Origin of the sequence: Paenibacillus sp. UNC496MF, from assembly GCF_900113915.1 — a bacterium.
GTDB classification, from domain to species: Bacteria; Bacillota; Bacilli; order Paenibacillales; family Paenibacillaceae; genus Paenibacillus_Z; species Paenibacillus_Z artemisiicola.
Genome location: NZ_FORE01000010.1, coordinates 225,685 through 341,027, shown reverse-complemented (window position 1 = coordinate 341,027; position 115,343 = coordinate 225,685). Strand labels below are relative to the sequence as shown.

99 protein-coding genes and 1 riboswitch (2 of these 100 only partly in view) are annotated in these 115,343 nt (G+C 62.9%); of the genes, 9 read left to right on the top strand and 90 right to left on the bottom strand.

The window, feature by feature from the left end; translation table 11 throughout:
* The 13 genes from BMZ79_RS19380 to BMZ79_RS19320 form a co-directional block, all read right to left on the bottom strand.
* A protein-coding gene (locus BMZ79_RS19380) for an Ig-like domain-containing protein (RefSeq protein WP_256252843.1) crosses the window boundary here: on the bottom strand, positions 1 to 168 show its 5' end (the start). It extends 4,248 nt beyond the left edge of the window; the window shows 168 of its 4,416 coding nt (coding positions 1–168); the start codon lies at positions 166 to 168; its stop codon lies beyond the left edge, outside the window.
* Between the two features lie 238 nt (positions 169 to 406).
* A complete protein-coding gene (metK, locus tag BMZ79_RS19375; protein ID WP_090642595.1) occupies positions 407 to 1,615 on the bottom strand; it encodes a methionine adenosyltransferase in 1,209 nt (402 codons plus the stop codon).
* Positions 1,616 to 1,846: 231 nt separating this feature from the next.
* The gene (locus BMZ79_RS19370; RefSeq protein WP_090642593.1) at positions 1,847 to 2,113 is read right to left on the bottom strand and encodes an alpha/beta-type small acid-soluble spore protein; all 267 of its coding nucleotides are present in this window, start codon (positions 2,111 to 2,113) and stop codon (positions 1,847 to 1,849) included.
* 90 nt (positions 2,114 to 2,203) lie between these two features.
* Positions 2,204 to 2,734, bottom strand: coding sequence for a hypothetical protein (locus tag BMZ79_RS19365; RefSeq protein ID WP_090642744.1), 531 nt, complete (start codon positions 2,732 to 2,734; stop codon positions 2,204 to 2,206).
* Between the two features lie 146 nt (positions 2,735 to 2,880).
* The gene (locus BMZ79_RS19360) at positions 2,881 to 5,445 is read right to left on the bottom strand and encodes a DUF4352 domain-containing protein (protein ID WP_143088995.1); all 2,565 of its coding nucleotides are present in this window, start codon (positions 5,443 to 5,445) and stop codon (positions 2,881 to 2,883) included.
* Positions 5,446 to 5,636: 191 nt separating this feature from the next.
* Positions 5,637 to 8,288: an S-layer homology domain-containing protein gene (locus tag BMZ79_RS19355; RefSeq protein WP_090642590.1), complete on the bottom strand. Its 2,652-nt coding sequence runs from the start codon at positions 8,286 to 8,288 to the stop codon at positions 5,637 to 5,639.
* 506 nt (positions 8,289 to 8,794) lie between these two features.
* Positions 8,795 to 12,961 carry an S-layer homology domain-containing protein gene (locus tag BMZ79_RS19350; protein WP_143088994.1) on the bottom strand — a complete coding sequence of 1,389 codons (4,167 nt, stop codon included), beginning with the start codon at positions 12,959 to 12,961 and terminating at the stop codon, positions 8,795 to 8,797.
* Positions 12,962 to 13,136: 175 nt separating this feature from the next.
* A complete protein-coding gene (locus tag BMZ79_RS19345) occupies positions 13,137 to 14,276 on the bottom strand; it encodes a glycosyltransferase family 4 protein (RefSeq protein ID WP_371263748.1) in 1,140 nt (379 codons plus the stop codon).
* A gap of 224 nt (positions 14,277 to 14,500) precedes the next feature.
* Positions 14,501 to 15,649 carry a polysaccharide pyruvyl transferase CsaB gene (csaB, locus tag BMZ79_RS19340; RefSeq protein WP_090642586.1) on the bottom strand — a complete coding sequence of 383 codons (1,149 nt, stop codon included), beginning with the start codon at positions 15,647 to 15,649 and terminating at the stop codon, positions 14,501 to 14,503.
* Positions 15,598 to 17,709 carry a DUF5693 family protein gene (locus BMZ79_RS19335; protein WP_090642584.1) on the bottom strand — a complete coding sequence of 704 codons (2,112 nt, stop codon included), beginning with the start codon at positions 17,707 to 17,709 and terminating at the stop codon, positions 15,598 to 15,600. The genes csaB and BMZ79_RS19335 overlap by 52 nt, the downstream gene beginning before the upstream one ends.
* 58 nt (positions 17,710 to 17,767) lie before the next feature.
* The gene (locus tag BMZ79_RS19330) at positions 17,768 to 19,480 is read right to left on the bottom strand and encodes a phospho-sugar mutase (RefSeq protein WP_090642583.1); all 1,713 of its coding nucleotides are present in this window, start codon (positions 19,478 to 19,480) and stop codon (positions 17,768 to 17,770) included.
* A gap of 65 nt (positions 19,481 to 19,545) precedes the next feature.
* Entirely contained in the window at positions 19,546 to 19,977 is a 432-nt protein-coding gene (gene fabZ / locus BMZ79_RS19325) for a 3-hydroxyacyl-ACP dehydratase FabZ (RefSeq protein ID WP_090642581.1), read from the bottom strand.
* 152 nt (positions 19,978 to 20,129) lie between these two features.
* Entirely contained in the window at positions 20,130 to 20,711 is a 582-nt protein-coding gene (locus BMZ79_RS19320) for a CDP-alcohol phosphatidyltransferase family protein (protein WP_090642580.1), read from the bottom strand.
* A gap of 428 nt (positions 20,712 to 21,139) precedes the next feature.
* Here BMZ79_RS19320 and BMZ79_RS19315 point away from each other — a divergent pair, with 428 nt between their 5' ends.
* Positions 21,140 to 23,314, top strand: coding sequence for a hypothetical protein (locus BMZ79_RS19315; protein ID WP_090642578.1), 2,175 nt, complete (start codon positions 21,140 to 21,142; stop codon positions 23,312 to 23,314).
* Between the two features lie 241 nt (positions 23,315 to 23,555).
* Here the strand turns inward: BMZ79_RS19315 and BMZ79_RS19310 are convergent, their stop codons facing one another.
* The 54 genes from BMZ79_RS19310 to BMZ79_RS19045 form a co-directional block, all read right to left on the bottom strand.
* Complete coding sequence (locus BMZ79_RS19310) at positions 23,556 to 23,903, bottom strand: DNA-directed RNA polymerase subunit beta (protein WP_090642577.1); 348 nt, start codon at positions 23,901 to 23,903, stop codon at positions 23,556 to 23,558.
* Positions 23,904 to 23,920: 17 nt separating this feature from the next.
* Positions 23,921 to 24,742 carry a flagellar hook-basal body protein gene (locus BMZ79_RS19305; protein ID WP_090642575.1) on the bottom strand — a complete coding sequence of 274 codons (822 nt, stop codon included), beginning with the start codon at positions 24,740 to 24,742 and terminating at the stop codon, positions 23,921 to 23,923.
* Positions 24,743 to 24,781: 39 nt separating this feature from the next.
* Positions 24,782 to 25,648: a flagellar hook-basal body protein gene (locus tag BMZ79_RS19300; protein ID WP_090642574.1), complete on the bottom strand. Its 867-nt coding sequence runs from the start codon at positions 25,646 to 25,648 to the stop codon at positions 24,782 to 24,784.
* Positions 25,649 to 25,847: 199 nt separating this feature from the next.
* Positions 25,848 to 26,858: a rod shape-determining protein MreB gene (mreB, locus tag BMZ79_RS19295; protein ID WP_090642572.1), complete on the bottom strand. Its 1,011-nt coding sequence runs from the start codon at positions 26,856 to 26,858 to the stop codon at positions 25,848 to 25,850.
* Between the two features lie 104 nt (positions 26,859 to 26,962).
* Positions 26,963 to 27,250 carry a sporulation transcriptional regulator SpoIIID gene (spoIIID, locus tag BMZ79_RS19290; protein ID WP_090575384.1) on the bottom strand — a complete coding sequence of 96 codons (288 nt, stop codon included), beginning with the start codon at positions 27,248 to 27,250 and terminating at the stop codon, positions 26,963 to 26,965.
* 191 nt (positions 27,251 to 27,441) lie between these two features.
* On the bottom strand, positions 27,442 to 28,104 hold the full coding sequence (locus BMZ79_RS19285; RefSeq protein ID WP_371263746.1) for a peptidoglycan DD-metalloendopeptidase family protein: 663 nt from the start codon (positions 28,102 to 28,104) through the stop codon (positions 27,442 to 27,444).
* Positions 28,105 to 28,290: 186 nt separating this feature from the next.
* Positions 28,291 to 29,472, bottom strand: a complete 1,182-nt coding sequence (gene spoIID, locus BMZ79_RS19280) for a stage II sporulation protein D (RefSeq protein WP_090642569.1) — start codon at positions 29,470 to 29,472, stop codon at positions 28,291 to 28,293.
* 191 nt (positions 29,473 to 29,663) lie between these two features.
* On the bottom strand, positions 29,664 to 31,076 hold the full coding sequence (gene murA / locus BMZ79_RS19275; protein WP_090642568.1) for a UDP-N-acetylglucosamine 1-carboxyvinyltransferase: 1,413 nt from the start codon (positions 31,074 to 31,076) through the stop codon (positions 29,664 to 29,666).
* 232 nt (positions 31,077 to 31,308) lie between these two features.
* Positions 31,309 to 31,560: a DUF1146 family protein gene (locus BMZ79_RS19270; protein WP_090642566.1), complete on the bottom strand. Its 252-nt coding sequence runs from the start codon at positions 31,558 to 31,560 to the stop codon at positions 31,309 to 31,311.
* A gap of 11 nt (positions 31,561 to 31,571) precedes the next feature.
* The gene (locus tag BMZ79_RS19265) at positions 31,572 to 34,598 is read right to left on the bottom strand and encodes a S8 family serine peptidase (protein WP_256252839.1); all 3,027 of its coding nucleotides are present in this window, start codon (positions 34,596 to 34,598) and stop codon (positions 31,572 to 31,574) included.
* A gap of 301 nt (positions 34,599 to 34,899) precedes the next feature.
* A complete protein-coding gene (locus BMZ79_RS19260) occupies positions 34,900 to 36,435 on the bottom strand; it encodes an NADH-quinone oxidoreductase subunit N (RefSeq protein ID WP_090642565.1) in 1,536 nt (511 codons plus the stop codon).
* A gap of 4 nt (positions 36,436 to 36,439) precedes the next feature.
* Positions 36,440 to 38,071 carry a complex I subunit 4 family protein gene (locus BMZ79_RS19255; protein ID WP_090642563.1) on the bottom strand — a complete coding sequence of 544 codons (1,632 nt, stop codon included), beginning with the start codon at positions 38,069 to 38,071 and terminating at the stop codon, positions 36,440 to 36,442.
* Complete coding sequence (gene nuoL, locus BMZ79_RS19250; protein WP_090642562.1) at positions 38,071 to 39,942, bottom strand: NADH-quinone oxidoreductase subunit L; 1,872 nt, start codon at positions 39,940 to 39,942, stop codon at positions 38,071 to 38,073. Before nuoL ends, BMZ79_RS19255 begins: the two co-directional genes overlap by 1 nt.
* A gap of 4 nt (positions 39,943 to 39,946) precedes the next feature.
* Complete coding sequence (gene nuoK, locus BMZ79_RS19245) at positions 39,947 to 40,249, bottom strand: NADH-quinone oxidoreductase subunit NuoK (RefSeq protein ID WP_090642561.1); 303 nt, start codon at positions 40,247 to 40,249, stop codon at positions 39,947 to 39,949.
* A 1-nt stretch (position 40,250) separates the two neighbouring features.
* Complete coding sequence (locus BMZ79_RS19240) at positions 40,251 to 40,769, bottom strand: NADH-quinone oxidoreductase subunit J (RefSeq protein WP_090642559.1); 519 nt, start codon at positions 40,767 to 40,769, stop codon at positions 40,251 to 40,253.
* A 3-nt stretch (positions 40,770 to 40,772) separates the two neighbouring features.
* Positions 40,773 to 41,228, bottom strand: coding sequence for an NADH-quinone oxidoreductase subunit NuoI (gene nuoI / locus BMZ79_RS19235; RefSeq protein WP_090642558.1), 456 nt, complete (start codon positions 41,226 to 41,228; stop codon positions 40,773 to 40,775).
* 124 nt (positions 41,229 to 41,352) lie between these two features.
* Positions 41,353 to 42,363: an NADH-quinone oxidoreductase subunit NuoH gene (gene nuoH, locus BMZ79_RS19230; RefSeq protein WP_090642556.1), complete on the bottom strand. Its 1,011-nt coding sequence runs from the start codon at positions 42,361 to 42,363 to the stop codon at positions 41,353 to 41,355.
* A complete protein-coding gene (locus BMZ79_RS19225) occupies positions 42,363 to 43,463 on the bottom strand; it encodes an NADH-quinone oxidoreductase subunit D (protein ID WP_090642555.1) in 1,101 nt (366 codons plus the stop codon). The genes nuoH and BMZ79_RS19225 overlap by 1 nt, the downstream gene beginning before the upstream one ends.
* A gap of 6 nt (positions 43,464 to 43,469) precedes the next feature.
* Positions 43,470 to 44,555, bottom strand: a complete 1,086-nt coding sequence (locus tag BMZ79_RS19220; protein ID WP_090642554.1) for an NADH-quinone oxidoreductase subunit C — start codon at positions 44,553 to 44,555, stop codon at positions 43,470 to 43,472.
* Positions 44,552 to 45,070 carry a NuoB/complex I 20 kDa subunit family protein gene (locus BMZ79_RS19215; protein WP_090642552.1) on the bottom strand — a complete coding sequence of 173 codons (519 nt, stop codon included), beginning with the start codon at positions 45,068 to 45,070 and terminating at the stop codon, positions 44,552 to 44,554. The genes BMZ79_RS19220 and BMZ79_RS19215 overlap by 4 nt, the downstream gene beginning before the upstream one ends.
* Complete coding sequence (locus BMZ79_RS19210) at positions 45,055 to 45,441, bottom strand: NADH-quinone oxidoreductase subunit A (protein WP_090642739.1); 387 nt, start codon at positions 45,439 to 45,441, stop codon at positions 45,055 to 45,057. The genes BMZ79_RS19215 and BMZ79_RS19210 overlap by 16 nt, the downstream gene beginning before the upstream one ends.
* 342 nt (positions 45,442 to 45,783) lie before the next feature.
* A complete protein-coding gene (locus BMZ79_RS19205) occupies positions 45,784 to 46,821 on the bottom strand; it encodes an FTR1 family iron permease (RefSeq protein WP_090642551.1) in 1,038 nt (345 codons plus the stop codon).
* Positions 46,822 to 46,885: 64 nt separating this feature from the next.
* Positions 46,886 to 47,677, bottom strand: a complete 792-nt coding sequence (locus BMZ79_RS19200; RefSeq protein ID WP_090642549.1) for a hypothetical protein — start codon at positions 47,675 to 47,677, stop codon at positions 46,886 to 46,888.
* Between the two features lie 180 nt (positions 47,678 to 47,857).
* A complete protein-coding gene (locus tag BMZ79_RS19195) occupies positions 47,858 to 49,756 on the bottom strand; it encodes a glycosyltransferase family 39 protein (protein ID WP_090642547.1) in 1,899 nt (632 codons plus the stop codon).
* A gap of 121 nt (positions 49,757 to 49,877) precedes the next feature.
* Positions 49,878 to 50,684, bottom strand: a complete 807-nt coding sequence (locus BMZ79_RS19190) for a glycosyltransferase family 2 protein (protein WP_090642736.1) — start codon at positions 50,682 to 50,684, stop codon at positions 49,878 to 49,880.
* A gap of 29 nt (positions 50,685 to 50,713) precedes the next feature.
* Positions 50,714 to 52,204, bottom strand: a complete 1,491-nt coding sequence (locus tag BMZ79_RS19185) for an alkaline phosphatase family protein (protein ID WP_090642546.1) — start codon at positions 52,202 to 52,204, stop codon at positions 50,714 to 50,716.
* Positions 52,201 to 53,220: a lysylphosphatidylglycerol synthase transmembrane domain-containing protein gene (locus BMZ79_RS19180; RefSeq protein ID WP_177222214.1), complete on the bottom strand. Its 1,020-nt coding sequence runs from the start codon at positions 53,218 to 53,220 to the stop codon at positions 52,201 to 52,203. Before BMZ79_RS19180 ends, BMZ79_RS19185 begins: the two co-directional genes overlap by 4 nt.
* 169 nt (positions 53,221 to 53,389) lie before the next feature.
* Positions 53,390 to 53,788, bottom strand: a complete 399-nt coding sequence (locus BMZ79_RS19175) for a F0F1 ATP synthase subunit epsilon (RefSeq protein WP_090642543.1) — start codon at positions 53,786 to 53,788, stop codon at positions 53,390 to 53,392.
* A 58-nt stretch (positions 53,789 to 53,846) separates the two neighbouring features.
* Positions 53,847 to 55,265 (bottom strand): F0F1 ATP synthase subunit beta, encoded by a 1,419-nt coding sequence (gene atpD, locus BMZ79_RS19170; protein WP_090642541.1) that lies wholly within the window; start codon positions 55,263 to 55,265, stop codon positions 53,847 to 53,849.
* Positions 55,266 to 55,443: 178 nt separating this feature from the next.
* Positions 55,444 to 56,304, bottom strand: coding sequence for an ATP synthase F1 subunit gamma (gene atpG, locus BMZ79_RS19165; RefSeq protein WP_090642540.1), 861 nt, complete (start codon positions 56,302 to 56,304; stop codon positions 55,444 to 55,446).
* A 130-nt stretch (positions 56,305 to 56,434) separates the two neighbouring features.
* Entirely contained in the window at positions 56,435 to 57,949 is a 1,515-nt protein-coding gene (gene atpA / locus BMZ79_RS19160; protein ID WP_090642538.1) for a F0F1 ATP synthase subunit alpha, read from the bottom strand.
* 16 nt (positions 57,950 to 57,965) lie between these two features.
* Positions 57,966 to 58,514 (bottom strand): F0F1 ATP synthase subunit delta, encoded by a 549-nt coding sequence (locus tag BMZ79_RS19155; RefSeq protein ID WP_090642537.1) that lies wholly within the window; start codon positions 58,512 to 58,514, stop codon positions 57,966 to 57,968.
* Entirely contained in the window at positions 58,511 to 58,993 is a 483-nt protein-coding gene (atpF, locus tag BMZ79_RS19150) for a F0F1 ATP synthase subunit B (protein WP_090642535.1), read from the bottom strand. The genes BMZ79_RS19155 and atpF overlap by 4 nt, the downstream gene beginning before the upstream one ends.
* Positions 58,994 to 59,096: 103 nt before the next feature.
* The gene (gene atpE, locus BMZ79_RS19145; protein ID WP_090642534.1) at positions 59,097 to 59,321 is read right to left on the bottom strand and encodes a F0F1 ATP synthase subunit C; all 225 of its coding nucleotides are present in this window, start codon (positions 59,319 to 59,321) and stop codon (positions 59,097 to 59,099) included.
* 74 nt (positions 59,322 to 59,395) lie between these two features.
* Positions 59,396 to 60,151 (bottom strand): F0F1 ATP synthase subunit A, encoded by a 756-nt coding sequence (gene atpB, locus BMZ79_RS19140; protein WP_090642532.1) that lies wholly within the window; start codon positions 60,149 to 60,151, stop codon positions 59,396 to 59,398.
* Positions 60,151 to 60,561: an ATP synthase subunit I gene (locus tag BMZ79_RS19135; RefSeq protein ID WP_090642531.1), complete on the bottom strand. Its 411-nt coding sequence runs from the start codon at positions 60,559 to 60,561 to the stop codon at positions 60,151 to 60,153. The genes atpB and BMZ79_RS19135 overlap by 1 nt, the downstream gene beginning before the upstream one ends.
* Positions 60,561 to 60,815 carry a hypothetical protein gene (locus BMZ79_RS19130; protein ID WP_090642529.1) on the bottom strand — a complete coding sequence of 85 codons (255 nt, stop codon included), beginning with the start codon at positions 60,813 to 60,815 and terminating at the stop codon, positions 60,561 to 60,563. The genes BMZ79_RS19135 and BMZ79_RS19130 overlap by 1 nt, the downstream gene beginning before the upstream one ends.
* 186 nt (positions 60,816 to 61,001) lie before the next feature.
* Positions 61,002 to 62,150, bottom strand: a complete 1,149-nt coding sequence (wecB, locus tag BMZ79_RS19125) for a non-hydrolyzing UDP-N-acetylglucosamine 2-epimerase (protein ID WP_090642528.1) — start codon at positions 62,148 to 62,150, stop codon at positions 61,002 to 61,004.
* Positions 62,151 to 62,166: 16 nt separating this feature from the next.
* Positions 62,167 to 62,796 carry a uracil phosphoribosyltransferase gene (gene upp / locus BMZ79_RS19120; RefSeq protein ID WP_090642526.1) on the bottom strand — a complete coding sequence of 210 codons (630 nt, stop codon included), beginning with the start codon at positions 62,794 to 62,796 and terminating at the stop codon, positions 62,167 to 62,169.
* A gap of 184 nt (positions 62,797 to 62,980) precedes the next feature.
* On the bottom strand, positions 62,981 to 64,039 hold the full coding sequence (locus BMZ79_RS19115) for a glycine-rich domain-containing protein (protein WP_218154723.1): 1,059 nt from the start codon (positions 64,037 to 64,039) through the stop codon (positions 62,981 to 62,983).
* A gap of 249 nt (positions 64,040 to 64,288) precedes the next feature.
* Positions 64,289 to 65,080, bottom strand: coding sequence for a sugar phosphate isomerase/epimerase family protein (locus tag BMZ79_RS19110; protein WP_090642523.1), 792 nt, complete (start codon positions 65,078 to 65,080; stop codon positions 64,289 to 64,291).
* An 87-nt stretch (positions 65,081 to 65,167) separates the two neighbouring features.
* On the bottom strand, positions 65,168 to 67,522 hold the full coding sequence (locus BMZ79_RS19105; RefSeq protein ID WP_090642522.1) for an alpha-L-rhamnosidase-related protein: 2,355 nt from the start codon (positions 67,520 to 67,522) through the stop codon (positions 65,168 to 65,170).
* A gap of 12 nt (positions 67,523 to 67,534) precedes the next feature.
* The gene (locus tag BMZ79_RS19100) at positions 67,535 to 69,886 is read right to left on the bottom strand and encodes a spermidine synthase family protein (RefSeq protein WP_090642520.1); all 2,352 of its coding nucleotides are present in this window, start codon (positions 69,884 to 69,886) and stop codon (positions 67,535 to 67,537) included.
* A gap of 4 nt (positions 69,887 to 69,890) precedes the next feature.
* Entirely contained in the window at positions 69,891 to 70,721 is an 831-nt protein-coding gene (locus BMZ79_RS19095) for a carbohydrate ABC transporter permease (RefSeq protein ID WP_090642518.1), read from the bottom strand.
* A 4-nt stretch (positions 70,722 to 70,725) separates the two neighbouring features.
* Positions 70,726 to 71,679: a carbohydrate ABC transporter permease gene (locus BMZ79_RS19090; RefSeq protein WP_090642517.1), complete on the bottom strand. Its 954-nt coding sequence runs from the start codon at positions 71,677 to 71,679 to the stop codon at positions 70,726 to 70,728.
* A gap of 108 nt (positions 71,680 to 71,787) precedes the next feature.
* Positions 71,788 to 73,170: an ABC transporter substrate-binding protein gene (locus BMZ79_RS19085; protein ID WP_218154722.1), complete on the bottom strand. Its 1,383-nt coding sequence runs from the start codon at positions 73,168 to 73,170 to the stop codon at positions 71,788 to 71,790.
* A 247-nt stretch (positions 73,171 to 73,417) separates the two neighbouring features.
* Positions 73,418 to 74,443, bottom strand: coding sequence for a LacI family DNA-binding transcriptional regulator (locus tag BMZ79_RS19080; RefSeq protein ID WP_090642514.1), 1,026 nt, complete (start codon positions 74,441 to 74,443; stop codon positions 73,418 to 73,420).
* Positions 74,444 to 74,673: 230 nt separating this feature from the next.
* Positions 74,674 to 75,147: a winged helix-turn-helix transcriptional regulator gene (locus tag BMZ79_RS19075; RefSeq protein ID WP_090642512.1), complete on the bottom strand. Its 474-nt coding sequence runs from the start codon at positions 75,145 to 75,147 to the stop codon at positions 74,674 to 74,676.
* 145 nt (positions 75,148 to 75,292) lie between these two features.
* On the bottom strand, positions 75,293 to 76,540 hold the full coding sequence (glyA, locus tag BMZ79_RS19070) for a serine hydroxymethyltransferase (RefSeq protein WP_090642511.1): 1,248 nt from the start codon (positions 76,538 to 76,540) through the stop codon (positions 75,293 to 75,295).
* 189 nt (positions 76,541 to 76,729) lie between these two features.
* Positions 76,730 to 77,329: a TIGR01440 family protein gene (locus BMZ79_RS19065; RefSeq protein ID WP_177222213.1), complete on the bottom strand. Its 600-nt coding sequence runs from the start codon at positions 77,327 to 77,329 to the stop codon at positions 76,730 to 76,732.
* 14 nt (positions 77,330 to 77,343) lie between these two features.
* Entirely contained in the window at positions 77,344 to 77,814 is a 471-nt protein-coding gene (rpiB, locus tag BMZ79_RS19060) for a ribose 5-phosphate isomerase B (protein WP_090642509.1), read from the bottom strand.
* Positions 77,815 to 77,932: 118 nt separating this feature from the next.
* A riboswitch (ZMP/ZTP riboswitch) is annotated at positions 77,933 to 78,015 on the bottom strand.
* A gap of 81 nt (positions 78,016 to 78,096) precedes the next feature.
* Positions 78,097 to 78,681 (bottom strand): low molecular weight protein arginine phosphatase, encoded by a 585-nt coding sequence (locus BMZ79_RS19055; RefSeq protein WP_090642507.1) that lies wholly within the window; start codon positions 78,679 to 78,681, stop codon positions 78,097 to 78,099.
* A 39-nt stretch (positions 78,682 to 78,720) separates the two neighbouring features.
* Positions 78,721 to 79,281: a manganese efflux pump MntP gene (locus BMZ79_RS19050; protein WP_090642506.1), complete on the bottom strand. Its 561-nt coding sequence runs from the start codon at positions 79,279 to 79,281 to the stop codon at positions 78,721 to 78,723.
* Positions 79,282 to 79,624: 343 nt separating this feature from the next.
* Entirely contained in the window at positions 79,625 to 80,725 is a 1,101-nt protein-coding gene (locus BMZ79_RS19045; protein WP_256252837.1) for an L-threonylcarbamoyladenylate synthase, read from the bottom strand.
* A 319-nt stretch (positions 80,726 to 81,044) separates the two neighbouring features.
* Between BMZ79_RS19045 and BMZ79_RS19040 the strand changes: the two genes are divergently transcribed.
* Positions 81,045 to 82,505, top strand: a complete 1,461-nt coding sequence (locus BMZ79_RS19040) for an MDR family MFS transporter (protein WP_090642503.1) — start codon at positions 81,045 to 81,047, stop codon at positions 82,503 to 82,505.
* Between the two features lie 161 nt (positions 82,506 to 82,666).
* Here the strand turns inward: BMZ79_RS19040 and spoIIR are convergent, their stop codons facing one another.
* The 4 genes from spoIIR to ychF form a co-directional block, all read right to left on the bottom strand.
* A complete protein-coding gene (spoIIR, locus tag BMZ79_RS19035) occupies positions 82,667 to 83,434 on the bottom strand; it encodes a stage II sporulation protein R (protein ID WP_090642502.1) in 768 nt (255 codons plus the stop codon).
* A 326-nt stretch (positions 83,435 to 83,760) separates the two neighbouring features.
* The gene (gene prmC / locus BMZ79_RS19030; RefSeq protein ID WP_371263750.1) at positions 83,761 to 84,771 is read right to left on the bottom strand and encodes a peptide chain release factor N(5)-glutamine methyltransferase; all 1,011 of its coding nucleotides are present in this window, start codon (positions 84,769 to 84,771) and stop codon (positions 83,761 to 83,763) included.
* A 415-nt stretch (positions 84,772 to 85,186) separates the two neighbouring features.
* The gene (gene prfA / locus BMZ79_RS19025) at positions 85,187 to 86,260 is read right to left on the bottom strand and encodes a peptide chain release factor 1 (protein ID WP_090642498.1); all 1,074 of its coding nucleotides are present in this window, start codon (positions 86,258 to 86,260) and stop codon (positions 85,187 to 85,189) included.
* A 176-nt stretch (positions 86,261 to 86,436) separates the two neighbouring features.
* Positions 86,437 to 87,537 carry a redox-regulated ATPase YchF gene (gene ychF, locus BMZ79_RS19020; protein ID WP_090642497.1) on the bottom strand — a complete coding sequence of 367 codons (1,101 nt, stop codon included), beginning with the start codon at positions 87,535 to 87,537 and terminating at the stop codon, positions 86,437 to 86,439.
* 1,078 nt (positions 87,538 to 88,615) lie between these two features.
* Here ychF and BMZ79_RS34330 point away from each other — a divergent pair.
* Positions 88,616 to 88,762: a hypothetical protein gene (locus tag BMZ79_RS34330; protein ID WP_177222212.1), complete on the top strand. Its 147-nt coding sequence runs from the start codon at positions 88,616 to 88,618 to the stop codon at positions 88,760 to 88,762.
* 311 nt (positions 88,763 to 89,073) lie between these two features.
* On the opposite strand, the gene BMZ79_RS19005 is transcribed toward BMZ79_RS34330, so the two are convergent.
* From BMZ79_RS19005 to BMZ79_RS18970, 8 genes are all read right to left on the bottom strand, one after another.
* Positions 89,074 to 89,844: a MerR family transcriptional regulator gene (locus BMZ79_RS19005; protein WP_090642732.1), complete on the bottom strand. Its 771-nt coding sequence runs from the start codon at positions 89,842 to 89,844 to the stop codon at positions 89,074 to 89,076.
* 183 nt (positions 89,845 to 90,027) lie between these two features.
* On the bottom strand, positions 90,028 to 91,269 hold the full coding sequence (locus BMZ79_RS19000; protein WP_090642492.1) for a molybdopterin-dependent oxidoreductase: 1,242 nt from the start codon (positions 91,267 to 91,269) through the stop codon (positions 90,028 to 90,030).
* Between the two features lie 82 nt (positions 91,270 to 91,351).
* The gene (locus tag BMZ79_RS18995) at positions 91,352 to 92,479 is read right to left on the bottom strand and encodes a HAMP domain-containing sensor histidine kinase (RefSeq protein ID WP_090642491.1); all 1,128 of its coding nucleotides are present in this window, start codon (positions 92,477 to 92,479) and stop codon (positions 91,352 to 91,354) included.
* A complete protein-coding gene (locus tag BMZ79_RS18990) occupies positions 92,476 to 93,216 on the bottom strand; it encodes a response regulator transcription factor (protein ID WP_090642489.1) in 741 nt (246 codons plus the stop codon). Before BMZ79_RS18990 ends, BMZ79_RS18995 begins: the two co-directional genes overlap by 4 nt.
* An 813-nt stretch (positions 93,217 to 94,029) precedes the next feature.
* Complete coding sequence (gene trxA, locus BMZ79_RS18985) at positions 94,030 to 94,341, bottom strand: thioredoxin (protein ID WP_090642488.1); 312 nt, start codon at positions 94,339 to 94,341, stop codon at positions 94,030 to 94,032.
* A 64-nt stretch (positions 94,342 to 94,405) separates the two neighbouring features.
* Entirely contained in the window at positions 94,406 to 94,831 is a 426-nt protein-coding gene (locus BMZ79_RS18980) for an RrF2 family transcriptional regulator (RefSeq protein ID WP_090642487.1), read from the bottom strand.
* 97 nt (positions 94,832 to 94,928) lie between these two features.
* Positions 94,929 to 95,822 (bottom strand): DUF72 domain-containing protein, encoded by an 894-nt coding sequence (locus BMZ79_RS18975; RefSeq protein WP_090642485.1) that lies wholly within the window; start codon positions 95,820 to 95,822, stop codon positions 94,929 to 94,931.
* Between the two features lie 154 nt (positions 95,823 to 95,976).
* Positions 95,977 to 96,888 (bottom strand): LysR family transcriptional regulator, encoded by a 912-nt coding sequence (locus BMZ79_RS18970; protein ID WP_090642729.1) that lies wholly within the window; start codon positions 96,886 to 96,888, stop codon positions 95,977 to 95,979.
* 184 nt (positions 96,889 to 97,072) lie between these two features.
* Here BMZ79_RS18970 and BMZ79_RS18965 point away from each other — a divergent pair, with 184 nt between their 5' ends.
* The 5 genes from BMZ79_RS18965 to BMZ79_RS18945 all read left to right on the top strand — a co-directional run bounded on the left by BMZ79_RS18965 (position 97,073) and on the right by BMZ79_RS18945 (position 102,734).
* Positions 97,073 to 98,245 (top strand): ABC transporter substrate-binding protein, encoded by a 1,173-nt coding sequence (locus BMZ79_RS18965; protein WP_218154720.1) that lies wholly within the window; start codon positions 97,073 to 97,075, stop codon positions 98,243 to 98,245.
* Between the two features lie 62 nt (positions 98,246 to 98,307).
* Positions 98,308 to 99,930, top strand: a complete 1,623-nt coding sequence (locus BMZ79_RS18960) for an ABC transporter permease (RefSeq protein ID WP_371263745.1) — start codon at positions 98,308 to 98,310, stop codon at positions 99,928 to 99,930.
* Entirely contained in the window at positions 99,927 to 101,120 is a 1,194-nt protein-coding gene (locus BMZ79_RS18955; protein ID WP_090642482.1) for an ABC transporter ATP-binding protein, read from the top strand. The genes BMZ79_RS18960 and BMZ79_RS18955 overlap by 4 nt, the downstream gene beginning before the upstream one ends.
* A gap of 23 nt (positions 101,121 to 101,143) precedes the next feature.
* Positions 101,144 to 101,797, top strand: a complete 654-nt coding sequence (locus BMZ79_RS18950; protein WP_256252835.1) for a metallophosphoesterase — start codon at positions 101,144 to 101,146, stop codon at positions 101,795 to 101,797.
* Between the two features lie 307 nt (positions 101,798 to 102,104).
* Positions 102,105 to 102,734 carry a DsbA family oxidoreductase gene (locus BMZ79_RS18945; RefSeq protein WP_090642479.1) on the top strand — a complete coding sequence of 210 codons (630 nt, stop codon included), beginning with the start codon at positions 102,105 to 102,107 and terminating at the stop codon, positions 102,732 to 102,734.
* 104 nt (positions 102,735 to 102,838) lie between these two features.
* Here BMZ79_RS18945 and BMZ79_RS18940 read toward each other — a convergent pair whose 3' ends face one another.
* From BMZ79_RS18940 to BMZ79_RS18925, 4 genes are all read right to left on the bottom strand, one after another.
* On the bottom strand, positions 102,839 to 103,459 hold the full coding sequence (locus tag BMZ79_RS18940; protein WP_090642478.1) for a YjgB family protein: 621 nt from the start codon (positions 103,457 to 103,459) through the stop codon (positions 102,839 to 102,841).
* A gap of 193 nt (positions 103,460 to 103,652) precedes the next feature.
* Positions 103,653 to 103,976, bottom strand: coding sequence for a DMT family transporter (locus tag BMZ79_RS18935; RefSeq protein WP_090642476.1), 324 nt, complete (start codon positions 103,974 to 103,976; stop codon positions 103,653 to 103,655).
* A 35-nt stretch (positions 103,977 to 104,011) separates the two neighbouring features.
* Positions 104,012 to 104,395, bottom strand: a complete 384-nt coding sequence (locus BMZ79_RS18930; protein ID WP_090642475.1) for a DMT family transporter — start codon at positions 104,393 to 104,395, stop codon at positions 104,012 to 104,014.
* A gap of 6 nt (positions 104,396 to 104,401) precedes the next feature.
* Positions 104,402 to 104,998 (bottom strand): TetR/AcrR family transcriptional regulator, encoded by a 597-nt coding sequence (locus BMZ79_RS18925; protein WP_177222211.1) that lies wholly within the window; start codon positions 104,996 to 104,998, stop codon positions 104,402 to 104,404.
* 872 nt (positions 104,999 to 105,870) lie between these two features.
* Here BMZ79_RS18925 and BMZ79_RS18920 point away from each other — a divergent pair.
* A complete protein-coding gene (locus BMZ79_RS18920) occupies positions 105,871 to 106,200 on the top strand; it encodes a YnfA family protein (RefSeq protein WP_090642472.1) in 330 nt (109 codons plus the stop codon).
* Positions 106,201 to 106,322: 122 nt separating this feature from the next.
* Here the strand turns inward: BMZ79_RS18920 and BMZ79_RS18915 are convergent, their stop codons facing one another.
* The 7 genes from BMZ79_RS18915 to nagZ form a co-directional block, all read right to left on the bottom strand.
* A complete protein-coding gene (locus tag BMZ79_RS18915; protein ID WP_090642470.1) occupies positions 106,323 to 107,105 on the bottom strand; it encodes an SDR family oxidoreductase in 783 nt (260 codons plus the stop codon).
* Positions 107,106 to 107,150: 45 nt separating this feature from the next.
* Complete coding sequence (locus tag BMZ79_RS18910) at positions 107,151 to 109,136, bottom strand: oxidoreductase (protein ID WP_090642469.1); 1,986 nt, start codon at positions 109,134 to 109,136, stop codon at positions 107,151 to 107,153.
* Between the two features lie 7 nt (positions 109,137 to 109,143).
* Positions 109,144 to 110,277 carry an acyl-CoA dehydrogenase family protein gene (locus BMZ79_RS18905; RefSeq protein ID WP_090642467.1) on the bottom strand — a complete coding sequence of 378 codons (1,134 nt, stop codon included), beginning with the start codon at positions 110,275 to 110,277 and terminating at the stop codon, positions 109,144 to 109,146.
* Between the two features lie 101 nt (positions 110,278 to 110,378).
* A complete protein-coding gene (locus tag BMZ79_RS18900; RefSeq protein WP_090642466.1) occupies positions 110,379 to 111,989 on the bottom strand; it encodes an AMP-binding protein in 1,611 nt (536 codons plus the stop codon).
* 146 nt (positions 111,990 to 112,135) lie between these two features.
* A complete protein-coding gene (gene aroA, locus BMZ79_RS18895; RefSeq protein WP_177222210.1) occupies positions 112,136 to 113,443 on the bottom strand; it encodes a 3-phosphoshikimate 1-carboxyvinyltransferase in 1,308 nt (435 codons plus the stop codon).
* A gap of 243 nt (positions 113,444 to 113,686) precedes the next feature.
* Positions 113,687 to 114,433 carry a GTP cyclohydrolase II gene (locus BMZ79_RS18890; RefSeq protein WP_371263749.1) on the bottom strand — a complete coding sequence of 249 codons (747 nt, stop codon included), beginning with the start codon at positions 114,431 to 114,433 and terminating at the stop codon, positions 113,687 to 113,689.
* Between the two features lie 195 nt (positions 114,434 to 114,628).
* Positions 114,629 to 115,343, bottom strand: the 3' portion of a protein-coding gene (nagZ, locus tag BMZ79_RS18885; protein ID WP_256252833.1) for a beta-N-acetylhexosaminidase. 683 nt of this gene lie beyond the right edge of the window; 715 of the gene's 1,398 nt are visible here — the last part of the coding sequence; its start codon lies beyond the right edge, outside the window; its stop codon occupies positions 114,629 to 114,631.

The following is a 115,343-nucleotide window of genomic DNA, read 5'->3' as shown; positions in this document are numbered from 1 at the left end:
CGTGTTCGTCGGCACGTTGGCCGTGCTCGGCAGCGGCGAGATATTGGCGATGACCGGCCCGCTCGTCGCCGCCTCCGCCCGCTTCGGTCCGGCGGCGAGGCCGCCGATCACAACCTGCAGCACCAACAGGGCCGCAATAATAAAGGATACCGCTCTGCGCATTCGCATCATATGACCCACTCCCCAACTAAAGACACTCGTATAATAGTTGTCGGCGTGGACCGGGGCGAAATGAAGACGAATGCCGAAAAAGGGCGGTTTGACACGCTTTTTCGAACGGAAGGCGAGAGGAAGGGAAAGGAAAAATCCTGGCGAGATGAGGGTAAGAAGAGGCGGGATAGCCGAAACAAGAGTCAAAAAAAAGCCGCTCCGGTGAAGGAGCGGCTTCCACTCGCGCGAGGTCGTCTTAACGAATCGCCAGCGCGTCGGCTTTCAGTTGTTCGGCTTTGTCCACGCGCTCCCACGGAGCATCGATGTCCGTGCGGCCGAAGTGGCCGTACGCAGCCGTCTTGCTGTAGATCGGGCGGCGCAGATCCAGCATTTTGATAATGCCGGCCGGGCGCAGATCGAAGTTCTTCTGGATGACTTCCACGAGCACTTCTTCGTCGACTTTGCCCGTCCCGTACGTATCCACGTTGATGGATACCGGGTTAGCAACGCCGATCGCGTAAGCCAGTTGGATTTCGCATTTCTCGGCCAGGCCGGCTGCGACGATGTTCTTCGCCACGTAACGAGCCGCATAGGCCGCGGAACGGTCGACCTTTGTCGGATCCTTGCCGGAGAATGCGCCGCCGCCGTGGCGAGCATAGCCGCCGTACGTGTCGACGATGATTTTGCGGCCCGTCAGGCCGGCATCGCCTTGCGGTCCGCCGATAACGAAGCGGCCCGTCGGGTTGATGAAATATTTCGTTTCGCCGTCCAGCCATTCGGCCGGAACGACGGGTGCGATGACATGTTTGCGGATGTCCGCTTGGATTTGCTCCAGCGAGATTTCTTCCGCATGCTGCGTGGAGACGACGATGGCGTCGACGCGCTTCGGTTTGCCGTCCACGTATTCGATCGTCACTTGCGTTTTGCCGTCCGGACGAAGGTATTCCAGCGTGCCGTCTTTGCGGACTTCGGACAGACGGCGCGAAATGCGGTGCGCCAGCGCAATCGGCAGCGGCATAAGCTCCGGCGTTTCGTTCGACGCGAAACCGAACATCAAGCCTTGGTCGCCTGCGCCAATATCTTCGTTTTCTTGGCGAACGTCTACGCCGTCGCGGGATTCCAGCGCGGCGTTAACGCCTTGCGCGATGTCCGCGGATTGCTCGTTCAGCGACGTCAGTACGGCGCACGTGCTGTAGTCGAAACCGTATTTCGCGCGGGTATAACCGATGTCTTTGATCGTGCGGCGCACGATGGCCGGAATATCGACGTAATCCGCGCGGCTGCTGATTTCGCCGATCACCAGCACCAGACCTGTGGCGACGGAAACTTCGCACGCAACGCGCGCGTAAGGGTCCACTTCGAGAAAAGCATCCAGTACCGCGTCAGAAATCTGGTCGCAGATTTTATCGGGATGCCCTTCCGTCACGGACTCGGACGTAAACAAATGGCGTCCTTTGAGAGACATGAACTTCAACCTCCTGTACTTCGTTGTTCTAAGTAAAGATGCATAACCAATCATGATTGCTGGGACTCTATAAGACATCGTCGTCCCATACCGGGATCTAACGCTGAACGTTTCGATTCCAAAAAATGAACCTTTTCCGATGCGGAAAAGGTCTCATTAAGAACTCTCTAAAGTATGATACCGAAGATGTCGCTTGGTGTCAATGGCTGACAGCGGTTTGCAGGACTGGATTTACAGCCCGTTTAAGACCTTCTCGGCTTGTTGGACGAGCCTTCTCGTGATGTTGCCGCCGATATAGCCGGCATCGCGCGTCGCGATTTGCGACCAGTTGACGTGAGCGCCGCCCGCGCCCGACGTACCGCCTAATTCGGATGCGAATTCCGTATCCGCGCCGCCTGCGCCGCCCGTCATGAGACCGAGTTCGGCAGCCAATTCATACTTCATTTGATCCAACGCTTGCGCACATTCGGGAACCAGTTTGCGATTGCTTCTCGACATTCGTAAGCACCTCCTAGTGGGATGCTTCTAGTGTGCGCGGTTAACCGGGTTCCGAAGCGGATTACTTGTTGACAGTACGGGTAAAATTAGTTACTTCGCTGCCGCCTGCGACGAATACGTGCCGCGAACCATGACGGTCAAGCCCGTCTTCTGGCCAGGCGCCGGCGTGACGCCGCGGCCGCCGCGCGGGAATAAGATGAGGTGATTGTTCGGGACCGACTTGCCGTTCGTAATATCCGTCCCGTCCGTTAGGTCGGAAATGCCGTTGCTGTCCGTACTGTAGGCCACCGCTTTGCCCGCCCGCACGATAAACTCCGCGCCGTCCTTGGCAATCAAAACTTTGCCGACCGGCACCGTCACGACTTCGACCTGTTGAAACCCGCCGCCTTGTCCGGCATCCGTCTGTCCGCCGCCGCCTCCGCCCTGCTTGGCGAGTTCCGCCTTCACCAGATCGGCGACTTGCTTATCGATGTAGCTCTTCGTGACGATCGGGTCGTTCACGGAGCCCGGAACGACCGAAGCGCTGTCACCCTCCGCCAGCGTCGGAAGCTTTAGTCCAATCCACAACGCCGCTCCGACGACCGCCAGGGAAAGCGCCAGTTTCTTGCCCGTAAATCTCACGATTTCGTCCTCCTTGCCCATCTTTCGCGTTTTCTTTCCTTAGTTTAACAATACTAGACTTATATCGGCACGTCGACTTCATTTCATGAAAAAGAGCCGGTTTTGTGTACCGGCTCTTCTCGCGATTGGTTTAATGGGTCGCTTTTCTACGGTGTTGTCGTAAACCAGTTCATTTCTTTGCTGGCCAGCAAGAGCTTGCTATTTTGGAAGACGTCGTAAACGTTGACTTTGTACGTATCGTAGTGCAGGATTTTAGACTGAATTTCCGTATCGCTGAACGAAATGGTTAGCGGATTGTCTTCCGATACCGTCAACGCCTGCTCGTTCTCTCCGGCCGTCTCCAATCCGAATTGCTGCGAATACGTTACGTGGTTGTTGTCTTGGTTGACGAATTCGATCAATAGCTTATGATCTCCGGAAATCACTTCGTAATCCCCGTTTTTCGCCAGACTGTAATCCAAGGTCATTTTCAAACCGTTAACGTCGTATAGGCCCGCGACGCTTAGGAACGCGTTGATGTAATGCAATCCTAACGTATACCCTGCAAATTGAATATCGCCAAGATCCGATTTGGTTACAGGTTCAGAAGCGCTCATTGGATACGAGACCATATTAACGAGAACCGGATTTGTGGTCCCGCCGTCGGTTCCCGTGTCTGAACCGCTTCCTCCGGTACCGCCGGCAGTACCGCCGCTGCCGGAGTTTTGTGCTTCACCACCCGCTGCTGTCAAGAGGGTTTGTCCCAAAATCAATTTATAGGAAGTCGTATCGAAGCTTTTCGGAATTGTAGCAAATGCACTCAACAAGGCTTTACCGTTCGGAGAAAGCTTATCCTTCACCGTCGCGAACTGAACGGGTACCACGATACCCTTCTGATCCACTATATAGCCACCTAAAGGAGCGATGGCGGCCGATCGCAATTCTTTGTTCACGGCTTCGAACTCGGCATAGAAGTTGTTTTTTGTCGTGCCATTAAAGATCGCCGTGCGTAGTACGTTTACCGTGGACCGTTTGCCGATGCTGTTAATCGCGTATGCTTCCTCAATCTTCTTATACGGAATATCGCTCAGCTGCTGCGCGCTGAATTGATAGAGCTGCTTGCCCGGTTTGTCCTGAACTGGCTCCGTGCTGACGAACGTAATTTTATCGATGGATGTCGTATAGGGAATTTCGGAATAGACGACGAAGTCGGCCGATGCCCCTGGAGCGATCGTAACCGAGTCATCCATGGCAACCGCTTTTTGTTCCGTTCCGATTTTGACGCCGTTGACCATGAAGTAACCGCCCAGACTCGGAATTTGTACCGTAGCCTTACTCCGATTCGTAACGGAAAGCGTTGCAACCAAAACGTCATTATCGCTTGATGGCGCGCGTTGAACCGAATTGAGTTTGACGGAGAAATCATTGTAAGTGAACGATCCTCCGAGCGACCCTTGCTGCGTTGCCGTCTGAAGCGCATACGTTCCAATAATATAGGGTTTCTCTTTGTCCGTTGCCTGTGACTTGACGACAAGCTTGGCGTTGGTCAAGTTAACATTCGTCGGAACTTGCCCCGTCAGCGAAATTGTTTTCTCAATATTCGGCAAGAGGACGGCGTTTTCTTCTTTCTCATAAGAGAGCGGATAACTTGTGCCCGATGCCGTCACGATGAAATAATCCAGCGCAGGATTCGCAATCGAGGCCGTGCCGATATTCGTCATCCGAAATTCAAGCGAGATATCCTTGCTGCTTGTGCCTTGCGATACAAAGGCTTGACCGGCGACCGTATTGGTCGGGGAACCTGACATATAAACCATACGCGTCTTCCCTGCCGGAGCAGCGCTCAACGGTTTGGTCGCAGGTAAGGCAAACACGCCCACCGGCAGCTGAACCTTGCTAGCTTCATCGTTTTGTGCAACTACTAGCGATAATGCCTTGCTGGCTACAGCAAGCGGAATTGTCGCATGCAGCGTAACGATTTTGCGTTCCTTCGGCTGGATCGTCGCTTGGTCCAAACCGGAAGCGGTGACGTTATAGACCGAAAGACTGTTTGTTTGAACGAAGAAGTTCATTTTGCTAAGATCACTGGATTGGAAGCCGACATTTTCAACGAGCAAATTCACAACCAAGTAAGCATTTGTAGCATCCGTTGTTATGTAAGATTGCTTGATCGCGCCGCGAACTTTGTTGTGATCATACAGCATCGTCGCATCTTTGAAAGGAGTGACTTTATCGGTCCCATTCGCCGGATATTGAATCGTTCCCAACGTACGCTCGTAATTGGCCACCGAGAAATCCCATTTCAACACTTGGAAGGAGAGGTCCGTCAGTTTGGTTTGGCTATCAACGACGGTATAGTAGGTCAGATATTGCGTGGATTTTGCCGGGATATCTTTAATATCCTTATCTGAGTCGATTGCGGTCGTTTTAAACGTTTTACCGGATTTCGTTTTTACGCGAAGCCAATAATCCATAAGGTCCAACGAGGAGTTGCCATTATTGGTGATACTCACTGAATAAACAAGTACCTTCCCTTGGCTTTGCATGAGGAAATGCACATCTCTTATGTTCAGATAAGCCGATGCGCTCAGCTTGACGATCTTGCTGGAAATGGAACTCGTGCTGCTGCTAGCCGCTGCCGCAACAGGCGTTACCGAAAAGTCCGCATTTTGGAACAATAAGGCCGAACTAGCTAAAGCTACGACGCCGACCTTTACCCATTTGTGAGCCACGTTCATCCCTCCTGGAATCTATACACTATTAGACGCGTCATCGTTGGGATTTGTTTCATTTCCCGGCGTTACCGGTTTGATAACTTTCCTTCAATTATAGCGTTGAAAGATGAAGAGGGTATGAACAAGTTGCAAGCAAAATGCAAAAAACAGGCGAGGAAAACCTCGCCTGTTCTTCTTAAGAAGAATGATTAAGGATTAACTACAACGACTGCAGTGTCTTGCGTGTTGTTGGAAGCGACGTAAGTAACCGTCGTGCTGCCAACTTTCAAGCCTTTCAGCTTGTTGTCAACAATCGCTTTGTCGTTAACGATGATCGAACCAACCGGAGTGGCAATTACTTTACCGTATTGGTCTTTTACCGTTACCGTGAACGCAGGAGCAGCGCCAACAGTCGTCGTGTACTCGTCTTTGTCGAACTCGACTGTTTTAACTACCGGTGCATCTTCGGAAACCGTTACTTCTTGGTCAGCTACTTTAGCGCCATTGAAGTAAGCCGATACAGTCGTTTTGCCTGCTTTCAAACCATATACCGAAGTACCGGTCGTTTTCAGGATCGACTCGTCTTGTACAGTTACGAAGTCAGGTACGTTGGAAACCAGTGCTACCGTTACGCCGCTTGCCGTTTTACCAACAAGAGTGACTGCCGTAGCGTGACCGTCCGTTTTCGTGGAACCGTCGGATTTACCATATTGCGTACCGATCGTGTCGATTGCGTACGAAGTGATGGAGCTCGAAGCTACAACATTTACAGTAAACGTGTAGTTCGTGATGCCCGTGTTAGCATCGGAGGAAACCGTGATAGTAGCAGTACCGGCAGCTTTAGCAACCAGTTTACCACCTACGTAGTCCACAACGGCTTTGTTGTCGCTGCTAACTGCGAATTTGCCTGCTGCAACGTTGGAAGTACGACCGTAGTTATCCATCAAGATGATGTTGTCTTGGTCGAAGTCGTTGCTTGCGTCAACTTCATAAGTAGTAGCTACATCTTTGATACCGTTAACTGCAGTGAACTTAGCTTCGTCACGAACTTCGACACCAATGGTGGAAGTTTGTTGAACGCCATCTACATAAACATAGATGTTCGTCGTACCAGTTTGGTTGAACGTGAACTCCAGCTCGCCTTTAGCGTTCTTAACAGGCGTGATTTCGTTGCCGAATGCATTGAATTTCACGTTAGCCAGCGACAGATCTTTAGGCGCGATTGCATTGCCGAAAGTATCTACAGCCGTGTAAGGAAGAACAACTTTCTCGCCTTTAACGACTACCGAACCGGAGTTGCCGAGTTGGAAAGTTTTCACTTTCGGAACATCGTTAACTACCAAAGCAAGGTTAGCTGTAGCTTGCGTAGCTGGGTTCGTAACCGTGATGTACACAGTTCCCGCTTTAGCAAGCGTGTTGAACGTGATTACGCCGTTCGTATCAACGGAGAAACCTTTTACGATCGCGCTGTCGCTGATGAAGAATACCAGACCAGCGTAGGAGAAGCTGTTTTGGCCAGCTGCGAGCGTCGCCGTACCAGCAGGCAGTTTAACCGTTTGACCGTTTGCGTCTACCAGCGTCATTGGAAGAACCAGACCCGTTTGGTTGACGGAAACGCGAGCGCTGCCGTTCAGCGGTTTAACATCTTCGATTTTGATCGAAGTTGCTGCGCTGCCGTTCGTTACTTTCAGCGTTTTGTTGATCGAAAGACCAGCCGCCGGGTAAACAGCAGTTACCAGGATGTTGTCGTTCAGAGCCGCTTCGTCAGCTGCGCCAGCTTGCAGGTTCAGCGTGTTGCCGTTGCCCAGTTGTTTACCCTTCGTTACGTTGTAGGAAGAGATCGTTGGGCTTACGGACATTGCTTCACCGAATTGGTTGTAAACTTTTACGCCCAGATCCTGGTTAGCTGCCGGTTGAACCGTCGTTGCCGTGATGTCGATTTTCTTAGCTGCTTCAGCTTCGATTTTCACGTTGATCGGATCGCTGCCTTTAACCGTCAATGTGAAGTCGCCAGCTGGCAGGTATGCAACGGACAGTACAGCGGACGTGTTGTCTTCCGAGTACGTTGCTGTTACAGGATAAGAAGTAGGACCGGATTTCAGTTCATACGTCAGGGCTGCTTTTTCGTCTGCACTTGCAGCATGGTTGAAAGTAACCGTGACTTTTTTAGCGCCGGATTGAACTGCTTTAACTGCTTTCAGTTCTTTTTCAACCGGTTTTGCCAGATCGTAAGTAACTTCTACCAGCAACTGACGAGTTGCGTTCGTTTGGTAGGAAGGAAGCTCAGGAAGGAGGCCGGCTTTAACAGCTGCCGCTACATAACCTTTCGCCCATGCGGACACTTTGCCGGACACTTCGCCTTCGATTGGCTCGAGACCTGCAACCAGGTCAGCAACCTTAGCGATTTGCTCGACTGTTACTTGACCGGATGGGCCGAATTTGTTAGCGCCCAGACCGTTCATCAGTTTAGCTTCCGTGGAAGCGCCGATGAATGGAGCAGCCCAGTGAGTAGCAGGAACGTCCGTGTAGATTTTTGCTGCTGCTGCGTTTTCCGTCAGCTTAGCGAGCTTCGTAAGTACTTTCGCGAACTCAGCGCGAGTCATTTGCTTATCAAGACCTGCGGAACCGTCTGGGTATCCGTTGAAGATACCGAGTTCTTTCAGAGCGTCGAATTTTTGTTGCGCAGTCAGATCAGTCGTTGCTGGAGCCGTGTCAGCGAATGCAACGGACGCCGTTGTCAGCGTCATAGCTGCCGCTACTACGAGGGATAAACTTTTTTTCATAACCTTTTTTTCTCCTCCTCTAAATTGCTTCGGGTCTTGAGAGTTTTGTTTAGGATATTGTTTGCTCGTATGTCTCATTGGCCGATTCACCCCCTTTCACGAGTTGAGCATATTCATATAAATTATGTCTGCAAAAAGTGACTCCTTGTAGGAACTTGTCGCAGAATCTTGTAAATAAAAGAAGGCATGAAAAAAATGGTAGAGACCAAACACCACTACAACATTATACAATGGGCACTTACTAGCGTAAAGAGCTAATTCACAAATCATTCCAAGCTCTATCAGAGGCCAGATAAGCTTTCTTACCGTCATCTTCATGTAATTAAACGCACTGGTTTCTAAAAAGTTGCGATGTCGAGAAAAAATCTTTTAATTTTTTTCGGCGCCACTTTTTTGGAAGTTTGTCGACGCTTTGCATGAAGCGGGACGGCTCGTCTACCACGATTCCAATTATAGAACGAATGACCTATAAACGTCGATAGATAACATTTCCCATGTATAGCGAACTCTACTAATCACTAGAAATCCATGCAAGAACAAGAAGACTGCCCGGGAATCTCCCAAGCAGTCCGATGTCATCCAGTTTAGTTCAGTTTAGGCAGCCGCTTCAGGTCGGCCATCATTTTGCCGATGATGATCGACGCGTCCGAGCGAAGCAAGCTGGAATTCGGCTCGAAGGTATAGCCTTTCTTCAAGTCCTTCGGATCGATCGGCGAGCCTTGGATATAGCCCTTCTTCGCGATAGCGAGAACCGAGGCTTTGGCATAGTAGTTGATATCCGCATAATCCTTAAACGACTTCTGCAGCGCCGCGTCGATCTTCTTCGGATCGGTCTCCAGCTTCAGATTCAGCGCGCGCGCCAGGAAAACGGCCGCGTCCGCGCGGGAGAGATTCGCCGTCGGCTCGAATGCCCGCGGCTGGGTGCCGCGAATGATGCCTTCGCGGGCAGCCGTCTCAATGTAGCTATAGTCCCACAGCGCGTCTTGGTTAATGATCGGCGGCACGTCGTCGAAGTGCGGCTTGCTTAATTCGTAGTTGAGCGGAATATCGATCGCCTTGACGACCATCCGCGTAAACTCGCCGCGCGTCGTGTACATATCCGCGCCGAAATCATCGAAGTTGGCCGCGTTCATAATGCCTTTGGAGAAAATCGCCTCCATATAGTTGCGGGCATACGGGTGGTTCGTGACGTCCGAGAACGAATACGTCATTTTCGCGACGACATAGTAGCCGAACTGATCGAATGGAACGGTAATCGTGTTTTTCTTCGTATCCACGGTTCCGCCCAGGTTGACCCAGAACTTGTTCTTCACGTCATAGCGGAACACCGTAACGATCGTGCCCGCGGTGTTGCGAATGTTCGGGTCAAACGAGAGCGCTAATGTTCCTCGCTTGGATGCGATAAGCTCGCGGTCGTCCGGACGCTCGTCATAGGTCGGAATTTTCGTGCCGGCCGGACCCGTCGCGCCTGGATACTGGTATGGATCCACGCCCATCTTCAGCGGATCGTACGTCGGCGTAGTCGTGTCGTCGGCCAAGCCGGCGTCGATCCAGTAGACCGGGCTGGACTTCGAGAAGCGCGTCGGGAACGAGACTCTGAAGCGCGTACCGAAGTTTTGCATGATCAAATCGAAGTCCGGCGGCGGGCTGTCGTATTCCCGTCGGTCGACGACGCCGTCTTCGGGATTGGCGATCGCGAACAGCAGCTTATGTCCCGTGAACACCTGGTTTTTCAAATCTGCCGGAACGTTAAAATCCTTCCGGATCAGCGCGGCGCCTTTCGGGAACGTCAGCGTAACCGCGCCGTCGAACACTTTATTGGACGTCTTCATGTCATCCAGGAACTGCGCGCCCGGAATGTTCGTCGGCGTGTACGAAACCTCGAGATAATTGCTGACTTTATCCGACGCGCTCTCGATGATGAAGTTGATTTTATTCACGCCGGGCTTTAAGCCATTGATGGTGGCTTTAAACGCATTTGGGTACTCGATGCCGTTCGCCGGATTATTATCGGCGTCGTACGCGAATTTCTCGGCGGCTTGCTTATTGATCGTGACTTTGTCGGCGCCCTTGGCGTTGATGATGACATCGACGAAGTTCTTGTTCACGATGCCTTCCGCCGGCAGGTATGGACGAAGAATCTTGTACGGCAGCACGGTCGGATCGACTTCCAGGCGATACGTCGCTTTCGGACCGGTCTCGCCGCTATTGTACACGTTAAACAGATAGACGCTGGAGCTGCCGTCGGCGTTCAGCTCTTGTTTCTTGAGCAGGAACTGGAACGCTTGCGTAGCGATATCGTAGCGCACGACAAGGTTGCCGTTGATGCTGGCATTGGCCGGATACATGCCGAGCGGCGTGTCGCCGTCGACGATTTGGAACGGATCCGTCAGCTTCCACGTCAGCGGAGTCGTCAGCGTCGCGCCCGTGATTTTGAGAATGTAATCGCTCGCCGGTACATGGCCGTTATCCGAAGCCAGCAAGAAAGTCATCTTATCGCGTATTGCTGCCTCTGATTTGCCCAAGTCGATAAAGTCGAACGTGCCGAAAATGTTCATGAACGGCTCCGTCGTATTGTAGAGCGCGCCGTTCTTCGTGAAGTTCGGATCGTTCAGGATCGGCTTCGGATCGCTGATCGTATCCGTGAACGTGAACGGGTAAACACCCGAATTGTTCGCCGGAATGATCGGCAGGTTGGTTGGCACCTTATTTACCTTTACGACTTTTTCATAGTAACTCTTCGAGCTTTGGAATACGAATTTGATCTCGTTCTCCCCGTTGAACAACGCGTTCAGTGCCTTGGCGTAGACGCTCTGTCCCGGATTCGTTGGATCTGTAGTAGAATCAAGTTCGAACTGCGTTAAATCCGTACTGGTTGCCCTCAACTGAAACGGAACATTATTAATATAGAAATAAACGGTTCTCGGTTTGTTATTCGACGTGTTGTAGTTAATCTCCGCAGTGTTGTTGATATTCTGAAGCACGCCTTTGAAATCGCCTAGCTTATTATGAATCAGGTCCGTTACGCGATCCGCGTTCGTCGAATCATCCAAAATCGTCATGCCGTCGAAAATCGTGTTGTAGCTGACATACGGGCCGTACAGCATGGTGAACTTAGCGGTGCCCGTGTTCCCCGTTCCGACTTGGACCGTGATGGTTTGCGTTCCTTCGTAAGGCAGCTTATAGAATTCCAAAATGACGCGCGTAAACACTTGCGGCACGCCGTTGACGGTACGCGTCACCGTGGAAATGTCGCGTTGGGCGTATTGGCCGGACGGAAGCGTTCCCCCTGCATTGGGCAGCTTCACTTTCGTCGGCGTCGTCGTATGACCGAAATTGTCCGCGATGCTCGTAATTGTTACGTCATCGGAACCGGCCGGGTTGCCGACCAGTACTTCGATGCCGACCGGCAGTCCGTAAATGTTTTTGCCATCGAGCGGTACGCCTTCAATGCCCTGGTAGTTCTCCGGCTTGTATCCCGGCAAGTAGTTGATTTGACTGACGAACGGTTTGTTCTTGTCATGCAGCGTGAAATACAGCGCATCCGTCCCCTGCTCGGTCGGCGTGAGATTCAAATGGGCGTTTTCTTCGTTGCGCGCCGTCAGTTTCAAATTGTACAACACGTCCAGCGATTTAGCCGTGATCGCGCCGAGGTCGATCTCGTATTGGAAGATGAAAAACTTATCCGTAGCCGACGGCGTGCCTACGATCGTCGCGTTGCTGATCGCAGATGTCAGGTCGGTATAAGAGGCATCCGTCACTTTCTTAATCGCCGCTTTCAAGGAGGCAAGCGTCTTGGTCGGATCTGGATGAGGCAGCGTCGCCTTCGTCGGCGGCGTCGTCTTTGGATCAATGACTTCTTCGTACACGCTGTTCGGTACGATGACTTTACCCGTGACCTTTAGCGTGTTGCTGGTGGTTACCACAAAGTTCGGGCTGTATTCCAGCGTTGCCGATTGCACGGTCGTGCCTGCGCTCATTTCGTTGAGATTCACGTCGTAGAACGTTACGCTTCCGTTATAGAACGCGATGTCGCGCGTCGTCTCGATGACTTGCGTGCCGTTCTTGACGCGGATCGTCACGAGGTTCTTGCCCTTCTGCAGCGTGATCGGCGCCGCGGCAAACGAATTTTCGTTGCTGCTGTTGACGGAGTACGTCTTGCTCGCGCCGTTGACGACGATCGTCACCTGCTGCGCGTTCGGCGCTTTGCCCGTGATGCTGATATCGGCTGTATCTCGGCCGCGCGACGTATTGGATTGAACTACGGTCGTGCTGCCGTTATCGCCAATCGGGAAGCTGTTGCCGTCCAGATTCGCCGTTAGATCGTACAGCATCGGTCCGTTGCGATACTCTACGTAAATGGAATTGGTTACTTCCCCGCCCCCTTGCGTGCCCTTGAACGTGATTTTGTTCAAGCCGGGGAAGAGCTGAATATTGAAAATCTGCACGTTAAAACCGTTCACCGACACGTTGCTGGTGAGGTTCTCGCGCGTGCTTCCCACTTTATCCGGGTTAGCAGGATCGATGATCTGGTACACGCTGTACGAGATCGAGGTCGGGTCGACGTTGTTGATCGTACCGGTCAAGGTAATCCGTTCGTCCGTCGTGACTCGGGGCGAGCCAATCTGGTCGCTCTCGGTCGGGAACGTGAAATTGCCCGTCGCGGCGTGGGCGGTTTCGAGCTTGCTGGCCGGCACCAACTGGATGACCAGCGCCACCAAGACGAACCATATGCCTAATTTCCTAATCACGGTAAGCCTCCTCCACTGATTCCACAATCAGAGTTTGATGTATTTCTGTTATCGGCTTCCGGCACCCGAAACTTTAGTCGCAGACCCGAAAATCCCGGCCCCCGCCGCGGCGTGCATACGCAAAAAGCCCCTTTCCCCAAAGGGAAAGGAGCTTCTACACTACCGTTATATGAAGTTATTTTGAACGCGATTGTTCCGTTCGAATTAACCGGCGCTGCAGGAAGTTGATCAGCGGCCGCCGCGACTTGTCGACGATGCCGATCAGCTCCGCGCCGATCTGGAGGAAGAACACCAAGACCAGGATAACGCCGAACGTGATCCAATTCGCCGCGTCCGACTGGACGATCGTCGATTGCAGAACCGCGCACAGTCCGAAGAACGTCGCGATCGCGTAAATGATCAGCACCGTGCGGCGGTGGCTGAAGCCGAGCTCGCGAAGGCAGTGGTGCAGGTGGCCTTTGTCCGGCGCGAAAATCGGTTTCTTGTTGACCCAGCGGCGCACGATCGCGAAGAACGTATCCGAGAGCGGCACGCCGATGATGAGCAGCGGCGTCACGAACGACACCATCGTGACCTGCTTGAAGCCAAGCATCGAAAGCGTCGCAAGCCCGAAGCCCAAGAATAGCGACCCGGTATCGCCCATGAAGATCTTGGCCGGGTGGAAGTTATACACCAGAAAGCCGATGACGCCGCCGAGCAGCAGCGCGCTCAACAGGATAACCGGCGCGAAGCCCATGACCGCGGCCATGACCAGAATCGTGCCGATCGCGATGCCGGATACGCCGGCCGCAAGACCGTCCAGGCCGTCGATTAAGTTGATCGCGTTGGTGACGCCCACGATCCAGATGATCGTGAGCGGGATGCTGATCCACGACGCGACGGGCTGCATCGCTTCGCCGAAAGGAATGTTCAGCAAATCGATTTTGACGCCGAAGCCGAAGACGACGACGCACGCCGCGATGATTTGACCAAGCAGCTTGACCTTCGCCGACAGCTCGAAGCGGTCGTCCAGCGCGCCGATGAGGACGATGATGGAGCCGCCCGCAAGCAGGGCGTTGATCAAGTTTCTATCGTAGCTGCGGAAGAGTCCTTCCGGAATAAACGGTTGTATGGCGAAGTATGCGCCGATAAATGCGGCATATATGCCCAAGCCGCCCATGCGCGGCATGATTTTCGTATGCACTTTTCGGTGGTTCGGCTTGTCGATCGCCCCGACTTTGAAAGCCAGCTTGATGACGAGCGGGGTGAGCGCCAGCGCAAGACATAATGAAATTATGAATGCGACGGTGTAGAGAACGACGTGACTCATTTCCATCTCCCTTTCATAGCTATCGCCGGAATGAATTATACGCGGTTTGAAAAAGAAACTCCACTCTCATTTTCAAGCAATTTACACGAAATAAGCGACTATTTCGCGCGCTTGGGCATGGTTTTGCGACATTTTCTCTCTCATACAACGCTTTCGCTTCGTTTTTCAGGCGCATAACTAGATGTCCGCAGGAACCAAAGACTGGATGAGTGGTGGCGTCTATATCTAGATTAACGAATTTTTGCGGCGATTTGTTTCGCCGGGATGCGCGCTTCTTCCTTCAGGCGGTCGATCGCGGAACCGTGCGACGCCCGCCACTGCGCCGGATCGTCGAGCAGCCTGCCCATCGCGGCCGCGAACGCGTCCGGATCGAGCGACTCCGTCGTGCCGACGGCTTTGAGCCCGAGCCGGTTCAGGAACTGGTCGATCTTCGGGTCGTACGACAGGCCGACGAGCGGCACGAGCTGATTCGCCGCGTAGATAAGCGCATGAAGCCGCATGCCGAACAAGGCGTCGCACCGGCTGACTTCGAGCAGCATCTGCTGCGGATCGTCGCCGGGCTCGGCGATTTCGGCCACGCTGGCGCCAAGCTCGCCCAGCTGCGCGATCACCTGCCGGGACGTCTCGGCGTCCGCCGGCGTGTGGAACGGCAGGAACCGCAGCCGCACCGCCCGGCTGCGGGCCAGCGCGCCAAGCGCGGCGGCCGCGCGCGCCAGGTCGGCGCCGTCCTTGCGCCAATGCCGCAAGGACACGCCGACCACCGGCAGCGGCGAATCCGCCGCCGGCGCCCCCGCGCCCGCAAGCGGCTGCGCTGTCGGGAGCGGCAGCGCCATGACCGGATCGGGCACCACGTCGATCCGGTCGAGCGGCACCCCCATCCGCCCGAGCAGCTCGGCGGATTCCGCGTCGCGCACGGACACGTACGCGCTGCGCCGCATGACGCCCCGGATGAGCCGGTCCATCCACCGGCGATTCACGGGGCCGATGCCCTGCGCGTAGATGAACGTCGGCTTGCGCAGCAGCTGCGCCAGCTTGATGATGCCCGTATAATACGGGATCGTCGCCGCGCCGGTCGCGTCCTGCAGCAGGCTGCCGCCGCCGCTGATGAGACCGTCGCTGCCGCGAAGCGCGCGCACGATCTCGCCCAGCTTCATGCGATGGACGGCTTCGACGCCGTACATCGCGCTCGTCCAGGCCGGATCGACCGACAGCACGACCGGCTCGATCCGAACGCCCTGCGCCGCGCCTTCTTCCGCCAGCGCGAACAGGATCGATTTCAGTACGGCTTCGTCGCCGCTGTTGCGAAACCCGTAATAGCCGGATATAACTACGCGGCGGATTTGGGGGCCGGTTTGGCCTTGAAGAACCGCGGTGCCCATAGCTTCCATGCTCCTTCCAAGACCTGCCACACGCCGATCAGCACCAAGCCGATCAAGGCGCCCAGCACCAGGCCGAGCAAGTCGCGAATGATGGAGATCGCAAGCGGCGTATGAATATGCGCGAACGTATCCACCATCGACAGCTGGCCGATCGATCCTACGATAAATAATACCCACGCCGCGCGGTAGCGAAGCGCAAGGAATAATCCGGCAAAGAAGAGCGGGTGCGACAACAGGAATTCCTTCGTTCTCGGACGCACGCCGAACGTCGTCTCCAAGAAGTTGCGGAACGTGAGCTCAATCGTCGAAGCCGAGCCTTCGTTGCCGGTCCGCGACAAGTAGTACAAGCCCAGCACGCCCACGACCGCCGCGACGGCCACCCAGAGCACCGTGATCTGCATTTTCAGCAGCTTCCGGATATTGCCGATGACGGAGTCGCCCGTATAGAGCAGCAGGTAGAGCGCCGTCAAGGCGATCGGAGCCAGATGCAGCAGGCTGACGCCGCGGAACTGCTCCAGCACGAGCTTGTACGTGATGTTGTTCAGCAGCCCGACCACGAACGGAATGCCGCACAGCGAGATGACCGACGTCGTCGCGAAGATCGCCACGGCCATCAGGAGACGGCGTCCCGCGGTGATGCCCGGGAAAATCCAGCGGAGCTGGCCGTCCGCGCGGGCAGCGGCGTTGCCGTCCGTCGCGCCGATCGGCCGGCGGTTGCCGACGGTATGCGTCCGCACGCGGCGAATGGCCCAAACCATCGCCAGCGTCGGCGCGCTAATCGCGGCGCCGAGCGCCAGGCCCTGCTCGAAGATCGACTTGGACAGGACGTACAGCCCCGCGCTGCCGATCAAGCCGATCAGGAACACCGGAATGGCGACGCCCGGCAGGAAGACCTGAATCAGCAGCGCGATGAACGCGACGGCTCCGAGCGCGACGAGCGCCTTCAGCGGCTTCAGCCAGGACGGCGATTCGTAGTCGAACGGCAGCGCCGGTCCCGGTTCGTACCCGAGCTTGTCCAGCTTCGCGAGGAAGCCGTCCTTGCCCTCCAGCGACTTGTAGATGTTATCCATCGGATCCGTGATGGACGACTTCGCGGCATTGCTGGCCGGCGCGGCATTAATATAGAACATTCGGATGCTGCGGTCCTTCACGGCCAACTGGAAGCGGTCCGCGATGTCAAGCGGCTTCATGCCCGCGGCGTCCTTGTCCGGCAGCGAATACAGCCGGGCGACGTTATAATGCGTCAGGTAAGCAAGCGTGCCCAGACCCTGTTGAGGCTTAGAATTCTCAATGGTCGAGATTCCGATACCATGCTTATTGAGCGTCTCGGCGAAATGCGTCAGCGTCTTCTTCTCGGCGTTGTCCGCGAAGCCCTTGACCGCGTTGCCGTCGAACAGGATCCGCGTGACGCCGAGCGCTTCGTAGGACGCCATCAGCTTGTCCACTTCTTCGGCGTTGTACGGAATGCGGTCGGACAAGCGCGGCACGATGCGGAAGCCGGCGTCGTGAAGCATTTGAACGGCGGCCGGGTCCGTCTGCATCGTCTTCAGCATGGCGTCTTCGACCGGCGTTTCGATCGCGAGGCCGTTGTTGCCTTTGAAGCTCCACGGCGCCGTGGCGATGCCCCATTGCTTGAACGTGTCTTCGATCACGGGGCGAAGCGCGTCTTCGTCCGGCTTGGAATTGAACAGCAGGTACGTGAAATTCTCGTCCTGCTTCAGCGGCTTGCCCTGCAGGTCGCTCAGCGTGGCCGAGCTGTACAGCGAGATGCGTCCGCCCCATTTGAGCTCTTGCAGCGACGTTTCGTAGACGGCCATCGACCCGATGCCGGCCGCCTTCATTTTGACCAGCTCGTCCCGCACGTATTGCTGCGGATGGTTTTTGTAGGCCGCCACTTGAAGGAGGTCCCGGTAGTCGAACACGAGCTCCACTTGCTTGGACGAACGCTCGACCTTCCAGCGCTCGGCGCCTACGGGGATAGCCGCGATGATGCCGATAATGATCAGTACGCTTAAAACGGCGACTGCCTTACGATTCCATTGGTGCCAGTTCTGACGCACAACTTCCACTCCTTAACATAAATCCGGCGGGGCTTGCGCCCCGCCCGGAAGCTTCTGCTTAAGCCTTGCTGTCGACGCGCGCCATGACGGCATCCGTCAGCGCCTTGATGGCGTCCTGCGAATGGTTCAGCGATTGGCCGCGCACGGCGAAATACACTTTGATCTTCGGCTCCGTGCCCGAAGGACGCAGGCAGAACCAGGAGCCGTCCTCCAGCAAGTACTTCAGGACGTTCTCGGCCGGCAGTCCGTCGATGCCCGGCAGGTAATCCAGCACTTGCTTCACGCGCACGCCGGCCACCTCGGCAGGCGGGTTGCCGCGCCAGTCGTCCATGATGCCGGCGATCTTCTGCACGCCGTCCACGCCTTTGAGCGTCCGGGATTCCAGACCCTCCAGGTAGTAGCCGAACTTCGCGTACAGCTCGAGCAGCACGTCGTACAGCGTCTTGCCTTGGCTCTTATAGTAAGCGGCGGCTTCGCTGATGAGCAGCGAGGCGACGACCGCGTCCTTGTCGCGGGCGTACGTGCCGGCCAGGTAGCCGTAGCTTTCCTCGTAGCCGAACAAGAAGGCATGCTCCCCGCTATGCTCGAACTTCGTCATTTGCTCGCCGATGTATTTGAAGCCCGTCAGCGTGTTGATGACGGCCGCCCCATAGGACTTGGCGATATCCGCGCCCATCTCGCTCGTCACGATCGTCTTGACGACGGCGCCGTTTGCCGGCAGCTGGCCGCGCTCCTTCAGCGTGCCGAGCAAGTAATGAACCATGATCGCGCCGGACTGATTGCCCGAGAGAACGACGAACTCGCCCTCGTTATTACGGACGACCGCGCCCATCCGGTCGCAGTCCGGATCCGTGCCGATGATGAGGTCCGCGCCGATCTCCTGTCCGAGCTTAATGGCCAGCGTGAACGCTTCGCGCTCTTCCGGGTTCGGCGATTTGACCGTGCTGAAATACCCGTCCGGCTGCTCCTGCTCCTTCACGATGCGCACGTTGGAGAGACCGACGGCCGCGAGCACGTTGCGAACCGGCATGTTGCCCGCGCCGTGGAGAGGCGTGTAGACGACCGTCAGCGCTTCGCCGAGCCCGTTTTGCAGCAGCTCGCGGTTCAGGCTTTGCGCGGCGACCGTTTGGACGTAATCCTGGTCTTCCGCGTCGCCCAGCCAGCGAAGCAGTCCCTTCGCTTCGGCTTCCTCGCGGCTGATCCGCTTCACTTGGTCGAATCCCGTCACGGCTTGGATCGCCCCGATGACCTGCTCCGCGTCGGCCGGCACCAGCTGGCAGCCGTCGGAGCCGTACGCCTTATAGCCGTTATACTCCGGCGGGTTATGGCTCGCCGTGATGACGACGCCGCTCGTGGCCTTCAGCGAGCGGACGGCGAACGACAGCTGCGGCGTCGGGCGAAGTCCTTGGAACAGGTACGCCGTAACGCCGTTCGCGGCCAATACGAGCGCCGCGTCCAAGGCGAACTCCGGCGAATTATTGCGCGAATCGTGCGCGATGACGACCGAAGGCGACGACGATTTGGTCAGCGTCCAGTTCGCCAAGCCTTGGGTAGCCTTGCCTACCGTGTACACGTTCAACCGGTTCGTGCCGGCGCCCATCACGCCGCGAAGGCCGCCGGTGCCGAACTCCAGCTCGCGGTAGAAGCGGTCCTCGATTTCCTTGTCGTTCCCCCGAAGAGCTGCCAGTTCTTCTTTCGTAGCGGCGTCAATCGAAGGATCAGCAAGCCAAGCCTCGTAGCGTGCAACAGCAGTTTGGTTCATCTCCAGCATCCTCTCCATGGGTTTTGTTTTTGTTTATATCGTCCAATCGCCGAAGGCCGCGGAAAACGCAAGCGTTATTCCGGATCCTTCAGCGCGAACATAATTTCGCCTTCGGCCACGATCTTGTCTCCGACTTTGGCGGTGGCTTGTCCTTTGCCGATCGGCCCCTTGAGACGCGTGATCTCCACTTCCAGAATCAGCGTGTCGCCCGGGGTGACCTGGCCGCGGAAGCGGAAATTGTCGATGCCGGCGAAGAAGCCGATCTTGCCGCGGTTCGCTTCCACTTTCAGGATCGCCACGGTGCCGACCTGCGCCAGCGCCTCCACGATCAGCACGCCCGGCATGACCGGGTACGCCGGAAAATGGCCGGTGAAAAACGGCTCGTTCATGGTGACGTTCTTCAGCCCGACCGCGCGCTTGCCGTCCTCCACCTCGAGGATGCGGTCGACCAACAGAAACGGCGGCCGATGCGGAATGATTTCCTGGATTTGTCGAATATCGAGCATACGCGAACTCCCTTTCGTCATGCGTGTTATAAATTGCTTATTATTGTGCCACAATAAGGCCATCCTACACGAACTGCAGTCGTGGGGGTTAAGATAAGGGAGATTGGACGCGCCGCTTCACGCTTGCGTTCAGTCTCCTTTTTACGTGCACCTTAAGCCTCTCGCGCGCGATTCTCTCCGTTGTCCTCGACCGGAACGCCGCTGTGCTCCGCCTTCTTCTCCTCGCGGTTCAGCGCCAAGAACAGGCCGATGTAAATAAAGGACGTGACGAAGGAGAACGCGATGACGCCCCATAGGTACGTCCGCGCCCACGGCATTTCGAAGAAGACGAAGAAGATGGCCGCGTAATAGAGCGCCGTGGTCAGCTTGCCCATCCAGTTGGCGGGCACCGTCTTTTTCCCCCGAAAGTGAAAATACGCCGATCCCGCGATCATGCCCGCATCCCGAACGAAGATCGCGGCTCCCGCGCTCCACGGAATATGGCCCGTCAGCAGCAGGGACAGGATCACGCTGATCATCATCACTTTGTCCGCCAGCGGATCCAGCATGGAGCCGACCGTCGTCACTTGCCCGTACTTGCGCGCCAGGTACCCGTCCAAAATATCGGTGAGCCCGGCCAGCACCACGACCAGGAACGCCCATTTCATATGATTCGTGGCGTCCGAGACGAATACGGCCACGTACACGGGAATGAGAGCGAACCGCAGCAGAGTGAGCAAATTCGGTACATTCATAAACGCTTACGCCTCCTTATGAACTAAGGGCGATCGGTTTGCTCGGGCGGCAGGCGGCACATGCGTGGGCCAAGGTCGTAGACGATCAGGGAAGCCTGCGAATTCCGGTCTCCTGAAGCGACAGACATTCTTACCCATTATACCGCTACGCTGGAAAAAATAAAACCTGCCCCCGAGGGCCCTCTCCGGCGCCAAACGCTTTCGCGGCGCCGGCCGCCCCGCCTTTACGCTAACTAAATTTGGAACAAATTGCGCCATGCCTTCAATTTTCCGCCCTCCGATCCGTTAATTAAAAGAGACACCGCGAACCGGTTGTCCGGCTAATCGCCGGCATTCCGTTCGCCCTTAGCAATCGAAGCCGCGCGGTCCGCGAAAAAACGCTTCTATTAATAAGGGAACATTCACGTACTTGGAGGTATCGAATCCGCATGCGCAAGAACGCACCCGCCGCTCCCGTCACACTCAAGCCTTGGCTTACCGCCCTGCTCGCCGTCGTCCTGATGCTGTCTTCCTTCGCAGGTCTCGCTTACGCCGAGGATACCGTCACCGGCATTTCCTTCGACAACCCGCCGTCCCCGGCCCGCATCTATATCGACGACGATGCGCTGCAGCTCGACGTGCTCGCCTCGATCTCCGGCTCTTCGTCTCTGAAGAACGTCACGACGGACGCCGCCTGGTCCACTTCGAGCTCCGCCGTCGTCAAAGTGACGAGCGGCCAGCTCACCGCGGTCGCCAAGGGGTCCGCCACCGTCACCGCGACGTACAAGGGCTTCAAGGCGTCCTTGCCCGTTACCGTTGATTATTTATATGACAGCGTGACGATCAAGAATGACGGCTCGGCCGTAAATTCCGCGGTTGACGTCAAGCTCGGCGACAAGCTCGCGTACGACCTCGCCGCCTCGAAGAGCGGTTCGTCCGATCGGGACGTCACGAAAGACGCGGGTTGGACCAGCTCCAGCACGAGCGTCGCGACCGTCGAGGACGGCGAGATCACGCTGCTCGCGGCCGGCACGACGACGATTACCGCCAAATACAAGGGCCGCACGGACACGGTCAAGCTGACCGTGACGTCGCCGTACAAATCGCTTTCGATCACGCCGGGCGGCTTGATGGAATTCACGTACGGCGATAACCCCAAATCGCTGACGGCAACGGCGCTGACGACGGCTGGCGCCGCGGACGACGTGACAGAGGAAGCCGCCTGGACGACCAGCAGCGCGTCCGTCGTCACGGTCGACAAGGGCGTCGTCACGCCCGTCGGCAACGGTACCGCCACGATCACCTCGACTTACCTCGGCGTAAGCGGCAGCGTAACCGTCGTCGTCCGCCCGGCTTACGAGGCGATGCGCCTGACGCCGAAGGAGGACCAGAACCTGACGCTGAAGGACGAACCGGTCGCGTTCACGGCCGTCGTTCTGAACGGCGGCGAAGAGCCGATCACCGTAACGGATATCGCCGACTGGACGTCCAGCAACGTCTTCGCCGCCACGGTCGCGAAGGGCATCGTCACGCCGAAAGGCATCGGCACCACCGTAATCAAGGCGTCCTACAAGGGCGTTACGCAGCAAGTGAACGTCACGGTCTACCCGACGGTCGCGAGCATGTCCGCCGCGAAGGACGCGATCGACGTGTTCCTGGACGACGCCGTCACGCTGCCGAAGATCACGGCGACGACCATCGCCGACGAGACGGTGGACGTCTCGAGTCTCGTGAATTGGACCAGCAGCAACACGGACGTGTTCGATAAAGCCGACGGCAAATGGAAAGCGAAGAAAACCGGCACCGCCACGCTGACCGGCAGCATCCAGGCCAAGACCGTGACGATCAAAGTCACCGTGCACGAACAGCCGCTGCTGTTGACGGCAGACCAAGCGAACCTGTCCGTCGTGCTCGGCAAGGAAGCGAAGCTTCCGACCATGACGATGACTTACGCGAGCGGCGACGAGGAAGACGTCACGTCGCTCGTGACGTGGAAGAGCTCGTCGGCGAACCTGATCGTCAAAGCGCCCAACGTGAAGGGCATCCAAGCGTCCTCGGTCACGCTGACCGCTTCCTACCTCGGCAAGTCGGCGACGGTGCGCGTCACGATCGAAGAAGAAATCACGAAGCTGCTCGTGGACAACAGCGCGCCCGTGTTCAGCCCGGGACGCACCTATACGATCAAAGTAACGGGCGTCTACAAGAGCGGCAAGACGATCTCGCTCGCGTCGAAAATGAATTGGACGATGGATCCGGAAGAGCTGGCGACGGTCAAAGGCAGCTCCGTCAAGACGTTGAAGGAAGGCATGGGCAAGCTGACCGGCTCCTACCAAGGCAAGTCCCTCGTCCTCTCCGTCTCGGTCATCGGGAAGCTGAAGAAGCTGACCCCGACGGTTAAAACGCTGACGCTCGCGCCTGGCGCGAACCAAGCGGTGAAAGTGTCCGGCGAGTACGAAGGCGGCCGCGTCGGCGACGTCACCAAAGCCGCCGCGTGGACGACCGGCAACAATCGGGTCGCCACCGTAGAGGACGGCGTCATCACCGCGATCGCGAAAGGCACCACGTACATCCGCGGCACGCTGGAAGGCAAGACGGTCAGCATCCGCGTCACCGTGAAGCCATAACCGCTCTGCATGAAAAACGCCTGCGTTGCCGTCGCGTCCCGACGGTGACGGAGGTTTTTCATTTCCTCGGACAGGCAGCCGCTTTTCGCGCTTCCGGCACCTCGGCAGCTCCCTGCGCAAGATGCGGCGGCGCGTGACAGCTATCCCTCGTCCGCGAAGCAATGCGCCTGCATCGCGGCCCGAAACGCGAAAAAGCCTGCCATGGCTCCGCCAGGCAGGCTTTCATGCGTTCCGTGCGGGGTTACCCCGCAAAGATCAAATCATACATATGCTTCCATGTTCCGATCCGGAAAATCTCCTCGCCCGGGCGCTTGCCGAGCACCGCGTAACCGAGGTACATCCCGCCGATGATGGCCAGGACGCACAGCACCGGCACGATGCTCTTCAGCAGCGTCCAGCGCAGCGCGCGCACCGCCGGATGGCGTTTCTTGCGCGGCTTCGCGTCCCCCTTCGCCGAAGCGGCTTCCCGCTCCGGCCGCTTGGCGCCGCCGCGGGCTTTATCGCCGGCCGGCGCCGGGCCGATCAGGCCGCCCCGCTCCGCGGGCGCGATGCTTTCCAGACCGGCGGCCGTTTCCTTTTTTGAATCCATAGGCATTCACTCATTTCCTAAGCGCGCAGATTGTTGGCAAGTCCCATCATATTATCGCTTGATGTCAAGGCTCTGGCGCTGAGTTGATAGGCCCGCTGCACGCTGATCAAGTCCGTCATTTCGTCGGCTAGGACGACGTTGGACTGTTCGAGGTATCCCTGCTTGACCGCAATCTTCGATTCGGCGTTGGCCGTGACGTCGTGCAGGACATCGCTCGCCTGAACGCCGTCGGCCACCGCGAACAGATTGTCCGCGACCTGCGTCAGCAGTCCCGGTTTGTCCGCTTGAACTAGCTTTAGCCGGCCGAGCTGCACGATCGCGCCGCCCGGGAGCGTGCCGACGACGTTGCCGGAGGCGTCGATTTGGACCCCCTGCACGTCCGCCGGAATTTCAATCGCTTGGTTATCGACGGAGGAGACCGGATAGCCGTCCTTCGTCGTCAATATATTAATGCCGTTGCGGGTAAACGTCGTGTCGAACGAGCCGCCGCGCGTGTAGGCCACGTGCCCGGCGTCGTCGACCTGCACCTGGAACAGCGCGTTGCCTTCGATGGCGACGTCGAAAGGCTGATCCGTCTGCTGAAGCGGCCCTTGGGAGAAGTCCGGTTCGATCATCGTGAGACGCGAGCCCCAGCCTTGGTTGAAGCCAAGCGGCGTCAGCCGTCCAGGTTGGTCGAACGCTTCGGGCTGCTCCTTCAGCGTCGTCAGCAGGTCCTCGAACGTGCCGACCTTTCGTTTATAACCTACCGTATTCACGTTCGCGATGTTGTCCGCCAGCATGTCGAGCTTCTGCTGCAAGCCGCCCATGGACGCCATCGCGCTGATCATCGAGCCGTTCATCCCCGTAGCCTCCCCTGCCTTCTGTGCCTATAAGCCGCTTTAGACGCGTCCGATTTCATTGACCGCTTTGTCCATGCTTTTATCGTAAAACTGAATGACCTTCTGGTTCGCTTCGTATGCGCGGGCCGCCGACATCAGGTCGACCATCGATTGGGCGGCGTCGACGTTGGAGCGCTCCACGTACCCCTGCCGCACTTCCACGCGGTCGCCGGCGTTCACGGGCCGCACGCCCGTCTCGCCGTCCGCCAGCTTGAACTTGCCGTCGCCTTCGCGGACAAGCTTGTTCGGGTCGTCCACGCGCGTAATGAGCAGCTGACCCGCGCTGGCGCCCGTCAGCGGGTTCACGAGCCGGTTGTCGGCCGTGATCGCCAGATCGTTGATCGTGACGCCGTCCGGTAGCCGGAACGGCCGGCCGTCGGCGCCGAGTACCCGGGAGCCGTCCGGCAGCGTCATGTAGCCCTGCTCGTCCAGCCGGAATTGGCCGTCGCGCGTATAGCGGGTCTCGCCGTCCTTGTTCTGCACCGTGAAGAACGCCTGCGGCTGGAAGACCAGCCGGCCGCCCGCCGTCAGCGCCTTGCCGGAGGCATCGAACGCCACGCCCGGCACTTGAATGTCCGAGACGATCGCGAAATCGCTGAACCGGTTGGTCTGCATCAGGTCGCCCTGCAAATTGACCTGCAGGCTCTCCTCGGCGAACACGCCCGTGCTCAGCTTGCCGACCGCTTGGCCGTTGTCGACGTCCCGCGACCCTGTCAAACGAAGGAGCATATCCGGGAAAGAATGGGTAACCGCGTATTTCTGTTTATAGCCCGGCGTATTCATATTGGCGATATTGTTGGTGATGGTATCATGCCTGTTCTGCTGCGAAATCATTCCCGCCGCAGCCGTGTACAGCCCTCTGAGCATGGCGAAACCTCCTGGCGCTTGCTGATCGATCAGACCCGCGCGTATCCTATCGATAATATCGGATAACGCCGCTTCGCGTTGAATAGACGACCGCTATGCCTTAAGACCTATTCTGCGACCGTCGCCCCTCGGCACGCCCCCCTATGGCGCCCTACCCGAACACCGGCTTTCCGCCTATTCGCGTCTGTACGGCTCGATTCTAGCGCTTGGAGATTTCCGCCCGCCGAGGCGCGCGGTCGAGATGGTCAAGCAGCAGGCCTGTCCCTTTCACGACGCAGTGCATCGGATCCTCGGCGATGAGCACCGGCACCTTCAGTTCTTCCGCGAGCAGCGCGTCCAAACCGCCCAGCAGCGCGCCGCCGCCCGTCAGGATGACGCCGCGGTCGATGATGTCCGCCGACAGCTCCGGAGGCGTCCGCTCCAGCACGGATTTGGCCGCCGAGACGATGGAGGATACCGGTTCCCAGAGCGCCTCGCGCACTTCCTCCGAGTAGATCGTCACGGTCAGCGGCAGGCCCGTTACCATGTCGCGCCCGCGAATATCGATCTCGTCCCGGAATCCGTTGTCGTACACGGTGCCGATCTTGATCTTGATGTCCTCGCTTGTCCGTTCGCCGATCAGGAGCTTGTACTTGTTTTTGATGTACTTGGAGATCGCCTCGTCGAACTTGTCCCCCGCGACTTTGATCGACGACGCGGTGACGACGTCGCCCATCGAGAGCACCGCCACGTCCGTCGTGCCGCCGCCGATGTCGACGACCATGTTGCCGCTCGGCTGGTAAATGTCCATGCCGGCGCCGATGGCCGCCGCTTTCGGTTCTTCCTCGAGGAACACGTCCTTGGCGCCGCTGCGCTCCGCGGCCTCCCGGATCGCTTTTTGCTCGACGGACGTGATGTTCGTCGGCGCGCAAATAAGGATGCGAGGGCGGCTGTACCAGGAACGGCCGCCGACGCGATCGATGAAGGCCTTCAGCATGATTTCCGTAATCTCAAAATCGGCGATGACGCCGTCGCGAAGCGGTCGGATGGCAATGATGTTTCCAGGGGTCCGTCCTACCATCCGATGCGCTTCTTCGCCCACGGCAAGCACGCGCTTGGTTTCGCTTTCGATCGCCACGACCGAAGGCTCATCCAGGACGACGCCCTTCCCTCTCACGTGAATGGACACATTTGCGGTTCCCAAGTCTATCCCGATATCCTTGCTAAACATAAGTCTGAAGTCCTCCAGCGCGAATAATAGTCGAGTGCAATCCACATCCCGTATAGTATTCGCTGAAGGGTACGAAAATCCTCTATTTTTGTAGAAAAAATCGCTTACGATTTTGCCGCGGCAAGGACTTCGCGCTTGCGTCCGGAGCTCTTCTTATACTTGATCTTGGTGGCTTCTCCTCCCCTAAGGTGCCGGATCGATTTGTGGTATTCCAGGATGTGCTTCACCTGGTCCGCCAGATCGGGATTGATCTCCGGCAAGCGCTCGGTCAAATCCTTGTGCACCGTGCTCTTGGAGACGCCGAATTCTTTCGCGATCGTCCGTACCGTATGCTTCGTCTCGACGATGCAACGGCCGATTTTTATGGTCCGTTCTTTGATGTAATCGTGCACGCTCCCGCCTCCCTACTCGAGATAGTTTGGTACAGTATATGAGGGGTACGGGTATATATTCTTTATGTCCAAGCGTGACAAGCCCAAGAATTGCGATTATTTTCAAACAAGTCTCCGGAACGCAAAAAAGAAGGCAGGAAATACCTGCCTTCGGAAGGGTTCGCGGCCGGTTGCCGCCTTGCCGTGATTGCTTATTGCTGCGCGTCCGCGCTCGCGGTTTCGATCAGCGTGGACGGGTTGACCGGCTTGCCGTCCTTGCGCACTTCGAAGTGCAGATGGACGCCGAGGTCCTTCTCCAGCTCGCTGCGGCCCGCTTTGGCGATCGCGTCGCCCTGCTTCACTTCGTCGCCGACTTTGACCTGCACGTCGCTCAGGCTGTTGTAGATCGTGACGAGCCCGTCGGCGTGCTTGATTTGAACCACGTTGCCGTTGACCGGGTTTTTCTCGGAGACGGTCACGACGCCGCTCAGGGCTGCCGTAACGTCGAAGGACTTGTCGTCTTTGCCGAGGTCGACGCCCATGTTCGGAACGAGCGTGTTGTCCGGACCGTCGACCCAAGCGGCCAGGCGGTCGTCGTTGCTGGCTTTGGCGTCATAGAACGGCGCCACGACGTCGAGCTGGCTCTTGTCGGCCGGCCATTTCATGACTTCGCTTGCCGATTGCTGAATCGCCTTGTCGGTATCCGCCGGCGGCTGCTCGTCGAGCGTTTGCTCATCCGTTACCCCTTGCGTGGAATCTACGGTCGTGCTGGCCGGTTTGTCTGTCTCCCCGGCTCCCCCATAGAGCCACATTAAGGTTACGATGATTGCTGCGGCGGCCAGAAACGCTGATGGTGCTGCCCATTTTTTTGCCATCAGTTTTCTCCACGCAGACGGTTTGACGGCGTTGCCTCCCAGAACGTTTTTGGGAGCTTCTTCATTGAACTTTGATTTGTTATCACTCATTGTTCGATCACCTCACTAGCCATTGTTGCCACAACCTAGCAGTTTATACGTGAGGGATTGACATTTTTTGAGATTGTTAGAACTAGACGGTTCGCGCTAGTCTAGCACGCCGGAAGCCTGCACGACTTTCGTGCCCGTATAGTAGTGCGCCAGGATTTCCCGCGCCGTTGCGCCTTCCTTGGCCATGCCGTCCGCGCCCCACTGGCTCATCCCGACGCCGTGGCCGTAGCCCTTCGTCGTGATAGATATCTCATTCCCGTCGATCGTCCACGAGAAATCGGAAGAGGCGAGAGACAGTTTCTCGCGAATCTCTCTACCGGTCAGCGTCCCGCCGCCCGCTCGGACGTCCTTCACCCGCTCGCCGGGCGTCGTGCTCCCGATCCGCATGCCCCGGACTTCGCTCGCCGTCAGGCCGAGCTTCGCGGCCGCGTCCTTCAGCTTCATCGTCACGGTTTGCTCGTACTTCGGCGAGAGCGCCTTGTCCCACGGGCTGGCCACGCTGCGCAGGTACGGCAGGTCGAGATTCCAGTAATCCGACGCGTTCTCCGTATAGCCGTTGCTCGTGGAGAAGAACGACGCCTCGATCGGCTGCCCGCCGTAAGTGACGATCAGCCCCTTCGTTTGCTCCACCGCTTCGTTCAGCTTGCCCAGGTTCGCGTCCTTCTCGTTCCCGCTCCACCGATTCAACAGCGCGCTCAGCGGGATGTAGGCCTGATTCATGACGGTATCGTCCACGTCCGCTTCCTTCTCCCGCTCGCCGCCCAGCCCGCTTCGGTCTCCGGTCAGCAGCCTCCGGTAAATGTACGTGCGGGCGGCAATGGCCTGCGCCTTGAGCGCTTCCAGCTCGAAGTCGACCGGCATTTCACCGGCCAGCACTCCGCGCACGTAGAGCTCGATCGGCATATGTTCGATACGCTTGTCCTTCGTGAGGTACACCGATACCCACAGCCGGTCGTACGCGCTCAGCTTCTTCAGCTGCTTGTCCGCCGTTTCCGCGCCGGCGGAGGCCGGCACATCCGCCTGCGGCGCGCCCCCGATGCTCGAGCCGTCCCGCGGCGCCGGCGCGGCCGTATCGGCCCCTTGATCGGGCCTCGCCGATTCCGACACGGCCAATTGCGCTTCTTTACGCTCAAGCGCAGCCGCGTTCGGCGACAGCCAGTGGACGGCCGCCTTCACGAGAATCACGAGCAGCAGTCCCCAAAGAAACCCGAACCACCAGCCCCTTGTCCATAATCGACGACGATAAGAGCGTCCTGTCCTCCATCTTGCCCGTTTCATGCGCGGCTCCTTTCGCGGCTTTCGATTCTAGGGTCTTTCCTTCCCGCCTACTACAGTCTATGAATCGAAAAGATAGGATAGTACCGCGAATAGGGCCGCAGCAGGGTCTGTCGGGCGCGAAATGCGCAAAAAACCCTATTTTCGCTTCCCCCGAAAGAGGAGTGAAAATAGGGTCTCTTGGTATGAAGGGTTTAGGCCCATGTCGGCTGCGCCTTGATGCGGGGCAATTCCTTTTCCCGCTTGGCCGGCTCTTGCGTCCGCGCCGCCACGATCGCCGGTTCCGGCTCTTCGAGCGCCGCGGCTACGCCTTCCAATACTTTGGCGTAGAGCGGTTGGGCCGCTTCCGCTTCTTCGTCGCGGCAAATGTCCGCGCCCAGGGCCGCCAGCTTGCCCGTAATGTCGACATACCCGCGATCCACGTGATGGATGCCGTTGATCTCGCTTTCGCCGTCCGCGCAGAGCGCCGCGCAGACGAGCGCCGCTCCGGCGCGCAGATCGGTCGCCGTGACTTTCGCGCCGGTCAGCCGCGTGCCGCCGGTCACGATCGCGGTACGGCCGTCCACCTTAATATGCGCGTTCATCTTCTGGAACTCTTCTACGTGCATGAACCGGTTCTCGAATACCGTCTCCGTCACGATGCTCGTGCCGTCCGAAATCATCAGCAGCGCCATCATCTGCGACTGCATGTCGGTCGGGAAGCCCGGATACGGCAGCGTCTTGACGTCCACGGACTTCAGCCGCTTGGCCGCCGTGACGCGGATGCCGCTGTCGGTCTCGACGACGCCGACGCCCATCTCTTGCAGCTTCGAAATCACAGGCGCCAGATGGTCGCCGATCGCGCCCTCGATGTGCACGTCGCCGCCGGTCATGGCCGCCGCGATCATATAAGTACCCGCTTCCACGCGGTCGGGGATAACGGTATGCGCTACGCCGCTGAGCGTATCGACGCCTTCGATGCGGATGACGCCCGTACCTGCCCCACGGACGATCGCGCCCATGGCGTTCAGGTAGTTGGCCAAATCCACGATCTCCGGCTCCTTCGCCGCGTTCTCGATCGTGGTGGTGCCTTCCGCGAGCGCGGCCGCCATCATGATGTTCTCCGTAGCGCCGACGCTGGCGACGTCCAGATAGATCTTGGCACCCTTCAGCTTGCCTTCGGAGCGGGCTTCGATGAAGCCTTGGCCGAGCACGATCTCCGCGCCCATCGCTTCGAATCCTTTCAGATGCTGGTCGATCGGACGGGTGCCGATGGCGCAGCCGCCGGGAAGGGCGATGCGGGCGCGGCCGAGGCGGGCCAGAAGCGGACCCATGACGAGGAACGAAGCGCGCATCTTGCGCACCCATTCGTACGGGGCCTCGAACGATACGAGCCGTTCAGCGGAAATGCGCATGGTCTCATTATCATATGTCAGCTTTCCGCCAAGCGCGGAAAGCACTTGTTGAAGGGTCACGACATCATCGAGATAAGGTACGTCATGAATGACGCTTTCGCCATTCTGGGCGAGTAACGTGGCAGCGAGAATCGGCAGTACGGCGTTTTTTGCGCCGCTTACGCGGACAGTTCCGGATAGTCGCTTGCCGCCGCGGACGATTATTTTGCTCATCTTAGGTTTCCCTCCGCGTGCAGTAGATTCTTTTATTTGAGGAAATATTTGGTATGATGATTCATACCCAACCTACATCTTACCATCCGCTTACAGGAATCGACAAGCGTTATTTTATGCCTGTCGAAAAGCGGATATTCGACCTATTTTTGGCCCATTTTTATAGCATTCGCAAGCGATTTCGACTTTCGGACCGTTATCTATTCCCCATTGTTTACATGTTTCCGGGTTGTTATTCGACAATGCCCTTGAGCAGACCCGACCAGTTCCAGTAAGCCAGCACGAAAGACGCGAACCCGTGGCCGAGCACGACCGACAGGATGATCAGCAGCAAACGGGCCTGCCCTCCGCGCGGACGCTTCAGGATCGCGTCCCATTTCAACTCCTGCAGCGCGACCCAGGCCAGCGCGATGCTGAACAATTCGATGACGATCGACATTAAGGCATGCATGCCTGCCGTTGCGGCGACTTGATCCATGTTCATGACTCCCTACTCTATCCTAGATTCCCGGCGTTCAACGCCCGCAGCAGCACCGCGGCGAACTCGGCCCGTGTCGCGGATCGCTCCGGCTCGAACCGTCCGCCGGCGTAACCGCCCATCAGCCCGAGCCGTTTGGCGGCGGCGACGGCCGGCGACGACCATCGGTCCGCCGGCACGTCGGCGAAGACCGGACCGCCCGGCCGCGCGGTCCGCACGTTCAGCGCGCGCAGCAGCACGACGGCCATCTCTTCGCGCGAGATCGGGCGTCCGGGTCCGAACGTTCCGTTCGGATAGCCGCCGATCCAGCCGGCGCGCGACGCGTTCGCGACCGCCGCGTACGCCCAGTGGCCCGCCCCGACGTCGCGGAAAGCCGGCGCGCGCGCGGCGCCCGCGGCAGGCGCGATCGCCCGCGTCAGCATCGACACCGCTTCCGCCCGGCTTACGGGCCGGTCCGGCTCGAACCGGTAATCCCCGCTTCCGCCGACGATGCCCCGCTGCCGGAGCGCCGCGACCGCCGACCCGGCCCAATGGCCGCCGATGTCGCGGAAGCCGGCGACCAGCGTCTCGGCCGTGACCCGGAGCCCGTAATACTGCTTGTCGAACGGGGCGCTCGCGGTCACCTTGATGTAATACAAGCCGGCCGCCAGCACCTTCTCCCGGGACATCGACGCGGCTCCCGACGCCGACTTCAGCGTGTAGAGCGGCTGCTGCCGCTTATCGAACAGCTCCGCCTTCATGACGATGCCCGCCGGAATGCCGCCGATCCGCAGCGTCGTCAGCCGCTCGCCGCCGATCCGGAGCTGATACCAATCCGCGTCGCCCGCTTTGCCGATCACCCCGGAGTAGCCGGAGCCCGGCGAGACGTTCGTCGCCTGGTACGTTTTGTCGTTCGGCTCGTTGGGATCCGCGTGCCGCGTCGCGAACTGCACGTTCAGCGCGTACTGCGCCGGAACCGGGCTGGCCTGGGCCGAGATGGCATTGCGCACGCGGATATAATACGTGCCCGGCGTCACGTTGATCGGCGGGGAGGCTTCGCCTTCCCCCTCGCCGTTCTCGTCTTCCTCCAGCAGCGTGCCGCCCTGCCGTTCGTAGGCGAGCCCCAGGTCCAGCCGCGCCGAGTCCGCCGTCGCCGACAGCTTGAGCGTCCCCCCGGTCTCGAAGCGGATTGCGTACCAATCCTCGTCGTTCGCCTGATGGAAGTTTCCCTCGACCCGCTGCGACCGGGGCGGCAGCGTATAGGCCTGATACGGCTTGTCGTTCACTTCGTACGCATCCGGCGCGATTTCGAAGGAGGAGGTCAGCAGGTAAGCCAGCCGCTGCTTGCTCGCCCCGTCGAACAGCCGCACCTCGAAATCGTTCCGCCCTTTCTTGACGCGCCATTCCACCGTTTGGTTGCCGAGCTTCGTATCCTGCGTTCCCCCGGGCGAGGCGTCGCCGGCATGCGTCACGCGCAGCGTCGGGGCGCTCTCTCCCGCGGCGGGCAGGCTCTGCACCCGAATCGCCACCGTGCCGTCGTACGGCGCCTCGACGCGAAACCAGTCCGCGTCCTTGCCCCCGCCCAGCTCCGCGGCGATCTGTTTGCCGAGCGGAAACAGCTTCGCGGTCTGGCGGCCGTCGTTCGGTTCGTAGGCGTCCGGCCGCAGCGCCGCCGCGACGGCCTTGTCGATCCGAAGCAGGCCGTAGCCGCTGAGGTTATCGAACCCGGGGCTGCCGATGTCCTTCGCCGACTGGCGGAGCAGGGCGCGCACCTGATACGGTTTGTAACCCGGATGCAGCGCCCAAACGAGCGCCGCCGCCGCCGCCGCCTGCGGCGCGGCCATGGACGTCCCCTGCTCCTGCTTATAGCCGCCGCCGACCGCGGTCGTGTAGACGCTCCACGGAGCGGCGACGTCGATCTCCGGACCCGCGTTCGACCGCGTCTCCGGCGCGCCGGACGCCGTGGCGCCGGCTACCGCGAGCACCGTCGGATAGGCGGCCGGGTACTTCACCTTCGCTTTGGCCTCCAGCGTTCCGCCGTCGTTGCCGCTCGCCGCGACCAGCAGCGCTCCCTTCGATTCCGCGTATGCCGTCACGTCCTTCAAGTACGGCGAGTACCGGTACAAGCCCACCGAGAGCACCAGAATGCGCGCGCCGTGGTCGACGGCGTAGGTGATCGCCTCGCCGAGCCGTTCCTCGTCGCCGTAGCCGTCGGCGTCGAGCGCCTTGACCGGCATGATCCGGGCATGCCAGAGAATGCCGGTTATGCCCGCCTTGTTGTTGCCTTCGCCGGCGATGACGCCGGCCACCGCGGTGCCGTGCCCATTGTCGTCCTCCGGCGGCTTGCCCGGCGAAACCAGGTTCGTGCCGGGTACCAGATTGTTTTTCAAATCGGGATGATTCAAGTCTACGCCGGTATCGATGAGCGCAATCGTCAGATCGGTCTGATCGTGCACCTTGGTCCACGCCTCCCGTGCGCCGATTTGCGCCAAGTACCGCTGCTTCGGCAGCTCCGGATCGTTCGGGGCCGGCTCGGCCGCGAGCATGCGGACGGCGCCGACCGGCTGCGCATAAGCGATCTCCGGCCGGCCGCGCAGCCCGAGGAGCCACGCGTCCGCGTCCGCCCCGGCATCCGCGGGGCGGACCACGTCCACCGCCGCCCCCGGCAGCGCCAGGCGGCGCAGCACGCGCGTGCCCGGAAGCGGCTTCGCCTGCGCGGGGTCGCGCCACTTGATGAGCCAGGCCGCCGGCTGCGGCTCATCGCGGCCGCCGCCGGCGGCCTGAACCGGGACGGCAGACCCACCGGGGCCGTCCGTCGCCGCCGCAGGCGGCGGGGCCGCGGGAGCGGCCCCCGCGGCGGGCGAAGCCGCCGCCGCCGGGGCGCCCGCGAGCAGCAGCGCCGCGAGCCCGGCGCGCAGCGCGAGGCGCATGGCGCGCCGGCGCGAAGCCCGCGCCGCTGCGGCGATTTCGCGCGCGGCTTCGGCGGCGGAGCGGCCTCCGCGCGAGGCGGGAAGCAGCCGGAAACGTATGCGGTTGGACCAACCGTTCCACAATCTCTTCGTCATCATACTCAGCCTTTAACCTGCAATATTGGGTTCTGAAACTGTTCGCTTTCCGCCCCCCGATCTCCTTGTGGCAAATACTTGAACGGACGAGAATCAGGTCCAACGTCCCGGTTGAATCGCCGCATTCAACGATATGTATGCGCCGCGCGCACGGCTTACGTTTAAAGATTGCATGAACCCGTCCCGCGCGGCAAAAAACCCTCCGCCCCGATGCCTGCCGGGTGTGGGAGGGTTTTATCGGAGGCCCGCCGGACCTGGCCCGGCAACGGCCGGACCTTGCCGCGGGCCGCCCGCGCCGGGGCTAGCCCTGCACGAACAAGTCGCTCATGATCGCGAAATGCCCGTTGATCCAGTCCAGCGCCGGACCCGGCACGATGCCGAGCGCGACCGTCGCGGCCGCACACAGCCAGATGACGATGCCGCTCGGCACCGGCACCCGGACGAGCGCTTCGCTCGTCGATCGCATGAACATTTGGCGGATCAGCCCGAAGTAGAAGTAATACGAGATGACGCTGCTCGCGACCATTACGGCGGCGATCCAATAGTCTTTGGATTGGGCGGCGCCAAGGAGGATGAACAGCTTCCCGAAGAACCCGCCCGTGACCGGCAGGCCGGCGAGGGAGAGCAGGAAGACCGTCATCGCCGCGGCCGTCCAGGGCGCGCGGTAGTACAAGCCCGCGAAGCCGCCGATCTCGTCGTGGCCGGCCGACTTGGCGATGACGCCGATGACGGCCAGCGCGCCGATCGTCATCAGGAGGTACGCCGCCAGGTAGAAGACGAACTCGCCGAAGCCGGACGCGTGCATGCCTTTGATGGCGAGCCCGATCGGGACGAGCAGGTAGCCGGCGTTGGCCACGCCCGACAGCGCGATGAGGCGCTTGACGTTGTACTGCCGCAGCGCCATCGCGGAGCCGACGAGCATCGCGGCGGCCGCCAGCACGAGCAGCGCGAGGAAGACGTCGTTCGTGAGCGGCTTCCCCGGCGAGGACGCGAAGAACGCGAGATTATAGATGATCCGGAAGAGGACGGCGAACGCGGCTCCCTTCGAGACGACCGCCAAGAAGGCGGCGACCGGCGTCGGCGCGCCCTGATAGACGTCCGCCGCCCAGTAGTGGAACGGCGCCGCCGCGATCTTGATGCCGAACCCGACGATGAGGAAGAAGAACGCCACGTACAGAATGGCGGGATAATCGATCGCGCGGTCCTTCAAGCCTTGGGCGATCGCGCCCAGGTTCGTCGCGCCCGTGATGCCGTACAGGTACGACATCCCGAACAGGATGACCGCCGAGGAGATGCCCCCCTGCACCACGTACTTGAACGCGGCTTCGACCGACTGCGCGACATGCTTGCGGATGCCGACGAGCACGTACGTCGTGATGCTAAGCAGCTCGAGCCCGATGTACAGCGTAATCATATCCCCCGAGGACGCCATGATCATGGCGCCGCAGACGGCGGGCAGCAACAAGTAATAGAATTCTCCGCGGTCCCGAATGTCCGCGCGCTTGACCGTGCCGAGACTCATCAGCACGATGAACGCCGTCGCGACCAGGAACACGATCTTGAGCAGGCTCGAGAAATAATCGATGCGGTAGCTGTCCGCCATGAGGCGGACGACGCCGCTGCCGGCCGGTTTGTCCGTCAGCTCGGCGAGCCGCCAAACGACGAAACCGAGCGAGGTCAGCAGGCCGGCGAGGGTGATCCACCCCGTCGCCGCGCGCCGCGGCAGGAACAAGTCGAACACCGCCAGCCCGACCGCGAAGACGATGAGTATCCATTCCGGGGCCAGATAGGCCGCATCGCTCCAGGAGAGCGACTGCAGTTGTTGTGTCGCGTCCATCGTCCTACCTCCCCGCCTTATCGGATAGCTGCTGCAGCAGCGAGTCGAAGCCGTGCTTCATCGGTTCCGTCAGGACGGCCGGGTAGACCCCGATCAGGACGATGAACGCGACCAGCGCGATCATCGGCACCGCCTCGACGAGCCGCACGTCCCGCACGGCGGTCAGCCGCTCCGGAAGCGCGCCGAACGTGATGCCGAGCACGCTGCGCAGCACGTACACCGCCGTTAGGATCACGCCCAGCACGGCCAGGCCCGCGAGCACCCGCTGCGAGTCGAACGCGCCGAGCAGCGAGAGGAACTCGCCGACGAAGCCGGACAAGCCCGGCAACCCGAGCGAGGCCATGCCCGCCGTCAGCAGCACGCCGCTCAGGAACGGCATGCTGCGTGCCAGGCCGCCGAGGTCCTTCAGCTCCGTCGAGCCGGCGCGTTCGTGGATGCTGCCCACGAGCAGGAACAGCAGCGCGGAGATCAAGCCGTGCGAGACGAGCTGGACGACTGCGCCGTGCAGGCCGATCTCGTTCAGCGACGCGATGCCGAGCAGCACGATGCCCATATGGCTGATCGACGAATAGGCGAGCACGAGCTTGAATTCCTTCTGCACGAGCGCGAGCACCGCGCCGTACAGGATGTTGACGACCCCGAGAATCGCGAGCACCGTCGCCCAGTCCTTCGTCTGGACCGGGAACAGGAAGACGCCGAACCGGAGCAGGCCGTACGCCCCCATCTTGAGCAGGACCCCGGAGTGGATCATGACCACGGAAGGCGGCGCTTCCGCGTGGACCTTCAGCATCCACGTATGGAACGGGAATACCGGCAGCTTGATGCCGAACGCGATCAGGAGCAGCAGGAAGATCACCCAGCGCATCCGTTCGGACAAGTACAGCGGATTATCCGTGCCCTGCGCCTGCTCCGGCGACACATTGACGTAGGCGTCCGGACTCGCCATATTCGCGCCGATGACCTCGTAGCTGCCGCTGTAGGACAAGTGGGTTTCCTGCTTCTCCGGCAGCTGCTCCGCCCGGAAGCCCGCCGTCGCGACGAGCAGGACGAAGGCCACCAGCATGATCGCGGAGCCGATGCCGTTGTAGATCAGGAATTTATTCGCCGCCCGCTCCCGGTTCATGAAGCCCCAGATGCCGATCAGGAAGAACATCGGAATGAGCGTCATTTCGAAGAAGACGAAGAACAGGAAGACGTCCCGGGCCAGGAAGACCCCGATCATCCCGATCTCCAATACCAGGAACCAGCAATAGAACGCTTTCCACCGCTTCTTCACGTGCACGGACGCGAGCGCCGCCATGAACCCGACGATCGTCGTCAGCAGCAGCAGCGGCATGGAGAGTCCGTCCACGCCCAGATGGTATTGAAATTGCATCGTGTACGAGCTGACGTCGCCGACCGCTTCCTTGTTGAGCGAAGCCGAAATCCAGGTGGCCGTCTCCTCGAAGGCTTTGCCGCCCTGTACGCCGTCGTAGCCGGCGTACAGCCAGAACGAGAGCACCAGCGGGAGCGCCGTCGCCGCAATGGCGACGATCTTGATCCACCGGCTGTTCTGCTTCGGCAGGAACAGCAGCGCGAGGAGGCCGAGCAGCGGCGAGAACGTAATAAGCGTCAAAATCGGAAGATCCGCGAGCATTACCAGAACCTCCTTAACGCGATGGCCGCGATGAGGATGATGAGTCCGAATACGGTGACGAGCCCGTAGGTCTGAAGCTGGCCGTTCTGCAGCCGCGTGCCGCCGCGGCCGACCAGGAAGGCCGCGCCGCCGAACGCCCGCACGAGGCCGTCGACCACGAATTCGTCAATGACGCTCAGCAGCCCGCCGAACGCCCGGAGCGGACGGACGATCGCCGCCTCGTAGAACTCGTCGACATAATATTTGCGCTCGAGCAGCCGGGTGAGCCAAGGCGCCCGCGCCGAGACGAAATCCCGCGCGATCATGCCCTTGACGAACACGAGCCAGCCCACGTACAGGCCGAGCAGGCCGATGGCCGCGGAGATGACCATCACGAGGCCGCCGCCGCCGTTCTCCCGCTCCGCGCCGTCCGTCAGCCAGGCGCCGAGCGTGTCGTTCCACGGCGTCTGCACGAAGCCCGCGACGACCGCGAGCACGGCCAGCACGACGAGCGGCACCGTCATCGACGACGGCGATTCGTGCGCGCCCCGCTCGCCCTTGGGCTTGCCCATGAAGACGAGGAAGAACAGCCGCGACATGTAGAACGCGGTGAAGAACGCCGCGACGATGCCGATCACGAACAGCCCCGGCTTTTCGTGGTACGCGATGTTCAGGATCATATCCTTGGACCAGAAGCCCGAGAACGGCGGAATGCCGGAGAGCGCCAGCGTGCCGATGCCGAACGTCCAGGCGGTGATTTTCATCTTGGACCCGAGTCCGCCCATCTCCTGAATGTTCTGCGTATGTACGGCGTGGATGACGCTGCCCGCGCCAAGGAAGAGCAGCGCTTTGAAGAACGCGTGCGTGAACAGGTGGAAGATCCCGCCGGTCATCGAGTTGAGGCCCAGCGCCATCATCATGTAGCCGAGCTGGCTGACCGTGGAGTACGCGAGCACGCGCTTGATGTCGTTCTGCGCCACGCCGATGGTGGCCGCGAACAACGCGGTGAACCCGCCGATGTACGCCACGATGTCCATCGCCGTCTGCGACGCCTGGAAAATATCGAACGTCCGCGCCACCAGATAGACGCCCGCGGCGACCATCGTCGCGGCATGGATGAGCGCGCTGATCGGCGTCGGGCCTTCCATGGCGTCCGGAAGCCAGACATGCAGCGGGAATTGGCCGGACTTGCCGACCGCGCCGACGAAGATCAGCACGGCGATCCACGTCGTGACGCTTGCCGCGATGACGCCGGAGCCGTTCTCGAACGCGTTGCCGATCCGCACGAAATCGAGCGCGTGGTCCGGCATGTACCAATAGAGCAGCAGGATGCCGAGCAAGAGGCCCGCATCCCCGATCCGCGTCACGATGAACGCTTTCTTCGCGGCCGCCTTCGCCGCCGGCTTATTGAACCAGAACCCGACGAGCAGGAACGAGCAGACGCCGACGAGCTCCCAGAAAATGTACAGCGTCAGCATATTGTCCGCCAGCACGAGACCGAGCATGGAGAACGTGAACAGCGCGACGTAGCCGTAGAAGACGGATATACGCTCGTCGCCCTTCATGTAGCCGGCCGAATAGACGTTGACGAGGAAGCTGACCGCCGTCACGACGACGAGCATCAGCGCCGACAGATTCGTCACCTCGTAGCCGGCTTTCAGCGTCACGCCGCCCATGTCGATCCAGTCGAAGGCGTATTGGTAGTAGCTCGCGCCGTCCCGCATATGCTCGGCCAGCACCAGCAGCGCGACGACGAGCCCCGCCAAGGAGCTGATCGAGCCGATCGTCGCGCCGATCATGCGCGAGGAGCGCCCGAACGCCAGCAGCAGCAGGAACGCGACGAGCGGGAAGAGCGGGATGATCCAGGCCAACTGCGAAAAGGTCGTGTCCATGCGCTTACCTCCTCATCTCGTCGTAATCGTCCACGTTGACGGTGCCGCGCGCCCGGTACAGCGCGATCAGAACGGCGATGCCGACGGCCGCCTCCGCCGCCGCGACGGCGATGCTGAAGAGCGTGAACATTTGGCCCGTCAGCGAAGGCACGACGCCGTACTTGGAGAACGCGACCAGATTCAGATTGACCGCGTTCAGCATGAGCTCGATGGATAACAGGACGACGACGGCGTTCCGCTTCGTCAAGGCGCCGTACAGCCCGAGACAGAACAGAATCGCCGCCATCGTCAAATAGGAAGACAACATGTCAGTCCGCCTCCTTCTTGGCAAGGACGATCGCGCCGATGAACGCCACCGTCAGCAGCACGGAGACCAGCTCGAAGGGCACGACGTAGCCGGTAAACAGCGCCTGGCCGATCGCCATCGTGTTGTCCGCCGCCTGGCCGGCGGCCGGCGCCGGCTCGGGAAAGTCCGACTGGCGGATCGCGTAGAACAGAATGCCGAACAGCGCGAGCGCGCCGATCGCCGTCAACGTCTCGTGCGCCGTCCGCGGGCGCTCCTCGCCGGATTCCTGATGCTTCGTCATCATGATGCCGAAGATCATCAGGATCGAAACGGCGCCGGCGTAGATGAGCACCTGCACGAAGGCCAGAAATTCGGCGTCCAGCAGGATGAACATGCTCGCGATGCCGATGAACACGGCGGCCAGCGACACCACCATGTGCACGACCTTCGCGAAGCTGACCATGAGCACCGCGCCGCTGATGATCAGGACGGAGAAAACGAAAAAGGCGACAAATTCGCCGCTGAAGTTAAACTGGAACATGCGCTATTTCGCTCCTCCCTTGGCCGCGGCGGGAGCCCCGATGTTGTTGTTGTCCTGGCGCACGTGCGTATTGTTGTCGTCCAGCCAGCGCATGTCTTTGAACAGCTCGTCGCGGCTGTAGGCGGCCAGCTCGAAATTGCCCGTCATGACGATCGCTTCCGTCGGGCATACCTCCGTGCACAGGTCGCACAGGATGCAAATCTCGAAATTGATGTCGTACGTGTCGATGACCTTCCCCTTCTTCTCGGGGTCCGGATTCGCTTTGCCCGTGAGCGTGATGCATTCCGTCGGGCAGACGCGCACGCATTGGTTGCAGACGATGCATTTGTCCGGCTCGAAATGCTGAATGCCGCGGAACCGGTCCGGCATGACGATGGGCACGTCGGGATAGGAGGTCGTCACTTTTTTGCTGGTCATGGAGCGCATCGTAACGCCAAGCCCTTTCAACAGACCTTTCATACCTTCTCCCTCCTCCAGGTTTTGTGCGGAGCCGTTGTCGGGGATCCCGGCAAGTAAAATCAAACTGCTTCGGAAGCAATCCTGCTTCGGACGCTAGCGCGAACGTGTAGTGGAAGACGCGCGGTCACTTCACGAACAGCTCCATGTAAACCGCGGTCAGAAACACGTTCAGAATCGCTACCGGCAGCAGTACCTTCCATCCGAGCCCCATGAGCTGGTCGATCCGGATCCGCGGCAGGGTCGCCCGAATCCAGAACAGGAAGAAGACGATCGCCGCGAATTTCAGCAGGAACCAGATGATCCCCGGCACCCAGTCGAGGAACGGAAACGGCGCGTGCCAGCCGCCCAGGAAGAGCACCGTGGTGAGGGCCGCGATCGCGTAAACGTAGACATACTCCGTCAGCATGAAGAACGCGAAGCGGAAGCCGCTGTATTCGACGTGGTAGCCGGCCACGAGCTCCGATTCCGCCTCCGGCAGGTCGAACGGCGTCCGGTTCAGCTCCGACACCGCCGCGATGATGAAGACGACGAAGCCGATGATCTGCGGGAGGAAGTTCCACTGCCAGAACCAGTCGCCCTGCTGCTCCGCGATGGAGCGCAGGTTCAGCGTGCCCGACAGCATGACGACGCCGACGACGGAGATGACGAGCGGCACCTCGTAGCTGATCATCTGCGCGGCGGAGCGCATGCCCCCGAGCAGCGCGTACTTGTTGTTGGACGACCAGCCGCCGAGGATGATCGCGATCGTCGAGATGCCCGATAGCGCCACGTAATAGAGCAGGCCGACGTTGATATCGGCGAAATACAGCTTCTGCGTGTACGGAATGACCGCGAGCACCGCGAATGCCGGCACGTACGCCAGCGCGGGCGCGAGGATGAACAAGGCCCGGTCGGCCTTGCGCGGAATCGTGTCTTCCTTAATAAGAAGCTTGAATATATCGGCGACCGTCTGCAGCAGCCCCCACGGGCCGACCCGGTTCGGGCCGATCCGGAACTGCATCCAGCCGATGACCTTCCGTTCGAAGAAAATCGCGTACGTCACGAAGCCGAGCACGACGAGGAGCAGAATGACGCCCCACAGGAAGAACAGGAGCGCGTGTCCCCAGGTCAGCGTTTCGTCCAGCCAAGCGCCCATCAGCAGTCGACCTCCCCGACGACAATATCGATGCCGCCCAAAATCGTAATGAGGTTCGTCATCGTCTCGCCGACGAGCAGCTTCGGCAGGATTTGCAGATTGACGAACGACGGGCGCCGGAACTTCAGCCGGTACGGCTCCGCCTTGCCCTTGGAGACGATATGGCAGCCGATCTCGCCGCGCGGCGATTCGATGCCGACGTAGAGCTCGCCGGCCGGCGGCCGGATGACGCGGGGCACCTTGCCCATGACGTCGCCCGGGCCGGGGAACTGCGCCACCGCCTGCTTCAGGATGCGCAGCGACTGGCGGATCTCCTCGAGCCGGATGTTGTACCGGTCGAAGCAGTCGCCGTTACGGCCGAGCGGCACGTCGAATTCGAAGCGCTCGTACAGGCTGTACGGCTTGTTTTTGCGCAAGTCCCAATCGACGCCCGTAGAACGCAGGTTCGCGCCCGACAGGCCGAAGCCGATCGCGGTGTCCGCGTCGTAGCGCCCGACGCCCTTGATCCGGGCGAGGAAAATCTCGTTGCCGCTGACGAGCCGGTCGTATTCGTCCAGCTTGCCTTCCATATAGGGGATGAAGTCGCGCACCTGCTCGATCCAGCCCGGCGGAGCGTCCCACTTCACGCCGCCGACGCGCATGTAATTGTACGTCAGCCGCGCGCCGCACAGCTCGTTGAACAGGTTGATGATGATCTCGCGGTCGCGAAAGGCAAAAAGAAACGGGCTCATCGCCCCGATGTCGAGCAGGTACGTGCCCCACCAGACGAGATGGCTGGCGACGCGCTGCAGCTCCATGACGATCAGCCGCATGAACTCCGCGCGCTCCGGCACCTCGAGGCCCATCATTTTCTCGACGGCGTGGCAGAGCACGTAGTTCGTCGTCATCGCGGACACGTAGTCCATCCGGTCGGTATACGGGATGATTTGGGTATAATTCAATTCTTCCGCGAGCTTCTCCGTCCCCCGGTGCAGATACCCCATGACCGGCGTCGCTTCCGTAATCACTTCGCCGTCGAGCTTGACGATGATCCGGAACACGCCGTGCGTGCTGGGATGCTGGGGACCGACGTTAAGCAGCAGTTCTTCGGTACGAATCACGGCTCGTCACACCTCCGGGTCCAACGGTTCGTAATCTTTGCGCAGCGGGTGGCCCACCCAATTGTCCGGCATCATGATGCGCCGCAGATCCGGATGGCCGGGGAAATCGATGCCGAGCAGGTCGTAAATCTCGCGCTCGTTCCAGTTGGCCGTCGCCCAAACGGGGACGACCGACGGTACCGAGGGCGCTTCGCGGTCCGTCTTGACTTTAAGGGCGATTTCCTGACCGGACTGGAGGGAAACCAGGTGGTACGCCACTTCGAGATGCGTCTCGTAATCGACCCCGGAGACGTTGCGGAGATAATCCATGCGGAGCGACGGATGCGACTTCGCCAGGGCCGCGGTCGCCCGCAGCCGGTCGCCGCGCACGATCAGGGTCGGCCGGTGGCCGTCCAGCTCGTTGATATAGGCTTCGTCGATCGCGTCCTCCGCGACCTGCGCGCGGACGAGCTCCGACGCCAGGTCGAGCAGCGGCTGCATCGGCGACGGCGGCTTCGGCTCCGCGGGCGCCGCCGCTTCGCCTTCGGCCGCGGCCTTTGCCGCCGCGCGGGCCGCGCGCGCTTCCGCGGCGGCTTTCAGCTTCGCTTCCTTCTCGGGATCGGCCGCGGGCGCGTCTCCCGCCGGGGCGCCGCCCTCGGCCGCGGCCTTCGCCGCCGCGCGGGCCGCGCGCGCTTCCGCCGCGGCCTTCAGCTTCGCCTCGCGCTCGGGATCGGCCGCGGCCGCCGGGGCCGCGTCGCCGCTCGGCGCGGCTGCGGGCGCATCGCCCGCCGGGGCGCCGCCCTCGGCCGCGGCCTTCGCCGCCGCGCGGGCCGCGCGCGCTTCCGCCGCGGCCTTCAGCTTCGCCTCGCGCCCAGGATCGGCCGCGGGCGCCGGGGCCGCTTCGCCGCTCGCCGGCTCCGCCGGGGGCGCTGCCGCCGCGTCGGCCGGCGTCGCCGCGCCTTCGGCTTCCGGCGCGGGCGCCGGCTCCTGCGCCGGCGCGAGCTCCGCCTCGGGCTGACGCGCCGGAGCCGCGGCGTCCGCGTCCGGGCCTCCGGTCGCGGACGCTTCCGGCTCGGGCGCCTGCCCGGGCGCTTTCTCCTTCTCGTCGCTCATCGGCTGGTCACCCGCTTCCCGGTCTTCGCTTCGTATCGGATTTTCTCCTGCAGCTTATTGATGCCGTAGATGAGCGCCGCCGGATTCGGCGGACAGCCCGGTATGTAAACGTCGACGGGGACGATCTGGTCCACGCCCTTCATGACGGCGTACGATTTCACGTACGGTCCGCCCGCCGTCGCGCACGAGCCCATCGCGATGACCCACTTCGGCTCCGGCATTTGGTCGTACAGGCGGCGCAGCAGCGGGCCCATTTTCTTGGTGACGGTGCCCGCGACGATCATGACGTCGGATTGGCGGGGCGACGTGCGGAACATGACGCCGAACCGGTCGAGATCGTAGTGCGACGCGCCGGTGCCCATCATCTCGATCGCGCAGCAGGCGAGCCCGAATGTCAGCGGCCACAGCGAATTGCTGCGCGCCCAAGCCTTCAGCTGCTCCAGCGTGCCCATGAATACGTTGCGTTCCAGCTCTTGCCGCTCTTCGGGGGTAATCGACTCTAGATTGAATTCCATTTCAGCACCTTCTTCTTCCAGGCGTAGAGTAGTCCAATCAATAATAGTCCCGTAAAGATCGCCATCTCGACAAGCACAAATAAGCCGAGCTGCTTATACGCCACGGCCCACGGATATAGGAAAACGGTTTCGACATCGAAGACGACAAACATGAGCGCGAACAGATAGTAGCGCACGTTGAACCGGACTTGTCCCTCCCCTACGGGCTCGTTCCCGCTCTCGTAAGTGGTTTTCTTCTCCTCCGTCGGCTTGTTTGGCCGAAGCAGCCGTCCCGCGGTCAAGGCGACCACCGGAAGCAAAATCCCGAGAAGAACGAAGATCGCTACAATAACGTAACTGTTGATGTACTTCTCCACATCTTTCGCCTCCATGGTTAGGATCGATAGAGCGTCATGCCGTGCAGCGAACTTGGACAAAATTCCCTCACAATTATAACAAAACCTGCCACTTGCGTCTATGCAAGAAGTTGGTGGCGCTTTCTTGGCCCGATCATCAGTTATGCCCAACTTCCCGCGACTTCAATACCGCCCTCCGTCTGCTATCTATATGCTTGTTCGCGCCCGATAAGCCGCTTCGAAATGTGACAACTTTTCCAACTTTCCCCCGAATAACGAAAACGCGGCAAAAAAAGGCCGCCCCCGGCCTTGCGGGCCTAAGGGACGACCTGTTCGATATCGGGATGAGGTGCTCCGGCAGAAGCCGGAACGCGGCGGCTAGACCGCGGTCGGCTTGCCTTTGCGGGCGGGCTTTTCGCCCATGCCGCCGGCCCCCGCGGATTCGGGCTCCTGCGGGAGCGGCGCCGCCGCGGCAGCCGCAGAAGCCGTCCCGGCGGCTTCCGCTTGCTGCGCCGGCGCCTCCGCCAGGGACGCCTTCTTCCGCTGCCGCGCGATCATGACGAAGACGAAGACGTAGTACAGCCAGTACAGCGCGAACTCCTCCAGCGACGGGTCCTCGGAATAGCCCAGGAACGCCCGGAAGAACACGCCGAGCTCGCCGTGAAAGACCGGATGCTCCCCCGTGTCGCGGATGTAGTTCGTTTCGTCGACCGGATGCTCCGGCAGCAGCCAGGTGAGGTCGTACATCGCCGCGGTTTGGCCGCCCGGCGTCTTGTAGACGCTGCCGACGACGCCCGCGTCCTGGAGCCCGCCGACCGCCTGCACGAACAGGCCGGCCGCGATCATGACGAGGAAGACGCTCGTCGCTTTGAAGAAGGTGCCGATCGGAATCCGTTTGCTGCCCTTGAACACGGCGACGCCGAGCGCCGCCGCGGCCAGCAGCCCCGCGAGCGCGCCCCAGCTTTGCAGCGCCTTCGAGATGTCGCCGCCCGAGATCGCCGCGAAGAAGAAGACGGTCTCCACGCCTTCGCGCAGCGTCACGAGGAAGGAATGCGCGATCATGTTGAGCGCGCCGCCCGTCGTCAGGATGAGCGCCACCCTGCTCTGCAGCTTGGTTCGCATCTCGCGGTTCTGCTTGCTCATGAACAGGATCATGTGCGTCAGCAGGCCCGCCGACACGAACAGGATGCCGATGCGCAAATAATCCTTGCTGGCCATCGTCGCGTAGCCGTCCAGCACGTTCTGGAACAGCAAGGCGACGCCGAGGCTGGCGAGCACGGCGAGCGTGACGCCGACCCAGACGTATTTGACCCACTTGGACTGTCCGATCCGGTTCAAATACGACACGATGATGCCCACGATCAAGATCGCTTCGAAGGCCTCGCGAAACGTGATGAGAAACGCCTGCACGTTCATGGTGAATGCTCACTCCTAACCTGATTCGCGCTCGGGCCGCCGCTTGCGGTCCCCTTCCGTCCGTCTACAGCCAGCCCTTGCGGCGCGCCGCCCATACGGCGCCGCCGCCCACGACGACGATGCCGGCGATGACGCCGACGGTTACCGAGGGATTCGTCTTCGACTCCCGGGCCATGGCGGCGTGCTGCTTCGTGCCGTCGATCGCGTCCGGCTCGGCCGCCTGCGCGGCTTCGTCCGGATTCTTGCCTCCGCCGGCCTCCGGCGCATACGGGAACAGCGGCTTCAGCGCGCCGTAAATCTTGTTGGCACCGGCCTTCAGCGCTTCCGCGTCGGCATCCTTCTGGCCGACCCCGAACAGGCCGGGATTGCCGATGGCGTCCAGCGCGGCGTCGAAATCGGCGTTCAAGCCGTTTAACGCTTCCGGCGACAGCTTCGCCTCCGCGTACGGCGCGAGCGCCTCGTAGGTCGCCCGGGCTTTCGCCAGCAGCAGCTTCGTCTGCGTGTAGTCGGCGATGCTCTGCAGCGCGTTATCGAAACGGCGATCCAAATTCATGATCAGGATCGCTTTGTAATTCGCAATGGTCAGGTCCGCGTCGCGGGCCTTCAGGTTCGCGTCCAAGGTCGCCGCCACTTCTTCGCCGAAGTGGGAGACGATCTCTTCGCGCCGTTCCTTGTGCGCGGCCTCGGCCGTTTTCCAATCCGCCGGCGACTTGCCGAGCGAGGAGACGACCAGCTTGAACGTCTCGGCCACGTCCTCTTTGTTGGCGTCGCCGTACGAATACGCCCACGCGCCCGAGGGCGCGAGCGCGAGATATAGCGCGACGAACAGCATCGCGGTCTTCAGCATCGTGCGCATGATTGCAGTTCACCTTTTTCCGGTAGCGTGGCGATCGTCGCCGCGCCCAGCCGGCGCCGCGAAGTCATATGCTCGTTAACAACGATAATCATTTTCATTTAGCGTGTCAATAGGTTCCTGAACCGCTTTCGGGCAGCCGCTCCTTGGTGCAGGCCTCCGGGCGGGCAGGCCGTTGGCGGCTCACCGCCCGCCTATCCATTCGTACAGCGTGATGTCGTGGTACACGGGCTCGAACAGCGGGTCGCCGCGATACTCGGCGATCGGCTTCACCTTGTCCGCCAGCGAGCCGACCTGCGCCTCGAAGCCGTGCAGCACGTGGTCGGTCAGCAGCACGGTCGCGCCGGGATCGGCCTGCACGTCCGCCATGAAATAGGCGAACGTCTCGATGCGGCGGTTCGCCACCGGCACGCGCAGGTACTGCAGCACGCGCGTCTCCTCCCACGTGTAGACGGCGAACCGCCGGTCCGGCTGGGCCGCCGCCAGCTCGCCCAGCCCCTGCGCGAGCCGGTACACGGCCGGCGGCTCGTCCGCCTGCCGCGCGACGAGCGCGGCGCCCCGCGCGGCTTGGAGCGCGACCACGCCGGCGGCGAGCGCCGCGCCGGCGACGCGCAGCGCTCGGCGGATGCGCTCGCCGCGCGGATGCGCGCCCGCGCCGGGGTCCGCCGGCGCGGACGGCCGCCGCCGGGCGGCGGAGGCTTCGCCGGGCGCCGCCGGCGAAGGGGGCGCGGCGGGCCGCGCCGGCGGCGCTGCCGCGCAGAGCAGCGCAAGCAGCAGCCACGTCACGCCGATGAGGGGCGTGACGTGGCGCGGCTTGTCGATGTTCTGCGCCAGCAGCGCCCAGGCGCCGTAGGCGCCCGCGAGCGCGGCGAGCGCGCCCGGCAGGCCCGGCCGGCGGAGCCACGCTGCCGCCCGGGCCGCAGGCCGCGAGCCCGCGCCGCCCTGGGGCGGGCGGGGCCGCGCCCCCGCGGCGAGCACCGCGGCGAGCAGCAGCGCCGCAGCCGCGGCGAACACGGCATTGGACCGGGCGAACATCCCGGTCCAGAGCACGTTGTCGCCCGCGAAGCGCAGCAGGCGCTCCGCGAGCGGCAGCCGCTCGGCGGCGGAGGCGACGCCGCCGCCCCAGTCGCTGAAGTGGCCGGCCGTGAAGGCGAGCGCCAGCTTCGCGAAGCCGGCCGCGCCGCCCTCGCTCAGCGCGAGCCCGGCCAGCCACAGCAGCTGAAACCCGGCCGCGAGCGCGGCGAACAGCAGAACGCGCGGCCAGCGCCGCTGCCCCGCCCGCCGCCAATCGGCCGCGCTCAGCCCGAGCAGCCAGACGAGGCCCAGGCCGAACGGCGCGAAGGACAGGCGCACGCCCATCAGCACGCCGAACAGGAACAGCGCCGCGGCCGTCCGCCCCCAGGTCCGGCGCTCCATCGCCCGCTGCCAACTCCACAGGTACCACCAGAGCACGGCGATGCCGGTCGCCTCCGACATCGGGCGGACGCTCTGCAGCCAGAGATACGGCGCGGTAAGCGCGAGCAGCGCGGCCAGCAGCGACCAGGCGGGCGACAGCCTGCGTCGCGCCAGCAGCCAGAGCGGGACGACGGACAGCGCGCCCATCAGAATATTAAGCGCATCGTAGGCTTGAACGGGATCGGGCACGAACCGGCGCAGCGCCATGGCGCCCAGCACGAAATACGGATAGCCCGGGAAATGCGGCTGCATCGCCAGCAAATCGAACCGGTCGAGCGCCAGCGCGAAGTCCACCTCGTCCCAGCTCGCGGCGAACGGGCTGCGATGCTGCCAGCTGTAAACCGCCCATGCGAGAACGGACAGAAAAACGGCGGCGGGCGCGGCCCATCGCGAGAACGCCGAAGCTTCGCGCGGGCGGACGCCCGTTCCGGACTCGCTCATCGCCACGACGACGCCGGCTGCTTCCGTACCGACATCATCGCTTCTAGGCAGGCCCGAGATGCTGCTTTCCCCTTCCGCCGTCCGTCCGAGCCGATCCGCCCGCGTCTCCGCCGTCGCTGTCGGCTCATAGCCCGCTTGCTCCGCCATGTCTTCCCTCCGCTCCATGCCGATTCTGATTTTCGCCATAACGCCGTTTGGGCGCGGAGATTGCCCGTCGCCCGTCACCAGGCGCGTATTCCGGCTCGGCGCCAAGCCGCTCCGCCTAGCCTTCTCTCGCTTGGCCCGGCGCGCTAAGCGCTGCCGCTTGCTACCCGTACCGCCGCTCCTTCTCCGCCGGTGCCGCCGAGGCCGCGCGCCGTAACGCCGGCTCTGCAGCCGGCGTCCCCGCAACGGCCTCCGCAGCGTTCTGCCGTGCGCGCTTCGCAATGGGCCGCCGCATTTCCCGCCATATCGCCGGCAGCACGTGACCGAGGTACTTGCGGAATTTGATGAACGATTGCCCGTGAACGCGCACCTGGTACGTAATCGGCACTTCCTCCATGACGAAGCCTTGGCGGACGAGGTTGAGCGTCAGCACCTGCGCGTAGTTGTAGTCGTGAATGATGTCGGCGCACGCCATCGCCTGGCGCGAGAACCCCCGCATGCCCGACTGCCCGTCCCAAATGACCCGCCGCAGCAGGATCGCCTGCAGCAGCGTGAAGCAGACGTTGCCAAGGCGCCGGTGCAGCCGCATGCCGCGGATCGTGCCTTTGAACCGCGAGCCCATCGTATAATCCGCCCGTCCTTCGAGAATCGGGGCGATCACGTTCGGAATCTCCGCCGCCGGATACTCGTTGTCCGCGTCGATCATGAGCCCGACGTCGGCGCCCAGCCGCAGGCAGCCCGCGAGCCCTTCGCGCACCGCCGCGCCCAGCCCGCGATTGGCCGCGAACGACGTCACGTGTTCGGCGCCCGCCCGCCGGGCTTCTTCGACCGTCCGATCCGTCGAGCCGTCGTCGACCACCAGTACCTCGACCGTCCAATCCCGACCCATTTCCCGGGGAATACGCGCGATGACGTGCCCGATATTCCCTTCTTCGTTATGGGCGGGCAGGAAGACGACCAGCTTCTTCATGCGATTCATTGTTGTCATGCAGCTCTGCTTCATGCCGTTCCTCTCTTCTTCGCATCGGCGGTCTCGAACGCGTCCGTCAAAATCGGTCCGCGGCTGTGGCTCGGCAGCGGCGCGCCGAGCAGATAGCTGAGCGTCGGGGCGACGGAGACGAGCGACTGCTTTGCGTCGACCTTGACGCCCCGCCTGACGTTCGGCCCGTACAGGAAGAACGGCACGTACCGCTCGCCTTCGTCCAAATGTCCGTGCCCGCCGATTCCGTCGGCCTGTCCGTGATCCGCGCATACGATGAACGTCGCGCCGTCGGCATCCCCGCGCGCCGCCAGCCATTCGGCGAACTCGGCGATAAGGGCGTCCGCTTCTTCGATCTTTTGCCGGTATTCCGGATACAAGGCGCCCATGCTGTGTCCCGTCTGGTCCGTCGCGATGAATTGCACGACCAGGAGATCGGGATCCTGCTCCGCCATGATGAGCTTCGCCCGTTCCATGATGTTGCGGTCCGCCTTGTCGTTATGCATGACGGCGGTGACGCTCTCTACATCGTCGCCCATGGAATCGATCAAGTGCGCGATGCCGAGCAGCCGGCCGCGCTTGCCGACCTTCCGCAGGCTGTCGAAGATGGATTCCACCTTGATGCCCAGCTTCCAGACCATATTGGACGTGATGCCGTGTTCCCGGGGGTAGGCGCCCGTAAACATCGAGGAGAAGCAGACGACCGTCCGCGCCGGATACACCGTCTCCATCTGCGTGTATTCCGTGCCTTCCGCGCGCCACTTCTTCAATAACGGCGCGTTCGCCTCCTCGAACCGGTCCTTCCGCATGCCGTCGATGACGAGCACGAATACTTTGCCGCCCGCCTGTCGCTGCGGCCTTTCGACCGGCTCCGTGCGTCCGGGAATCTCCTTCGGCTTCCAGTCGAACAGATTGCGGTGCAGCACCCAAGCGTAGATCGCGGCACAGCCGAGGAAGCACGCGTACGCCCGCCAGCCGAAGTCCTGTCCGGCCGCCGCCTTGTCCGCCCACTTGGCGCCCGCCGTATCGATGACGAAGAGGAGCAGCAGCACCTTCGGCAGCTGTTCCTGGGCGTTGCCGCTCGTCGAATCGCTGTTCTTCAGCACCAGCTTCCAGAAGCGCTTGAAATTCCACCAGGACGTCCCGATCCGCAGATGATAATAGAACGTGCCCCAGAAGTAAATCGTGAAGAACAGGAACAGTCCGATTCCGAGCGCATAGAGACCCAGGTGCAGCGGCGCGTCCCGCCACAGCACCAACGCCGCCACGAGGGGCAGCCACAAGTAATTGCGCAGAAACAGCGGGAAATCGTAGGCGAAATACAGCGCGAACAGCGGCAGCGCCGCCAGCAGCCCAAGCCCGAACCGCGCCCAGAAGCCCGCGTCCCCCCAGCTTCCGAGATGATAAAGCGCGAACACCGCGACCGTGAAAATCGGGGTGAACGGCTTCCCTTCGTTCAATAAATTCCAGCAGCGCGCCGCTACGATCTCGAAACCCGACGCCTTCTTCATTCGTGTCGCCCCTCTCTCCCGCGGAACCGCAGCCAGCCGCGGATTTCCGTCCATGTGACGGCGGTCATGGCCATCGATACTCCCCCCGCGATATACGCAAACGCGAACTTATAGCCGTGCGACAGCAGCGCCGCCGTATACGCCGCGCTGCCCGCGACGCCGAGCACGCCGAGCGATGCCGTGAGCGTCGTCTCGTACGTGCCGATGCCGCCCGGCGTAACGTGGAAGGCTTGTCCCGCGATCGTCATGCCGGTGACCCACACCGCTTCCAGGGGATTGACCGGCAGCCCCAGCGCCTGCGCCACGCCGTAAACGACCGTGCCCTCCAGCAGCCAGCTGGCCAGCGTCAGGAACGCCGCGCCCGCGCCGCGCCTTGACGTCAGCGTCACGCGCAAATGCTCGTAATGCCGCAAAACAAACCCCGCTATGCGCGGCATGCGCGATTCTGGCGCATCCGGCCTCCCGTCCGCGGGTCGGCTCTGTCTCCCGCGAACGACCCGATGCCGCCAACGCTCCAAGCCAAGCCATCCGGCCGCGGCCGCCAGCGCGCCCATGCCCGCCGCGAGCATGAACCACGGCGACGCTTCGAGCCCCAGCGCGATCGCGCCGGCGGCGCCGATGAGCAGCAGCGACGCCAGATCGAGCACGCGCATCGCGGCGACGCCGTGCAGGGCATCGTCCCACCGCGCCGAGGCGCCGCGCACGAGAAGTCCCGTGCGCGCCAAGTCCCCCGCCTTGACGGGAAGGACGTGGTTAATCAATAAGCTTACGAGCAGCGGATGCACGTAATGCTTCAGCGGGTCCATCCGTTCCCGTCCGGCATACAGCCGCCACGCCAGCGCTTTCAGCCAAAACGACGCCGCGTAGCCCGCCGTCATCAGGATAAGCAGGCCCGGCGAGCGAAGCAGCCGCATCGCCGCTTCGCCGAGCAAGTCTCCGCGGAACCAGCGCAGCGTGAACCAAACAAAGAAGGCGGCCAAGATCAGCCCGCCGAGCGCAACCGCGAATTTTCGCATCGTCCATCCTGCCGTTTCGTCGTTCGTCGTCTCACTCCGATAAATGAGAACCGTTATCATTCAGTATAGTAGCCGGTACCGGTGCCGTCAAACCTTTTCCGCGCGCCAAAAAGCCGACTCCAGAACAGATGGGACATCTGCCGGAATCGGCTTCCAGGTGGTCAAGCGATTAGCCCTGCTTAACGGCGATCCGGTTCAAGGCGCGCTGCAGCGCAAGCTCGGCGCGCACTTGATCGTAATCGTCCTTGCGGCCGCTCATAAGCTGCTCCGCGCGCTGCTTCGCCGCTTCCGCGCGGGCGAGGTCGATATCGGCCTGACGCTCGGCGCTTTCGGCGAGAATGACGACTTTATCCTTGCGGATTTCGAGGAAACCGCCGTTTACGGCGATTTTCTCTTCGGCGTTCTTCAGCTTGATCGTGACCGGCGCGATTTTCAAAGGCGTGACCATCGGGATATGATTCGGCAGAATGCCCATCTCGCCTTCGGAGCCTTTGACGATCACCATATTGACATCCTCAGCGTAAACCTTACGCTCAGGCGTTACGATTTCCAGTAAAAAGGAGCTCATGATCTTACCCTCCCATGCGCCCTACGCGGTAAGACGCAACTTCGTTAGCTTCGGCGAATTAAACCTCTTGCGCGAGTTTTTGCGCCTTCGCGACAGCATCTTCGATCGTTCCGACGTTGTGGAATGCCGGTTCTGGAAGGTTGTCGTGCTTGCCTTCGAGAATTTCCTTGAAGCTGCGTACCGTTTCTTTAACCGGCACGTACAGGCCCGGGATGCCGTTGAACGCTTCGGCCACGTGAAGCGGCTGCGACAGGAACAGCTGGATGCGGCGCGCGCGGAGAACGATGAGTTTGTCTTCTTCGGACAACTCGTCCATGCCGAGGATCGCGATGATATCCAGAAGCTCTTTGTAGCGCTGCAGGATCTTCTTAACGCCTTGCGCAACTTGATAGTGCTCTTCGCCAAGAATTTCAGGCGTCAGGATACGGGAAGAAGAAGCGAGCGGGTCAACGGCCGGGAAGATACCCATTGCCGCGATGCCGCGCTCAAGGTTCGTTGTTGCGTCCAAGTGAGCGAACGCCGTTGCAGGAGCCGGGTCGGTATAGTCATCGGCAGGAACGTAGATCGCTTGGATGGACGTAACGGAACCTTTCTTCGTCGACGTGATCCGCTCTTGAAGTTGACCCATCTCCGTTGCCAGCGTCGGCTGGTAACCTACTGCGGACGGCATACGACCGAGCAATGCGGATACTTCGGAACCGGCTTGCGTGAAACGGAAGATGTTGTCGACGAGCAGCAGAACGTCTCTGCCTTCAACGTCACGGAAATACTCAGCCATTGTCAGGCCCGTCAGAGCTACGCGAAGACGCGCGCCTGGCGGCTCGTTCATTTGACCGAACACCATCGCCGTCTTGTCGATAACGCCGGAATCGCTCATCTCGTGGTACAAGTCGTTACCTTCACGAGTACGTTCGCCGACGCCGGCAAAGACGGAAATACCGCCGAGCTCTTGTGCGATGTTGTGGATCAGCTCTTGCAGCGTAACGGTTTTACCTACGCCCGCGCCGCCGAAGAGGCCGATTTTACCGCCCTTGGCATAAGGAGCCATAAGGTCGATAACTTTAATGCCTGTTACCAGAATCTCTTGTTGCGTGGAAAGCTCTTCGAATGTCGGAGCTTGGCGGTGAATCGGGTTCGCGATCGAACGATCCACGTCGCCGTTGTTGTCGATCGGATCGCCGAGTACGTTGAATACGCGGCCAAGCGTTGCAGGACCTACCGGTACCGTGATCGGATTGCCCGTATCTACGGCTTCCGTACCTCTGACGAGACCGTCCGTGGACGACATCGCGACGCAGCGTACCAGGCTGTCGCCGAGGTGAGTCGCGACTTCAACCGTCAGGTTAATATCGACTTCACCTGAATTTTGAGCTTTTTTCTCGATTTTTATCGCATTAAGAATCTCAGGCAAATGACCGTTGTCGAACGCGATGTCGACAACCGGACCCGTTACCTGGACTACACGCCCCTTGCTCATTCTTGTACCTCCTTAAAGTTTTCCGGAGGAAAACTCGCTCCGGAAGCATAGACTTAAAGTTTTCCGGAGGAAAACTCGCTCCGGAAGCATAAACTTAAGTTTTCCGGAGGAAAACTCGCTCCGGAAACACTGCCTGATATAGTTGTTCCGGAGGGACCCTCCGGAACGGTTAAGCAACTTATTGCTGTGCGTTCGCGCCGCCGACGATTTCCGCGATTTCCTGCGTAATCGCCGCTTGACGAGCACGGTTGTACGTCAACGTCAAACCCGCGATCATCTTCGTCGCGTTCTTCGTCGCGTTGCCCATCGCCGTCATCCGGGCGCCGAACTCGCTTGCTTTGCCTTCCAACACCGCGCTGTAAATGACCGTTTCCGCGTATTTCGGCAGCAGCACGTCGAGGACTTTCTCCGGAGACGGCTCGTATTCATAGCTCGCCTTCGCGCCCGTGAACTCCGACTGATCCAGAGGAAGCAGCTGCTTGATAACGGGAACTTGGGAAATCGCGTTATGAAATTGATTGTATACGAGGTTCAGCTCATCGTATTTGCCTTTTTCAAACCCGTTCACGGCAGCAGCCGCCAACGTTTTGATATCGGCGAATTTCGGCGAATCGGAAAGTCCCGTTACTTCCTCGGCCAAGTTAATGTTCCGGCGTTTGAAGTAATCCCGGCCTTTACGTCCGATGACGAACACGTCGTATTCGGCAGGAGACTTATGCTTCTCATGGATCGTCGTCCAAACTTTACGAAGCACGTTCGCGTTGTAACCGCCCGCCAAACCGCGATCCGACGTGACGACCAAATAGGCCGTCCGCTTGACTTCGCGGCTTTGCAGCATCGGATGCTTGATCGTGCCTCCGCCCGACGCGATGCTCGCGACCACTTCGCGGATTTTGTCGGTGTACGGACGGGAAGCCACGGCTGCGTCCTGAGCCCGCTTGAGCTTCGCGGACGCGACCATTTCCATCGCCTTCGTGATCTGCTTCGTGTTTTGCGTGCTCTTGATCGAGCGTTTGATTTCGCGCATGCCTTTAGCCATTCGTTGTCACCACCTTGTTACCGGCTCGTTCCGGCAAGGGCTGGCGGCCCTTCCGCGGCCGATTCTATACCGAGCTAGTTTCGAACCGCACGCAGCTCGCCGCATGCGGTCCGAAAGGCGAAGCTATGGTTTATACCGATGCCGCGAAGCTGTTCTTGAACGCTTTGATCGCTTCGACCAGCACTTTTTCGTTATCGGAAGTCAGGTCTTTCGTATCGCGGATGGAAGCGTAAATTTCAGGCTTGTTCGCATCCACGTAGTCCAGGAGGCCTTGCTCGAAGCGGCGTACGTCCTGTACCGGAATGTCGTCCGTATGGCCGCGCGTAACCGTGTACAGCGATACGACTTGGCGCTCTACCGGCAGCGGCTGGTTAACGCCTTGCTTCAAGATTTCCAGAGTGCGTTCGCCGCGGTTCAGACGGGATTGCGTAACTTTATCGAGATCGGATCCGAATGCGGCGAATGCAGCCAGCTCGCGGTATTGGGCAAGGTCGGTCTTGAGCGTGCCCGCAACCTTCTTCATGGCTTTGATTTGCGCCGAGGAACCTACCCGGGATACGGAGTTACCGACGTTGACCGCCGGACGCTGGCCGGAGTAGAACAGGTCGGACTCGAGGAAGATTTGGCCGTCCGTAATCGAGATTACGTTCGTCGGGATATAAGCCGAGATGTCGCCGGCTTGCGTCTCGATGAACGGCAGCGCGGTCAAGGAACCGCCGCCGAGCTCGTCGTTCAGCTTCGCCGCGCGCTCCAGCAAACGGGAGTGCAGGTAGAAGACGTCGCCCGGATAAGCTTCCCGGCCCGGAGGACGGCGGAGCAGCAAGGAAAGCTCGCGATATGCCGCCGCTTGTTTGGAAAGGTCATCATAAATAACGAGAACGTGTTTGCCGTTGTACATGAAGTATTCGCCCATCGCGCAGCCCGTGTAAGGCGCGATGTAGAGGAGCGGGGACGGCTCGGAAGCGCTCGCCGTTACGACGATCGTGTAATCCAGCGCGCCTTGCTGACGCAGGGACTCGACGACCGTACGAACCGTGGATTGCTTTTGGCCGATAGCAACGTAGATACAGATCACGCCGTTGCCTTTTTGGTTAACGATCGTGTCGATCGCGATTTGCGTTTTACCCGTTTGACGGTCGCCGATGATGAGCTCCCGTTGGCCGCGGCCGATCGGGATCATCGCGTCGATCGCTTTGATGCCGGTTTGCATCGGTTCGAATACGGATTTACGGGCCATGACGCCCGGAGCCGGGGATTCGATCGGACGCGTAGCCGTCGTCGCGATCGGGCCGTTGCCGTCGACCGGCTGGCCCAGCGCGTTAACGACGCGGCCCAGCAGCGCTTCGCCGACCGGAACTTCCATGATGCGGCCGGTTCTTTTCACTTGGTCGCCTTCGCGGATGCCCGTGTACGGTCCCATGATAACGACGCCGACGTTGCTCTCTTCGAGGTTCAGGGCCATGCCCATCACGCCGTTCGAGAATTCGAGCAGTTCGCCGGCCATGGCGTTTTCCAGGCCGTGAACGCGCGCGATACCGTCACCGACTTGGATGACCGTACCGACGTCAACGACTTGAATTTCGGATTTAAATTGTTCGATCTGTTGTTTAATCAGCGTGCTGATTTCATCAGGTCTGATACTCAATGCCGTTCACCCCTATCTACAGTGCTTGAGATTTCAACGCTTTTTCGAGCCGAGCGAGCTTGCCGGACAGGCTGCCGTCGTACAGACGGTCGCCGATGCGCACTTGCACGCCGCCGAGCAGAGCCGGTTCGACGATTTGCTTCGCGATAATGCGTTTGCCGACCAATTCGCCGAATTGCGCCGAGACTTTGGACATTTCCTCGTTCGTCAGCGATTTCGCCGTATATATCGTAGCGTGAGCTTGACCGAGCGCTTCTCCCGCCACTTTCGTATAAGCTTCGTACACTTCGCCGATCGCGCCTTGGCGGCCGCGGACGATCAGAAGCTCTACCGTATTCAGAACCATAACCGACACTTTGTCGGACAGGGCGCCTTTGATGATGGCGATTTTTTGGCCGACTTCGACGTTCGGCAGCGCCAGGAATTTGCGGATTTGCGCATCTTCCGTGAGCGCGTCGACGACGATTTTCAGCTGCTTCTCGACATCGGCGACCGCGTTATTGTCTTGGGCCAGTTCAAACAGCGCTTTGGCGTAGCGTTTAGCTACGGCATTTTCGCGGCTCATTTGCTTCCAACCTCATTCAAGTATTGGTTCACGAGCTGCTCCTGCGACTTGTCGTCGATTTGCTTCTCAATGATTTTGGACGCGATCATGACGGACATGCCGCTGACTTGGCCGCGCAGGGCCGCGATCGCTTTGTTCTTTTCGCTTTCGATATCTTTGATGGCCTCGTCCTTCAGGCGAGTCGCCTCGGACTTGGCGGCGTGAACGATTTCTTCCGCTTGCTTCGAGCTCGTTTGCTTCGCTTGCTCGATGATGTCGTAAGCATCCTTGCGCGCTTGCTGAAGCGTGGACTTTTGCTCTTCGTATTGTTGTTCCGCTTGCTTGCGGCTGTTCTCCGCGTTCTCGAGCTGTTCTTTCACGAACTGCTTGCGCTGTTCCATGATGGAAAGCAGAGGACCGAACGCATAACGGCTAAGCAGCCAGTAAAGAATTCCGAAAGCAATCAGTTGGATGAAAAAATTGGACCAAACGATATCCAACGTACGTCACTCCTTTCCATGAATTAGCCAGCTGTCTAAAGGCAGCCAGCAAAAGGAAGGCGCGGAGGCATTGGCACTCCCCGCCATTTTTGCGAGTATAGTCTTAAGCTTGGCCGTAGAAAATGAACGCGAGGACGAGGGAGATGATCGGCAGTGCCTCTACGAGCGCTACCCCGATGAACATCGTCGTTTGCAGCGTGCCGCGAAGTTCTGGTTGACGGGAAATGCCTTCAACCGTGCGACCTACGATCAAACCGTTACCGATACCTGCACCCAGTGCTCCAAGACCAAATACAATTGCTGCTGCAATTAAAGCTGTTGCTCCCATTGATAAAATCCTCCTCTAAATGTTTGAAAATAGTAGTTTTATGTTGTCCCGCGTTGAACGGGGTTGTTGCTGCGTTAATGTTCTTCGTGCACGATCGCCTGCGACATGTAAACCATGGTCAGCATGACGAATACGAACGATTGGATCGCGCCGATAAACATGCTGAAGCCTTGCCAAACGATGAGTGCAGGAATACCGACCCAACTCAGCTGCATGATAACGGAAATCATGACCTCGCCGGCGAAGATGTTCCCGTAGAGACGAAGCGACAGCGACAGCGGCTTGGAAATTTCCTTGATGACGTTCAGCGGGAAGAATGGAATGTAAGGTTCGAAGTAGTGTTTCAGGTAATGTTTGCGGTTGCGACGCAAACCCTCGATGTGCGTAAGAACGATAACGATCGCCATCAAAGCCCCTGCTACAGCAACGTCCGCCGTCGGAGATTTCCACCACGCGATATGCGCTTCTTCTTGATCGGCCGGAATTTCCAAATGCATCCCGAGGAAAGTAGACCCGTGATGCGCTTCCGTCACGATCCCGAGCGGCAAGCCCAGCATGTTCGCCACGAAGATATACATGATCAACGAGATTCCGAGAATCAGGTAAGGACGGCCCTTTTTCACATCCATCGATGTTCCGATCAGGTTAATGACGAACTCAATAACCCACTCCAGAAAGTTTTGCATTTTGGTCGGATTCGTTATGGAAGCGCCGCGTACGGCTACCCTCGCAAGCACGAACACGATAATGCTGGTGACAACAATCGTAAGTATTGCAGCCAGGTCCCACCGGATGCCGAGCCAATGCACTTCAGGAAAAATATGTTCCATTAGTTGTTTTCACCCCTTTCATCGGAAGAATGCCTTGCTGCCGTTCTGCGTTTGGATCGAAATCCCAGTATGAGTGTTGCCAATTGAGCAACAAATAATCCCGCGACCGCTCCGTAGACGCTAAAAGAAAAGTACCTGGTAGCCACGACCACCGCAAGCAATCCGATGCACGCGCGCGTAAGAAATCCGAGATTATTCCTCTTGGACCCTTTCGCGGCCGCGTTCGCGCCGATGCGCTGTACTTTCCACGAAAGATGGAAGGCGTTTACAAGACTAGCCGCGGCTCCGAGAATCAGTCCGCCGAAGATCGGTTTATGATCCGGGAACACGGCCCAGCCGATGAAACACAGAGACAAAAAAAAGAACGTCATGCGCATTACCGTTCGAAGGTGGCCGGACAAGTCATCCATTATTTCGCTTTGCCCCCTGTAAACGTTCGAATCAGAAGTACCGTCATGATGACGGCCACGACAAAACCCGCGGCCATGCCGACGATGTCGCCGTGTCCGGCGTCAATCTTCGACCCGATCCAATACCCCAATCCGAGGCAGGCACCGATCGTGCCGCCGACGGATCCGATCAAGCCCATGGCTTTCCACGGATGGTCGCCGAAATTGCCGTTTCCTGCGTTGCGATTGTTGTCGTTATCGGATCGATTCAACATGAATCACTCCAAAACTCTTATTTATTTTAGCCAAGCGGGTTCCCGTTTGTCAATTGATATAAATTCAAACAGTTTGTGAACGGTGCGCCGAAAACCCTTGATTTACCTAGGGTTTTCGGATTCGCAAACCGTACAGTAGCACTGTATGCTGTAACGTTGGCGGGCATGCCTGCCTATCAGCGCAAACTATGAACGTTGTGTGAACGGGACGGGCCGTTCGACACGCCTCCCAAAATGATGCAAAATCGCCTGGACGATCCGGACGGAGGCTTGTCCGTCGCCGTAAGGATTGGCCGCCCGGCTCATCCGTTCGTAGAGCTGCGCGTCCGACAAAAGCGCGCGCGCCCGCCCATATACGACGGCCTCGTCGGTGCCGACGAGCTCCAGCGTGCCCGCTTCGATGCCTTCCGGCCGCTCCGTCGTGTCGCGAAGCACGAGCGTCGGCACGCCGAAGGACGGCGCTTCTTCCTGAAGACCGCCGGAATCGGTCATGATCATGTAAGTGTGCGGGTAGAAATTGTGGAATTCGAACACGTCGAGCGGTTCGATCAGCTTGATGCGCGGATGGCCGCCGAGAATCTCGTTCGCCGGCTCGCGAACGGCCGGATTCGGGTGCACCGCGTAGACGATCGCGACGTCTTCGAATTCGTCGGCGATGCGCTTCACCGCGCGGAAGATGTTGCGGTGCGGCTCGCCGAGCGCCTCGCGGCGGTGCGCCGTCATCAGAATCATCCGCTTGCCCGCCGCCCAGTCGAGGACCGGGTGCTTGAACGCGTCGTCGACCGTATACCGGAAGACGTCCGTCGCCGTGTTGCCCGTCACGTAGATGGCGGATTCCGGCTTGTTTTCCTTGCGGAGGTTGTCCGCCGCTTTGCCGGTCGGGGCGAAATGCGCGTCGGACAGCACGCCCGCCAGCTGGCGGTTCATTTCTTCGGGGTACGGGGACAGCTTGTTCCAGGTGCGAAGGCCCGCTTCCACGTGGCCGATCTGGATCTGCTGTACGAACGCGGCGTAGCTCGCGAGGAACGCCGTCTGGGTGTCGCCGTGGACGAGCACCATGTCCGGCTTCGCTTCGCGGAGCACCGGCTCCAGCCCTTCCAGCACGCGGACGGTCATTTCCGTGAGGGTCTGGCGGTCCTTCATGACGTTAAGGTCGTAATCGGGCCGGATCTTGAAGAAATCGAGCACCTGGTCGAGCATTTGGCGGTGCTGCGCCGTCACGCAGACGAGCGGTTCGATCTCATCGGGGTGCTTCTGCAGCTCCAGCACGAGGGGAGCCATCTTCACCGCTTCCGGGCGCGTGCCGAAAATGGTCATTACCTTTAATTTGGACAAGGAAAGTCACTCCTAATTATTTGGTTCCGAACATGCGGTCGCCCGCGTCGCCGAGGCCCGGCACGATGTAGCCGTGGTCGTTGAGGTGGCTGTCCAGCGAAGCCAGGTAAATGTCGACGTCGGGGTGGGCGTCCTGGACGGCCTTCACGCCCTCCGGCGCCGCGATGAGGCACATGAGCTTGATCTGGGTGCAGCCGCGCGACTTGAGCGAGGCGATCGCGGCGTTGGCGGAACCGCCCGTCGCCAGCATCGGGTCGACGACGATCAGCAGCCGCTCCGTGGCGTCCGCGGGCAGGTTCACGTAGTACTCGACGGGCTGCAGCGTCTCGGGGTTGCGGAACAGCCCGATATGGCCCACCTTCGCGGCGGGAATCAGCTTCAGCATCCCTTCCACCATGCCGAGGCCGGCGCGCAGAATCGGGATGAGGCCCAGCATGCGGCCGGAAATGACCTTGCTCGGCGCTTCGACGATCGGCGTCTGGACGTTGACCGTCTCGAGCGGCAGGTCGCGCGTGATCTCGTACGCCATCATCGTGGCGATCTCGTCCACGAGCTCGCGGAAATCTTTCGTCTTGGTATCTTTGTCGCGAATATACGTCAGCTTATGCTGAATGAGCGGATGGTCGCAAATCGTTAGCGTGCCCATGTTCAATCCTCCTGGAGATCTTCTTCAACTGAGTATTATAGCATCCGGCGCCCCTTTGTGCACACGGACTTTGCCCCGGCCGAAATCTTACGTCAAAGTATGCCCGAAACCGCCGAATTCTTGCCATTGAAGAGGCCCCGCCCGACCGCGAGGAAACGGCGTCCAAAGCGCCGCGGGGACGGCGCTAGCTGCCTCCGCCGCCGCAGGACGACCCCCCGCCGCACGAGGAGCCGCCGCCGGAGCAGGACGTTCCGCCGCCGTCGCCGCCCCCGGAACAGGACGATCCGCCGTCGCCGCCGCAGGACGACCCGCCGCCGTTATCGCCTCCATCGCTGCTGCATACATAGGAATTGCCGTAAGCCGCGTTATCGTCCCGTCGCACCGCGTCGTCCGTGCGGAGCTGGTCCATCTGCGAACCGAACGCGTCGGGCGGTCCCCAAGAGTAATAGAAGAAGCCGGCGGACAGCAAGCCCGTCGACAGGGCGTTCGCCGACCAGTCGTCGTCCCGCGCGCGAACCGGCTCGTCGCGCCGCGAAGCGAGCTCCTTCCCGCGCCCGATCAGATGCGAGACGACGTCGTCCAGGTCCGCGAACCGTTCGGCGGAGCGAACGTTGAAGCGCGCCTGGCGCAGCTCCTCCGCGCTCCGCGTCTCCAGCTCCCGCATGAGGCCTTGCGGCATCGGCGTCCGGTAGAACGGCCCCCACAGCGCCTCGCTGCCGGCGGCCGGGAGGAACAGCTCGCCGTACGCCCAGTCGAACCACGCCCGCTCGCCGGGATCCGGCTTGGCGTCCGCCGCATGCGGCGCGTGATGGATGAGCTGCCCGCAGAACGTCTTGCAGAAGTCCTCGTATTCGCGCGTGAACATCAGCATCTCGTGCCAGACGTCGTCGACCGCCGTGCTGTACATCGGCACGCCGCGAAGGACGCCGCACAGCAGGAAGTACCGCTTCAGCTCGAACCAGCGCCACTCCCACTCGCCTTCGCGCAGGTTCGGCGCGCCGCGGAGCACGCGGTCCTTGACGCGCGCTTCGAAATCGGCCGGCAGCGCGGCCTCGAGCCGCATCGCCGCGGACCGCGCCGGATGCCCCTCCGGCACGCCGAGACATGCCGGCGGCGTCCGCAGCGGCGGGGCCGGCCGGCGCTTCGCCGGGCCCCGGCTCCCGCCTCTGACGGCCCGCGAGCCGCGCGCGGGCTTCGCCATTTGCGACAGGATGACGATGGCCGCGACGATGATCACGAACATAAAGAAAGGCATTCGGAACGCACCCGCCTTTTCGGGAATCTATACGTCCATCATAGCATGCCGCCCGGGGGCCGAAGGGGGTTTTTAAGGAAAAATTAACCCGGTTCGCCAGCAGGCGGCAGACCGCGCGGCGCCATGCGCGGACATGCGAAAAAAATCCCCTTCGGCGCGCGGCGCCGGGCCGCGTGCCGAAGGGGATGCTCATGCCGCATGGGCGGACCGCCCGCCGCAACGGGCGGCCTTCGCGGTTTAACCGCGCAGCAGCAGCCGGTTGACGTAGTCCACCGTGAACTTGACGCCTTTGTCGCCGAGCTCGCCCGTCCACGTGCGGGAGTGCGGCTCGATGCTGAGTCCGCCCTGATAGCCGACGCCGTACAGGATCGCCATGAACGTGCCCCAATCGGTCTGGTCGAGGCCGGCCGGCGGATCGTCGAAGCGCTTGCCGTTCACGATGACGGAGCCCTTCACGTGCACGTGGAGGAAGCGGTGGCCCCAGTCCGCCATTTCCTTCAAATAATCCTGCCCCGCGTATCGGGCATGGGAGGGATCGTACTTGATGCCGAGCTCCGGCAAGTGGCCGTGGATGAGCTTCCACGCCGTCTCGTCGACGATGAAGCTGTTCCAGTGGCAGTTGTACGTGGCGATGCGCACGCCGCGCTCCCGGCCGTAATCGAGCAGCTTCTCGAAGTAGGCGATCGAGGCGCGGACGTTCTCGTAATACGACAGCTCCTCGACGTAGTTGGCGCCGCAGACGAATACCGGGCAGCCCAGCTCTTGGCACGCGTCGATCAGCGTATACGACGCCCGCAGCTCTTCCTCGACGATGCTGCCGTCCTTGGCGATCCGGTCCGCGCCCCAGCGGCCGATCGAGCCGACGGCGACGCCGGCGCGCGCGCTGGCCGCTTTGAGCTCCGGCACCTTGGCCGCGAACTCCTCCGCCGGCACGCCTACGTTAATGCAAAATTCCACGAACTCCAGGCCGAGACCCGCGGCGTAGTCGAAGCTTTCCGCCTTCGGGTCGGCGATGATTCCCAGTTTCATGTTCGGTTTCTCCTCCGATCGATATAATGCGTCCGTCCGCCCGGACGGGCATGGCTTGCCGGCCGCCCGCGCGGACGGTCCGGCCCGTTAAGGAATTCGACGCACGCGCACCTCATGCCTGCCGGCGTCCGCAATTCGGTAGAGCGCCGAGCCGTCGTCGCGGACGGCGGCGGGCGCGACGGCCTCGCCGTCCAGCGTCACCTCCGCGTCCGCGGCGTCCGCCAGGTCGAGGGCGACCGACCAGCCGGGCCGGTCCAGCGCGAAGCGGATCGTCTCGGCGCCGTCCGCGCGGCTTACGGCGAGCGCGAGCCGGTTGGCCGCCTCCCCGAGGCCGAGCTCCACATGCTCCACCGCGGCGTCGTCCCACGCCCGCGGGAGGCGCGGGCGCAGCGTGAGCGTCCGCTCGTGGGCAGCCGGCTGGATGCCGAACATGCGCGTCAGCATCGGCCAGACGATGCCGTAGACCGTCCACGCCTGCACGAAGCAGCCGTAGTCGGGCGACATCTCCGAGATGGAGCCGGGCAGGCGATGGCCGAACGTCGAGGCGATGAGCTTCACGAAGCGCAGCGACTCGTCCATGCGGTCATAGCGGGCTTCCGCCACTGCCTGCACGCCCGTCGAGATCGTCATCATTTGGTCGCGGTACATGCCGGACAGGTACGTGCCCCACGGCCCCGTGAACTCGTCCGTGCCCATCCGGTCGAGCGCCCGCAGCGCCTTGTCGCGCGGCGCGAGCCCCGTCTCCATCGGCGTGTTGATGACCCAGTTCTTGAACAGCCACGCCCGCTCCAGCTCCGGATCGAGCGCCGACAGCTCCGCCTTCATCGCTTCCATGTCGCGGACGGCGTGTTCGGCGCCCATCGACCGGGCGCGCCCGATGTACGTATCGATGCGGCCCGCGACCTTGCCGACGGACGCCATCGCGTCCGCGTACAAGCCTTCGTCCTCCAGCCACAGGTCCCTGTTGATCTTCGCGCCGAGACGCTCCGCGAGGTGCGCGTACGCCACCGCGCCGCGCGGCTCGCCGAGGACTTCCGCCATCCGCGAGCCCGCGTTCAGCGCCGACCACGTGTAGACGGCGGAGTCGATCAGCTCGACGTTCAGCCCTTCGATCTCGATGATGCCGTAGCCTTCCGGGAGCAGGTCGCCGTCGGGATCCATCTCTTCGAGCAGCCACGCCAGACCCTGCTTCACGCCGGGATACATTTCGCGCAAGAAGGCCGTATCGCCCGTCCACAGGAACACTTCCCACGCGCATTGGATGAAATGCGCCGTCTCCTGCGTGTTGCCGGGGTTCGCGACGAGCCCGCTCGTGGACAGCTCGTGGATGATGCGGCCGTTGCCGTTCGCCTCGTCGGACGCCTTGCGGAGCAGCGCCAGCGTCTCCTGCGCCATCGACAGCCCGCCCACCGGCAGCAGCCCGAGCAGCGCGTAGCTGTTGTCGCAGCCGAACCACCACGGGTATTCCGGATGGCCGGCGCCCATGCCCCGCCCGATCTCCGGAACGTCGCGCACGAACCAGTCGTTGTGGAACTTGACCCAATCGAACACGTGCTGCAGCCGCTTGTCCGGGATCGTCAGCACGGTTTGCGCGGCGATGCCTTCGTAGCGGCGGCATTTCTCGTCCCAGAGGCGGACATGGTCGTCCGCGAGCCTCCGGAAGGTTTGCTTCGCCTCTTCCTCCGAGCGATAAGAGCCCGCGACGAACAAGCGGATCTCGCTTTCGCCGCCGGCCGGAACGGCGACCCGTTCGTAGCGCAGCTCGCCGCTGACGCCCTTGCCGGCCGTCCAATGGGGACCGAACAGCTCGCGGCCGACCGCGCCGGAAGCGAACGGCCGGTCGGCGCCCAGGGCGACGTGCCACGGGTTCGCGGCGTCGCGCGCCAGGAACAGCCCTTCCTCCGGGGACAGCCGCCCTTCGTCGAAGCCGTCCTCGATGCCCTTGCCCTCGGAGAACCAGACGGGACTGAGGTCCGTGCGCGCCAGGAAGCGCAGATCGAGCTCCCGGTCGCGGCCGCTCGTGTCGCGCAGCGTATAGCTGACGACCAGCCCTTCGGCGTCGTCCGGGCAGAATTGGCGGCGAACCGCTTCAAGGCCCAGCCCCGGCAGCGCGTAGCGGTGCTCGTTGAAGAACGGGTAGTTATGGAAGCTGTCCGCTTCCGTCAGCCATTCGCCCGGCGCGCCGGCGGCGTCGCCGCTGTCCGCGGCGTGCAGCCAGAAGCCGTCGAGCAGCTTGATCGGATGCAGCCAGAGCCCGCCCATCTCGAGCTTGACGTGATGGCCGAAATCCGGGAACCCGCCGTTCTGGCTCCCGATGAGGTACGCGCGGTTGCCGGGCGTGATGTAGAGGTCCTTCCAGGATAAGCCGCGAGCCGGGCGCGATTCGCGGTATGCTTCGAGCGCCGGGCCGGCGTTCAGCTTCGTTGTGGACGTTACGGTCATCTTCATAGCCTCCTAGGTCAATCGGTATCGGGCAACGGCAAGCAAGGCATAGCACGCGCAGCCGGCGGCAAACGTGACGGCAAGCCCGGCCGTGACGGATGCGGCGACGGCGAGCCAGGAGCCCCACACCCCCGCGACGCCATTGAGCGCGAAATAGTACGCGGAGCTGCCGGGCGCGCGGCGGTCCTCCGCCTGCAGGCCGGCGGGCAGCGGAATGCCGAGCAGCACGCCGTAGAGCAGCATAATGCCGCCGATCGCCGCGAGCCGCCCCGCCTGGCCGAGCGCCATGAGGCTCTCCCCGGCCGCCGCCTGCAGGACGAGCAGAACGGCCGTCAGCGCGACGATCGCCGCGGCCGCCGCGAGCGGCTTGACGGCCTGCCGGCCGGCGATGCGGCTGCCGAGCGCGCCGCCGAGCAGCATCGGCACGATGACGACGAGCGCGGCGAGCGCGGGCGTGCCGGCGTAGGCGAGGCTCTTCTGGACCCAGACGGTCTGGATGCACATGTAGCCGATGCCGATCAGGCCGTAATACGCGTACGCGCCCGACCGTCCGCGCGGCGCGCCGCGCGGCGCGCCGCGGCGCCAAGCCAGCAGCGCGAACAGCAGCGTCAGCGCCGCGATGGCCGCGAGCCACTGGGTCATGGCTTTCGGCAGCGACGGCTCGACGAGGAAGAAGAACGGCTTGTCGTCCGTCGTCGGGTAGACCTTGTAGTCGGAGTCGCGGACGAACGCGCCGAACGGCGTCCGCCCGTCCAGCAGCGGCTTCAGCAGCGCTTCGTCGGACCCCGGCAGGAACAGCTTCTGCAGGCCGAGCGACCGGGCGCCCGCCCGCAGGAGCTCGAGCTGCCCGTCCGCGAGCGGCGACTTCTGGATGACGCCGAGCGTCAGGTTCGGCGCGGCGGAGCCTTCGGGCGCCAGCAGCAGCGCGGTGTGGGCCGCCGCCTCCTTCGCCGGCAGGCCGTCCGCGCGCATGAGCGCGTCGAAGCCCGTGTAATAGGCCCGCAGCCCTTCGATGCCCTGGTGCGAGATGACGATGATCCGGCCGTCCGGCGTCAAGCGCTTCAGGTACGTCGCGAACGCCTCGCGGGTGAACACGTAATTCTCGGACAGCGCCTGGCCGCCCACGCCGCCGACCTGCGAATATACGAGGTCGAGCACGATCAGGTCGTACGATTCGCCGCTGCGCTCGAGCACGCCGCGCCCGTCGCCGACGACGGTATGGACGCCGGGCCGGTCGAGGATGCCGCCGTTGTAATCGGCCATCGACCGCGCCGTCCGCACGAGCCCGGGGCTCAGCTCGACGGCGGTGACGTCCTTGGCGCCCGCCAGCTGGGCGTACAGGATATCGCGTCCGCCCCCGGCGCCGACGATGATCGCCTTGTCCGCCTTGCCCGCCGCGAACGGCAGAAACTCGATGTCGCGGGCGAGGCCGCCCATCGAACCCAGCTCGCCGTCGTACTTGTACATGTAGCTGCCCGCGCCCCCGTCCACGAACAGGATGCGGCGGCGGTCGTCGGACGTGGCGACGGCGTCGGTGCGCGCGAAGCTGTCCCAGTCCGTGCGCAGGACGCGCGCGGCGGGATCCGACTGCAGCGTGCCGACGATCGTCTTGTCCGGCGCGGCGCCCTGCATGGCGGCGTAGTCGAGCCGCCAAAGGTTCGCCGCCGCGCCCGCCGGCAGCGCGCACGCCGCGGCCGCCGCGAGCGCGAGCAGCCCGGCGGCGCCGAGCCGGGCACGCCTCGCGCTGCCGCCGCGCGGAGCGGCCGCGGCGGTTGCGGCGCCGGCGGCATGGGCGCCCGCCCGCGGGCCGCCGGCGCCGTCCCTTGGCGCGAGCAGCAGGCACGCGCCGGCCAGGAAGCACGGCGCCGACAGCGCGAACACGGCCGCGAAGCCGCCGAAGCGCTCCAGCAGCGCGAAGCCGAGGGCCGCGCCGAGCGAAGCGCCGAGCAGGTCGGCGGCGTACAGCCGCGGCGCGGGCGCGGCGCCGCTCGCGAGCGCCCGGCCCATCACCCAGCCGAAGAGGACGAACGGCACGGTGCAGAGCAGCGCGTAGAGCGCGAGCTGGTGCACGTACGGGAGCTTGGCGAGCGCGAAGCTCAGGGCCGCGATGTACAGGCCCGTGGCCGCGGCGACCCCGCCGGCCGCCCGCCGGCCGCCGTCCGCCGCGCCGCGCGGCGTCGCCCGGTACGCGATGTACGCGCCGGCGCCGATGCCGAAGACGGCGAGCGAGACGATCAGCGAGACGTAGTGGTACTGCAGCAGCACGCCGTACACGCTGGTCATGGCGATCTCCAGCCCCAGCAGCGCCGCGGACATCAGCCCGACGCCCGCGCTCCAGCCGGCGCTTTTCGTCAGCTTGAACATGGGCTCACCCCTTCTGTCCGGTCAGCGTAATGCTCTCCACGAAATACTTCTGCCCGATGAAGTAGAAGATCAACGACGGCAGCATCGTCACGACGGACGCCGCCATGAGGAAATTCCACTGCACGTTGTTCTCGCTCTTGAAGAAGTTGATCCCGAGCGCGAGCGTGTACAGCTCCGGCTTGTTCAGGTACAGCAGCGGGCCCATGAAGTCGTTCCACACGCCGTTGAACTGGAAGATCGCGACCGTGATCAGCGCCGGCACCGTCAGCGGCAGAATGACCCGGATCAAGATGCCGAGCGTGCTCGCCCCGTCGATCTTCGCCGCCTCCTCCATCTCCGTCGGGATGCCCATGAAGAATTGGCGCAGCAGGAAGATGAAGAACGCGTTGCCGAAGAAGGCCGGCGCGATGAGCGGGTAGAACGTGTTCATCCAGCCGAGCGACTGGAACAGGTAGAACACCGGGATCATCGTGACGGTGCCCGGCAGCATCATCGTGGACAGCATGACGATGAAGAGGAGATTCTTGCCCTTCGCCCGGAACCGCGCGAAGCCGTACGCGACGACCGTGCAGGACAGCAGCGTGCCGACGATCGTGCTGATCGTGACGATGACCGTGTTGCCGAGCCATTTGCCGAACGGCAGGCCGGTGAACGTTTCGACGTAGTTGTGCCACTTGACCGGGCTCGGAATCCACCGGACCGGCACCTCGAACACCTGGAACGATTCCTTCAGCGACGTCGACAGCATCCAGGCGAACGGGACGAGCATGACGACCGAGCCGGCGAGGAGCAGGAAATAGACGACGAATGATTTCAGCCCATTGGATGTCCGCATGCCGTCACTTCCTCTCCCCTTCGTAGTACACCCAAGCGTCGGACGATTTCACGACGACGAGCGTCAGCGCCAAAATAATGACGAACAGGAACCACGCGAGCGCGGAGGCGTAGCCCATGTTGAAATTCTCGAACGCGTTCTGGAACAGGTAGTAGTTGAAGAACAGCGTCGAGTTCATCGGGCCGCCCTTCGTCATGACGTACGCCTGCCCGAACGTCTGGAGCGCCCCGACGATGCCCATGACGAGGTTGAAGAAAATCGTCGGCGTCAGCATCGGCACGGTCACGTTGCGGAATTTCTGCCACGCGTTCGCGCCGTCGAGGTTCGCGGCCTCGTACAGCATCGGCGAGATGCCCTTGAGCCCCGCGAGCCAGATGATCATGCCGCCGCCGACGCTCCAGAGGCTCATGATGATGAGCGACGGCATCGCCCACTTGGGATCGAAAATCCAGCCCGGCCCGCTGATGCCGAAGTAGCCGAGCACTGTATTTAATAATCCGATTTGCGGATTGAAAATCCACATCCAGAGCACCATGACGGACACGCCGCTGACGACGGCCGGCATGTAGAAGATCGTGCGGAAGAGGCGCATGCCCCAGGCCGCCTGGTTGAGCAGCAGGGCGAGCGCGAGCGAGAAGACGAGCCCGAGCGGCACGGAAAACACGGAGTAGACCACCGTCACCTTCAGCGACTGCCAGAAGAGCGGGTCGTGGTGAAGCGCTTTGGCGTAATTCTTGAAGCCGACGAATTTGGCGGGCGTCAGCAGGTCCCACTTGGTCAGGCTGATGACGAACGACGCGATCATCGGCCCGAAGACGAAGGCGAGAAATCCGATCAACCACGGCGAAATCAATGCGTAAAACCAGAGCGCTTCCTTGCGCAGGGCGTTCGACCGGAACGGCTTGCGAATGGGGCGCGGAACGGCGGGAGCGGCTTGCTCGGACACCGGCTTGCTCATGTCATCACCTCGGGATTAGTTTGGCGGCGCCGCGGGAAGCGCGCCGCCGGCACCGGGATGGGGCGGGCGGACGCTGCCGTCCGCCGCCCGATCGCATTCTGCGCGGCGCTACTCGTTCTTCGCGGTTTGCAGATCGGCGTCGCCCTGCTTCGCGGCGGCGTCGAGCTCCTTCTTCACGTCGATCGGCTTGCCGAGCATCATTTTGTCCATGACCGTCTGGAGCGACTTGCCGCCGGAGACGCCGAAGAACGGGCTGATTTTCTCCGGGAAATCCTTGATGTTCGGCACGTCGTCGAGGAACGCCTTCAGCGCCGGATCGTTCGTCTGGCCGAGCTTCTCCGCCGTCGACTTGACCGCGGTGAACGCGTGCTGCGCCATCAGCTCCTGGCCTTCCGGACCCGTCAGGTACTTCAGGTAATCCCAAGCGGCGTCCTTGTTCTTCGACTTCGAGTAGAGGCCGTAGCCGGAATAGCAGATCGTGTTGGCCGCGCCCGCGGGGCCGACCGGCATCTGGACGACGCCGAACTGGAGGTCGGCGTTCTTCTTGTAATCCTCCGCCGGCCAGCGGCCCGTCATGTTCATGGCCACCTTGCCCGCCGCGAACAGGTCGACGCCCTTGAACGCTTCGCTGTCCGTGTTCGACGGGGAAATGTGATCCTTCTGGTACATGTCCTGATACAATTCAAGCGCTTTCACCGTGCCGTCGCTGTTCATGTAGCCGTCGATCTTCTCGCCGTCCGGACTGATGACGCCGCCGCCGTACGATTGAATGAGCGGGAGGATCGCGCGGATCCAGCTGCCCGGCAGGCTGACGCCCCACTGCGTGTACTTGTCGCCGTCCTTCTTGGTGAGCTTCTTCGCGGTGTCGTAGAATTGATCCCATGTCCAGCCCGCTTGCGGATACGCCACGCCCGCGTCGTCGAACATCTTTTTGTTATAGAAAATCGCGATATCGGAATAGTCCTTCGGCATCGTGTAATACTTGCCGTCCAGCTTGCCGACGTCGAGCACGCTTTGGTAGTAGTCGCCGGTGTTGATGCCGTTCGCGCCGCCGATGTAGGTCGTCAGGTCCTCCAGCGCGCCCTTCTTCATGAACATGCTGACGTCGCCGTCGCCGATCTGGAAAATGTCCGGCGCCTGCCCCGCCGCGATTTGCGTCAAAATTTTCGTCCCGTATTGATCCGGCACCGATTCGATGGAGATGGACACGTTGCCGTGCGTCTTTTTGTAGTTGTCCGCGATCTGCTGCTGAATCTTGAGCCCGTCTCCGCCTTCCCACGTGCCGATGCGCAGCTCGACCTTCTTGTCGCCGCCGCCGTTGTCCGCCGCGCCCGCGTTCGCGTTCGCGCCCCCGTTCGAAGCCGCGTCTCCCGCGTTCGCCGTATTGGAGGTCCCGCCGGAATTGCCGCCGCCGTTCGCGCCCGAATTCCCGTCGGAACCGCAGCCGGACAGCGCCATCGATGCCGTAATGCCGAGTGCCAGAAATGCCATGCCCCTGTTTTTCATCTTGCACACTCCTCAGATTGGGATTGTATATTCAAGAGCGCCGCCGTGGGCGAAGCCCCAAATATCGATGAAAAGACCGAAAACGTTTCGGATTTATCGCAAAAAATAAAGACCCTTCGATTTTATTAAGTTTGTAAACTAAACAATCCTATTCCAAGGCTGTTTGAAGCGCTTACTTTCATCCGAAACGTTAAGGATAAACCCGGTAAAAAATCGCCCGCTCGCTGCCGTTCTAGGTGTCCGTCTTCAGGGGCGACGTGCTTTCGCGCACGATCAGTTCGTTATGCAGCACGATTTTGCGCTGGATGTTGCGGCCTTCGAGCATATCGATCAGCAGCTGCGCCGATTGATAGCCCATCTCGTACTTGTCCTGGCGGATCGTCGTCAGCCGGGGCGAACAATACGACGCGATGACGATGTCGTCGTAGCCGACGATCGAGATCGACTCGGGCACCTTGCCGCCGCTGCGCTCCACGGCTTTCAGCGCGCCGAGCACCATCAGGTCGCTCGCGGTGAAGACGGCCGTCACGCCCGGATGGTTCCGCAGGATGAGGTGCATGGCGTCGCCGCCGCCTTCCTCCGAGAAATTCCCGTTGTAGACGAGCTCGGGACGGAACGGAATGCCGTGCTTCTCCAGCTCCAGCCGGTAGCCGTTCAGCCGCTGCTGGCTGACCGAGGCTTCGTTGTGGCCGTTGATCATCGCGATGTTCCGGTGGCCCAGCTCGATCAAGTGCCGGACGGCCATGCGGGAGCCCTGCACGTTGTCCGTCGTGACGTGGCCGAGGTTGTTGCCCTCCGCCGGGATGTCGATGAGCACGCACGGAAAGCTCGTATCGCGCGCGACCTCCTCTAGATACTGATCGTTCACCCGCAGCCCCGAGATGATCGCGCCTTCGACGTTGCGCTCCTTGCACAAGTCGGAATACGACTTGGCCAGCTGCTTCTTCGGATTGGTGCTGAACAGCAGGATGTCGTAATCGAGCTCCGACGCGCGGTCGTTGATGCCGCACAGGATCTCGTACAGCATGGCGTCCTTCGCTCCCGCGCGGTTGATCTCCGAGAGGATGACGCCGATGGAACGGGACTTCTTCGTGACCAGGCTCCGGGCGAGCACGTTCGGCCGGTAGTTCATCTCCTCGGCGACCCGCTTGATCCTCCTCCGGGTCTCCTCGTTGACGTCGTCGTAGCCGTTCAACGCCCGGGAAACCGTCGTGACGGAAACGCCCGCAATTCTGGCTAGGTCTTTAATAGTCGTCAAGGCGTCTTCCTCCAAGGTTCCAAAACGTTTCGGAACAAGTTCTAGCGTTATTATATAGGCACGAAGAAAGCGATTGCAAGCACTATTTTACGGACTCGTCCCGGTTGCGCCGTATTCCGGGGCATGACCGGGGGCTGACGGGCGGCGGCTGTCGGAGCCGCACCGATAGCGGACGGAAGCGGCTGTCGGGGCCGCAACGCAAGAAGCGCGCACGACAAGGAAGCCGATTCTCAGGTCGGCTCCTTCGCCCGTGAATTCAATTGCTCGATGACGTTTCCCTCGCCGACGAAGACGGAGCCCCCCGCCCGCACCGTATCCTTGACGAGCGCGACGGCGCCCGCCCGGTCGTCCTGGATCAGGCCGATCCATCGGCCTTCCTTCGCTTCGGGATCGTGCTTCGCGCCCCAATCGGCCAGCTCCAGCAGCACCGGCACGAGGTCCAGTCCCCGCTCGGTCAGCGCGTAGGTCTCCTTTCGCTTGTCGGTGTCGTGCGGCCGCTTCGTCAGCACGCCCTTCCGCTCCAGCCGCGCGAGCCGCGACGACAAAATGTTCGTCGAGATGCCTTCCTCCGACGCCAGAAACTCGCCGAACGTCTTCTTGCGGTAATACACGATGTCGCGCACGATCAGGAGCGACCAGTTGTCGCCGACCGTCTCGAGCGCGAAGTTGACCGAACAGCGCGACTTGTTGTCTGTACGTTTCATAGGGCTATCTTATCACAGCCGGGCGGCGATTGAAATCCGCTTGCTTGCATCATACAACCGAATAAGGGAATGACAAAAAGCCGCCGGCCCGCTGCGGAGGCAGCGGCCGGCGGCTTCGGTTGCGCGGACGGGATAGCCGGTTGTCTTAGTAGGACATGCCCGGGTAGAGCGGATATTGCGCCACGAGGTCGCGCACCATGCCGCGCGCTTTCTCGAGCACGGCTTCGTCCTTCGGATTCTTGAGCGTCATGGCGATGATCTCGGCGATCGTCTTCATCGCGTCCACGCCCATGCCGCGGGAAGTCGCCGCCGGCGTGCCGATGCGGATGCCGCTCGTGACGAACGGGCTCGTCGGGTCGAACGGAATGGCGTTTTTGTTGACCGTGATTTGGACGGAATCCAGGACATGCTCCGCGTCTTTGCCCGTGATGTTCAGGTTGCGCAGGTCGATCAGCATGAGGTGGTTGTCCGTGCCGCCGGAGACGATGTTGATGCCTTGGGCGAGCAGCGCTTCGGAGAGCGCCTTGGCGTTGTCGACGACGTTCTTGCCGTATTCCTTGAACGACGGCTGCAGCGCTTCGCCGAACGCGACGGCTTTCGCCGCGATGATGTGCATCAGCGGGCCGCCTTGGGAGCCCGGGAACACCGCTTTGTCGATCGCCTGCGCCCAGGCTTTGCGGCACAGGATCATGCCGCCGCGCGGTCCGCGGAGCGTTTTGTGCGTCGTCGTCGTCACGAAGTGCGCGTACGGCACCGGGCTCGGGTGCAAGCCGGCCGCGACGAGGCCCGCGATATGCGCCATGTCGACGAAGAGCAGCGCGCCGACGTCCTCGGCGATTTTGCCGAGCGCTTCGAAATCGATGATGCGCGGGTACGCGGACGCGCCCGCCACGATCATCCGCGGACGGTGCTTGAACGCGAGCTTGCGCACTTCGTCGTAGTTGATCGTGAACGTGTTCTCGTCGACGCCGTACGCGACGAAGTTGTACAGGATGCCGGACGCGTTAACCGGGGAGCCGTGCGTCAGATGGCCGCCGTGCGCGAGGTTCATCCCGAGCACCGTGTCGCCGGGCTGCAGCGCGGCCAGGTAGACGGCCATGTTCGCCTGCGCGCCGGAGTGCGGCTGCACGTTCGCGTGCTCCGCGCCGAACAGTTCCTTCGCGCGGTTGCGGGCGATGTCCTCGGCGATGTCGACGTGTTCGCAGCCGCCGTAGTAGCGCTTGCCCGGGTAGCCTTCCGCGTATTTGTTCGTCAGCACCGTGCCCATCGCTTCGAGCACCGCCTCGGAGACGATGTTCTCGGACGCGATCAGTTCGATGTTGTCGCGCTGGCGCTGCAGCTCAAGGCCGAGCGCTTTGACGATTTCGGGATCTTGCTTGCGTAGGTTTTCCATGTGGGTTTCCTCCTGAAATTTTGTGGCGGAGCTAGGCCGATCGGAAATCGGCCGTGGAACAAAATCGCTTCGTAAGCATTAGCTTAGTTTTATGGGCGAAGCCGAACCGGATGAGGCGGTTCGTGAAATAAAACTACTTCGTAAGCAAAAGCTTGGTTTTTATGGGCGAAGCCATTAGCAACAAACCGGTCAATCGCAGCTTTCCGCCGCGCCGTCCGCCGCTTCGCGGGCGTACACCGCCCGTTCGCCGCCGATCAGCTTCGGCCGGGTGAACGCCATCGTCAGATGCGCCGCCCCGATGGAGCGGATCGACGGCCGAACCGGCACGGCCACGCGCTTCAGGTGCATGCCGATGAACGTGTCGCCGATGTCGAGGCCGGCATGCGCCTGCACCGTCTCCGTCAGCACCGCGTCCCGCAGCGCGCCGAACGCGTACGCCGCCATGGAGCCGCCCGCCTTGCGCACCGGGACGGCCGAGACGAGCTCGAGTCCGTACCGCTCCGCCGCCTCGCGTTCCATGACGAGCGCCCGGTTCAGATGCTCGCAGCACTGGAACACGGCGTAAAAGTCCAGCTCCCGCCGCACCGCCTCGATGCCGTCGTAGATCGCCTTCGCCGTCTCCAGCGTCCCCGAGGTGCCGATCCGCTGGCCCAGCACCTCGCTCGTGGACGTCCCGACCACGAGCAGCTGCCCCTCGCGCAGCCGCGCCGCGGCGGCAAGCTCGCGGACGACCGTCTCGACGTCCTTGCTCAACCGGGCCGGATTCCAGCCCGCTGCCGTATCGCTCACGCCGATCCGCTCCTTTATTCCGCGCGCGCGGGCTGCGCGGCGTATTTCGCTTCGATCTGCTTCACTTTGTTCAGCCGGCCGACGTGGCGCTCGCCGTTCGAGAACGGCGTCTCCAGCCAGACGCGGATGATCTCCTGCGCCACGCCGGGACCGACCACGCGCTCGCCCAGGGCCAACGCGTTCGTGTCGTTGTGGTCGCGCGTCGCCTGCGCCGAGAACAGGTCGTGCACGAGCGCGCAGCGGATGCCCGCCACTTTGTTCGCCGCGATGGACATGCCGATGCCGGTGCCGCAGATGAGAATGCCGCGGTCGGCTTTCCCCTGCACGACGAGCTCGCAAGCCGGGAGCGCGTAATCCGGGTAGTCGACGGATTGCTCGCAATCGCAGCCGACGTCGAGAATCTCATGGCCGAGCGATTGAATGAACGGCACCACGACTTCCTTCAGCCGATAGCCGCCGTGGTCCGCGCCGATGGCGATTTTCATACCGCATATACCTCCCAATGTGACCGCGCGATGGCGGAAAATGTCGATTCGCAATGGTTTTAGTATACCTGATTTCGCCGGAAAAGACGAAAAAAGAGCAAGCATGCTCACGCACGCTGCTCTTTGCCCAGGCGACCGGCCGTATCTTCCGATGCTCCACCGTGGTTGGACCCACTTTCGTCGCCAGTTACATCGGAAACCGTCTTTAATTAGCTCTATCATACCGGATCGGGCCGGTAAAATCAATCCGCAAACGCCGCGCGCGGAACGCCCGGCGAACGGTTATCTGCGCGGCTGCCGCAGCCGGTCGAGCAGCTTGCGCAGCGCCGCCTCGATCTCCGCCGCGCTGGCCTCGTAGACGGGCAGAGGCCCGCCGAACGGGTCGGCGATGTCGAAGCTCGGGATGCCGGCTTCCAGCTCCAGCAGCCGGGCGCGTTCCGCGTCCGTGAGCTGCCCGCCGAGCGCCTGCTTCATTTGAAAATCGGTGTACAGGCTCTCCAGCTCCGCGATGCGCCGCAGCCCTTCCTCGTCGCGGTAGACGTACTCCAGCAGGGTGTACGTCTTGTCCACGGCGCTCGGGAACCGCTGCAGCAGATGGCGCTTGTGGCTCGCCGTCATCGTCAAAATCAGGTCGGCCCACGTCACGGAGCCGCTTTCGAGCGCGGTCGAGCCGTTATTATGGCGAATGTCCCGGCGGCGCAGGACCGATTGGGCGTGGTCGGAGACGGGCAGCCCGTCGACGGTGGACACGCCCGCGGAGCGTACTTCCAGCGGCAGGCCGCGCTTCTGCGCCAAATCCCGCAGCAGCGCCTCCGCCATCGGCGAACGGCACGTGTTGCCGGTGCAGACGAATAAGATCCGTTTCATGCGAGAACCCCCTCTAGATGGTAGGCCGGACCGCCGCCGTCAGAACAGGATCAGCAGCCCGAACGTCAATAAAATCACGCCGCCGATCGCCTCGCCGTACCCGCCGAGACTGGAGCTGACCCGGCGGCCGAGCAGCAGGCCGGCCACGGACAAGCAGCCCCCGGCGATGCCGAACAGCAGCACCGCCAGCAGCATATCGACGGCGAACATGCCGAGCGACAGCCCGACCGAGAACGAATCGATGCTGACGCTGAGCGCGAACAGCAGCATGCCCCACGAGCTGCGGTGGTCGATCGACGGCACCGCGTCGCCCCGGAGCGAGCTGTACACCATATGGCCGCCGAGCAGCAGCAGCAGTCCGCCCCCGGCCGAAGACGCCACGCTGCCGAGCAGCGTGCCGACGTACTTGCCCGCGAAGATCCCGATGAGCGGCATCAGGATGTGAAACAGCGCGATGAGCGTGCTGAGCTTGAGGATATCCAGCAGCCGGATGCCTTTCAGCCCGATGCCAACGCCCAGCGAAAAAGCGTCCATGCCGAGCGCCAGCGCGATAATGATCAGCGTCAACAGCTGTCCGGCCTGCAGGCCTGCCTCGACCATGCCATCCACTCCTTGTCCCCGTTATCTCCTCCAAGCATATGCGGACAAGACGGGAAAGATGACCGGATGGCGGACAAGCGCCCGGGGCCGGGCCTCGGGCGGGCGGGCATTCAGGCGGAGGAAGCCGGGCGACCGATAGCTACCTTATCAAAAGCCGTGACCTGCGGTAGAAAGAACCTTCGCTTGCGAAAAAACGAGTTATCGTGTAAAGCGATTCCGGCCGGGCGTGCTTCGATTGCGGCTCCGCTCCGCGCGCCGGCGTTCGCGGAGCCGCCGATCGAGCCCGCCCGGTTTGACGCCGGTCTTGCGTGGGCCGGCTGCTCCAAAGCCGTCCGGCCACAAGTCAGACGCACACGACCGCGTGGCCGGCGGCCTTGGACAAGCGGTTCATGTACGCGTGCCCGATGCCCGTCTCCGGGCACGTCTCCGCCCAGATGCGCTGGACGCCCTGCGCGTCGAACGCGCGCAGCGCGGCGTACAGCCCCTGCGCGGCGGTATCGAGCCGCGCCAGGCTGCCGACGGCGAGCACGCAGTCCGCGTCGTACCGGGCCGCGTGCTCGTCGAAGGCGAGCACCCCCGTGCGCTCGCCGCGCGCGCGGGCTTCGCGGACGGCCGCCGCGATCCAGGCGGCCACCGCGTCCGGCTCGCCCCGCACGAGCTGCAGCGCGCCCCGCGGCGCGTAGTGCGCGTACTTCATGCCGGGCGAGCGCGGCGCCTGCCCGGCGGACGCGTCCGCCGCGGCTTCCGGCGCGGCGACGGCGTCGTAGGCGACGGCCGCGCCCGAAGCGCGCAGCGCCTCGGCGGTAATGCCGCCCGGGCGCAGGATGCGCACCGTCTCGCCGTCCAGGACTTCGACGACGGTCGACTCCAGGCCGACGCCGGCCGGGCCGCCGTCGACGATGCCGTCGATGCGGCCGTCCAGGTCGTCCCGGACATGCGACGCCAGCGTCGGGCTCGGGCGGCCCGAGCGGTTCGCGCTCGGCGCGGCGAGCGGACAGCCCGACGCCGCGATGAGCGCGAGCGCGACGGGATGCGCGGGCATGCGCACCGCCACGGTGTCGAGGCCGGCGGTGACGCGCGGCGAGACCGCGCCCGGCCTGACCGGCAGCACGAACGTCAGCGGCCCCGGCCAGAACCGCTCCATGAGCCGGTCCGCGAGCGCTTGGGCCCTCGGCACTGCCAACGGCAGCGTCAGCCCGGCAAGCTGGGCGCGCCCGGCGACGTGCACGATGAGCGGGTTGTCGGACGGACGGCCCTTGGCAGCGAAGATGCGTTCCACCGCCTCCGAGCGCCGCGCGTCGGCGCCGAGCCCGTACACGGTCTCCGTCGGGAAGGCGACGGTACCGCCTTCCCGCAGCCGGGCCGCCGCCGCGCGAAGCGGCTCGCCGTCCGGAGACGCGGCGTCGACGCGCCATAGGGTTGTAGGTCGTACTGGTGTATTCAATGTCGTTTCCCCGAGTTCTGCTTCTGAAGCGGTTTTATTCCTATTATACCATACGCATCCCCGCGCGAAACAAAGCCGCTTGTCCCCGTAACGGCGCGGCGCGGACGGCTTTGCGGCATGTCCGGCTCCTTGAGGCCCGCATTCGGAAGAAAAACGGCCCTGCCGCCCCGTTGTATGCGTTTCAACCGCCCTCCCGCGCCGCCTATCGCTCGCCATCGCCCCCCGCCGTCTTTGACGGATACGCCCGGCGGCGTTATGCTTCTTAAGCTATGCATATATGTCATTGGAGACATATATCAAACCGAGGAGGCCGCATTCCATGCAAGTTCCCGCTTCATCCAAGCCCGTCCGCATCCTGCCGATCATGATCGCCATCTTCTTCGGCAGCTTCGTATCGGTGCTCAACGTCAGCACGATCAATATCGCGATTCCGGTCCTCACGGATCGCTTTCACACGACCCTCGCCACCACGCAGTGGACCTTGACCGGCTTCATGCTCGCCATGGGCACGTTCGCCCCGATCACCGGCTACTTCGGCGAGCGGTTCAGCTACAAGCGGCTCTTCCTGTTCGCCATGTCCGGCTTCACCGTCGCCAGCATCTGCTGCGCGCTGGCCTGGAACGTGGAATCGCTGATCGCGTTCCGCATATTGCAGGGCGCGTTCACCGGCATGATCTCGCCGATCACGATGGCGATCGTGTACCAAGTCATTCCCCGCGAGAAGGTCGCGATGGCGATCTCGTTCTGGGCCGCCTCGTCCATGCTCGCGCCGGCCATCGGCCCGACGTACAGCGGCTGGCTGCTCGACAACGTCTCGTGGCATTGGCTGTTCTGGCTGAACGTGCCGATCGCGGCGGTCGGCATCCTGCTCATCGCGATCTATATCCCGTACTACCGGCTTAACGTGCCGAAGAAATTCGACCTGATCGGCTTCGTGACGGTCATCATCAGCAGCGCCTCGCTGCTCGTCGCCCTGTCGCACGGCAGCGAATGGGGCTGGGATTCCTGGCAGACGCTGACGCTGTTCGTCGTCGGCCTCGCGTTCCTCGGCCTGTTCATCTGGCGCGAGCTCGCGGCGGAGACGCCGCTGCTCAATCTGCGGGTACTCAAAATCAACCGCTACAGCGTCGCGCTGCTCATCACGAGCATCATCACGATCAGCCTGTATTCCGGCACGTTCCTGACGCCGGTGTTCCTGCAGAACATCCAGTCGGTCACGCCGCTCGACACCGGCCTGATCCTGCTGCCCGCGTCGCTGGCGATGGCGGTCATGATGCCGTTCGTCGGCAAAATGTACACCAAAACCGGTCCGCGCGCGCCGCTCGCCATCGGCATCGTGCTGATGGTCATCGGCACGGTGCCGCTCAGCTGGCTCAGCGTCGACATCTCGCACCGCTACATCATCCTGTGCATGATCGTCCGGAACGTCGGCATTTCGTTCGCGATGATGCCGGCGAGCAACGCGGGCATGGAAGCCGTGCCGAAGCAGTACAGCGGCCACGCGTCCTCGCTTACCAACTGGGTTCGCAACGTGCTCGGCTCGTTCGCGATCGCCGTCTTCACGTCGCTGCTGACCTCGCGGACGGCGAGCCACGCGAAGGACTTCGTCCAAGCCGGCGCGACGGACCAGAAGCACATCACGCTCATGTCCGTCACGATGAGCGTCGACGACGTCTATCTGATCGCGTCGATCATCGCGCTCGTCGCGCTGCCGGTCGCGCTGTTCATTCCGAAGCTGAAGCAGCCGAAGCCCGAAGAGACGGCGGTTAAAGCGGCTTAAGGCATAACGCCCGCCCAAGGCCGGGACGCTCGCCGTTCGGACGCTCTTCCCCGCAAGCGCCATGCCGGCTTCGGCCAACGCGAAAAGGCTCACTCGCCCCAATGGCGAGTGAGCCTTTTGTTCGTATGCTATCGATCGCCGCGCGATTCGCCGCTTCCGTCTTAGAACAAGTGCTTGAAAAAGCTGAAAATCGATTGGAGCAGTTCCCACAGGAAGAACTTCACTTCCGGCTGCTTTACCCCGCCGTCCTGACCCGCCGGCTTCGCTTGATCGCCATGCGCCGCGTCCGTCTTCGCTCCCGCGTCCTTCGCGCCGGCTTGGCCGCCGTCCGCCTTGACCGCTCCGTCCGCCTGCCCCTTGTCGTCCGCCTTGACCGCCGCCGTCGCGACGCCGGCCGACGCCGGCGTCGACGCTTCGCCGCTCACGGCATCCACGAAGCAGAGCGGCGGGAAGAGCACGCACCACCAGTTCTGCCCGGCGCCCGCGCCGAGCGTGACGCGAAGCGCTTCGTAGTTGCCGGCCGGATAGACTTCCGTGCCGTAGATCTTGGTCGGGAACGGGACGACGCTCAGCTCCGCTTTGTACCCGTAGCCGAAGCCGCGGGCGGCGAGCTTCGCCGCGATGACGGCGTCGATGTCGCCCAGATGCGCGCGGATCGTCGCGCGGGCTTCGCCGATCGTTTGCGGGCCCGAGACCCACGCGTTCATCTCGTCGACGATCGCGTCGCGCACCTCGCGCTTGACCGCTTGATCGAGCGCGTTGTCCGAGTTGGCGAGAATGCGGAGGCGGATGGATTCCGACGGAATGCTGCCGCCGGCGATCGCCGCGTCGGCGCGCTGGTTTTCCCAGCTCATGAGCAGGACGGCGGCGATCAACAGAACGTACCCGTAGACGGGACGGTAAGGAAAACGGGAATGAGTGCGGATCATGTTAACACAAGCTCCTTTGGGCACCCGTCGGTGCGTCGGCTTGCGTTCCGGAACGATGATAGTCCCATTATGTCCGCGCGCGGAGCGGTTTAAACCTCGCAATCTCGTGAAAACGGAATGAAAATAGCACGGGGCGTCATCGAAAAAGACGTCCTTTCGGACGTCCTCATGGCGCATGAAAGGCGCGGCTGCCGCTTCCGCGAACGCGGCGCCTTTTCCCGCGCTCGCTATGAATCTCGCTTCCCTATTAGAGGTTGTCTACTCGAGGTTGCCTATTCGAGGTTTCCTATTCGAGGCTCCTGGTTGACGTTCCTAGCACCGCTTCCCTATTCGACCGCGAGCACGTGCCGGTCGATGCCCGCGTAGTCGGGAATGATCCGCACCTCGCGCCAGGCGCCGATGCCGCGGAGCAGGTCCGCGACGGCCTGCGCCTGGCCGATGCCGAGCTCGAAGCCGACGATGCGCGGCAGGGCCGACAGCCGCGCGAGCTGCTCCGCCATGCGGCGGTACGGCGTCAGGCCGTCGTCGCCGCCGTCCAGCGCGAGCCGCGGCTCGTGGTCGCGCACCTCCGGCTGCAGGCCGGCAATGTCGCCCGCCGGGATATACGGCGGGTTCGAAACGAGCACGTCGATGCGCAGGCCGGCGACGCCCCCGGCCGCGTCATCGCCCGCCCCGGGCCGCGGCCGCGCGAACGGCCCGAGCAGGTCGCCCCGCACGAACGTCATGCGCGCCGCCGCCCCGTGGCGCGCCGCGTTCGCGCGGGCGACCGCGAGCGCGTCCGGCGACAGGTCGGACGCGCAGACCCGCCACCTTGGACGCAGCGCCGCCAGCGTCACGGCGATGGCGCCGCTGCCCGTGCCGACGTCGACGACCGTCGGCCCGGCAGCCGGGTTCCCGCCGCCGGGTCCCGCGGCGGCGGCAGGCCCGTCCGGCGGCGCTTCGCCCGCCGTCGCGGGCCAAAGCCGGTCGGCCGCCTCCAGCACGGCCTCCACGAGCAACTCCGTCTCCGGCCGCGGAATCAGCACGGCCGGCGACACCGCGAACGGCAAGCCGTAGAACCACTGCTCGCCGATCAAATACTGCACCGGCTCGCCCGCCGCTTTGCGCGCCAGCAGCGCCTGCAGCCGCTCCCAGTGCTCCGCCGGAAACGGTTCGTTCCAATCGCGCAGCAGCTGCGCCCGCTCCAGGCCGAGCACGTGCAGCACGAGCAGCTCCGCGTTGTTCCGCGGCTCCTGAATGTTGCGCTCCCGGAGCTTCTCCGCAGCGGACCGGCAAACCTCGCCTACCGTGAACGACGACAGCGGTTTGAACGTCGTCCAGCCGGCGCCCTCCGGCAGGTTCTTCGGCGGAAAGCCGGACTCATCGGCGCTTTCGTCCGCAGCCGAAGGCACCGCGCCCGTCACCCGTTGAACCTGTTCCGCGTCATGACGCCGTGGTTGTCCGCCTTCCGAATCGCGCCGGTCCGCCTGCTCGTCCTCTTCTAAGCAATCCCGCTCCCGCGCGTCTCCCAGGCCAGGACGCCGTTCTGCTTGAAAGGCTCCCCGAGCCCGTTCTGCTCCCGCGTCTCCCGGTCCGCTCGACCCCTTGGCCGCCCGCTCTTCCCGCTCCGCCATATCCTGTTCGCCCCTTTCCGTGCTTGCTCTTTCCGTGCTTGCTCTTTCCGTTCCCGTTCTTCGCGCCCCCGTCCAAGCGGCAAAAAACGGGAGCGCCGTTAGGCAGCTCCCGTCCGTTCCAATTCATGATCGCCCGCGCTTACGCGAGGTTTTCCCGCTCCATCAATTCCGTCCGCTCCGTGAGCGTCAGGGCGTTGATGATTTCCTCCATGTCGCCGTTCAGCACGGAATCGAGCTTGTGCAGCGTCAGGCCGATGCGGTGGTCGGTCACCCGGCTCTGCGGGTAGTTGTACGTGCGGATCCGCTCGCTGCGGTCGCCCGTGCCGACCTTGCTCTTGCGCTCGCCGGCGTACTTCGCTTCTTCCTCTTGGCGCTTCATGTCCGAGATGCGGGCGCGAAGCACCTGCAGCGCCTTGGCTTTGTTCTCGTTCTGGGACTTGCCGTCCTGGCACTGCGCCATGATGCCCGTCGGCACGTGCAGCACGCGCACGGCGGATTTCGTCGTGTTGACGGACTGGCCGCCCGCGCCGCTCGAGCAGTACGTGTCGACGCGGATGTCTTTGTCGAGAATCTCGACCTCGACCTCTTCGACTTCCGGCATGACGGCTACCGTCGACGTGGACGTGTGGATCCGGCCGCCGGACTCCGTCACCGGAATGCGCTGCACGCGGTGGGCGCCGCTCTCGTACTTCAGCTTGCTGTACGCGCCTTTGCCCGTCACCATGAAGATGACCTCCTTAAAGCCGCCGAGATCGCTCTCGTTGGACTCCATCAGCTCCACGCGCCAGCCTTGGGCGTCCGCGAACTTCATGTACATGCGGTACAGATCCGACGCGAACAGCGCCGCTTCGTCGCCGCCGGCCGCGCCGCGGATCTCGACGATGACGTTCTTGTCGTCGTTCGGGTCCTTCGGCAGCAGGAGCACTTGAATCTCGGCTTCCAGCTCCGTCCGGCGCTCGCTCAGCTCGTCGATCTCCATCTTGACCATTTCGCGCATGTCGTCGTCGAGCTTCTCGTTCTGCATGACCTTCGCGTCTTCGAGCTGCTCGGTCACTTGCTTGTATTCGTTATATGCCGCATAAACGGGCTGCAAATCGGACTGCTCCTTGGAGTAGTCGCGAAGTTTCTTCGGATCGCTGGCCACGTCCGGATCGCACAACAGCTCGCTCAGCTTCTCGTACCGGTCGGCGAGTGCCTGTAAACGGTCCAACACTGTCATTCACCTCAATAAATGGTTTTTAGAATAAAATCCAAACCTTCGTCGTCTTCTTCCTAGTATATCATATCGCGCGGCATTCCATAAACGTGACAATTCTGGATGGCCGGCATTAACGCGGGCGTCCACGCCGAAAAGGACCCGGCTGCCCGAGTCCTTCTTCCCCGTATCCGCTAAACGTTGAAACGGAAATGCATGACGTCGCCGTCCTGCACGACGTATTCTTTGCCTTCGAGGCGCAGCTGGCCGCGCTCCTTGGCCGCGTTCATCGAGCCGGCCGCGACGAGATCGTCGTAGGAGACGACCTCCGCGCGGATGAAACCGCGCTCGAAGTCGGTATGGATGACGCCCGCCGCCTGCGGCGCCTTCATGCCTTGGCGGATCGTCCAAGCGCGCACTTCCTGCACGCCGGCCGTGAAGTACGTGTACAGGCCGAGCAGCTTGTAAGCCGCGCGGATCAGCCGGTTCAGGCCGGATTCCGTCAGGCCGAGTTCTTGCAGGAACATCTCCTGCTCCTCGCCTTCGAGCTCCGCGATCTCGGACTCCACCTTCGCGCTGATCGGCACGACTTCCGCGCCTTCCGCCTTCGCGAACTCGCGCACGAGCTCGACGAAGCCGTTGCCGTCGGAATTCGCCGCTTCGCCTTCGCTGACGTTCGCCGCGTACAGCACCGGCTTCATCGTGAGCAGGTGCAGGTCGCGGATCACGAGCTTCTCCTCGTCCGACAGCTCGATGCTGCGCGCCGGCATGTCGTTGTAGAGCGCTTCTTTGACGCGCTCCAGCGTCTCGACCTCGAGGGCGACCTTCTTATCGCCGCCCTTGAGGTTTTTGCGGGAACGCTCGATCTTGCGGTCGACGGAATCGATGTCCGCCAGAATCAGCTCCAGGTTGATCGTGTTGATGTCGCCGATCGGGTCCACCTTGCCCGAGACGTGCGTGATATTCTCGTCCTGGAAGCAGCGCACCACGTGCACGATGGCGTCGACCTCGCGGATATGCGCCAGGAACTTGTTGCCGAGCCCCTCGCCCTTGCTCGCGCCCTTGACGATGCCCGCGATGTCGATGAATTCGAAGGCGGTCGGCACCGTGCGGTTCGGCACGACCAGCTCCGTCAATTTATCCAAACGCTCGTCCGGCACTTCGACGACGCCGACGTTCGGGTCGATCGTGCAGAACGGATAGTTCGCGGACTCCGCGCCCGCTTGCGTGATTGCGTTAAACAGCGTCGATTTGCCCACGTTCGGCAAGCCGACGATTCCAGCCTTCAAAGCCATTGCCGTACACCCCTGTTCCGTAATAAACAATCTCACGCCATTATACCCGATGCGCCGCGGGATTGAAAGGTTGTTTGACCCGATGCGCGCGGCGGGACGGCCGGAACTTTCCGGCAGCGGAGGGCGGCCTACATCGCCGGGAACGACAGAAACGCCATCAGCGCCGCGTAGACCGCGATCGCGCTGCCCGCGAAGGCGAACCGGCGGCTCCGGGGGACGCCGGCCAGTTCCATGCCGGCCGCGACGTTCGTCGCCAGCGCCGTCAGCAGCGCGACGGCGAGGATGAAGAAGGAGATGCGCAGGTCGGCGAACGCCAACAAGCCCGCCGCGACGAAAGCGACGGCGAACAGGTACTGCGAGCCGCCGATGTGTCAGCAGCGCCCGGAGCGGCGGTCTGCGCGCGCCCAGCCAGCTGCCCGCGAGCCACAGCGCGAGGAAGAGGGACACCAGCGAGATCAGGGCCAACCGGAACAGCTTGCCCGCGAGCAGCGAGCCGATCGCGCCCGAGGCTCCGGTCATATCCGCCAGCCCGGCGAAGCCGCCGAACAGCCCGTCCAGCATCGCTTCGATTCTCGTCCCGGCCATCCAGCCCCACAGGAGGAAGCCGAGCATCGCCGCCGCAAGGCCGGCCGCGCCGTAGATCCAGTCCCTGCCCGGCTCGAGTTCTTCGGCCAGCTGCGGGTTGCGTAGCAGCTCCAGCATCCGCCGGTAATCCGTTCGCTTGGCGGCCCCGACGGCCGCTTTCCAGCCGCCGCCGTCCTGCCGGGCGGGCTTGCCGAAGCCCGACGTCTCCGCGCAGACGTGCGCGTCGCCGTCGTAAAAGGGTTGTCCGCAAAACATGCAATGGTTCATGGTCCGAATGCCTCCCGATATCCTCGATCATCGTTTCCGAATGCCATAAATAGACATTTTAGCCCAGTATATCGGATCGAGAATGTCGAGAGTTGTCGCAATGGGGATTTAACGGAAATTTAAATTCGCCGGTTCCGGTTACACCCCGAATCCGGTACCGCCGAGCGGCGGTTCGCATGGGCCGGCCGCCGGGCGAGCATACTACGTCTCGGAGGTGATCGTCGCCATGGAAAACAAAACGCACGAAGGCAACTACAAGGGCACGACGCACATGAAGGCGAAAAACCAGGACATGGCTTTCGTCAACGACGTTCTCGAGGACGCCAAGTCCGTCACCAATTACAGCAGCGTGAAGAAGAAAACGGACAAGTAACCGCGGCAGCGGCGGCCGGCGCGAGCCGAGACCGGCCGCGTCCCGCAGCCGGGCGGCTTCGTTCGGCCCGCGCCGGAACGGACCGCCTTTGCGCCGTCTGCGGCGCGGCGCGCCCGAAAAAGGTGCCTTCCCGCTTCCGCGGGAGGCACCTTTCGCCGTTTATCCATTCATTCGGCTTTTCATTGCCGTTCATGGCTTCCGCTCGCCGCGCCTACGCGCGGCTTCTATCGCAGCCCTTATTCGCAGCTCTTATTAACAGCTTCTGCTCGCACTTCTTTTCACGGTGCTTATCCGCGCCTTTATCGCGGCTACTATTCGCCGGCGTCCGCGCCGGTATAGATCCGGATCGCGTCGCGCAGAAATTCCGCCGTGCCCGGCTGCTTCGCGTCGTAATACGCCTTGAAGCGGTCGTCGTCCACGTACATTTGGGCCAGGTTCGCGTGCGCCTCCTTGCTGTAGCCGTCCCAGTGGAACGTCAGCCACTGCCGGTGCAGGTCCGCCGCCTTCTGGGCGAGCGCGCCCGCCGGATCGCCCGTCGCGAACGCTTCCGCGAGCGTGTCCGCCACTTCCTGCGTCAGCCGGTTCACCTCTTCGTGCTGCTCCCGCGTCATCCCTTTCAGCTTCGCGTTCGAGCGGTTCACGGCGTCGTCGCCGTATTTCTCCCGCGCTTCCTTCCCGTATGTCCGTTCGTTCTCGTCGATCATCCGCTGCTTGAAGCCTTCGAATTTCTCCTGATCGCTCATGTCCGTTCCTCCTTCGGCCGATGCGATCGTCTTCTCCACGTTCGCGATGAGCGCATCGAGCCGGTTTCGTTTATCGAGAAGCTGCTCCCGGTGCCGCCGCAGGGCCGCCGCGCCGTCGAACGACGGATCGTTCACGATCGCCTTGATGCTGTCCAGATTGACGCCGAGCTCGCGGTAAAACAAGATTTGCTGCAGCTTGTCGACCTCCGCCTGGCCGTAAATCCGGTACCCCGACGAGTTCGTCCTGGCCGGCTTCAGGATGCCGATCTCGTCGTAAAACCGCAGCGTCCGCGTGCTGACGCCCGCGAGCCTGCCCAGCTTCTGCACGGTGTATTCCATGTTCTCGCCTCCCGACACCTTCACTCTACACCTTTACGCAACGTGAATGTCAAACGCGTTTCGCGCGGAAATTTTCCTGCTTGCTGCTAGGGCCGCGAATGCCGCCGGACAACGCAAAAGCCCGGCGCATCGCCGCGCCGGGCTCTTGACATCCTCGCAACGCCGTCGCTCGCTCGTTTCGCCCTACACCCAAGCGTCGTTCGAGTAGCCGCGCTGCTCCCAGTAGCCGATATGATCGCCGTCGATCAGCTCGATGCGGTTCAGCCACTTCACGGACTTGTACGCGTACATCTTCGGCACGACGAGCCGCACGGGCCCGCCGAGATCGCTCGGAATCGGCTTGCCGTCGTGCATGACCGCGACGAGGACGTCGTCCATATTCGCCTGATCCAGCGTCAGCGCGTCCGTGTACACCCCGTCGCCGGAGTAGAACTTGACCGTCTTCGCGCCCGGCTTCACGCCCGCCAGCTGCAGAAAATCCTTCAACTTGATGCCTTCCCACGTGTTGCCGTAGACCGACCAGCCCGTCACGCAGTGGAAATCGCTCACCTGCACCTGGCGCTTCAGGGCCACGAACTGCTCCCAGTTCCACTGCTGCTTGCGCTCCACCAGCCCGTCGATCGTGAACGAGAAGGTCGTATTGTCGAAATGCGGAATCGGCGTCACCGTGTAAATGCGGAATTCGCCCTTGCTTCCGCCTCCGATCGGCGGGCTCGAGGCCGGCAGCGGCGCCGGCGCCGGGAACAGCTTGTTGGCGTCCGTCGCGGCCGCTTCCTCATAATTCGTGCCGGCGCTCAGCTGGCCGCCGAGCCACTTCAGGAAGGACGGGCCGATCGCGATCGCGATGCCGGCGCCCACCGCCGTCTTGATGAACGTCGCGCGCGACATGACGGCGGCGGGCTGCGCCGCGGGATGCGCGCCGCCCGCCATGGTTTCGCCCTCCCGTCCCGTCTTGACCGTCCTGCGGTGCGGCTCCTTGAGCCATTTCAACCGCGTGACGGAATGATAGATGATGTACGGCAGGCCGACCCACGTCAGCAGGTCGTGAATCCACAGCGCATTGCCCGATACGCGCGGCCCGACGAGCCGAAACTGCCACAGCAGCAGCCCCGAGAGCAGCCAGCCGACGAGCAGCGCCAGCACGATGAGGACATTGGCCCGCTGCGCCGTCTTGCCCCGCAGCTGCTTCCAATGCTTGCCCGCCAGCAGCAAATAATAGACCACCGGGACGAGCGAAGCGATGCCCACGATAATGTGGACGTACCGGATAAGCACGCGGCCCTCGCCCAAGATGCCCCGCCATAGTCCTTGGAACAGAATCAGCCCCGTGAACGTCAGCACGACGACGATCCAGCCGTTCCACGTATGCAGGCTCGCCAGCTTCCGCCCGTAGCCCTTTCTCACCTTCTTCAGCCATTCCGCCATGGGATCGGCCTCCTTTTCACGAGCATGCGCATCCAATGCGTTAAACGTTCGTTCCCGCGGTTTCGGTTCGAGCCTTTCGCGCTCAAGCGTGCGCGCCGCCCGCCGGACCGCCGCGGCCGGCCGGCACCGTGAACCAGAACGCGCTGCCCGGTCCCGCGCCGCGCTCGACCCCGGCCGGCGCGGCGGCGTCCCCGCGCTCGACGCCGATGCGGCCGCCGGCCTGCTCCGCGAGCGACTTGGCGATCGCGAGGCCGAGCCCCGCGCCTCCGCCGTCGCGGCCGCGCGCGCGGTCCGAGCGGTAGAACCGCTCGAAGATCCGCTCGCGGTCCGCTTCCCGCACGCCCGCGCCTTCGTCCGCGACGCTCACGCGCACCATGCCCCCGTCGGCCGGCTCCCCCGCGATGCGGATCAAGCCGCCCGCAGGGGAGTGCCGAACCGCGTTCTCGAGCAGGTTTTGCAAGATCCGCGTCAGCGATTCCGAAGCGAGGCCGCAGACGAGCGGCACGTCCGGCAGCGACACGCGCAGCCGGAGCCCTCTCGCGTCGAGCGACGGCGCGAAGCGCGGGAGCAGCTCCACGAGCACGTCCTCGAGCACGCACGGCACGCCCTCGGGCCGCGCCATGTCCGCCAGCGATTCGGGCAGGGGCCGCTTCGCGGCGTCCAGCGTGCTGATCTCGAACAATTGGCGGATCAGCGTCCCGAGCCGGATGCTCTCGCCGCGGATCGTCGCCATGTAGCGGCGCTTCGTCGGCTCATCCGCCACGATATCGTCCTCCAGCGCCTCCGCGTAGGCCTGCAGCGACGCGAGCGGCGTGCGCAGGTCGTGCGCCAGGTTCGCGACGAGCTCGCGCCGCGCCGCCTCCGCCGCCTGCAGCTGCCGGAAGCTCGCCTCCAGCCGGCCGCCCATCTCGTTGAACTGCCCGGCGAGCGTCTTCAGCTCCGCCGGCCCGACGAGCGGCACCCGCGCGCCGAGATCGCCGTCCGCGATGCGCGCCGAGCCTTCGCCGACCTGCCGGACGGCCGCCTCGACCGGCCGCACGAGCAGGAAATGCAGCAGCGCCGACAGCAGCCCCGCGCCGAGCGAGGCGAGCGTGAGCCAGATGAGCTGCCGCTCCGACAGCAGCATGTATTGATACAAACACACGAGAATGACGACGATCAGCAGAAGGCTCACCGCGTTGGCGAGCAGCAAATACACGCGCAGCCTCATGGCATTCCCTTGGCGTCGAACTTGTAGCCGATGCCCCAGACCGTCTTGATCCAGCGCGGCTCGGAGGGCGCCGGCTCCAGCTTCTCGCGCAGCCGCCGGATATGGACCGTCACCGTCGTCGTGTCGCCCTCGAAGCCGATGTCCCAGATCAGGCTCAGCAGCTGGCTGCGCGAAAACACGCGCCCCGGCGAACCCGCCAGCGTCAGCAGCAGGTCGAATTCCTTCACCGTCAGCTCCGCGTCCGCCCCGTCGACCGCCACCCGGCGCTCGGCCGGAAAAATCGCCAAGCCCTCGAACGCCAGCACGCCGGCCGGCCGCCGCGCTTCCGGAGAGACGCCGCCCGATGCCCCGCGAGCCGACCCGCCGGCGGACCGCCCGACGCGCCGCAAAATATTGCCCACGCGCAGCACCAGCTCCCGCGGACTGAACGGCTTCGTGATATAATCGTCGGCGCCCATCGTCAAGCCCAGCAGCCGGTCCGGCTCCTCGCCGCGCGCCGTCAGCAGCACGACCGGCACGTCGCTGCTGGCCCGCACCGTCTCGCACACCTGCCACCCGTCGACGCGCGGCATCATCACGTCCAGCACGAGCAGATCCGGGTCGTGCGCCTCCCACAGCCGAAGCGCCTCCTCCCCGTCCTGCGCGACGAGCACCCGGTAACCCTCCCGCTCCAAATAGCGCCGGCACACGTCGGTAATGTTGCTTTCGTCGTCCGCGATCACGATCGTCCCGTTCACCCCGCCGCCTCCTTCCGCCCAAGCCGCTTGTTATTCCTAGTATACCTCTCCAAGGGCGGGAAGCGAACTCCGCCTTGCCTCCCCGCCAGCATAGCCCGAGAAGGTAACCGAAGAAGAACGAAAAGATTACGAAAGTATTAAATCGGCCGCGCAGCGGCCGGGACGTTGGCGAGGCAGTCGAGTGAAATGAGACGCGGTGAGCCGGGACGCGCAGCGGCCGGGCTGTTGGCGAAGCAGTCGAGTGAAATGAGACGCGGTGAGCCGGGACGCGCAGCGGCCGGGCTGTTGGCGAGGCAGTCGAGTGAAATGAGACGCGGTGAGCCGGGACGCGCAGCGGCCGGGCTGTTGGCGAAATAACCGAGTGCAACGGGCGCGGTGAGCCGGGACGCGCAGCGGCCGGGCTGTTGGCGAGGCAGTCGAGTGAAATGAGACGCGGTGAGCCGGGACGCGCAGCGGCCGGGCTGTTGGCGAAGCAGTCGAGTGAAATGAGACGCGGCGAGCCGGGACGCAAAGCGGCCGGGCCTGTTGGCGAAGCAGTCGAGTGACACGAGACGCGGCGAGCCGGGACGCGCAGCGGCCGGGCGGCCCCCAGCGAAGCCGGCCCACGCGAAAACGGGGCGAGACGAAGGAGAGCGACCTTGGTGCGAAGCACCACGGGAGCAATCCTTCGTCTCGCCCCGAAGACCGGGCCGGCGAGCCCCCACCCTGGGGGGAGGGGGGCCTAGGCCCCAAACCATTCCGCGCGCAGGTATTGCGAATGGATGCGACTTTGGTGCGGAGCACCACGGGAGCATCCATCGCAAAACCGGAGCCTCAGATTTGGTTTTGGATTTTCGACTTCAGCGAATCCTTCGACTGCAAGCCGACCATTTTGTCGACCGGTTGGCCGTCCTTGAACAGGATCAGCGTCGGGATCGACATGACGCCGAATTGGGAAGCCAGTTCAGGCTCTTCGTCGACGTTGATTTTGCCGATGTTCGCCGTGCCGGCGAGCTCGGAGGACAGCTCCTCGACGATCGGAAGCTGCATTTTGCAAGGTCCGCACCAAGGGGCCCAGAAGTCGACGAGCGTTACGCCGCTCTCGATGCTTTGGTTGAAGTTGTCTTTCGTCAATACGTGTGCCATGGTCAATCATCCTTTCTACAGATAAGTTCGAAGCTATGGGAAGGGATAACCCGTCTCACCGAAGCTAACAGTCGCTGCATTCCTTGATCTGGCTCAAGACGCCGGAAATCGTGATTCCGCCGAAATAAGCCTCCAGCTGCTTCTCCGCCTTGCAGAAAATCCCATCCATGACTTCCCGCATGTTGGAGCCGACGACGCAATCCATGTCCGGATCGCCCGAGCACCAGCTCGGAATAACGGAGCCTTGGGCCATGAGCCGATAGATGTCGGCCAAATTGACGACCGCCGGATCCAGCGTCAGCCGGTACCCGCCGCCCGCGCCTTCGCGCGTATCGACGTAACCGCCCCGCTTCAAGCAGCTCATCACTTTCCGGATGCGGGCCGGGTTGGTCGACACGTTCTCGGCGATGGCCTCGCTCGAAGCCATGCGTTCCGGCACGTGCGCCAAGTAAACCAAACTGTGGACGGCAATCGTAAATTCGCTGTTCATGGTGGAAGGTCACCCCGCTTTGTACTGTAATCATATCAGTTACAGTTGAAACTGTCAACGGCGGTTACCCGATTATTTTGCAAAAAAGCGGCCGGTTCTATTCGAGGTCGAACAGCTTCAGCTGCTCCGGCGCTTCCTTGGGCGGCGCGAGCGCGAAGCTGCCCCGCGGCGGAAGCTGGCCGAGCATGGCCATCAGCTGCAGGGCGTTGTCGGCGGCGTCCCCGCCGGAGTTGTTGTTGAACAGCACGCACACCTCGTCCGACAGCCGCTCCAGCCGCCGCAGGCGCGCCGCCCACTCGGCCAGCTCCGCTTCATCGTAGCGATACAGATAGCGCACGTCCCGCCAATCCGGCCGCCCCGCCGTCACCCAGCCGTCCGCGTTGCGGCCGTGAAACCGCACGATCGTCATCGCGTCGTCCGTCGCCGCCTCCACGACCGGGATCGAGCCGGGGCCGGCCTGCGGCTCGTCGCAGACGGTATGGATCCAGCCCTCGCGCCGGGCGAACGCGAGCGTCTTCTCCGTCATGCCGTCCGCGTACCAGCTTCGGTGGCGGAATTCCAGCGCGCAGGGCGCATCGCCCATGCGGGCTTTGGCGGCGCGCAGAATCTCGACGCTCCGGCGCGTGCAGTCGAACCACGGCGGGTACTGGAAGAGCACGGCCAGCAGCTTGCCGGCCGCGCGTATCGGCGCGATCGCTTCGAGGAACGCCGCGAACATCGCCCCGTCGCTCTCGTACGGCCGGCGTCCGCCCCGTCCGCCGCGGTCGTGGCCGGTCATGCCCTGGTAGGCTTTGATCACGAACCGAAAGTCCGCCGGCGTCTCGTTCGCCCATTTTTCCAGGACGGAGGCCGCCTGAATCGCGTAAAAGGTACTGTCTACTTCTACTACCCGAAACCATTGCGCGTAAACCGGCAGCTTGCCGCGCGACGCGCCCGCCTCGCGGTACAGCTCCGAATGGTCGCCCCAGCCGCACAAGCCGATGTCGATCATGCCCCCGCCTCCTTCCGGCCTCGTCCGTCCCTGTTATCATCATTGCCCGATGGACAGGCAACGGAATCATCTTCGCCGGGATTTCTTCCGGCATACCCCGGCGCGTTCCGCCGCCTTCATCGTTTCCCCGCGCGGCGTTCGACTTCCGGCCTCCTCAGCCGGGCACCGCGAACGCCGCCGCGCCCCGCTCGTGCAGCAGGTATTGGATGAACGCGCGAACCTGCCGGGAGATCTGTTCTTCCTTCCGGTACACGAGGCAGATGTGCCGCCGGTTCGCGTGCCGCGGCAGATCGCGCATGACGAGCTCGCCGGACGCCGCTTCGCGCAGGACGCTCCGCTTCGGCAGGACGCCGACCCCGATGTTGCATTTCACCGCTTCCTTGATCGTCTCGATCGCCCCGAGCTCCATGAAGGACTCCCAGACGAGGCCGATGCCGGCCGCCCACTCGTCCGTCAGCTTGCGGGACGTCGAGCCGTCCTCGTGCAGCAGGAACGTCTGCGCCTGCAGCTCCGCCGCGGTCAGCTCCTCGCGCCGCGCGAGCGGATGCGCCGGGGAGAACATCAGCTTGAGCTCGTCCTCGAGCAGCTTCTCCATCACCAGTCCCTCCAGATGATCCGAAGGCAGCGAGACGACGGCCGCGTCGATCTCGTACTTGCGCAGCATGTCCAGCAGGCTGCCCGCTTTCTTGACGGTGAGCTGGATGCGGGTCCGCGGATGCCGCCGGCCGAATTCGGCCATGTACGGCGGCAGGAAGTACGTCGCCGGCGTGTAGCTCGCGCCGAGCTTCAACTTGCCCTCGCCCTTGTCCCGACGCTCCTCCATCATCGCCTCCACTTCCTCCATCAGCGACACGATCCGCCTGGCGTACGGCAGCAGGTCGGCCGCGTTCTCGGTCGGAAAGAGGCTCCGCGCGGGCTTGTGGAACAGCTTCACGCCGAGCTCCTCCTCCAGCTTCCGCAAATGAAAGCTCACCGTCGGCTGCTTCAGCCCGAGCTTCGCCGCCGCCTCCTGCAGCGTCCCGCCGCCGCATACCTCCACGAATACCCGCAACTGCTGCACGTTCATGTCCATCGTCCCTTCTTTCGTTTCGGCTGTTGCCGCGCTCTCTCCGCTTAATATAGATGACATCTATGTTTATATCAATCTATATAGATGACACTTCATAAAAACTAGACGTGCCGTTAACGTTCGTCTGATACTTCTCCCCTAAATTGGACATAGACCATTTGACGGAGGAGAGAAGAACCATATGAAAAGCATGAACGGCAAGTTGGGAATGGCAGCCACGCTGCTGCTGCTGTCGATCGTCTCGACGGCGTGCGGCCAAAGCAGCAACGAAGCGAACGGCGGCAACGCGGCGAACGCGAACGGCGGCAACGCGGGGGATACGACGACGAACGCGGCAGCCGGCACGAACGACGCGGCGGCGAACGGCGCCGCGAACGCCGGCAACCAACCGGCCGATACGGCAGCCGACGCGGCAACGGGCGACAAAGGCACGCTGACCGTCTACCTGAACGATTTCGACGATATCGTCAAACCGATGTTCGAGGAGCAAACGGGCTACAAGCTGGACGTCGTGAGCGGCAACGGCGCGGAAATCATGTCCCGCATCGAAGCCGAGAAAGGCAACCCGCACTGGGACGTCGTCTGGATGGACTCCATGCCGTCGATCAACGGCTTGGACAAGCAGGGCGAGCTGCTCACGGGCTGGACGCCGGCGAACGCTTCCGGCTTGACGGACTTCTCCAAATCCTTCGTGCCCGCGGACGGCGCCTTCTATCCGACCGGCACGCACGCCGCCGGCGTCATCGTCTACAACAAGAACGAAATCAAAGCCGAAGACGCGCCGAAAACATGGGCGGACTTCGCGAACGCCAAGTACAAAGGCCAAATCGGCATGGCCGACCCGGCCGTCGCGGCGCCGGCTTACCCGTTCGTCTCGTGGTTCTTCCAAGACAAGGGCATGGACGCCGGCAAAGACTACTTCAGCGCGCTGATGAAGAACGGCCTGCACGTTTATCCGAAAAACCCGAACGTCGTCGAAGCGCTCAAGGGCGGCGAGATCAAAGTCGCGGCGCTGCAGGAGAGCAACGCGTACGTCATGAAGACGCAAGGCGACCCGATCGAAATCGTCTGGCCGGAAGAAGGCGCTCCGGGCTCCGTCCGCGTGGCCGCCATCCAGAAGGACACGAAGAACGCCGACGCGGCGAAAGCGTTCGTCGAGTTCCTGCTCGATCCGAAGACGCAGCAAGCCTTGATCGACAAAGGCGACGAAAGCTACTTCGAGCCGTCGGTGACCGGCGTCCAGGCGAAAGCCGACCGCCAAGCGAACGCGAAGCTCGTCGTGGCGAAGGCGGATTGGGCCGCCGATAACGAAGCGACCATCAAGCAGTGGTTCTCCGACCAGTCGGTGAAATAATGTTCGCCCGCTCCACGGACGGCCGTCTGGGATGGCCGATAACGCTGCTGTTGTTCATACTCGTGCTTTTCCCGCTGGGAGCAGTCATCGTTCAGGTGCTGCTCCCCGGCATCTTTTTCGGAAGCCTGAAGCCCGGCGACTGGCGCATCCTGTTCGAGATCGCCGAGCGGCCGCTGTGGCAGAAGTCGCTGCAAAACTCCCTCGTGCTCGCGTCCGGGACGACGCTTCTCGCGACGGCGCTCGGCGGCGCGCTGGCGATGACCCGCGCAAGCCGGGCGTTCCCGACGGCCAAGCTGCTCGACGCCGCCGTCTGGGTGCTGCTGATCACGCCGTCGTTCATTTTGTCGCAGGGCTGGGTCATGTTCGCTTCGCCGAACGGTCTCGCGGCCTCCGTCTTCGGCGCGCATTGGGTGAACGCGTTCATCTTCAGCCCCGCCGGCCTGATCGCGGTCATGACGCTCAGCAAGTTCCCGCTCGCGTACCTCAGCGTCTATTCCGCCATGGAATGGAAGGTCGATTCGCTGTCGCAGGCCGCGCGGCTGAGCGGCGCTTCGCCGTTCACCGCCTGGCGGACGGTGCAGGCGCCGCTGCTGCTGCCGGCCTTCCTGGCCGGCGCGGCCCTCGTGTTCATGGATACGATCGGCGACTTCGGCCTGCCGGCCTCGATCTCGGCCGTATACCGGTTTCCGACGCTGCCGTATTCCATCTACTCGGCGATCTACACGTCGCCGATCCGGTTCGACATGGCCGGGGTGCTGTCGTTCTACCTCGTCGTGCTGATCGGCGCGGCGATGACGCTGCAGTTCTACGCGATGCGCCGCTCGCGGTTCGACTTCCTGACGGGCCGCGCCGAACGGCTGGTGCCGCAGCCGGCCGGCCGGCTCAAGCTGCCGCTGGCGGCGGGCAACGCGCTGCTGCTGCTCGTCATCCTGGGCATCCCGATCGGGACGAACGTCTGGACGTCCTTCGCGAAAACCACGAGCGGCGGCATCCAGCCGAGCAACTGGACATTCGATAATTACGCGGCGCTGTTCGGGGACGGCCAGCAGCTGCTGAAGGGGCTCGGCCACTCCCTGCTCATCGCGGCCGGCGCGGCCGCGCTGGCGCTCCTGATCGGCCTCGGCGTCGCCTACGTCCTGACGTACTCGAACTTCCGCTTCAAGCGGTTCGTCGAGACGATCTCCATCCTGACGCTCGCCGTGCCGGGCGTCGTGCTCGGCATCGGCTACATCTTCGTCTGGAACCAGCCGTGGCTCGAGAATGTCGGCCTGCTGCTGTACGGCACGCCGTGGATTCTGGTGCTCGCTTCGGTCGCCGGCGCGATTCCGATCATCACGCGGATGCTGGTCGGCGCCATGGCGAAGGTGCCCGCCCAGCTCTTGACGGCGGCCCAGCTGTACGGCGGCTCGTTCTTCGGCCGGATCCGCGTCATTCTCGTGCCGCTCATCCGCGGCGCGCTGCTCTCGGCGGCGCTGGCGGCGTTCGGCTCGGGCGTGTTCGACCTCGCGGTCAACTCGATTCTGTTCCCGCCGAATTTCCTGACGCTGCCCGTGTCCATCAACAAGGCGTTCGAGGACTTGAAATTCGGCTACGCTTCGGCCGCGACCGTGTTCGGCTCCGTCGTGGTCATCGCGATCATTCTCGGACTGGAGCTGCTGCTCCGGCGCAAGGAGGTTAAAGCATGACCCCATCATCCGCATCATCCGCGGCCGCCGCTCGCGAACGCGTGCCGGCGCCGCATCGAGCCGCCGCCTCGCAGCCCGCGCCGTCCGAGGCGCCGCTGCTTTCGGCCCGGTTCCTGAGCCGCAGCTACGGCGCGTTCCAAGCCTTGAAGGGCATCTCGTTCGACATGCAGCCCGGCGAAATCATCAGCGTGCTCGGCCCTTCGGGCTGCGGCAAGTCGACGCTGCTGCAGCTCGTCGCCGGCCTGCTCCGGCCGGACGGCGGCGAGCTGCTGCTGAACGGCGCGGTCATCGCCTCCTCCCGCACGATGCTGGCGCCGGAGAAACGCGGCGTCAACATGGTGTTCCAGGATTACGCGCTGTGGCCGCACCTGTCCGTCTACGAGAACATCGCCTACGGCCTGAAGCGCAAGCGGATGGCCCGGGCCGACATCGACCGTACGGTCGGCGAGCTGCTGGAGCTGCTCCGGCTCGGCGGCCTGGAGAAACGGCTGCCGCCGGAGCTCTCCGGCGGCCAGCAGCAGCGCGTCGCCATCGCCCGCGCGCTCGCCACGCGGCCGCAGCTGCTGCTGCTCGACGAGCCGCTGTCCAACCTCGACATGCGCCTGCGCGTCGAGATGCGCACGGAGATGGCGGAGCTGTTCCGCAAGCTCGGCACGAGCGTCTTCCACGTGACGCACGATCCCGAGGAGGCGTTCGCGATGGCGGACCGCCTGCTCATCATGCGCGGCGGGCAGATCGATCAGATCGGCTCGCCCGAAGAATGCTACAACCGGCCGGCAAGCCGGTGGGTCTGCTCGCTGCTCGGCGGCATCAACAGCCTGAAGGGCGAACCGGCGGTGCTGCCGGACGGCGCGACCGCGCTGCGGCTGCCCGGCGGCGGCCGTCCCGTCCGCGGCATGTTCCCGCGCGGCGCCGGGCTGCCGGACGATCCCCGCGCGGAGCTGCTGTTCCGTCCGGAGGACGCCGAGCTGACGGCGCTGGACGAGGCGGATCCGTCCCGGAAGCTGCCGAACGGCTTGCCGGTGACCGTTCTGAACAGCCTGTTCGAAGGCAAGCGCTGGCGCTGCAAAATCGAATCCGACTGCGGACAGCGGCTGTACCTGCTGCACGAAGGCCCGCTCGAGCCGGGCAGCCGGCAGTGGCTGACCATTCCGGAGGTTTCCGCTTTCCTGTACCCGGAGACGGACTAGAGAGAGAAAGGAAGAAGATGGTAGTGTCCTCTAACGCGATCGCACCGACACGCTTGCTGGCCATCTCCGACATCCATGGCTGCGAGGAAGGACTCCGGCAGCTGCTCGCCGCCGCCGAATACGATCCTTCCCGCGACCGCTTGATTCTGCTGGGCGACTATATCGACGCCGCCTATCCCGGCACCTACGGCACGCTGGGCTACATCCGCGCCCTCGTTCGGCAGGGCGCGTGCGCGCTGCTGGGCAACCACGAGCTGAAGCTGCTCCGGCAATACGATTATTCGCATTTGCCGGCGGCGGAAGCGGCGGAATGGAGCGGCTGGATTCGGAGCCTCCCCCGCTACCGGATGGAGGACGGCTATCTGTTCGTCCACGCCGGCATCCGGCCGGGCGTCGGCCTGCACGGCCAGACGCTCGTGGATCTGACCGAAATCCGCGACGATTTCCTGAATCACCCGAACGACACCGATTACACCGTCGTCTTCGGCCATACGCCGACCTTCAAGCTCGGCGCGAGACCGGGCAAGCTCTGGTTCGGCGAGGGCAAGATCGGCATCGACACCGGCGCCAAGCACGGCCACCGGCTGACGCTGCTGGACGTGCACAAGCGGATCAGCTACTGGTGCTCGACCGGTCCCGCCGCGAGAGGCGGCGCGGTGAACAAATCGTTCTATTGAAACGAAATGAAGCAATTGAAATCGAAACGACATGAAACATGAAACGGACAGGAGCCGCGGCTCCTTGACGCACGCACCCCTTGGCGGAAGGCGAAGACGGCTCTCGGGCCGCCGGCGGCTTCCGCCAAGGGGTGTTCGGCAAGGCGCGCGGCGCTCCGCTTCGGTCCGGCATCATTTGGCATCCTTCGTTCCCGGCTTGCTTGATTCCCCGATCTGCATTAGCATGAAAGGAGAACTTTCGCGCGCGAGCGCCCTTGACCGGGCGAGCCGCCGTCAACTTCAACTAAGGAAAGGTTGTCGCGAACGCATGCATATTGACCTCTACTCCGACGTCGCTTGTCCTTGGTGCCGAATCGGGAAGCAGAACCTGTCCCGCGCCCTCGCGCTGTGGGCCGAACAACACGACGAGCCCGTCACCGTCGCCTACCACGCGTACCAGCTCGATCCCCATTTGCCGCCGGAAGGCCGCGCCTTCGACGAGGCGATGATGCGCAAGATGGGCGGGCCGGAGTCGCTGAAGCGGGTCGTGGAGCATGTCACGAAGGCGGGCGCGGCGGTCGGCCTCACGTTCCGGTTCGATCGCGCCCGCAACATGCCGAACACGCGCCTCGCGCACCGTTTCGTCGCGCTGCTGCCGGAGGACCGGAAGGACGAAGCGGTCGAAGCGCTGTTCAAGGCGTATTTCGAAGACGGCGAGGACGTGACGGCGCTGACGACCCTGCTCGCGATCGCCGATTCGCTCGGCCTGGATGCCGGCAAGCTTGAAGCGCGGCTTGCGCGCGGCGAAGGCGACGACGAGGTCGAGGCCGATCTCAGGCGGGCGCGCCAGATCGGGGTCACGGGCGTGCCGTTCTTCGTCTTCAACAACCGGTACGCGCTGTCCGGCGCCTACCCGGCGGAGGAGCTGCTCGGGCTGATGGGCGGCGTGCGGGTATAACGCGCGCGGCATGGCGGCCGATGATTGGCGAATGCGCCAAAAAACACCGTTCCCTCCGGCTGAGCCGGTTCGGGAACGGTGTTTTTCCTACGCTCGGGAGCGGATTACAGCGCCGCCGCTTTCGCCGAGTAGACGTTGATATGGTCGATGTGCGCGATTTTGCCTTTGACGACGGTGCCGGGGCCGACGAATTTCAGCTCGTACGCCGCGGACGGATGGTAGACGTAGATTTTGTCCGTGCCGTTCCAGCGCACTTCCTTCGGCATGCCGAGCGTCTGGATGACGGACGCGAACGTCAACGACTTGATGCCGACCGACTGGTCGACGGATTGGCCGAAGTTGCGCAGGTCGTAGATGACGCCCGCTTTGTTCACGCCGAAGCCGTACGCGCCTTGGCCCATGCCGAAATTGTACAGCTCGTAATGGTTGCCTTTCCGGTCGCCGCCCGTTTCGGGCTGGCCCCATTTATAATGGACCGCGGAGATCGGCGTTTTGCCGGCGATGGCCTGCAGGCCCGGAATCTGGCCTTTTTTCGCGAGGCTGTAGATCGTCTTGATGTACGTGCTGCCGGTCTGCGCGCTCAGGATTGCCGGAACGGCGCTCGTGGCTTGCGCCGCGTTGGCTTGAGGGCCGGCCGCGAACGTGACGGCGCCTGCCGTGATGAGTCCTGCGAGGGCGAGTTTGCCCCACGTTTTCCAAGCCGGTGTATTCGTTGCTGCGTTCATCTATATTCACCTCTTCGTAGTAGTCGGGACAAGCGACGTTGTCGGCTTACATGCTCATCTTACCCGGTACGCGTGCGGCGTGCGTTACAAAAGCGTAACGAAAAAGCAACAACAAAGTTACGGCCGCGGCGGCCCTGCGTTCCGCTCTCTGCGTCCCCTGCGCGCCCGCCGGCACGCAAAAAAGCGGCAGGCCTCAGTGCCCGCCGCCGACGATTTTGAGTCCCGCCACCCCGACGATGATCATGCCGATGAAGAGCAGCTTGCGTTTGTCCCGCGATTCGCCGAAGAGCAGCATGCCGAGGATGACGCTCCCCACCGAGCCGATCCCCGTCCAGATGGCGTACGCCGTGCTGATCGGAATCGCCTGCAGCGCGCGCGACAAACAATAGAAGCTGACGAACCCCGATGCCAGGGCGAGCAGCGTGCCCCTCCAGTTCTTGAAGCCGTTCGACAGCTTCATGCCCGTGACGCCCCCGACTTCCCCGAGTCCCGACAGCAACAGAAACAGCCATGACACGGCCGATCCCCCCTTTTCTTTTTTGCGCTATTGCTTTAGTCCGCGGCCGTTTCCGCGTCGGTCATCGCTTTCGGCCGGGAAGCCGCTTCCTCGGCTTCCGTCCGCCCGGACACGACCTTCAGGCCGACGATGCCGCCGACGAGCAGCGCGATGAACAGCAGCTTCAGAACGTTCACCGGCTCATCCAGCACCGCAATGGAGACGATCACCGTGCCGACCGAGCCGATGCCCGTGAACACCGCGTACGCCGTGCCGATCTCGACGCGCTTCATCGCCTTGGCGAAGCAGAAGAAGCTGGCCGCCAGAAGGACGACCGTGACGACGCTCGGCAGCCATTTCGTGAAGCCCTCCGATTCCTGCAGCCCGTAGGCCCACGCGACCTCCAGACCGCCCGCGATCAACAAATACAGCCATGCCACGATGCGTCACCCCTTCCTTTCCGACTGCGCCAGCCGGAGCGCGTCCTGCAGACAGCCCCAGACGAGCGACTGGCGGCGCCGATACAGTTCGGTATCGTACAATTTATGTTCCACCAGCAGTCCGTCCGCCAAGGCGTAAAAGAGCGCGAGCAGCCGTTCCGCCTGCTCCTCGCCGAAGCCGCCCGGCCCGGCGTACTCATGAAGCAGCCGCTGCATGGGCACGGTAAAGACATGCTCGTAGGCGATGAATGCCGTGCGCAGCCGGTCCTCGAGATTGCGCGGCGGCATGAGCATCGTCCGCTTGAGGAACGATTGGCCCTTCGTCAGGCCGTCCAGGTCGGTGAGAAACCGGAACGCGGCATAGATCCGCTCCAGCGGCGGCCGGTCCGCCATGCCGGCGAGCAGCTGCACGAACTTGCCGCTTTCCTCGTGCGCGGCGTCCTCCAGCAGCTCGAGGAAGAGCTGCTCCTTGGACTCGAAATGCGCGTAGATCGACGGCGTCTTGATGCCGACGGATTTGGCGATCTCCGACAGGGAGACGCCCTCGTAGCCCGATTCCGCGAACAGCGTCAGGGCGGTTTGCTTGATGCTCTTGGCGGTCATGGGATTCCTCCTTATCCATGCAAGGCGAGCATGCTTCGCATGCGGTGCGGACATACCCGCCTAACGAACGTTAGTTAGTCTCTGGCTATGATAGCTTGGTGCGGCGGATGCGTCAAGCTTCTTTTTGCGGCGGCGGGGCACGCGAGAAGCGCTCCCGTGGCGCGGCCAAAGGCGGCGGAGGGCACGAATTCCGTCCCGAACACGCGAAGAAGCGCTCCCGTGGCGCTGCGCACCAAAGTCGCTCTTCTTCGCGCGTTCGGGGCTGCGCCCCTGCCGCCGCTTCACGCTTGCGATGCCTGCCGCCCGTTTGCGGCGAGCGCGTTCGGGGCCTTGCCCCTGCGCCCCCGGGCGGGTTGCGCCAGGCGCCCCTGTTGCGGCTGCGCCGCATGACCCGGCGCCCCGCCGGGCCGAGCGCTCGTTGCGGCCGTGTCCAATGGGCTGCTTTTATGAGTAAGTCCGTAGTATTCTACTTATGTACTGGATGCCGTTCATCAGCGCCAAGCCACGATTTTGCGATCATGTACCGTACGCGGTACCGTACGTCGCCGCCGGCGCGTGATTTTCCGGTCATGTACCGTACGTGGTACCGCTCTTCGGCACGAAGCCGCGATTTCGCGGTCATGTACCGTACGTGGTACCGTACATCGGCGCCGGCGCGTGATTTTTCGGTCATGTACGGTACCGGGTACCGTTCTTCGGCACGAGCCGCGATTTCGCGGTCATGTACCGTACGCGGTACCGTACATCGGCGCCGGCGCGTGATTTTCCGGTCATGTAGCGTACCGGGTACCGCTCTTCGCGGTAGTCCGTGCCGCGTACTCCGGCCAAAGCATCCCATTACACGTCCAACGACGGGGGAAAGGAGCCGATTCATGTTCATCGCCATCGTTTTGTTCATCTTGGCCGGCCTCGCGGAAATCGGCGGCGGCTATCTCGTCTGGCTGTGGCTCAAGGACGCCAAGCCGCTCTGGTTCGGCATCGCCGGCAGCCTCGTCCTCGTGCTGTACGGCATCATTCCGACTTTTCAAAGCTTCCCCTCGTTCGGCCGGGTCTATGCCGCGTACGGCGGCGTCTTCGTCGCGCTTGCGGTGCTGTGGGGCTGGCTCGTCGACCGCAGGGCGCCCGACCTGTACGATTGCCTCGGCGAGGCGGTCTGCCTGATCGGCGTGTCGATCATGCTCTGGGCGCCGCGGCACGGGTAACCCGCCCTCGGTCCGCCCCTGCCAATCCTCGCATCGCAAGAAAAAGGAGCTGCGCCGGCGCAGCTCCTTTTTGGTGCCGAATAGACGCGGTCCGAACCTTCGGAACGGCCTCGCGCCCGCCGTCAATTCCCGTCGATGTCGTACGAGATCAGCGTCAGGCCGCCGTCCACGGAAATGATCTGGCCCGTGATGAAGCCGGCCGCCTCGCTCGCCAGGAACAGCGCGACGCCGGAGACGTCCTCCGGCTGGGTCAGCCGGCCGAGCGGGGTGCGGCGCGTCACGTTCGCTTTGAAGGTCTCGAAGCGCTCCTTGGCGTAGAACCGCACGGAATCCGTCTCGACGACGCCGGGCGAGATGGCGTTGCTCGTGATGCCCTTCGGGCCGAGCTCCGCCCCCAGGTAGCGGGTCAGCGATTCCAGCGCTGCCTTGGCCGAGCCGATGTTGGAGTAGTTCGGCAGCGTGAACTGGCTGCCCAGGCTGGACACGGTGATAATCCGCCCCGGCCGGCCTTCCATGAGCGGCACCGCGCGCTGCACCGCGTGCAGCACGCTCTTCACGATGACCTGGTACGTCCGGTCGACGTGGTAATCCTTCGTCTCCATGATCGGCTTGAACGCAGTCGCCGCGGCGTTCGCCATGAAGACGTCGAGCGCGCCCCATTCGCTCGCGATCATGTCGAACATGGCGTCGATCTCCGCCGACGACTCCAGCTCCGCCTTGCAGACGAGCACCTGCCCGCCGTAGCGCCGCGCTTCCTCGGCCGTCTCCCGCGCGGCGTCCTCGTCCCGCCGGTAATGGATGGCGACGTCCGCGCCCGCCTTCGCGAACGCGAGGGCGGTCGCCCGCCCGATGCCCCGCGAGCTGCCCGTAATCAGCACCTTCTTGCCTTTAAACGATTCCGTCACTGCTATCCGTCCTCTCGCACTCGTTTTCGATCTTGCCCGCCAATCCTACAAGGTCATGGCGATCTCGTACGCCTGCCGGATCGCGCGCGCGGCGTTCAGCTCCGCCGCGTCGCTGGCGCCGCCGACCACGTCCGGCCGCCGGCCGCCCTCCCGCAGCAGGCCCATCCACTCCGTGCGCGACCGCTGGCCCGTGCACAGCACGACCTGATCCGCCTCCAGGAACCGTTCCTCCGCGTCGTTCTCCACCCAGACGCCGCCCGGGACGACGGCGCGGCAGCGGTAGCCCTTCAGCACGTCGACGCCCCGCCGCTTCAGCTCCTCGAGCAGCACCCAGCGCGTCGTCACCCCGACGCCCTTGGCCACCTTCTCCGAACGCGACACGAGCGTGACGCGGACCGGGGCCGCCTGGGCCGGCGCGGCCGCATAGCCGCGCTCCGCGAAGAACGCGTGCACGTCCGGCCGGAGCGCCGCCGTCTCGGCGACATAGTGGGCGACGTCGCTGCCGATGCCGCCGCCGCCGACGATGACGATGCGCCGCCCGAGCGGCCGCCCGCCGGCCAGCAGCTCCGCGTACGTGCACACCAGCGGCAGGTCCGCGCCCGCCAGCGTCTCCGGCACGTGCGGCTGCACGCCCGTGGCGACGACGACCCGGTCGAACGCCCGCAGGTCGTCCGCGGACGGCGACGCGTTCGTGCGCACGTCGACGCCGAGCCGCTGCAGCGCCACCGTATAATAGCGCAGCGTCTCGCGGAACACGGCCTTGCCGGGAATCCGCGAGGCGAGCAGGAACTGCCCGCCGAGCCGCTCGCGCGCCTCGAACAGCGTGACGGCGTGCCCGCGCTCCGCGGCCGTCTTGGCCGCCTGCAGCCCCGCGACCCCGCCGCCGACGACGGCGACCGTCAGCGGCGCGGCCGCGCGGACGAACGGCTCCGCCTCCCGGCCGGCCCTAGGGTTCACCAGGCAGCCGACCGTCTTGCGCGCGAACGCCTGGTCGAGGCAGGCCTGGTTGCAGGCCAGGCAGACGTTCAGCCCGTCGCGGTCGGCCTGCAGGATCTTCCGCGCGAACTCGGGGTCGGCGAGCCACGGTCTAGCCGGCGCGACGAAATCCATGTCGCCCCGGGCGAGCGCCTGCTCCGCCGCCTCCGGCGTATGGAGGCGGTTCGCCCCGATGACCGGGATGCCGACCGCGCCGCGGACGGCGCCGACGATGTGCGCGAACGCCCCGGCCGGCACGGTCGCCCCGACGGTCGGCAGCCGCGATTCGTGCCAGCCGATGCCGACGTTCAAGGCGTCGGCCCCGCTGCGCTCCAGCGCCCGGGCGAGCGCCAGCGTCTCCGCCGGCGTCGTGCTGCCGTCCATGCAATCGTCGCCGGACATGCGGAAGATGACGGGAAACCCGCGCCCTACCCGCTCCCGGATCCGCGCGACGACCTCGGCGCTCATCCGGATGCGTCCTTCGAGCGTGCCGCCGTAGCCGTCATCCCGCGCGTTCGTGAGCGGCGACATGAATTCGTTCAGCAGGTAGCCCTCGGAGCCCATGATCTCGATCGCGTGGAACCCCGCGTCCCGCGCGAACGCCGCGCCCTCGGCGAACGCCTCCTGCACGCGCGCGACGTCCGCGAGCGTCATGGCTTCCGGCGTCTCGCGCGTCAGCCGCGAAGCGATCGCGCTCGGCGCCCGCGGCGCGAGCCCGGTCTCTTCGCCGCGGGCGTACCGGCCGGTATGCGTCAGCTGCAGGGCGAGCTTGCCGCCCGCCGCGCGGATCCGGCCCGCCAGCTCGCGCAGCTGGTCGCGATGGTCCGCCGCGGTCAGGTCGTACATGCCGTGCCCCCCGCCTTCGGGCAGGACGGCGGCATGGCCCGTGACGATGAGCGCCGCGCCGCCGCGCACCCGTTCCTCGTAAAACGCCGCGAGCTGCCCGAGCTGCGAGCGGTCCCCTTCGATGCCGAGGTGCATCGCCCCCATCAGCATCCGGTGGTCGAGCGCCAGCGAGCCGATCCGGCCCGGCCGGAGCAAGAGCGTTGTCATCATCGCGCCCTCACCTTTCCGCCAAAATATGCTTGGCAATGACCGCCTTCTGAATTTCCGCCGTGCCTTCCTCGAACTTCTGCGCCCGCGCGTCGCGGTAGATGCGCTCGATCTCGTAGCCTTTGAAATACCCGATGCCGCCCCAGATCTGCTGGGCCTTGTCCGTCACCCGCTGCAGCATCTCGAGCGCGTACAGCTTCGCCATCGAGGCGGGCGGCGGCGTCAGCGCGCCGGCGTCCTTCAGCCGGCCCGCGTGCATGACGAGCTGCCGGGCGGCTTCGATGTCCGTCGCCATCTCGGCGATCCACGTCTGCACGACCTGCCGCTGGCTGAGCGGCTTGCCGAACGTCACGCGCTCGCTGCTCCGCATGACGGCCAGATCGAACGCGCGCTGCGCCAGACCGACGCACGTCATGCCGACGCACACCCGGCTCGGATCCAGAAAGCCGTTCAGCGCGCCCGCGAGCCCTTGGCCGATATCGCCGAGCAGGTTCGCCGCGGGGACGCGCGCGTCCTTCAATACGATATGCGCGTGGCCCGTGCCCGTCAGCCCGAGCGTCGGCGGCATGAGCCTGATTTCGACGCCGGGGGCCGTGCGCGGCACCAGCAGCGCCATCGTCCCGTCGTAACCGCGCGTCCCTTCCATCCGGCAATAGAGCATGAGATAGTCCGCGGTGTCGCCGAACGTGATGAGCCACTTCTCCCCGTTCAGGACGTACTCGCCGCCTTCCAGGCGCGCGGACGTCTCGATGTCCGCCCCGGAGCCCGCGTTCGGCTCCGTCAGCGTGAACGCGACGCTGATCTCGCCGCGCACGAGCGGCTTCACGAACCGCTCGCGCTGCTCCTCGGTCGCGAGAAAATCGATCGGCCGCCACACGCCGTTAATGACGTGCACGATCATCCGGATCGAGCCGTGCGACTGCGAGAACAGCTCCAGCAGCCGCAAATACTGCGTGAAGCTCAAGCCCCGGCCGCCGTAGGCTTCCGGCGCCGCCAGGCGCAAATAGCCGCGCTCGCGCAGCTCCGCCCAGACGTCCGGCCCGCATTCCCCGGTCTCCTCGATCCGCTCGGACAGCTCCCGCAGCCGGCCGTGCACGTAACGCTCCACTTCCTCTTTTAATTTCAGAAACGCCGTCTCTTCCATATGCCCCTACCTCTCCAACGGTTATAAACGCTTGGTTATGCATGCAATCGGCCCCGCGATGCAAGCAAGCCGGAAGGCGCGCGGCCGGCCGTCCGGACGGATCATTCCGCCCGGCTCGTCCACTGCAGCTCGGCGCCCAGCTTGTCCGCGATCGACTGCCGCAAAATAAATTTCTGGATCTTGCCCGTCGTCGTGCGCGGCATGTCGCCGATGACCTCGAGCCGCTCCGGCCAATAGATTTTGGCGACGCCCTGCGACTTGAGATACGCCGTCAGCTCGTCCAGCCGGAGCGTGTCCTCGGCGCTGCGCAGCGACACGTACGCGCAGATCCGCTCGTTGAGCCGCTCGTCCGGCATGCCGACGATCGCGACGTCCCGCAGCCGGTCCATCTGGTACAGCACGTTCTCGACCTCCGCGACCGGCACCTTCATGCCGCCGCGGTTGATGATGTCCTTGACCCGGCCGGTCAGCCTAAGGTTGCCCTCCTCGTCGATGACCGCCAGGTCGCCGGTGTTGAAGAACCCGTCCGGATCCACCGCCGCTTCGTACCATTCCGGATGGTCGAGATACGCCGTGAACATGGCGGGCGTTCTGACCTTGAACAACCCTTCCTTGCCCGGCGGCAGCGTGCGCCCTTCCTCGTCGGTCACCTTCATGTCGCGGCCCGCGATCGCCCGTCCGTCCGTGTTCCAGGACGCCTCGCCGTACGCCCGCACGCTGCCGACGCTGATCATGCACGACTCGGTCGAGCCCCAGCCGCCGACGACCTTGCAGCTCAGCTTCTCCGCCGCTTCCTGCGCCAGCTTCCGCGGCACCGGGGCGCCCGTGGCGACGAACGCGACAAGTCCCTTCGGCGGCGCGCTCTCGCGCGTCAGATCGGCCAGGAACGGCATCGCCGCCTGAACGAACGTCGCGCCGTGCTCCTCGATGGCGGAGCGGGCGGTGTCCATCTGCCAGACCGACTGGCAGATCTGGGTCGCGCCGAGATAGAGCGCGAGCGACATGCCGTACAGGAAGCCGGTCTGATGCGCCATCGGCGACGGAATCCAGATCCGGTCGTCCGGGGTCAGTCCGAGCGCCTCCACGTGCGCGGCGACGCCGTGGCCGAGCGTGCCGTGCGTATGCACGACGCCCTTCGGCTCGCCCGTCGTGCCCGACGTGAAGAGCAGCTGCGAAGCCGCCGAGGCTCCCGGCTGCCGCCCGCCGAGCCGCGCGCGGTCCGGCGCCTGGGCGGCCAAGCCGCCGAGGCTTGTCTTCCGGCGGGCCGGGCTGCCGGGCTTGATCGTGATCAGCGACCGCATGCCCGGCAGCTCGCCGAGGATGCGCCCGATCAGCTCGCCGTAGCGGAAGCCCTTATGCTCCTCCGCGATGATCAGCACCTTGCTGTTCGACTTGCGCATGATGAACGGAATTTCCCGTTCCCGCAGCGCCGGCAGCATCGGGCAGGCCACCGCCCCCGCCTTCCAGATCGCGAGCGTCAGCACGACGAATTCCCACCCGTTCGGCAGCAGATAAGCAACGTTCTCGCCCGCCTCCACCCCGAGATCGATCAGCCCTTGCGCGGCGCGGTCGCTCAGCTCGTTCAGCTCGCCGAAGGTCAGCGCGACCGGGCGGCCGCCGTTCAAATCGACGACCGCGGTCTTCCGCGCGTCCGCCCGCTCCAGCCGGTCCAGAAACAAATAGTCGTGATCCTGTCTGTTATCCGTCTTCATCCCGATTCGATCTCCTCTGTTTGTGCTTGAAGTGGCGCCAAGGCGCCGCTCCGGCTCTCCGCGGCGATCCGCCGGGAGCGCGCCGAAGCCGCCTGGCGCGTCGATTGCCTAGGGTTGAACCCGATGCGATGGTGCCGAATTCCGCTTCAGCGGCTCAGCGCCGGCTCGCGGACGTTCACCCCGACCGTCTCCAGATGCCTGAAGAACTCGGGGTACGAGATCCGGTACGCGTTCGGGTACGTCAGCGCGCTGACCCCGTCCTCCGACCGGAGGCCGGCCAGCGTGAACGCCATTTGGACGCGATGGTCGTTGTACGTGGAGATCGCGGCGCCCTTCAGCCGCTCGACGCCTTCGATGACGAGGTCGTCCCCGATCTCCTCGATGCGCGCGCCCATCTTGTTCAGCTGCAGCATCGCCTTGACGCGGTTCGATTCCTTCATCCGGCCCGGCCCGATGTTGCGCAGCACCGTCTGGCCCCGCGACAGGGCCGCGACGACGCACAGCACCGGAATGAGATCCGGAATGTCCCGCATGTCGATCTCGAGGCCGCTCGTCGGCCGAATGCCGGCATGGCGGATGCGCAGCCCTTCGCCGGCGGGGTCGTACGCCAGCGGAATGCCCAGCTCCTCGACGATCTCCAGCACCCGGTTTTCCGGATGCGTGCCTTTCCCCGCGATGCCCTGCAGCGTCAGGTCCGCCGGATAGAGCGCGGCGAGCGCGAGCAGGAACGCCGACGACGACAGGTCCGGCTCGATCGCGATTTCCGTCGCCCGGTACGTCTGTCCCGCGGGCACCCGCCATCTCGTGCCGCCCGGCTCCTCTTCGATGACGATGCCGAACTGCCGCATCATCTGGATCGTGAGCCGGACGTACGTCAGCTCGTTGACCGGGGGCAGCGCCTCGATCACCGTGTCCGCGGCGGCGAACGGCGCCACGATCAGCAGGCCGGAGATCCACTGGCTGAGCGTGCCCGGCACTTGGACGAGTCCGCCGCGCGGCCGTCCGGGCGCGATCGTGACCGGCATTTTGCGCCGGTCGGCCTGCCAGCCGATGCCGATGGCGCCGAGCGCCTCCAGCAGCGGGCCGATCGGCCGTTCCCGCAGCGCCTTGTGCCCGTCGTATGTAGCCGGCCGGCCTTCGGACAAGCTGCCCAGCCCGAGCATGAATTGAAGCGTCGAGCCGGAGCTGCCGACCCGAATCTTGCCGCTCCGAGGCTTGTACGGCGCGCCCTTGATCCTGTAGCCGTCCTCGGTCGGCTTCACCGCGATGCCGAAGTCCTGCAGCGAACGGAGCGTGTCCTTGATGTGCAGCGCCCCGGATTTTCCGCGGATGACCGTCTCCCCGTCCGCCAGGGAACCGAAAATGAGCGCGCGGTGCAAATGATACTTGGACGGAGGGACCCGGACGACGCCCTTCACTTCGCCCCGGTACGGATAAACAATCGTTTTTGCCAAGCGGCACACCACCCTATCCTATCGTTTCCGGTACCCCAGATCGGCCGGAATACTAATAGATACGACGATGCGCCGCCAAACATGATTGGTTTTTTTAGAACGCGATGCTATCAGTCTTTCATCATCGCCCGCCGGTTAAACGTTTCCCGCGCACAAAAAAGAGGAGCGGACAGCCTATGCTGCCCGCTCCCCGCGGTCTTGCGCACTCGTTCCGTCCGGCGCCGGGGATCATCCCCCGCGGCCTTACGGCCGGCGAACCGACTGCTCCTCGTCGAAATGGCCGGAGCGGTTCACCTTCGTCTGCAAATACTTTTGGTTGAATTCCGAGACGTCGCCCCACAGCGGCACCCGGCCGTCGACGTTCAGGCCGGACGCTTTGAGCGCCTCCAGCTTGCGCGGATTGTTCGTGATGAGCGTAACCGGCTTGCTGCGCAGATGCTTCAGCACGACCAGCGTGTCGTCGTAGCTGCGCGAATCGTCCTTGAAGCCGAGCTCCAGGTTCGCGTCGACCGTGTCGTAGCCCTTCTCCTGCAGCAGGTACGCCATCGCCTTGCTGAACAGCCCGATGCCGCGCCCTTCGTGGTTTGCCAGGTAGAACAGCGCCCCGGCGCCGTGCGACGCGATCATTTTCATGGACTGGTGCAGCTGGTAGCCGCAATCGCACCGCTTGCTTCCGAATATATCGCCCGTGTGGCAGATGCTGTGCATCCGGATGAGCACGTCCTCCGCGTTCGCGAAATCCCCGTGGACGAGCACGCTCGACTGCTGCTTCTCCGCCAGATTGGAAGCCGACAGCTGCTCGATCAGAAACTCCGTCCGCTCCTTCTCCTTGCAGCCGCCCTCCTTATGAACGAGATCCTTGCACGGCAGCCAGCAGTACCATTGAAACACGACGGTTTCGCCGTCGAGATTGACGGGGAGCCGGATCGGCCCCACGAGTATGATCGTTCCGTTCTTGCCTTTGATCGTGTCGATGTTCTGATCGAGCATGGACACGATGCTTTCATCGATGACTGGCATGATTGCGCCTCCTTGACCTTGCGTCTCGCGCTTCGGCTCCGCACAGTATACTGTAGGTTTCCCCACAATTGCAAAAAAATAAGCCGTTCCCGCGGGCGGCCATGGAGACCGCCGGGAACGGCTTCGCTCGCGGCCGGGACGGATGCCGTCCGGTTCGCCGGCCGGTCAGTGCGCCGACACGGCCTTCTGGATGATCGCGTTCACGCCGCTCACGTCCGGCTTCGCCGGAATCGCCGCGTCGCTCAGCTTGTAGCGCTGCTTGAGCGCCAAGATGCGCGTCACGCTTTCGTCGATCCGCTTCTGCGTAATCGAGCCCTTCTGCACGGCCTGCTTCAGCGCGCCGACGACCGTCTTGGCATCGTCGTACCCGTGCGCGAGCAGAATGATGTCGCTGCCGGCCTTCACCGACGTCACGGCGGCTTGAGCCAGGCCGAAATGCTCGGAGATCGCGCCCATCGTCATGTCGTCCGTGATGACGACCCCTTGGAAGCCGAGCTCGCCGCGCAGTTCGTCCGTGATGATCGTCTTCGACAGCGAGGCCGGATGCGCCGGGTCGATCTTCGGGAACAGGATATGCGCCACCATCACCATGTCGGCCCCGTCCTCGACGGCCGCCTTGAAGGGCACCCATTCGAACGCCTTCAGCTGCGCCAAGGTCTTGTTCACGACGGGCAGCTCCAGGTGGGAATCCACCGAGGTATCCCCGTGGCCCGGAAAATGCTTCACGACCGGCACGACGCCCTGCCCGCGGATGCTCTCCAGAACGGAGAGGCCCATGTCGGTCACGCGTTTCGACGTCGTGCCGAAGGAGCGGTCGCCGATGACCGGATTTTTCGGATTGCTGTTGATGTCGAGCACCGGGGCGAAATCGACGTTGAAG

What these genes read in the sequence shown, in the direction of transcription:
- atpD (WP_090642541.1), bottom strand. Translation starts at nt 55,265, where the DNA reads ATGAGCAAGGGGCGTGTAGTCCAGGTAACGGGTCCGGTTGTCGACATC.
- BMZ79_RS18980 (WP_090642487.1), bottom strand. Translation starts at nt 94,831, where the DNA reads ATGAACAGCGAATTTACGATTGCCGTCCACAGTTTGGTTTACTTGGCG.
- BMZ79_RS19200 (WP_090642549.1), bottom strand. Translation starts at nt 47,677, where the DNA reads ATGCGCACGATGCTGAAGACCGCGATGCTGTTCGTCGCGCTATATCTC.
- BMZ79_RS19345 (WP_371263748.1), bottom strand. Translation starts at nt 14,276, where the DNA reads ATGGAAATGAGTCACGTCGTTCTCTACACCGTCGCATTCATAATTTCA.
- BMZ79_RS18905 (WP_090642467.1), bottom strand. Translation starts at nt 110,277, where the DNA reads ATGGAAGAGACGGCGTTTCTGAAATTAAAAGAGGAAGTGGAGCGTTAC.
- BMZ79_RS19155 (WP_090642537.1), bottom strand. Translation starts at nt 58,514, where the DNA reads ATGAGCCGCGAAAATGCCGTAGCTAAACGCTACGCCAAAGCGCTGTTT.
- csaB (WP_090642586.1), bottom strand. Translation starts at nt 15,649, where the DNA reads ATGGGCACCGCGGTTCTTCAAGGCCAAACCGGCCCCCAAATCCGCCGC.
- BMZ79_RS19270 (WP_090642566.1), bottom strand. Translation starts at nt 31,560, where the DNA reads ATGAACATGGATCAAGTCGCCGCAACGGCAGGCATGCATGCCTTAATG.
- BMZ79_RS19100 (WP_090642520.1), bottom strand. Translation starts at nt 69,886, where the DNA reads ATGTTCAAGCTGACGAAAAGCGCCGGCTGGAGCGCGGGCGTCGGGCTG.
- nuoL (WP_090642562.1), bottom strand. Translation starts at nt 39,942, where the DNA reads ATGGACACGACCTTTTCGCAGTTGGCCTGGATCATCCCGCTCTTCCCG.
- BMZ79_RS19075 (WP_090642512.1), bottom strand. Translation starts at nt 75,147, where the DNA reads ATGAAACGTACAGACAACAAGTCGCGCTGTTCGGTCAACTTCGCGCTC.
- BMZ79_RS19195 (WP_090642547.1), bottom strand. Translation starts at nt 49,756, where the DNA reads ATGGCGAAAATCAGAATCGGCATGGAGCGGAGGGAAGACATGGCGGAG.
- BMZ79_RS19085 (WP_218154722.1), bottom strand. Translation starts at nt 73,170, where the DNA reads ATGGCATTTCTGGCACTCGGCATTACGGCATCGATGGCGCTGTCCGGC.
- BMZ79_RS19115 (WP_218154723.1), bottom strand. Translation starts at nt 64,039, where the DNA reads ATGTTCGTGATCATCGTCGCGGCCATCGTCATCCTGTCGCAAATGGCG.
- BMZ79_RS18965 (WP_218154720.1), top strand. Translation starts at nt 97,073, where the DNA reads ATGAAAAGCATGAACGGCAAGTTGGGAATGGCAGCCACGCTGCTGCTG.
- BMZ79_RS19220 (WP_090642554.1), bottom strand. Translation starts at nt 44,555, where the DNA reads ATGAGCGACGAGAAGGAGAAAGCGCCCGGGCAGGCGCCCGAGCCGGAA.
- BMZ79_RS18910 (WP_090642469.1), bottom strand. Translation starts at nt 109,136, where the DNA reads ATGATGACAACGCTCTTGCTCCGGCCGGGCCGGATCGGCTCGCTGGCG.
- nuoI (WP_090642558.1), bottom strand. Translation starts at nt 41,228, where the DNA reads ATGAAAGGTCTGTTGAAAGGGCTTGGCGTTACGATGCGCTCCATGACC.
- BMZ79_RS18955 (WP_090642482.1), top strand. Translation starts at nt 99,927, where the DNA reads ATGACCCCATCATCCGCATCATCCGCGGCCGCCGCTCGCGAACGCGTG.
- BMZ79_RS19000 (WP_090642492.1), bottom strand. Translation starts at nt 91,269, where the DNA reads ATGGCGGAATGGCTGAAGAAGGTGAGAAAGGGCTACGGGCGGAAGCTG.
- BMZ79_RS19265 (WP_256252839.1), bottom strand. Translation starts at nt 34,598, where the DNA reads ATGACGAAGAGATTGTGGAACGGTTGGTCCAACCGCATACGTTTCCGG.
- spoIID (WP_090642569.1), bottom strand. Translation starts at nt 29,472, where the DNA reads ATGAAACGGGCAAGATGGAGGACAGGACGCTCTTATCGTCGTCGATTA.
- BMZ79_RS18970 (WP_090642729.1), bottom strand. Translation starts at nt 96,888, where the DNA reads ATGAACGTGCAGCAGTTGCGGGTATTCGTGGAGGTATGCGGCGGCGGG.
- BMZ79_RS19285 (WP_371263746.1), bottom strand. Translation starts at nt 28,104, where the DNA reads ATGGCAAAAAAATGGGCAGCACCATCAGCGTTTCTGGCCGCCGCAGCA.
- BMZ79_RS19105 (WP_090642522.1), bottom strand. Translation starts at nt 67,522, where the DNA reads ATGACCGTAACGTCCACAACGAAGCTGAACGCCGGCCCGGCGCTCGAA.
- BMZ79_RS19095 (WP_090642518.1), bottom strand. Translation starts at nt 70,721, where the DNA reads ATGCGGACATCCAATGGGCTGAAATCATTCGTCGTCTATTTCCTGCTC.
- mreB (WP_090642572.1), bottom strand. Translation starts at nt 26,858, where the DNA reads ATGTTTAGCAAGGATATCGGGATAGACTTGGGAACCGCAAATGTGTCC.
- BMZ79_RS19240 (WP_090642559.1), bottom strand. Translation starts at nt 40,769, where the DNA reads ATGTTCCAGTTTAACTTCAGCGGCGAATTTGTCGCCTTTTTCGTTTTC.
- rpiB (WP_090642509.1), bottom strand. Translation starts at nt 77,814, where the DNA reads ATGAAAATCGCCATCGGCGCGGACCACGGCGGCTATCGGCTGAAGGAA.
- BMZ79_RS18975 (WP_090642485.1), bottom strand. Translation starts at nt 95,822, where the DNA reads ATGATCGACATCGGCTTGTGCGGCTGGGGCGACCATTCGGAGCTGTAC.
- BMZ79_RS19300 (WP_090642574.1), bottom strand. Translation starts at nt 25,648, where the DNA reads ATGCTCAGAGGGCTGTACACGGCTGCGGCGGGAATGATTTCGCAGCAG.
- BMZ79_RS18920 (WP_090642472.1), top strand. Translation starts at nt 105,871, where the DNA reads ATGTTCATCGCCATCGTTTTGTTCATCTTGGCCGGCCTCGCGGAAATC.
- BMZ79_RS18890 (WP_371263749.1), bottom strand. Translation starts at nt 114,433, where the DNA reads ATGCTCGATCAGAACATCGACACGATCAAAGGCAAGAACGGAACGATC.
- metK (WP_090642595.1), bottom strand. Translation starts at nt 1,615, where the DNA reads ATGTCTCTCAAAGGACGCCATTTGTTTACGTCCGAGTCCGTGACGGAA.
- BMZ79_RS19215 (WP_090642552.1), bottom strand. Translation starts at nt 45,070, where the DNA reads ATGGAATTCAATCTAGAGTCGATTACCCCCGAAGAGCGGCAAGAGCTG.
- BMZ79_RS19135 (WP_090642531.1), bottom strand. Translation starts at nt 60,561, where the DNA reads ATGGATGACTTGTCCGGCCACCTTCGAACGGTAATGCGCATGACGTTC.
- BMZ79_RS19310 (WP_090642577.1), bottom strand. Translation starts at nt 23,903, where the DNA reads ATGGATTCAAAAAAGGAAACGGCCGCCGGTCTGGAAAGCATCGCGCCC.
- BMZ79_RS19210 (WP_090642739.1), bottom strand. Translation starts at nt 45,441, where the DNA reads ATGGAGGCGAAAGATGTGGAGAAGTACATCAACAGTTACGTTATTGTA.
- atpG (WP_090642540.1), bottom strand. Translation starts at nt 56,304, where the DNA reads ATGGCTAAAGGCATGCGCGAAATCAAACGCTCGATCAAGAGCACGCAA.
- BMZ79_RS18940 (WP_090642478.1), bottom strand. Translation starts at nt 103,459, where the DNA reads ATGAACGCAGCAACGAATACACCGGCTTGGAAAACGTGGGGCAAACTC.
- BMZ79_RS19055 (WP_090642507.1), bottom strand. Translation starts at nt 78,681, where the DNA reads ATGAAACGGATCTTATTCGTCTGCACCGGCAACACGTGCCGTTCGCCG.
- BMZ79_RS19130 (WP_090642529.1), bottom strand. Translation starts at nt 60,815, where the DNA reads ATGTTGAATCGATCCGATAACGACAACAATCGCAACGCAGGAAACGGC.
- atpB (WP_090642532.1), bottom strand. Translation starts at nt 60,151, where the DNA reads ATGGAACATATTTTTCCTGAAGTGCATTGGCTCGGCATCCGGTGGGAC.
- BMZ79_RS18945 (WP_090642479.1), top strand. Translation starts at nt 102,105, where the DNA reads ATGCATATTGACCTCTACTCCGACGTCGCTTGTCCTTGGTGCCGAATC.
- BMZ79_RS19260 (WP_090642565.1), bottom strand. Translation starts at nt 36,435, where the DNA reads ATGGACGCGACACAACAACTGCAGTCGCTCTCCTGGAGCGATGCGGCC.
- BMZ79_RS18925 (WP_177222211.1), bottom strand. Translation starts at nt 104,998, where the DNA reads ATGACCGCCAAGAGCATCAAGCAAACCGCCCTGACGCTGTTCGCGGAA.
- BMZ79_RS19315 (WP_090642578.1), top strand. Translation starts at nt 21,140, where the DNA reads ATGCGCAAGAACGCACCCGCCGCTCCCGTCACACTCAAGCCTTGGCTT.
- ychF (WP_090642497.1), bottom strand. Translation starts at nt 87,537, where the DNA reads ATGGCTTTGAAGGCTGGAATCGTCGGCTTGCCGAACGTGGGCAAATCG.
- BMZ79_RS19185 (WP_090642546.1), bottom strand. Translation starts at nt 52,204, where the DNA reads ATGAAGAAGGCGTCGGGTTTCGAGATCGTAGCGGCGCGCTGCTGGAAT.
- atpE (WP_090642534.1), bottom strand. Translation starts at nt 59,321, where the DNA reads ATGGGAGCAACAGCTTTAATTGCAGCAGCAATTGTATTTGGTCTTGGA.
- BMZ79_RS19040 (WP_090642503.1), top strand. Translation starts at nt 81,045, where the DNA reads ATGCAAGTTCCCGCTTCATCCAAGCCCGTCCGCATCCTGCCGATCATG.
- BMZ79_RS19190 (WP_090642736.1), bottom strand. Translation starts at nt 50,684, where the DNA reads ATGAAGAAGCTGGTCGTCTTCCTGCCCGCCCATAACGAAGAAGGGAAT.
- BMZ79_RS19180 (WP_177222214.1), bottom strand. Translation starts at nt 53,220, where the DNA reads ATGCGAAAATTCGCGGTTGCGCTCGGCGGGCTGATCTTGGCCGCCTTC.
- BMZ79_RS19370 (WP_090642593.1), bottom strand. Translation starts at nt 2,113, where the DNA reads ATGTCGAGAAGCAATCGCAAACTGGTTCCCGAATGTGCGCAAGCGTTG.
- BMZ79_RS18995 (WP_090642491.1), bottom strand. Translation starts at nt 92,479, where the DNA reads ATGAGGCTGCGCGTGTATTTGCTGCTCGCCAACGCGGTGAGCCTTCTG.
- murA (WP_090642568.1), bottom strand. Translation starts at nt 31,076, where the DNA reads ATGAGCAAAATAATCGTCCGCGGCGGCAAGCGACTATCCGGAACTGTC.
- BMZ79_RS18900 (WP_090642466.1), bottom strand. Translation starts at nt 111,989, where the DNA reads ATGAAGACGGATAACAGACAGGATCACGACTATTTGTTTCTGGACCGG.
- BMZ79_RS19355 (WP_090642590.1), bottom strand. Translation starts at nt 8,288, where the DNA reads ATGAGACATACGAGCAAACAATATCCTAAACAAAACTCTCAAGACCCG.
- BMZ79_RS19305 (WP_090642575.1), bottom strand. Translation starts at nt 24,742, where the DNA reads ATGAACGGCTCGATGATCAGCGCGATGGCGTCCATGGGCGGCTTGCAG.
- BMZ79_RS34330 (WP_177222212.1), top strand. Translation starts at nt 88,616, where the DNA reads ATGGAAAACAAAACGCACGAAGGCAACTACAAGGGCACGACGCACATG.
- BMZ79_RS19110 (WP_090642523.1), bottom strand. Translation starts at nt 65,080, where the DNA reads ATGAAACTGGGAATCATCGCCGACCCGAAGGCGGAAAGCTTCGACTAC.
- BMZ79_RS19050 (WP_090642506.1), bottom strand. Translation starts at nt 79,281, where the DNA reads ATGGTCGAGGCAGGCCTGCAGGCCGGACAGCTGTTGACGCTGATCATT.
- BMZ79_RS19320 (WP_090642580.1), bottom strand. Translation starts at nt 20,711, where the DNA reads ATGAATGTACCGAATTTGCTCACTCTGCTGCGGTTCGCTCTCATTCCC.
- fabZ (WP_090642581.1), bottom strand. Translation starts at nt 19,977, where the DNA reads ATGCTCGATATTCGACAAATCCAGGAAATCATTCCGCATCGGCCGCCG.
- nuoH (WP_090642556.1), bottom strand. Translation starts at nt 42,363, where the DNA reads ATGGGCGCTTGGCTGGACGAAACGCTGACCTGGGGACACGCGCTCCTG.
- BMZ79_RS19205 (WP_090642551.1), bottom strand. Translation starts at nt 46,821, where the DNA reads ATGAACGTGCAGGCGTTTCTCATCACGTTTCGCGAGGCCTTCGAAGCG.
- BMZ79_RS19330 (WP_090642583.1), bottom strand. Translation starts at nt 19,480, where the DNA reads ATGCTGGAGATGAACCAAACTGCTGTTGCACGCTACGAGGCTTGGCTT.
- BMZ79_RS19255 (WP_090642563.1), bottom strand. Translation starts at nt 38,071, where the DNA reads ATGCTCGCGGATCTTCCGATTTTGACGCTTATTACGTTCTCGCCGCTG.
- spoIIR (WP_090642502.1), bottom strand. Translation starts at nt 83,434, where the DNA reads ATGATCCGCACTCATTCCCGTTTTCCTTACCGTCCCGTCTACGGGTAC.
- upp (WP_090642526.1), bottom strand. Translation starts at nt 62,796, where the DNA reads ATGGGCACGCTAACGATTTGCGACCATCCGCTCATTCAGCATAAGCTG.
- BMZ79_RS19005 (WP_090642732.1), bottom strand. Translation starts at nt 89,844, where the DNA reads ATGGAATACACCGTGCAGAAGCTGGGCAGGCTCGCGGGCGTCAGCACG.
- BMZ79_RS19090 (WP_090642517.1), bottom strand. Translation starts at nt 71,679, where the DNA reads ATGAGCAAGCCGGTGTCCGAGCAAGCCGCTCCCGCCGTTCCGCGCCCC.
- BMZ79_RS19175 (WP_090642543.1), bottom strand. Translation starts at nt 53,788, where the DNA reads ATGAGCTCCTTTTTACTGGAAATCGTAACGCCTGAGCGTAAGGTTTAC.
- nuoK (WP_090642561.1), bottom strand. Translation starts at nt 40,249, where the DNA reads ATGTTGTCTTCCTATTTGACGATGGCGGCGATTCTGTTCTGTCTCGGG.
- glyA (WP_090642511.1), bottom strand. Translation starts at nt 76,540, where the DNA reads ATGGAAAACCTACGCAAGCAAGATCCCGAAATCGTCAAAGCGCTCGGC.
- trxA (WP_090642488.1), bottom strand. Translation starts at nt 94,341, where the DNA reads ATGGCACACGTATTGACGAAAGACAACTTCAACCAAAGCATCGAGAGC.